This is a genomic window from Bradyrhizobium sp. B120 (genome assembly GCF_049075665.1).
Lineage (GTDB): Bacteria > Pseudomonadota > Alphaproteobacteria > Rhizobiales > Xanthobacteraceae > Bradyrhizobium.
Map to the genome: position 1 here is coordinate 4208733 of NZ_CP185242.1, position 111530 is coordinate 4320262.

A 111530-nucleotide genomic window follows, 5' to 3' on the forward strand; every position below is an offset into this window, starting at 1 on the left:
TTCGTGGACAGCGCGCTCGAGTCCGCCGAAGCATCGATTCATCTGCTTGGCGACAAGCCAGGATACAAGCCCGATGAATTGGATCACATCGTCCCGTTGCAGCTCGCGCGGGCGGGAGAACGGGCCAAGTTGCGCCCCACCAATCCTAACGGCGCACGGTTCACCAGGATCGTGTGGGCGCCCAAATCGCCTGAGGACGATTGTCGATTTCCGGCGGCAACGTTGCGTGAACCGATCACGGTGCTCGACAGATTTGACCACCATTGCGAAGGGGACCAACTCTACGGAGATGTTTTCAGCGCGTTTCAGAGCTACCTGAAGCGAGAACTCGAACGGCGCGTTCCTCCGAGCCGGACCGAGAGCATCGAGCAGGAGAGCTCTGGCTCGCGGATTTACGTTTGGCACCGCAAGGACGACCGCGAATTCGCGCGCAAGGTTCGCAAATGGCTGCGCGACCATGATGCTGAAGCGATCCTGCCCGGCAATGACGAGGATCCGGACCGGGACAAGCTCCATCGCCAGAATCTCGCCGATTGCAGCGCCGTCTTTCTGTGCTGGGCACAGGCGACTGACGTCTGGGCGAAAATGTCCGCCAGTCAGCTGCGGAGCTGGCGGGACCTTGGCCGGAAGGAAAGGTTCTCCGTCCGGGGACTGGTGCTGGGCCCGCCGCCGGGGGAGAGCAAGTCCGAGGACGACATGCCGTTGCCATCCGAGATCGACGAGGTCCTCGACTTGTCGCACGACAACCAGCTGATGCTTGATCGGCTTCAGCAGTTGCTTGATCGCTCGCGCGTCAGTCACGTGCGATGAGCTGGGTACGGCACGGTCTTTCCAATGATCAGCCGTTCCCCGGCTTACGCCCGTTCGACCACGAAGATCATGCATTCTTCTTCGGACGGCGCAGTCAGATCGCCTCGCTCTACGGGCTGCTGGATCGCAGCCGGTTCGTGGCCGTCATCGGCAGCTCGGGGTCGGGCAAGTCCTCGCTGACCAGAGCTGGCTTGCTGCCGGTTCTCGAGGAGGAGAACGAACAATCGCGGTCCGGCAAATGGGCGTGGTGTTCGATGCGGCCAGGTGACGCTCCGCTGGCGTCGCTGGCCGACGCCCTGGCGCATCTGGCCGACAGCCGCGACGTCGGCGGGACCACCTCGGATATTCGACGGCACCACATCGAGTATCAGCTGGGTCGGTCGAGTTTCGGTCTTGCCGATGCCGTGTCCGAGGCCGGCGTCGGTGCAGACGAGAAATTCGTTCTGGTCGTCGACCAGTTCGAGGAATTGTTCCGTTATGCCGACCGCCCGAGCGAGACGGAGGCCGACCGTTTGCGGGACGCCACCTCTCGGAGCGAAGCGAAGCGGTTTGTCGAATTGCTGATGGAAGGGCGACGCAGCGCCGACCGCGACATCCGCGTGCTGATCACGATGCGCTCGGACTTCATCGGCGCGTGCTCCGATTTCCCGGGTCTGCCGGAGGCAGTCAGCGCAACGCAATTTCTGGTGCCCGGACTGGAGCTCGACCAGATCGAGCAGATCATTACCGAACCGATCAAGCGCGCCGGGGCGACGATCGATCCTGCACTTGTGCAGCAACTGCTGACGGACGCGCAGGGAGAACCAGATCAACTGCCCGTGCTCCAGCACTGTTTGCTGCAACTCTGGCAGCAGGCCGGAGTGGTGGCTTCGCAGCCCGCGGAACCTGGTGAGGGTTACCCGTCGCTCGCTCGGCACATCGACCCCGGTTGTTACGTTGCAGTCGGCAAGATGTCCGGTGCACTTTCGGTTCATGCCGAGAAGCTGCTGCCGAAGCTTCGTGAAGAGGCCGTCGGGGCGGTGTTTCGGGCGCTGTCCGATATCAAGGATGGGCGGGCGATCCGTCGCGCCTTGTCATATGCGCAGCTTCGTGACGAGTGCGGCGTTCCAGACGAAGAGCTCCGCAGGATCGTCGACCTGTTTCGCGCCGATGACTGCTCGTTCCTCGTTACATCGCCGGCCGGGATCGCCAATGTAACGGACGATACGGTTATCGACGTCGGCCATGAGGCGCTGTTGCGCCGCTGGGAACGGATACGCGGCCTGCCGGGAGCGACCGGCGATGCCGGTGACAAGATGCCGATCGGATGGCTTGCGCAGGAGCAGAAGGACGGTCGGAAGTATCAGATGTTGCTGTCGATGCTCGATAGTGACCGCCGCAGCAACAAGGTCGAAGGCATCGAGCGACACTGGGATTGGTGGCGGAAAGGTTCGCGAACACCGAAATGGGCCGAACGCTATGGCGGCAATTTCGCAGGCGTCGAGGACATGCTGCGCCGCGGGCTCGCCTATCAGCGAAGATCCCGATTGTTGATGAGGTCGATGGCCGTTGCTGCCGGAGCGCTCGTCCTCTGGGTAGGGTATCTGCAATACCGTAATTACGTTGACACCAGGGAGCGAGCGACACAGCAAGCGCGTGCAGACGAGAACCGCCGGCTTGCAGACCAGAATTTCGCCAGATCGATCTCGAATGCACAAGCATTCCTCGACAGGACACTGGCGGCGCTCAACGCCGGCGATATGAAAATCGCGGCGGCGGTGAGCATGGAGGAGGCCGCGCAATCCGCCGTCAGCAGCATCCAGAACGCGGAAGGCCAGAGCGCCGTTCAACCTGGATTCGACCCGTCACCGGAAACTCTGTCGCTGGAGATCAAGCTCGACAACACCGCGACCGACATCCTCATCAGGAGCAAGAACTCGGAAGACGAGGCGCGCAAGCGCGCGGCAAGCGCGCTGCAGCTGGCCGAGAAGCTGGTCGTGCTGCAGCCAAACAGTGACGGCGCACAAAGTCTGCTTTATGAGAGCAAGTTCCGCTTGGCCGATGTGTTGGCTGAAAAGCAGTCCCAGACTGCGCTTTCGCTGTATCGCGAAGCCAGGGGTATTGCGCAAAAGCTTGCGGACAAGTCACCAGGCGACGGAGAGCGGCAGTATCACCTCGCCTTTAGCACGGTGAAGATCGGCGAAGTGTTCCGGGACGACCAGAAATACGGCGAGGCGCGACAGCAATTCGAACTGGCGTTGCCGGTCGCGGACAAACTTGCCGTCGATCATCCGGACAACCCCGTATGGGTGGCATATGCGCCGAATACGATGTCGAAACTCGCCGGCGTGATGGCCAGGCAATCGCCTCCCGACCTCGACCGGGCACTTCAATTGTATGATGCCGCGCTCCAGCGCCAGAATGGGTTGGCCGAACGTTTTCCAACAAACAGCGTGGTGATTTCGAACCGGATTACGACGCGGCGCGGCAGGGCCGAGGTTCTAGCCAGGAAAGGTGAGTGGGCCAAGGCGAGCGCCGAATTCGATGAAGTCGTTGCCGGCCGGGAAACGCTGGTCGACGCGGATCGCAACAACATGACGTCTCTCGAATATCTCGCCATGGACTACGAGAGGGCTGTCTCGTTGCTGTTTGGTCAACTCGATGCCGGTGCCGGCGAGGCTTCGATGCCGACCGCTGATCTCCTGAACAAGGCTGTCACCGTCGAGACCAAGGCACATGACGCGTGGCTGAAGCTTGCGAAGGTCGACCCGAAGAATTTGATTTGGCAGAAAAGCCTGACGGAGTCCGGCAAGAGGCTCGACGAACTGAAACTGCGTCTAGGCACGATCCAGGCGTCTCAGGAACCTGCACGACAGTGATCCGGGCGTGGTCGAACGCGACCAAGCCCGTCACGGTGCCGGACGGCAGCCTACAAGATCTTGAAGATCGCGAGCGCCAGCACCGCCTGCGCGATGAAACCGACCGTGAAGGCCAGGGTGCGGAACACCGGCAGGCCGAGCGTGTAGACGATCAGATGCGCGACGCGGGCCCAGAAATAGACGGCACAGGCCAGCACGGTCCATTTGGTGGAATAGTCGGCCGCGTTGAGGATCAAGACCAGCGGCGCGAAGATCACGAGATTTTCGACCGCGTTGTCGTGGGCGAACATCAGCCGGTTGGCCCATTCCGCGTGTGGTTTGTCGTTGCGCGTGGGATTGCCCATGGCGCCGGAGAGGCCGCGCACCTGGCAGCGGTTGATGATGTAGGGGATCCACAGCAGCCCGGTCAGGATCACCGTCAGCGACAGCCAGAACAGTTCGCGCGTCATCGTCTCCCCCTCACGTGAATTCGATTCCCGACCGTCGGGACCATCTGTTTATAGCTGAGCGGAAGACCTCGCGCTACGCGAAGACTTTGCGCTTACGCGAAGACTTTGAGCTACGCGAAGATCTGGCGCTACGCGCGGACGCGGACATAGCTGCCCGGAGCGTCCTCGAGCGCCGACACCCCGTTCGAGCCCACGATGCGTGCCGGCACCGTCTCCGGATCATGGCTTTCCAGCCAGCCGCGCCAGTCGGGCCACCACGAACCCTTGTGTTCCTCGGCGTCCTTCAGCCAGTCGGCGAGCTTCATGTCCTTGATGTTGTCGTTGGTCCAGTACTGGTACTTCTTCGAGGCCGGCGGATTGACCACGCCGGCGATATGGCCGGAGCCGGACAGCACATATCTCACGGGGCCGCCGAAGAACTGCGAACCGTAGAGCACCGATTCCGCCGGCGCGATGTGATCCTCGCGTGCCGCGAGGTTGTAGACCGGCACCTTCACCTTCGACAGATCGAGCAGCGTGTTGTCGAGCACCATCGTGCCGGTCGACAGCCGGTTCTCCAGATAGCAGTTGCGCAGATAGTAGGAGTGGTTCGACGACGGCATCCGCGTCGCGTCCGAATTCCAGTGCAGCAGGTCGAACGAGGAGGGCGACTGACCCTTCAGATAATTGTTCACGACATACGACCAGATCAGGTCGTTGGAGCGCAGCATGTTGAAGGCCATCGCCATCTTGCTGCCCTCGAGCACGCCGGATTCCTGCATGTCGCGTTCCAGCGCCGAGATCTGGTCCTCGTCGACGAACACCAGCAGGTCGCCGGCGTGGGTGAAGTCGACCTGCGCGGCAAAGAACGTCGCCGACGTCACGCGCTGACGGCGCTTCTCGGCGAGATAGGCCAGCGTCGAGGCGAGCATGGTGCCGCCGACGCAATAGCCGGCGGTGTGCACCTTCAACTCGCCGGTGACCTTCTCGATCACGTCCATCGCGGTCAGCGGGCCCTCGGTCATGTAGTCGGCCCAGGTCTTCTTGCCGAGCTCCTTGTCCGGATTGACCCACGAGATCACGAACACCGTGATGCCCTGGTCGACGCACCATTTGACGTAGGATTTCTCGGGGCGCAGATCGAGGATGTAGAACTTGTTGATCCATGGCGGCACGATCAGGAGCGGCGTGCGCAGCACGTTCTCCGTCGCCGGCGAATACTGGATCAGCTGCATCAGCTCGTTCTGGTAGATCACCTTGCCCGGCGTCGTCGCCATGTTGATGCCGACCTCGAGGTTGGCCGAGTCGGACTGGCGGATCCGCAGCGTGCCGTGGCCGGCCTCGATATCCTCGGCCAGCATCTTCATGCCGCGGACCAGATTGTCGCCATTGGTCTCGACGGTGGCGCGCAGCACTTCCGGATTGGTCAGCACGAAATTCGACGGCGCCAGCGCGTTGGTGATCTGCTGGACGTAGAATTCGGCCTTCTTGCGGGTATGCGGATCGATCCCGTCGGCGTCGTGGACCAGCTGCTGCGCCCATTTCGCGGTCAGCAGATAAAGCTGGAGGATGAAGTCGAAGAACTGATTCGACTTCCACTCCGGATCCTGGAAGCGCTTGTCGCGCGGGGCGGGCGCGATCGCCGGCTTGGCGTCGGCTTCGCCGGCCATGCGGCGCACGGCCGATCCCCAGAGATCGAGGTAATCCTTGCCGAGCTGCATCTGCAGCGAGGAGGCGCGCTCCTTGTCGGCCAGCCAGTATTCGGCGATCACGCTGAAGGTCTTGATGACCTCACCGAGCTCGTTCGGCGGCTTGTCGCGGACTTCCCCGGTCTGGCGCGGCTTGAGATAGGCTGCCAGCGCCTGGCCGCTACTCTCCATCGCCCGCGCGATGTTCATGGCGAAGGCTTCGGCGTTGAATTTCGGGGCGGCTTGGGTGTCGGTACTGACGTTGCTCATCTGAAGGACAATATCGCGTCGTTTGGAGGGCGTCATCGCGCGGTGCGGTAGCGAAAATCAGTCAAAAGCCGATGATTCGCTCTGTTGCGGTGCGATAAAAAAATCTTTGTTCCGTCATATTGAAGCCTCAGGGGTCGCATTTGGTGTTCACGCTTTAAGCGTTTCGGGCGACAATGGTTTGAAACGGCTAAAGCCAGGATTAGATGCAGCGGGGACGCTGCAAGGCTCGTACCAGTGCGACCCGTGTCGGCAACGTGCGACGTGCGCGCTAGCTTGTTGGGGAAAATTCGGCGCATGCCGATCGATCGAATAAACAGGGGGCTCGCGGCCGCAGCTCTGCTCGCGTCGATGCTGGCGCTGAGCGGGTGCTCGAGCACGATTGCCGATATGGCCATGCCGGCCGATGCGCCGGCGCGGCAAAAGGATGCCAACGGCTACCTCCCGGTGCACGATATTCCGCCCGACCGCGCCGATCCGACGATCAAACCGGCGGATCAGGCCAAGATCGAGCAGGAGCTGGTTGCCGCGCGCGATCGCCAGGCCCAGGCTCAGGCCTCGACGGCCGCCCAAAGCGGGAAGTGAGCGCGCGAGATCGGCCGATCAGCGCTGGCGCCGCCCGGCGTCCGTGCTAAAAGAAACCCAATTCAACCGCAGATCCGGCCGCTGTCCCCAGACCGTGCGCCCGAATTCGCTCTAAATCATTGATTCAGCGCGATTTCTGTAAGAGGCCGAGCCGGCTTCCGCAAGTCAACCAAGGGGGACGATTCTGGCATTGCGGTTGTCGGAGCAAGGGTCCCATGGAAGATTTTTACCGCATTCGCCGTCTGCCGCCTTACGTCTTTGAAAAGGTCAACCAGGCCAAGGCGGCCGCGCGCAATGCCGGGGCCGACATCATCGACATGGGCATGGGGAACCCGGACCTGCCGACCCCGGCCCACGTCATCGAGAAGCTCAAGGAGACGCTGGGCAAGCCGCGGACTGACCGCTACTCGGCCTCCCGTGGCATCAACGGCCTGCGCAAGGCCCAGGCCGCCTATTATGGGCGCCGCTTCGGCGTCAAGCTGAACCCCGATACCCAGGTGGTTGCGACGCTCGGCTCGAAGGAGGGGTTTGCCAACGTTGCGCAGGCGATCACCGCGCCCGGCGACGTCGTGCTGTGCCCGAACCCGAGCTACCCGATCCATGCGTTCGGCTTCCTGATGGCGGGCGGCGTGATCCGTTCGGTGCCGTCGGAGCCGACGCCGCAGTTCTTCGAGGCGGTCGAACGGGCGATCCAGCATTCGATTCCGAAGCCGATCGCGCTGATCGTCTGCTATCCGTCGAACCCGACCGCCTATGTCGCGGACCTCGACTTCTACAAGGATCTGGTCGCGTTCGCGAAGAAGCACGACATCTTCATCCTGTCGGATCTCGCCTACGCCGAAGTCTATTTCGACGAGAACAATCCGCCGCCGTCGGTGCTGCAGGTGCCCGGTGCGCTCGACGTCACCGTCGAATTCACCTCGATGTCGAAGACGTTCTCGATGGCGGGCTGGCGCATGGGCTTTGCGGTCGGCAATGAGCGCATCATCGCGGCACTGGCGCGGGTCAAATCCTATCTCGATTACGGCGCCTTCACGCCGGTCCAGGTGGCGGCGACCGCGGCGCTGAACGGTCCCGACGATTGCATCCGAGAGATGCGCGACACCTACCGCAAGCGCCGCGACGCGCTGGTCGAGTCATTTGGCCGCGCCGGCTGGGATATTCCGCCGCCACAGGCCTCGATGTTCGCCTGGGCGCCGCTGCCCAAGGCGTTCGAGGCGGTCGGCAGCATGCAGTTCGCAACCTTGATGGTAGAGAAATCCGGCGTCGTGGTGTCGCCCGGCGTTGCGTTCGGCGAGCATGGCGAAGGCTATGTCCGGATCGCGATGGTGGAGAACGAGCAGCGCATCCGGCAGGCCGCGCGCGGCGTGCGCCGCTTCCTTGAAAGCGGCATCGAAACGTTGCACAACGTCGTTCCTCTCGCCAACCGGCGCTAATCCTCCAGGTTGCTTAATCTCCAGGTCCCTTAAATCCATGGTCGCACCCCTGAACGTGGGCATAGCGGGGCTCGGCACCGTCGGTGCCGATGTCGTCCGCCTCATCGAAACGCAAGGACGGGCGCTGGCCGAGCGCAGCGGCCGCGCTATTCGCGTCGTCGCCGTCACCGCGCGCTCGAAAGCCAAGAAGCGGGGCCTCGACCTGCGCGGCATCGCATGGGCGAAGAGCCCGCAGGCGCTGGCCGAGGATCCCAATATCGACTGCTTCGTCGAATTGATGGGCGGCGCCGGCGATCCCGCGCTCTCCGCGATCGAGACCGCGCTGAAGGCCGGCAAGTCGGTCGTGACCGCCAACAAGGCGCTGATCGCCAAGCACGGGTTGCGGCTTGCCGCCGCGGCCGAAAAGCACGGCGGCGCGCTGAACTTCGAGGCCGCGGTCGGTGCGGCGATCCCGGTCATCAAGACGCTGCGCGAGGGCCTCGCCGGCACCAGCGTCAACCGCGTCTACGGCATCCTCAACGGCACCTGCAATTACATCCTGACCCGGATGGAGCAGGAGGGCCTGTCGTTCGAGGAATGCCTGAAGGACGCCCAGCGTCTCGGCTATGCCGAAGCCAACCCGTCATTCGACGTCGATGGTCACGACACCGCGCAGAAGCTCGCGATCCTGGCGAGCCTCGCCTTCGGAACCAAGGTCGCGGAAAGCGCGGTCTATGTCGAAGGCATCTCCTCGATCACGCCGGAAGACCTCAAGGCTGCCGCGGAACTCGGCTACCGCGTCAAACTGCTCGGCGTCGCCGTGCGCACGGCAAAGGGCATTGAGCAGCGCGTGCATCCGACCATGGTGCCGAAATCATCCTCGATCGCGCAGGTGATGGGCGTGACCAACGCGGTGGCGATCGACGGCGAGGGGATTCCCCCGATCACGCTGGTCGGCCCCGGCGCCGGCGGCGGGGCGACCGCCTCGGCCGTGGTCGCCGACATCGCCGATGTCGCCCGCGGCATTCGTGCCAAGCCGTTCGGGCGTCCGGTGGAGCGGTTGCGCGACACCACCAAGGCGCCGATGGAACGCCATGAGGGCGGCTACTATATTCGCCTGATGGCGCGCGATCTTGCAGGCACTGCCGCAACAATCGCCACCCGGCTCGCGGAACAGAAGATATCTCTGGAGTCCATCGTGCAACGGCATCCGGATGGCGTCGATGTGAACGGTGCGGCCAAAAAACCTTCACCGGTCCCGGTCATTCTGATTACCTACGCGACCAGCGAGGATGCGGTGCATCGTGCGCTGGCCGCAGTGCAGCGCGACAAGGTCATCAGCGGCCGGCCGCAGGTGATCCGGATCGAGAAAAACTAACGCATGACCTGAACGGGTCGGGCGTGAGACGATTGATGCGGGCAGGCTGGCCTGTCCCCGAGGCTTTAAGGAGTACGCCGATGTCGACCCATATTTCCGTTCCGCCGCAGATGCTGCTCGAGCGCATCCTGACGCTCGAAATCGTGCGCGTGACGGAGCGCGCGGCGGTGTCGGCCGCGCGGCTGCGCGGCCACGGCCAGGAGAAGGCCGCCGACAAGGCCGCGGTCGACGCGATGCGCCGCGAGCTCAACAAGCTGCCGATCGAGGGCACCATCGTGATCGGCGAGGGCGAGCGCGATGAGGCGCCGATGCTGTTCATCGGCGAGAAGGTCGGCCTCAACGCCGGCCCGAAGGTCGACATCGCGGTCGATCCGCTCGAAGGCACCACGCTGTGCGCCAAGAACATGCCGGGCTCGATCGCCACCATGGCGATGGCCGATGGCGGCACGCTGCTGCACGCACCCGACGTCTACATGCAGAAGATCGCGATCGGCCCGGGCTACGCCAAGAACGTGATCGAGCTCGACGCGCCGCCGGCCGACAACGTCCGCCGGCTCGCCAAGGCCAAGGGGGTCGACCCCAGCGCGATCAACGTGCTGGTGCTCGACCGTCCGCGCCATGCCGACATCATCAACGGCGTGCGCTCGACCGGCGCTGCCGTGCAGCTGATCACCGACGGCGACGTCGCCGGCGTCATCCACTGCGCCAAGCCCGATGAGACCGGCGTCGACATGTATATCGGCACCGGCGGCGCGCCCGAGGGCGTGCTGGCAGCGGTCGCGCTGCGCTGCATCGGCGGCCAGATGCAGTGCCGCCTGATCCTCGACACCGAGGAGAAGCGCGCGCGCGCCCACAAGATGGGCGTCACCGATCCGAAGATGATCTACGGCATCGAGGATCTGGCGAGGGGCGACTGCCTGTTCGCCGCCACCGGCGTCACCACCGGCTCGCTGCTTTCGGGCGTGAAGTTCAAGAAGGACGTGATCGAGACCGAGACCGTCGTGATGCGCTCTGTCACCGGCACCGTGCGCTACATCAAGGCCGAGCACCGCCAGCTGGAGAAGTTCCACTTGGATTGAGAACGAGCCCAACAGTGGTCGTCATTCCGGGGCGCGCGAAGCGCGAGCCCGGAATCCATAACCACGACAATGAGTATGGATTCCGGGCCTGCGCCAAGAGGCGCATCCCGGAATGACGAGGAGAGATGTAACGCAAGCAAGAACAACAAAAGAGGGAGGCACCCATGTCCGATCTTTCCGGCGTCAAGGCACTGGTGTTCGACGTGTTCGGAACCGTGGTCGACTGGCGCACCAGCCTGATCAACGACTTCACCAAATGGGGCGAGACGTCAGGCATCAAGGCCGACTGGACCGCGCTGGTCGACGGCTGGCGCGCGGTCTATGCGGCCTCGATGGACGAGGTGCGCAAGAACCCGCAGAACGGCTACGTCATCCTCGACGTCCTGCACCGCCGCTCGCTGGAGAAGCTGGTCGCGCAATTCGACGTCAAGGGCCTCACCGAGGCCGACCTGCACCACCTGACGTTGGGCTGGCATCGCCTGCACGGGTGGCCCGACAGCGTCGCCGGCCTGACCCGGCTGAAGACCAAATACATCATCTCGCCGCTGTCGAACGGCAACGTCGCGCTGCTCACCAACATGGCGAAGTTCGCAGGCCTGCCGTGGGACCTCGTGATGTCGGCGGAGCTGTTCGAGCACTACAAGCCCGATCCGGAAACCTATCTCGGCGCCGCGAAGCTGCTCTGCCTGCCGCCTGAGCAGGTGATGATGGTGGCCGCGCACAATTACGACCTGAAGCATGCGCAGAAGCACGGCCTGAAGACGGCGTTCGTGGCGCGGCCGACCGAATACGGTCCGTTGCAGAAAGTCGATTTCGAGGCCACCGGCGACTGGGACATCGTGGCCAAGGATTTCGGGGAAATCGCGACCCGAATGGGCTGCTAGAGGGCGGGCTCTTGACTGAGCTTGCGCTGCGGATTTGCGCCCAAGTCCGAGATCAGGGATGCGAAAGGCAGACGATTGCGAGGTCGTTGACCAGGCCGACCGAGCCGGGCAGCGGCCAGACCGTCGCATGCGCACAATAGTCTACCGAGGTCTGCCACTGGGCATCGGTCGGTGACGTAAAGGCGTACCCGGTCGCCTGCTCAAACAGTCCCAGCTTGGACCACGGCGAACCAAGTGCTGATGTGTTCATGTCGACGGACGATGTGCTGAGCGCAAGGGCATGCATCTTCCGGCGGCCGACGACGGCCAGCGAGGTCGCCTTGCCGAAGGCAGGATCGGCTTCGAGCCGTGCGATGATTCGGTTTGCTTCCTGATGGTCCCACAAATTCATGCGGCGCTGATCGAACAGGATCGATGCATCTGCTCCGACGTAGCCGATGACGACGACGGCGAATACGGCGGTCAGATAGAAATTCAGTCCGGTGGATGCCGACCGGAAGCCGATCAAGCCGAGTGCCGCGACGCAGAGCGCGATCGGAGACAGCAGCCTTGGCGCTAACCAAGCGACATCGCCGATGAGAGAGGGGGCGGTAGCACAGATCACCGCAGCAGCAACAGCCAGCGCGGCGGCGAGCGCAGCGAGTGCGTTCCGCCTCTGCAGTGTTCTGCGCAGGAGCAGGACCACGCACAATGTGAGCGCGACGATCGTCACGACCGAAATTGTCGTCGGAACAACGCCCGGTGGAGGGAGAAAGCAGTACCGTAGCGCAGAACCGGCTGCCTGAAGCTTGCCGGAGAAGTCCGGCAAGCCGGAGCGAAAGGCTCTGCCCGAGGTGACGGCCGGATACAGATATTTGGTCAGTCGCAGGCACACCAGATAAGCGGCAAATCCGACCAGCAGCACGGCCGTGCGACGCATGAAGCTGCCGAGCAGAGCGGGGAGATCGGACGTTGCAACTCGATCGCCGGTGGAAACGCGTGCCACCAGGACAAGCAGGCCACCGGCGGCAACGTGGCCGATCACGATCTGATAGTTTCCCAATGCAAGGACAACAGCTGCGACGGTTGCGCAACGCCAGATCAATGACGGCGGCGCGCGGTAGGCGCTCCATACGGCCAATGCGGCAAGGAAGATCGCCAGCACCGTCGCGAAGGTGACCTCACCGTAGTAAAAATATTCGGTCGCAAATGGATGCAGTGTGAACAGCGCCGCAAAGGCGAATGCTTCCTTCGGCCTGATGTCGTCGATGATTGCCGCCGCAAAGACAAATCCCGAGATGATGAGAAGCGGAACGGATAGGCAGATCGACGCGGAGACTGACTCGATCGGAAGGAACCCGATCTGCGATTGCAGCCACCACAGCGCCGCGCGAATGAAGCGCCCGTCGCTGAGAGAGTAGGCGATCTCGCCGCTAAACGACTTGCGGGCGACGTCATAGCTGTCGATGGAATACATCGGCGCAAAGATGGCCTGACCGCGTGCAAAGATGTTGAGAGCAAGCGCGGCCCAGAACGGGGCTGCGAATTGTGAGGCCGTGGCTCTTGCCCAATCTGCGTTCGACATTGGACTCCGGTCTGCTCCGCGACAGGCGGAGTAGAAGGATAAGAGCACGCTCTGGAAGCCCGGAATGAGGGTTTTTGCAGCAGATTCCGTGCAGAGACGCGTCGCAACCCGGCCGCGGCGTTCATCCGTGGATGGGGAAGGGCGTCATGGCTGCGTTGTGCAAAACCGCTTGGCCGGGGCATTCTCCGGTTGCCGATGTGCTATCCCTGTCCGTTCCTGATTGATCGGCACGAGGCGGCCGACGACGCCTCCGGCCTTGCTTGTGGAGCCGCCACACGGATTGAACGCAATATGACGCTCCACGCATCCGCACTGCCCGTCGAGGCGCCACAGGCGTTCCTTGGCGTGGCGCGGTCGCTGACCGGAAAGCTGTGGCGCGACCGGCTGGACGCGCGCGGGGCGGCGCGGGCGCTCGCGATCGTGCAGCGGCACAATCTGCCGGAAATGCTGGCGCGCGTGCTGGCCGGCCGCGACGTCGCGATCGACGAGGTCGCCGACTTCCTCGACCCGACCATCCGCAAGCTGATGCCGGACCCGCACACGGTCACCGAGATGGAGCATGCGGCCAAGCGGATTGCGGACGCCGCTGATCGCGGCGAGAAGGTCGCGATCTTCGGCGACTACGACGTCGACGGTGCGACCTCGGCGGCGCTGCTGACCTGGCATCTGCGCCATTGCGGGCTGGATCCGCTGATCCACATTCCCGACCGCATCTTCGAAGGCTACGGTCCGAACGTCGACGCCGTCCGCGCCCTGGCGGCAAAGGGTGCGACGCTGCTTGTCACGGTCGATTGCGGCACCACCAGCATCGCGCCGCTGGCGGAAGCCAGGAAGCTCGGCATGTCGGTGGTGGTGATCGATCATCACCAGACCGGCGACGAACTGCCCGAGGTCGACGCGCTGGTGAATCCGAACCGGCCCGACGATCTCTCCGGCCTCGGCCACCTCGCGGCCGTCGGTCTGGTGTTCATCACATTGGTTGCCGTGAACCGCGAGCTGCGCCAGCGCGGCTTCTGGACCCGCGAGATGCCGGAGCCGGACCTGCTCAGCGTGCTGCATCACGTCGCGCTCGGCACCGTCGCCGACGTCGCGCCGTTGATCGGGCTGAACCGGGCCTTCGTCGCCAAGGGCCTGATCGCGATGCGCCGCCGCGACCATGTCGGCCATACCGCGCTGATGGATGTGGCGCGGCTCAATGGCCCGCCGGAGGCCTGGCATCTCGGCTTCATGCTGGGCCCGCGCATCAATGCCGGCGGCCGCATCGGGCGCGCCGATCTCGGCGTGCGGCTGCTGCTCGAAGGCGATGTCTCGGAGGCCGCGCGGATCGCGGCCGAGCTCGATCGCCTCAATGGCGAGCGGCGGGTGATCGAGCAGGCGGCCGAGGCGCAGGCCGAAGCCGAGGCACTGGCTTCACTCGGGCTCGAGGACAAGGGCGCTGTGATCGTCACCGCGGCGGAAGGCTGGCATCCCGGCGTGGTCGGGCTCGTCGCAGCGCGGCTGAAGGAGAAGTTCGCGCGACCGGCCTTTGCAATCGCGCTCGAGCCGGGCGGCATCGGTACCGGATCGGGCCGCTCGATCGGCGGCGTCGATATCGGCAAGGCGGTGCGGCAGGCGGTGCATGACGGTCTGCTGATGAAAGGCGGCGGGCACGCAATGGCGGCCGGCGTCACGCTGCGCAAGGAGAAGCTCGCCGAATTCCGCGCCTACATGGAGAGCGCGCTGGCGGCCGACGTCGCCAACTCGCGTCACGAGAACGAGCTGTTCATCGATGGCGCCGTCACCGCGCGCGCGGTGACGCCGGAATTCGCCGCGACGCTCAATCGCGCAGGTCCGTTGGGTGCCGCCAATCCCGAGCCGGTGATCGCGCTGCCGTCGCATCAGCTGGTCTATGCCGACGAGGTCGGGCAGGCGCATTTGCGGCTGCGCTTCAAATCCGGCGACGGTTCCATCGTCAACGGTATCGCATTCCGCTCGGTCGGACAGAAGCTCGGCAGCGCCTTGACGCAAAATCGCGGCCAGCAATTGCACGTGGCGGGCTCTCTTGCAGTCGACCGTTGGCAAGGCACCGAACGTGTGCAATTCCGTGTGCTCGACGTCGCGGTACCGGATCAGGGCCCGGCGGTGATCAAATAAGAAACGTTGGGAGTGGACATGGCAGGACAGGTTGAAGGCAAGGTCGCGCTGGTGACCGGCGGCGCGTCGGGTATCGGCGAGGCGATCGTCGAATTGTTCGCGCAGGAAGGCGCGACGGTTGTTGCGACCGACATCGACGAGTTGAGGGGACCCGAGCTCGCCGCGCGGCTCAAGAAGGCTGGTCGCGAGGTGATCTTCCTGCCGCAGGATGTCACTAGCGAGGAGCGCTGGATCGAGGTCGTCGCCGATATAGGCAAGCGCTATGGGCGCCTCGACATCATGGTCTCCAACGCCGGCATCGGCATCGGGGCCCCGTCGATCGTCGAGATGTCGCTCGCAGACTGGCGCCGGCAGACCGCCATCAATCTCGATGGCGTATTCCTGTCGGTGAAGCATTCGCTGCCGCTGATGCGTAAAACTGGCGGCGGCTCGATCATCATGATGTCGTCGCTGGCCGGCCTGCGCGGGGCAGCGACGCTCTCCGGCTACAGCGCGACCAAGGGCGCGGTGCGGCTGTTCGCCAAGTCGATCGCGATGGAATGCGCGCAGGTGAACGACGGCATCCGCGTCAACTCCGTGCATCCCGGCATCATCGACACGCCGATCTGGGGCAAGATTCCGACCGGCGCGACGGGCGCCGGCCAGAACGCACCGATCGACCCGGAGGAGCGCGCGAGATTTGCCACGCCGCTCGGCCGCGCCGGCCAGGCCATCGAGATCGCGCAAGGCGTGCTCTATCTCGCCTCCGATGCGTCGCGCTACGTCACCGGCACCGAGCTCGTGATCGACGGCGGCATGAACGCCGGCGGCGTGGTGCGGCAGCCGAAATAGTCTCGTTGCATCCTAACCATCGTCGTCCCTGCGAAAGCAGGGACCCATCTCCGCGGCCGATGTTGTGAACGGGACTTGTCGTTCCAGCGGTGTGCAACAATCATCATCTGTGGTTATGGGTCCCTGCTCCCGTGCGCAAGTGCGCACTAGGCAGGGACGACGCGGACTATGTGCTGCGAGCTAACCGCCTTGCCGCAACCGCGCCAGCACCTTGAGCCCGCCGTACCCGTCGGCGGGCAGCAGGCCCGTCTTGGTCTGGAAATCCTTGATCGCCTGCATGGTGTCGTTGCCGACGCGGCCGTCGGTGCCGCCGGTGTCGAAGCCGGCCTTGGTCAGCCGCGTCTGCATCTCCTGCACTTCGGCGAGCGTCAGCGCGCGCTCCGAGCCCGGGAACGGCTGGATGAAGGGCGGCCCGCCGAGACAGCGGTCGCCGAGATGGCAGATCGCCAGCGCGTAGTTCATCGAGGGATTGTAGCTCTTCACCGAATTGAAATTCGGGCCGAGCAGGAAGGCCGGCCCGCCCGCGACCGGGATCCAGAGCTGCGCCGACGCATTCGGTTGTGGGAACGGCTGGCCGTCGGCGCGGGTCACCCCGGCGCTGGCCCAAGCCGCGTAGGTGCGGCTGCCGCCGGCACCGCCGCCGGGCGCACGCACCTCGTAGCCCCAGTGCTCGCCGCGGTGCCACTTGCCGCGATTGACGAGATATTTCGCGGTCGAGCCGAGCGCGTCGTCGGGGCGGCCGAACGGTGAGACCTTGCCATCGCCGTCATAGTCGAAGCCGACATTGAGCCAGACTTCCGGCATCCACTGCGAATGGCCCATCGCGCCGGCCCAGGAGCCGTTCATCTCCTGCGGCGTGCTCCAGCCGCGCTGCACGATCTTCATCGCGTTGATCAGCTCGGTCTCCCAATAGGCCTTGCGGCGCGGCTCGTTCCAGGCGAGCGCGGCGAGCGAGGGAAACACCGGCGTCATGTGGTTCTGCTGCACCAGCGGATCGCCATAGGCTGACTCGACGCCCCACAACGCGAGCAGCGTGCCGCGCTCGACGCCGAAGTCGCGCTCGATCCGCGCGAACAGCGTCTCGTTCTTCTTCAGCGCCTCGCGGCCGTGGATGACCCGCCAGTCGGAGACGCGGCGGTTGATGTACTGCCAGATCTGCTCGTGGAATTCGGGCTGGTTGCGCATCTGCTTGAACACGCTCATGTCGGGCTCGACCCGTCCCATGCAGCGATTCCAGGTCGCTTCCGAAATGCCTTTTGCCAATGCGCGGGCGCGAAAATTGTCGCGCCATTGGTCGAAGCCTGGAGGGGTGGCCGCCAGCGTGCCGAGCGGAGTGCCGAGTGTCACGCCAGCTGCGAGCGCCGCCTTCAGGACGGCGCGGCGGGCAGGGGATTTCAAAGAATCAGGCTGTTTCATCGGGCCAGTGTAGCGGCGCCGATCCGGTGAGCCAAAAGTCACGCCGCCGCAGGATCATTATTTGAGCATGCCCTTGTCGGAAAACCGGTTCCCACTTTTCTGGGGCGTGCTCGAAGTATCCTGCAAATCTGTGGCGATTTTTGACAGCCATTGCCGGACAATTTGCTCCGACCGGGCGTCGAGGCCGGCGGCGAGCCGGCGCTCCTGCGCCTGGGCGATGTGGCGGCATTTCTCCAGCAGCGCGGTTCCATGGCTGGTCAGCGTCCATTGCAGCACCCGGCCGTGGACCGGGTGCGGCGTCTTGCGGATCGCGCCGTCGCGCTCGAGGTTGCGGATGATCACGCTGACGGTCTGCGGCGTCAGGAATGCCACCCGGGCCAGATCGGCGCCCGAGAGGCCCGGATAGGCTTTCAGCATCGTCAGCACGACGAATTGAGGAGAGGTGACGCCGAGGCCTGCCAGCTCGCGCTCCATCGACAGCCGCGAGGCCGCATTCGCCTGGCGCAGCAGGTAGGCGAGATAGCCCTGTTCGCCGCGCTTGCCTTCGCCGGGCGGCGGGACGGCGGAGGCGGGCAGGGCGTCTGCGGCCGATCTCGCCCCGATCGCAACCTTGCCCGCCGCCGCTTTCCCCGCCGGGTGCCGCCCGGCGGCGCCGGATTTCCCTCGTTTCTGCATTCCCGCCATGTTGCCTTCGCGAATGTCTGCGTCTTGCTCAATATCAGAGCTCTGATAATATGTCAGTACACTGATAACATGAGGCCAAGCCAATGTCACATGCCCGCAAGGAATACACCGACTTCGAGAAGCTCGCCCCCGATGTCTTCGCCGTCGTGCGTGACCTCGGCCAGCTCGCGGCGAAGGCCGGTCTCGACAAGCAGCTGCTGGAACTGGTCAAGCTGCGCGCCTCGCAGATCAACGGCTGCGCCTTCTGCGTGCAGTATCACATCCTGCAAGGCGAGAGCCTCGGCGTCCCCGTCGACAAGCTCAACCTCGTCGTGGTGTGGCGCGAGGTGGCGCAGTTCTCGGCGCGCGAACGCGCGGCGCTGGCCTGGACCGAGGCGCTGACGACCCTGCCGAACGGCGTCAGCGATGAGGTCTATGCGGAGGCCACAGCTGAATTCTCCGAGAGGGAGCTGACCTACCTGACCTCGGCAATCGCCTCGATCAATGTCTGGAATCGGTTCGGTGCCGCCTATCGCTGGACGCCGCCACCGCGCCGGCAGCGGACGGCCGCGGCGGCTTCGTGAGACGGAACGAACGGCAATTGACAGGGGAGACCAACCGATGACCTCGATGGCGATGACACCATCTCTTTCATTTGCGCGGCCACCGCGGCCGATTTTGCTGGCCGTGATTGCGGGGCTGGCCTCGGCCTTCGTGATCGGCAAGGCGCTGCCGACCCCGATGGATGCGATCTCCGCGGTGATCGCGCCGCTCTGCGCCAGCGCCAATGCGGCGTCGCCGCTCGACAAGGTCGAGGTCATCACCTCGCATGCGTTGCCGAACGTGGCGGGCAAGCGCGTCACCGTCGTGCGCGTGTTCTATGGTCCCGGCGGTTTCACGCCGCCGCACCGCCATTCCGGCTCGGTGACGGCCTACATCACCAAGGGCGAGATCCGCTCCCAGCTCGGCGGCGGGCCGGTCGAGACCTTCAAGGTCGGTCAGTCCTTCTTCGAGCCGCCGGGCTCGACCCACATGGTCTCGGCGAATGCGAGCACCACGGAGCCGGCGGAACTGATCGCGGTGTTCGTCGCGGACGAAGGCGCGCAGCTGACCACGATGCTGGAATAGCCGCCGGCAATTCCGATCGAAGCCGACCCAATTCCGCAGGCCGCAAGCGCCGCCGCGCACTGGACCAATTTGCTGTGAAGTCCGCAGCAAACTGGACCTTGCAAGCAGAATTGGGCGCTGTGATTGATGGCGCGGCGGTGACGACCGCGATGTGATCGCGCCGCTCGCGCGGCGGTCACCAGACAGGAGCAACCGATGGTCAATCTCAAGGGGCTTTCCGCCTTCCCGATCACGCCCTCCAACAGAGACGGGCAGGTCGATGCAGGAGCGCTTCGCGCCTTGCTGGAGCCCCTGATCGCGGCAAAGGTGGATTCGATCGGGCTGCTCGGAAGCACCGGCTCATATCCGTATTTCAGCCGCGATGAGCGGCGGCGTGCCGTGCAGGCGGCGGCGGCCCTGGCAGATGGCAAGACGCCGATCCTGGTCGGCGTCGGCGCGCTGCGCACCGACGATGCGGTGAAGCTGGCGCAGGATGCGCGCGATGCCGGCGCGGCGGCAGGCCTGCTGGCGCCGGTTTCCTATACGCCGCTGACCGATGATGAGGTGTTCGAGCACTTTCAAACAGTGGCGCGTGAAAGCGGATTGCCGATCTGCATCTATGACAATCCGGGCACGACGCATTTTCGATTCACGCCGGCATTGGTCGGCCGCTTGAGCCACGTCGCCGGAATCGTGGCGGTGAAAAGCCCCGCGCTGGACGCTGCCGCAGTGCCGGGCCATATCGCCGAATTGCGCGCTGTCGTACCGAGCGGCTTCTCGCTCGGCTACAGCGCCGACTGGAATTGCACCGAGGCGCTGCTGGCGGGTGGCGAGACCTGGTACAGCGTTCTCGCAGGAATTTTCCCCAAGGTCTGCGTCGACATCGTCCGTGCCGTCGCAAGTGGCGATGCCGCCAGGGCGCGGCAGCTTGACGCGCGCCTGCAACCGGTCTGGCAGCTGCTCAAGACATTCTCGAGCCTGCGGGTGGTTTACGCGATCGCCAATCTCAGAGGGATCTGTACGGCCGAGCCTCCGCGTCCGATCCTGCCGTTGCCCCCGGACGCCCAGAAGAAGGTCGGCGAGGTGTTGGCCGGAATGGAGATCGGCTGATCATCGACGCGGTCGCAACGGAACTCGCGGTGGCTCCACCGCCATCACGACTTCCATCCGCGCGTAAAATCGGCATAACAATCGCCCGTCGTGCTCGGCTTTCTGGGAGGCGTTCGATGCGATTGCCGGTGGTTCTGTTGACGCTTCTGATCCCTGCGATGGCGTGGGCCGAGGAGCCTGTGACCAACGCGCCGGCGTTGTGGGGCAGTCCCACCGTCGACAACGGCGCCTGCTGCAAGACGCTTGGCGAGGTGCGCAGCAATATCGACCGGCTCGACCGCGAGATCGTGCGCCTGATGGCCGAGCGCGGCCGCTACGTCCATGAAGCCGCGCGCTTCAAGGCCAACCCCGCGCAGGTCGAAGCGCCGGAGCGCGCCGAGGCAGTGGTCAAGAAGGCGATGGCGCTGGCGGAAGCGGACGGGCTGTCGCCCAAGGTTGCGGAAGCGGCCTATCGCGCGATGGTCCGCGCCTTCATCGACTACGAGCAGGGCATCTTCGCGGACGCCGCGGCACGCGGCGATACACCGTGGAAGAAATAGGGGCGGGCGCGGCCCACCATGCGGACCGCCCTCCAGCGCGTGCTCGCGGGTGCGACGTTCGTGCTGATCGGCTTTATGGCCGGATCGGTCCCCGCGTTTGCCGACGTCTCGCTCCATAATGTGGCGTTACTCACCAATCACTTCGCAGTTGATACCGATTCTTCAGGCGGGTCGTCGTGACGCTCGTCGCGTGCTGGATCCGGTTGAGATCTCCACCGTCCCGCACCGATGCATGAAGGCTCCAGTCCGCATTCGCTGAGACGATTTCCACGTGGCATACGTGCTCCCCGCCGGGAAGACTGCGTATTTCGCGCAGCGCAATCAACTCGAGATCTCTTGCCGAAATTGGCGTTCTCATCATTGAGCCTCGCCATCCACGCGTTGTCCACGGGCACCCGATCAGGCGGCCTGGGCCGCCTGAGTGAGATCAGCAAACAGCCGTTCCAGGTTGCGCTTCTCTTCGTCGATCCTTCTTGCGAACTTCTCCCGCTCCTGATCCGATTTGGCAGTGTCGAGCAAGAACTGATAGTGACGGATTACCTTCTCGCTTCCGCGTATCAGAAACTGCGTCGTGCTCATGGCGAGGTGCCTTCCGATCTACCGACGCTCAGCGATGGCCGTTCATGTAATAGAGGTGGCATGTCGGCCGCCAGAGCCTCCATCGCCGAGGATTCCTCGGAAAGACGTCGTTCGATGAACTGGCGCTCAAGGTCGCTCAGCTTGGTGCTGAGTAACCGTCGATACCGCCGGATGTTGTTGCGATGCGCCCGAAGCTGTTCGAGCCGGCGGTCGACGATCTCGCGCTTTTCCTGCCTGGCGCACCAGCGGGCTTCGATTCTGTCTACGATGTGTTTCGGAAGATTGATGTCATTCATATCACCCTCCTACGCCGCCAGCGGACGTACCGTTGAGCGAAGACGGTGGGGCTTGCCGCCCGGCGGATGATGAGGATCGCTATCGAGACGACATAGCGCGTCGAGAATTGCGTCGATCGTTGCCGGTGATCGCAGCTCTGTTGGCGCCCGTAAGTCCGGACGACACGGGACCGCGGCAGCGTCAGACGCCCACGACGCCAGGAGCGCGCGTTTTTCTTCCGTGGTCAGGGAGAGATCTGCCAAGACATCCCGGGGATGATTGAACCGCGCCTTACTGCGGTCAGATCTCAAACAAATGACTTCAGCGGTCGTCGGCCGCATGTTTGCCTCCGTTCTAAGACGAGAATTGAATGTTGAGGCCGCGCTCGGCGTTCCGAACGCGGCTGCTCGTGCGTCACGCTGCAGCTGATTCGAGCTGTTGCGGCCGGTTCGGCTGCGTTGCGTTGATCGCGATCCGCCGCGGCTTCATGGCTTCCGGAATTTCGCGTGCCAGCTCGATCCTGAGTAGACCATTGTCGAACGCGGCGTTCTTCACCAGGACATGGTCCGCCAAGCTGAATTGCCGCCTGAATCGACGGGTCGAGATACCTTGATAGAGATAGTCGCGGTCTGCTTTTTCGACCTTGTTGCCCTCGATCGTCAGGACGTTCTGCTCGGCGGTAACCGAGATCTCGTCCGGTGAGAAGCCGGCGACCGCGAGCGCTATCTGGTAGCGGTCTTCGGCAAGTCGTTCGATGTTGTAGGGCGGGTAGTTGTCTTCGGTGGCCCGCTGAGCCGTCTCGGCCAGATCGAAGAGACGGTCGAACCCGATCGTCGACCGGAAGAGGGGAGAGAAATCGTACGTGCGCATAGCCAAATCCTCCAAAGAGCAAGATGGGTATGAGAAGCACCGGACACGACCGGTGCCCGTTACGCCTGGACCCGACTGGCGTCCAGGTGATCGGCCACGCGGACCGACGTGTCACGAATTAAATCGGGCTCGAAAAGTGTCAAGAGGTGTTCGAAAAAAAATGCGACAGCATGTGAGCTGCCGCCCCCAAAGGTGCTGGGGCCGTTTCTTTGGGCGCCATCTCGTCACCGGGATTCCACGAAATCCATCTCGGCCGCATTTGGCGCTAATGGTCCTGACGACCGGGGCAAGATTTCATCCCGAAGCAATTTTCAGGTTCCGGTTGAGGGGCCGTCTCGCGGCACGGCCCCTTTTCATTTCACGCGACCAGGTCTCGGCCGGTATCGGTGAACTTTGGCACGTGCCTCTTTCGTGCGCGGCGTCTTGCGGCGCGAGCACTTGATCTCCAGCCGCGTGTGGCCGGCGTTGACGGCATGGCAGCGCGCCTCTCGGTCGAATGCGGTGCGAGGATCGTCGTGACCGCTCTGGCACGCGCGAGTTCCTTCGTCGGCGCTTTGCGGCCGCCGACGGAGAGGGGCGTGGGATAATATTGGGGGCCATCGTCCATGATTGCGCCGCCGGCGTTTTGCAAGCCGTGTGCCCCACCGGAACGGACGTTCCGGAAAGCGGAGTCGACGGAGCCGATGGCCTCCAACGCGAGCGGCGGTTGCACGATTTCAGAATAATGGAATGATGCCGCTGAGTTGCCCGACGTGTCAAGTCGTCGTGTTGGGTGACGGCAGCCGCCGGCTACTGTGCATGGGGTTGTTTTCGATATTTTGGCAGTGCGCCCCGAACCGGTGTCCATCCCGCATCAAGTGCGGGACAGGCTTCGCTCGACGACGCCCTAATTGCCGCCGCCTTCCTGGGTGTCGATCCGATGCACGACGTCGTCGGGTAGGGCATGGGCCACGGCGGCCGCAGGTCCGGGCTCCGGTCCGATCTCGCGGCCGCGGCCGCGGATCAGCCGCTCATAGGCCGACACTAGCGTGGTGTAGGGATTGACCCAGAGCCAGCCGTCGCGCGTGAACACCTGCACGTCGAAATGCAGATGCCGCGACGTGCCGTTGGGATGGTCGAGATAGTTCGAGACCACGCCGATCTTCTCGCCCTCGCTGAGGCGGCGTCCGTTGAGCAGGCCGTCGGCATCCATCACGGACGGGTTCATGTGCATGTAGCGGAAGCGAACATGCTCGGTGCGGGTGTTGACCTGCAATGTCGCGGCCTGCTGCTGCGCCGAGCGGATCACGACACTGTCGCGGACCGCCACGACCGCCTGCTGCCTGGGGTCACAACCGTCCTTGCTGTCGGCCGGACACGCGCCGGGCCTGACATCCTGGCCCTGATGGCCGTAGCCGCTGGCGCATTGGCCGACCTCGAAGCTGCGCGCCTCGCAGAAATTGTCCTGCCAGGGATACTCGTCGACCGTCGCACCCGCCTTGCGCCGGGCGAAGGATTGCGAGTGCGCGAAGGCCGGCGCCTTCTCGAGCGGAAAGCGGATCTGCGAGTACACCGTGAAGTCGGCATGGCCGCCCTGCTGCCTGCGGCCGCCGCTGCCCGGAACGATGTCACCGCTCGGGCGGTAGGTGAAATCAGCCGATTGCGCGATCGGCCGCTCGGCGATGTCGGAGGCGGTGTCGCTGCGCGGCCGCGACGGTTGCCCGCCGGCGATGCGCAACGCCTTCAGGAAGCGCTCGGCCACCGGATAGGCCTCGCGGCACGCGAGCCGCTTCGGCCGCGGCGCGCTGTCGAGGCACTGGATCGAGACGACATAGGGAATCCCGAAGCGGGTGAAGGCGTAGCGCACATAGCCTTCGCGGATGAAGCGGCGCAGGTCCGGAAACTGCGTGGCCAGCGTCTTGACCGGCTCGCCCTTGCCGCCGAGCCGGTCGGCGAGGTCGTAGACCAGGATCGAGCCCGAGATCTGCACCTCGACCGGTTTGGCATAGGTCCGCGGCGGCAAGCCGTCGCCGGCGCCCGGCTCGAGCGAGAACACCGCGTCATAGCCGGACGCGCCCGCATGGAACACATCGGCCGCGCGGAAGTCGGCCTGGTAGCGCGCGACCGGCAGGCCGGCCGGTGCGCCGTTCTGCCGGGCGTCGAGATAGCTCGCGGGGTCGAAAGGCAGCAGCACCGGGATCGGGCTCTCCGCGATGCCGGGGAAGAGTGGCGATGTCACCGCGTTCAGCTGCACCAGCGTGGGCGTCGACCGCGGATCAGTGGCGGGGACGCGGCGCTGTCCGGCGAACGTGAAGCTGGAGGCGATGGCCGGGCGGGTCGTGATCTCTTGCCGGAGCTGGTCGAGCACCGAGCGCCATTCGACCCGCATGGCGGAGATCGAAGGCGTCCGGAATTCGTCGGCATGAGCGTCGGGAGGAGGCAAGAGCAGGGCTGCCAGCCAGCAAGTGATGAAGCTGACGACCTTCCTGTTCACTGCACTCCCCGGGCCATGCCTGATCGCGAGAGATTAGAGCAAGTTCCGGAAAAGTGTGTAGCAGTTTTCCGGAAAGTTTGAGGTTAAACAACAACCTGATGCGCGGTGATGGTTCATTGCGACTGTCACCGCGCCTTGCCGCTCAATCCTTGCTCTATCCTCGCTCAATCCTTGGCGCGTTCGACGTAGGAGCCGTCCTCGGTCATCACGACGATGCGCGTGCCGGTGGAAACGTGCGGCGGCACGCCGGTGCGGATGCCGTTCGACAGCATCGCGGGCTTGTACGACGACGAGGCGGTCTGGCCCTTGGTGACGGGCTCGGTCTCCACCACTTCCAGCGTCACGCGCTGCGGCAGCTGGATCGCGACCGGATTGCCGTCATGCATCGACAGCTTCACGGTCATGTTCTCCTGCAAATACGGCGCAGACGAACCGACGATCTCCTTGGAGACCTGGACCTGGTCGTAATTGTCGTTGTTCATGAAGTGGAAGCCGTCGGCGTCCTCGTAGAGGTAGTTGTAGTTGTGGTCCTCGACGGTGGCCTTCTCGACCTGGTCGGTGGTCTTGTAGCGCTCCGACACCTTCACGCCGTCGCCGATGCGGCGCATTTCGATCTGGCTGACGGGGGTGCCCTTGCCGGGATGAATGTTTTCGGCGGAGAGGACCACATAGAGCTTGCCATCCTGCTCGATGATGTTGCCCTTGCGGATGGAACTGGCGATGACTTTCAAAGGTGTTTTCCTGAATTTGAGAAGCGGGGGCGCAAACCGGACCGGCAGCCCCTCGGCCGTGGCGGCGATTTCGGGCTGCAACATACTGATTTGTCCCTGAGATGCCAGTCTTTTGCGGCCGAATTCGGTAGTTTGCCAACCGCCGGCAGCGGCCCTCGGAGGGGCGCTAGCGAGGGTCCTTGCCGGGGATTTTTCGGGCCTTCTCGTTATGTTCGGCAAGGCTTGCCGGAACCGAGAATGTGTCCGTCTTCAGGTCGTAGACGCAGCGCCAGTCCTCAACCCAGGGGAAGGGGGTATCTTCGCCCTGGATATCGAAGGATAGGCCGAGCACGAGATATCGACTGTCCGGCCAATGCTGATCCATCCAGGCGTAGTTGTCCTCCAGGCCCCTGATCAGCCCGACCTGCATGTGATCGAGCGCATAGGGGTCGTTCGGGTCGCGGCGCACACCGTCGGCCGCCGGCTGGGTGTAGAAGAAGTCCCACGCGGCCTCGCCAAGCGGCTTTTCGGTGGCCGGCACGAACCGATCGCCGGTCCGCTTGTAAAGGTAGAGGGTGTGATAGCCGGCGCCGAGCTTCTGCATCCGCACCAGCCAGCGGCTGTCCGGGCTGAAGCGGAAGCCGGCCTGGTAGCCCGCCGCGTCGGTGCCTTCGCCCTGGTTCAGCAGCGCGCCATGCTTGTGGGCCCGGTCGAACGTCCAGAACTGGAACAGGAGACCTTCATCGCCCATGTCCTTCGCATATTGCTCGAGGCGGATCGTTCGATCCGGGGAGGTGAAGCTGGCGTCCGCGACCTGCTTGAACTGGCTGTCAGGGCCGTCGGCCCGCGCCGGCGCCGCCACGGCAAAGCCGAGCAACAGAAGCAATCCAGCAGTTCGCAACCGGCCGGCCATGGCGACATCCTGTGTCCGCGGAACTGGCGATGGGACGCGCGAGCCGGCGTTCAGGTTCAGCCGTGGGAACGCATGGACAATGCCGGCGTCTTTCGACAAGAAGGGATTCGGTTCGCCGCGTTCTGCGGCGACCAAGGCCGTGTCGACTATGTATTTGTATGGAATCAAGGATTTGCGTCCGGCTCTTAAATCAGGGCGGTGGCTTGTTGATGTTGAATCCGCAACCGCCGGGGCGGCCGGCCGATGACTGCGCCTGACCAGCCCTCGCCCTGGTGGACGCCATCACGCTACGCTGATCGCAGGCCCTTCCTGCAGGCGCGGACCGCGATCACGCGGGCGCTCCGGGCGTGGTTCGAGGAGCAGGGCTTTGCCGAGGTCGAGACCGCCATCCTGCAGATCTCGCCGGGCAACGAGACCCATCTGCACGCGCCCCGTACCGAACTCAGGCAAACCGACGGCTCAGCTGCGCCACGCTATCTGCGCACCTCGCCCGAATTCGCCTGCAAGAAGCTGCTCGCGGCCGGCGAGCCCAAGATCTACGAATTCGCGCGGGTGTTCCGCGATCGCGAGCGCGGCGACCTGCATCTGCCCGAATTCACCATGCTGGAATGGTACCGCGCCAATGCCGGTTACGACGCCATCATGGCCGACACGATTGTCGTGATCGCCCATGCCGCGCAGGCGACCGGGATCGGGCGGTTTTCATTCCGCGGCAGGATGGCCGACCCCTTTGCCGAGCCGGAGTTGCTGACGGTTGCCGCAGGTTTCGAGCGCTTCGCCGGCATCGACCTGCTGGCGACGATCTCGGGCGGCGAGGGCAATCGCGCGGCGCTGGCGGCAGCCGCGCGAGAGCGGGTGCGGATCGCCGATGACGACACCTGGTCGGACATCTTCAGCAAGGTGCTGGTCGAGCGTGTCGAGCCCAATCTCGGACAAGGCCGCCTCACGGTGCTGTTCGAATATCCGTCGCCGGAGGCCGCGCTGGCGCGCACCAAGGCGGGCGAGCCGCGCGTCGCCGAGCGTTTCGAGGTCTATGCCTGCGGGGTCGAGCTCGCCAACGGCTTTGGCGAGTTGACCGACGCGGCCGAGCAGCGCCATCGTTTCACCGCAGCCATGGACGAGAAGGCCCGCCGTTACGGCGAGCGCTATCCGCTCGACGACGATTTCCTTGCCGCCGTCGGCCAGATGCCCGAGGCGAGCGGCGTCGCGCTCGGTTTCGACCGGCTGGTGATGCTGGCGAGCGGCGCACCACGAATTGACCAGGTGGTCTGGACGCCGCCTGCAGGAGAGCCATGAACAGGATCGATCCGAAATTGGCGGCAACACTGCGCCAGCCGCGCGAGCTGGCCGATGCCGGCCTCGTGCCGGTCGCAGCTCTTGCCGAGCTCGAACAGGTGGCTGCGCGCTACGCGGTCGCGGTGACGCCGGAGCTCGCGGCGCTGATCGATCCGGCCGACGCCAACGACCCGATCGCGCGGCAGTTCATCCCGAGCGCTGACGAGCTCGTGGAGCAGCCGAGCGAGACCGCCGATCCGATCGGCGACGATGCGCATTCGCCGGTCGCCGGGATCGTGCATCGCTATCCGGACCGGGTGTTGTTCAAGCTCGTCCATGTCTGCGCGGTCTATTGCCGGTTCTGTTTCCGGCGCGAAATGGTCGGGCCGGGCAAGGCCTCGGCCTTGTCCGACGATGCCTATCGCGGGGCACTGGAGTACATCCGTACCCATCAAGAAGTCTGGGAAGTCATCCTGACCGGCGGTGATCCCTTAATGCTGTCGTCGCGCAGGCTGTCCGAGATCATGGCCGATCTCGCTGGCATCGATCATGTGAAGATCATCCGCCTTCACAGCCGTGTTCCCATCGCCGATCCCGAACGCGTCAATTCCGACATGGTCGCGGCGCTGCGGGTCGACGGGGCTACGACCTGGATCGCCATCCACGCCAACCATCCGCGCGAGCTGGGCGCCAACGCCCGCGCCGCGTGCGCGCGCCTTGCCGACGCCGGCATTCCGTTGGTCAGCCAGTCCGTTCTGCTGCGCGGCGTCAACGACGATGCCGCGACGCTCACGGCGCTGATGCGCGCCTTCGTCGAGTGCCGGATCAAGCCCTATTATCTGCACCACGGCGACCTTGCACCCGGCACCGCGCATTTGCGCACCACCATCGAAGCCGGGCAGGAATTGATGCGGGCGTTGCGCGGGCGCGTCTCCGGACTGTGCCAGCCGGATTATGTGCTCGACATCCCCGGGGGCTACGGCAAGGCGCCGATCGGCCCGACCTATTTGTCGCAGCCGGCTTCCCGCGAAGGTGAGGATCCGCTGGAGCGGCGGTACCGTATCGTCGATTATTGCGGTGACGTTCATCTTTACCCGCCGCAACCGTGAGCCCGCGATGCGCGGGGCCGGGGACGGACGGCAGGAGCCGCCCGAGGGCGAGGGCCGCCGCGGCGTCGAAAATGCTGTGATGTTCGGCTTCTTTGTGGTGCTGGTCGCCGCGGGAATCTGGCTCCTTGGCACGATGGCCGATATACGGAAGGTCCAGGATTGCGCAGCGCAGGGGCGACGCAACTGTGCTACCGTCGAGGTGCCGGAACGGGCGCAATAGGGTTGAGAAGCGGAGACGCGAGATGCGGAAGACTGTTTTGTTGATGGCTCTGATGATGGTTGGAGCGCCCCAGGTTGGAACGTCCCAGGCATGGGCGCAGCAACAGGGCGGATCGTCCTCCATGCAGAAGAACGCGCCGCTGCCGGAGGCGCCGGTCGGACATCGTCAGCCACGCCGCGGCGAGGTTCCCAACGAAAAGAATATCAGCGATCCGAACAATACCGCGAACAAGGAAGACGCTGCGCTCGACAAGAAGATCAAGAGCATCTGCCGCGGCTGCTAGGCCAGCAGCGGCGCCGGCACGGTGCCGGATTTACGCATGAGCGGCACAGGCATCACGCGACAAGGTGTGGGGGCAAAGCTTTGCGCCCCCTCCTGCGCCGTTCGAAAGCGCTAAATCCTCACTCTGGGCGATCGGCTAGCCATACTTGAGGGTGGTGCTCTGTCCCACCTCGATAAGATAGCCATCGGGATCACGGATGTAGCAGCGCCACTCGCCGTACTTCTCCATCGGCTCCGTGATGAACTCGGCTCCTCGACCTTTCCATAGTTGATAGCAGGCTTGAATGTCCGCAACGCGGATATTCAGGAAGCTGTTGATGTGGTTCGGGTCCGGAACGCTGAGCGATACCGTCGGCTTGTCCGGTGTGGGTCCGCCCCCGACGTTCAAAATCATCCAGATATTTGCGAGCTGAAGGTACCCTGGCGCGTTGCCGTCTCCGAGGCTCAGAATGCGTGCGTCGAAAACCTTTTCGTAGTAGCGAGCCGATCGCTCGATGTCGGCAACGGTGAGAAATTGCGCTATGCTGATCCCCTCCTGCGGGGGCATCTCGTAGCTCTTCTGCTCGATGTTTACGCCCATTGGGAACTCCTTTTCCGATCCAGAGCCCAGCGGACATTAGACACCCTAAACCCGTCGTATGGCACCCCAATTGTGCGCCTCGCGCTCGAACGGGTACCAACTCGCCAATGCCTCGGAGAGCTAGCGGAGCGCGATCTGGTGCGCACCGCTAGCAAGCACTCAATCCGTCCGGCCGCGTCAGGCCGAACGCTCCTGCAAGCCGTCGCGCCGCACGCTGCGCCTTGCCTCGACGGCATCGGCCAGCTGCTTCAACACGTCAGCCGTCGTCGCGAGGTCGATGCAGCCATCGGTGATGCTCTGGCCGTAGGTCAGCGGCTTGCCCGGCACGACGTCCTGGCGTCCCGCGACAAGGTTGCTCTCGATCATCACGCCGATGATGCGCTGTTCGCCGCTTGCGACCTGCCGTGCGATGTCGGCCGCAACCAGCGGCTGGTTCTCCGGCTTCTTGCTGCTGTTGGCGTGGCTGGTGTCGATCATCAGCCGCGGCGCGACTCCGGCGTGGCCGAGCTCGGCCGCGGCCGCATCGACGCTTGCTGCATCATAGTTCGGCACCCGCCCGCCGCGCAGGATGACGTGGCAGTCCTCGTTGCCGCTGGTCGCGGCGATCGCCGAACGGCCGCCTTTGGTGACCGCCATGAAATGATGCGGGTGCGACGCCGATTTCACCGCGTCCGCCGCGATCCGCACGCCACCGTCGGTGCTGTTCTTGAAGCCGACCGGGCACGACAGACCGGACGCCAGCTCGCGATGGATCTGGCTCTCGGTGGTGCGCGCGCCGATCGCGGCCCACGAGACCAGATCGGCGATGTATTGCGGCGTCGTCATGTCGAGGAATTCGGTGCCGGCGGGCAGGCCGAGATTGTTCACGGCCGACAGCACGTTGCGTGCAAGCCGCAGGCCCTTGTTGATGTCGAAGCTGCCGTCGAGATCGGGATCGTTGATCAGGCCCTTCCAGCCGACGGTGGTGCGCGGCTTCTCGAAATAGACCCGCATCACGATCTCGAGGCGGTCGGCGAGCTGTTCGCGCAGGCTGGCGAGACGCTCGGCGTAATCGACGGCCGCCGCGGGATCGTGGATGGAGCAGGGGCCGACGACGACCAGCAGGCGGTCATCGGTGCCGCTCAGGATCGCGTGGATGGCGTTGCGGGCGCCCATCACGACGCGAGTCGCCGTCAGGGTGCGGGGGACCTCCCGCATCACCTCTTCGGGCGTACTCAGCTCTTTCAGTTCCTTGATGCGAAGATCGTCTGTCGTACTCAACACGGCTGGCTCCTTTGGAGTTCGGGACCTGCCGGCACACAAAAAAGCCGCCAGGTCTGGCGGCTTGTTTTGGACGTTTGCTGCAATTCTTCAGATTGAGCGCGATCCTCCTGCCGCCAGCGAGCTGTCGTAGCTAAAGTACCAAAAATAGCTGGTGGCGACGGTGATCATGGCGGGCTCTATACCCGACGGATATCGGCCTGTCACCCCCCAAATCCGCGAGGGGAGCCAGTTGGCCGTCAGGTGTTGCGTGCGGCCAACGCCATACCTATCAGGGTCGCCCCGCCGAACATCAGATTGAGGCCGACGAGAAGGCCGATCGCCCAGCCCGCCGACTCCGGCAGGCCGGCGATGATGAAGAAGGCAACGACGACATCCATCAGGCCGGCGATCAGGAGCCAGGACCAGCGTCCCGACAATTCGCGGCGGTGCTCCATCGCATACATGATGGTGGCGACGCCCTCGGCGACGAAATAGGCGCCGATGACGATGGTCAGCGTCAGCACGCCCTGCATCGGACGGGCCAGCAGCACCATGCCGGCCAGTACGGCGAGGGCGGCCGAGATCAGCGACCACCAGAAGCCCGGCATGTTGCGGGCCCAGAAGGTGACGATCAGCCCGCCGATGCCTGAGATCAGGAACATCCAGCCGAGGAAGATGGTGACGGCGAGGCTCGCGAATGTCGGCACGATCATCGCCGCGATGCCGAGGATCACGAGCAGGATGCCTTCGAACAGGAACGCCTTCCAGTGTTGCTTGACCGCGGCCTGCATCTGCGATCGCAGTCTGTCGAGATCGTTGGACAGGGTCATCGCGGCTCTCCAAATCTGCAACCGAAAAGTCTGCAACGGTAAAGTCTGCGAGCGTGTGGCGTATCCTAGCTCCGGCCCGGCGCCGACGGAAAGCCCTCCGCGGCGGTCCGCATCCGGTTGCGGCCGAGGAAATAGACGGCGGTGGTCGCGATCAGCAGCGCCAGTCCGATCAGGATCGAGGTGAAGCCGATCGGGACCAGGATGAACGACGCATTGCGCTCGGGATTGACGTACCAGTGATGCAGCGAGGTGAGCAGGAAGGAGACCCCGACAAAGCCGGTGCCGCCGCCGACCAGCAGCAGCGCCCACATCCGCCGCAGCTGGCTCAGCCGCTCGCGCGCGACATCAGTGCGCGGCGCATGATGCCTGCCGAGGCGGCGCACCAGACGGATCGCAAAACCGATCGAGGAGAAGCCGATCAGCACGCTGGCCGAGCCGAGCAGTAACCGCGTGGTCGAGCCGAGATCGGGAATGCGCTGGAGCGCGAGCAGCGGAAAATCGAACGCCGCGTGCAGCGCGACCGGTGCGACCAGCACCAGCGACCAGTTGGTGATGCGCGCCCAGTCGCGGTGGCCCCGGTAGGCGCCGAGCGCGCCGCCGGAGCGCGCGATCGCAAGGTAGGCGCCGGCTATGATGCCGAGCGCGCCGTGAAACGGCACCGTGAGCACGCTGCGCAGCGCCGCGAGCGCGCGCCACATGTCCTTGTGCTGGACGAGATAGGCGAGGTTCTCGTAAGCGGCAAATCCAAGGCCCGCGGCCGCGCCATAAACCACCGTATCCATCGGATCGGCGAAGGCGCGGCGGCGCGTCGAGATGGCGACGATGACGAGAACCTTGACGATCTCCTCCGGCGCCGCGACGCCGAACGCCGCGCGGACCGCCTGGGTCGCCCAGGGATTGTCGGGAATGGCAAGCAGCGCATTGAAGGGAATGCGCGCCAGGCCGAGCAGCGAGATGCTGGCCGCGCCGAGCACGAAGGCGAGCCACACCTGCACCGGCGGTCCGGGGCGCTCGTCGGCGGCAATCACCAGCCACAGCACCAGCAGCGCAGGCGCGATGGCGGCGGCGCCAATCACAGTCGGAAGCGACTCAAGCAACAACATGGGGACAATCTGTTCTCGTGAAAGGCGAAAATGGCCGCAAACCCAGCACTTTGCAAGGTGGCCGGCGGTCGCGGACACGCGCTTGGGAATTCACGTTTGGCTGTATCCGGCGGCTAGCACATCAGGATCCTGGATGATTGCGCGGCGGGCGCGAGCGCGCCGGTGAACGACATGGTAGAAGTGTCCGATCAGACGGGAGACGTTACCGGGTGCATTTACGCGCAGCAGAGAGTCACACGCGATCGATCCTCAAGGCCATCAGCTGGCGGACATTGGGGACGCTCGATACTTTCGCCATCAGCTGGTTCATGACCGGCAAGGTCTCGCTCGCCGGCTCGATCGCCGGGCTCGAGATCGTCACCAAGATCGCCTGGTACTATGTACACGAGCGGGTCTGGGCCGTTGTTCCGTTCGGACGGCGCGCCTGACCGATCACCGCGCCGCCGCCGCTTGCGTCAACAGGCGCCGGCAGGATTCGACGAACACTTCGGCGCCGGTGACGATATCGGCGTCGTCGGTGTTCTCGCTCCAGTGATGGCTGACACCGCCGATCGACGGAACGAACAGCATCGCCGCCGGCATGATGGTGGCGAGGACCTGGGCGTCATGGCCGGCGCAACTCGGCATCCGGATTGACTTGCCGCCGGCGCAGGCCGCGCTCGCGGCCTCGATCGCATCCTGGAACGCAGGCGTCATCATCGCGGGCACGCCGGTGCGGATGCGCTCGACCTTCACGCCGCAGCGGCCCTGCGCGGTGGCCTCTTCCGCCAGGCGATGCAGGTGCGCCTCGAGCCGTGCGATCACCTCGGGATTGTCGTCGCGGATCTGGAACAGCATCTCGGCGTGGCCTGGGATGATGCTCGGCGCGCCCGGGTCCAGCGTGATGCGGCCGGTGGTCCACACCGTGCGCGGTCCGCACAGCGCAGCGAAGCTGTCGTCGATCGCGACGCAGAACCGCGCCAGCGCCAGGCCGGCATCCCTGCGCACCGCCATCCGCGTGGTGCCGGCATGGTTCTGCTCGCCGGTGAAGGTGATGCGATACTGCCAGATGCCGACGATGGAGGTGACGACGCCGATCTTGAGCCGGCTGGCTTCCAGCGTGTCGCCCTGCTCGATATGGGCTTCGAGGTAGCCGATATGGCGGCCAGGTTCGGCGGTGAGGCGCGGGCGGCCGGCGAAGCCCGCATCGCGCAAGGCCTGTCGCATGGTGCGATCGCTGGAGCGGTCGCGCGCCGCTTCGATGTCCGCTTCGGTCACGTCGCCGGCAAACGACCGACTGCCGAGGAAGCTGCCGAAATGTCCTTCCTCGTCGCACCATGCCGCGACCTCGACCGCGCCGTTGACGCCGGGATCGCCGTTGATGACGCGCGCGGCTTCCAGCGCATAGATCACGCCGAGCGGACCATCGAGCCAGCCCGCATGGTTCTGGCTTTCGAGATGCGAGCCCGCGAGCAGCTTCGGTCCTGCTTTCGCACTGGTGCCGAACACATTGCCGATGCCGTCGATCGTCGCGGTGAGGTCGGCATCGGGCAGGTGCGCCGCAAGCCAATCCAGCGAGCGCAGATGCGGCTCCGAGAATGTCGGCTTGTGCACGCCGGTCTTGTAGGCGCCGATCGCGCGCAGCGCATTGAGATCGGCGAGCACGCGCTTGCCGTCGAAGCGACCGTTGATGCCTGGCATGGTTGGACTCCGGGTGAGCGTCTTTGAGTTGCGTCTCGATTAGCGTCTTGGTGCCGCAATCCCGTCTTGATGCCGTCGCGGTTGGATGCGACGGAACAATCAGGGTGAACGATTTCTTAGCGGTTCTGCTCTTAGTTCGCAGAACTGATGTCGCGGTACGAATAGCGTGTGAGTGTGATCATGTCTGCATTCCGGAACTGGGCTCGCAAGGCCGCTGTGCTGTTTCTCCCGATCGCGCTCGGCGCCTGCGCGCAGTATTCGCAGCAATACAGCATGACGACCCCGGCGCCGGGAACCGGTCCGCTGGCCTGGGACGGCGCCGGGCAGGATCCCAATCAGCCGCAGCCGCGACGCCATGCGCGGAATGTGTCGCCGGCGGTGGCGGAGACGCAACTGTCGGAAGCGGATGCCGACGACCGGCTGGCGCGCAAGCTCGTGATCTGCAGCACCTGCATCAAGCAGACGCCGGTGGCGGCGGCTGCGGCGCAGCCGACCAACCGCCAGGACGTCGCGAGCGTGACCAATCGCTAGCGCGCTGTCGCCAGACATCGATCAGGCCTGCAGGCCTTAGTTAGGCCACGATGTCGTTCGATGCGCAGGCCCATGTCGTTCCGAAAACTCATTGTTCCCGCCGCCGTCGTCGCACTTGCCGCCGCCATCCTGATTCATGGGGGCGGTTCGCGGGCCCATGCGCATGCGCCGTCGCATTGCGGCTTCTGGACCTCGATCGAGGCCGGCTTGTCGTGCAGGTAATCGCCCGCAGGAGGCCTGGGCGGCAGTCCGGGAAAAGCGTTCTGAACGCTTGCCCGTCCGGCCAATCGCCACTATACGTTCGCCCGTCGCGGCCGTTTGCAGGTCACGGCCAGTACGGCACATCTCACGTCTAACGTATTGATTTGCCGGGAGTTTTGCTCCCTTCGTCTATCGGTTAGGACGCCACCCTTTCACGGTGGAGAGAGCGGTTCGATTCCGCTAGGGAGCGCCATCGGCGCCAAACCGGAAATCCAGCAAACTCAACGAATTGTCGCGCCGGCGACCGCCTTGCCATCCGGTTCGGCTCATTGTGAACAACGGCACAATCCCTGCAATCCGCCGATCTTTCGCAACCCTTTGGTAAGCCCGCGGCGATACGGCTGAGCCGGGGATGATGTGATGGCTTTGGGATCGAAGAAGCGCGAAACGCGCAAATCGCTGCGTCAATCCGGCTGGGTCACGCTCGACGGCGGATTCGCCGCGCGGCCGTGCGTGGTCGAGGACATGTCCTCGTCGGGCGCAAAAATCACCGTGCAGGACAACAACACGCTGCCGGCCAAGCTGCGGCTGGCGTTTTCGCGCGACGCCCGCACCGGGCGCGCCTGCGAAGTGGTCTGGCGCGAGGGCAAGACGTTCGGCGTCAGATTCGTGCGCTAGCCTGATCTCGCCGCCCGCGATAAAAAGCCGGATGCGCAAGACCTGCTTCGCCGTCATCGCCGTCCTGCTTCCCGCCGCTGCGTTCGCGCAAGCCGGCGACCGCCGCAATTTCCAGACGCCGCCTGATGCCGGCAGAACGCTGCCGTCGAAATCCGCGACGCGGAGCAATTCCTGCGCGTCGTACGGACCGGGCTTCGTCAAGGTCGAGGGCTCCGACACCTGCGTGAAGCTCGGCGGCGCCGTCAGTGTCGGTGCAGGGGTGTCCAGCGGACGCTGAGCGGCTTGCCGCTCACGACATCGGCGGCGCGACGATGCGCACGAAGGCCGGCCGCTGCGCGATCTCGCCGAACCAGCGTTCGAGATGGGGCAGCTTCGGCTTCGTGACGCCCTCGACACCGAACCAGCGCCGCGCAAAGGCGCCGAGCGCGATGTCGGCGATCGTGAACTGATCGCCCTCCATGTAGCGGCGGCTTGCAAGCTGCGCCTCGACGACGCGCCACGCCACGCCCGCGGCATCGGCGTCCTTCTGGAGCTGGACCATGTCGCGCTTCTCCGGCGCCGTGCGCACCAGTCCCCAGAACAGCGGGCGCTCGACCGGTTGCAGCGTCGACAGCGTCCAGTCGAGCCAGCGGTCGACGGCCGCGCGCGCCTTCGGCGCCTGCGGATAGACCGGCGAGCCCTGGCCGTAGGCCAGGCAGAGATAGCGCATCACCGAATTGGATTCCCACAGCACATATTCGCCGTCGACCAGCGTCGGGACGCGGCCATTCGGATTCATCGCGAGATAGTCCGCCTGATCGTTCTTGCCGAACTGCATGCCGGCATCGATGCGCTGATAGGGCAGGTCGAGCTCGGCGAGACACCAGAGCACCTTCTGCACATTGACCGAATTGGGTCGGCCCCAGATCGTCAGTTGCGGCTTGCTGTCCATCACGCGTCTTCTTTCCGCTGTTGCGCTTTGCGCGCGTTCTTAGCCGAACCGTCAGGGAAAAGCGCGGGGTGAATTGTACCGAGCAAAAAAAAAGAGGCTCAGCCGCGATGCGGCAGAGCCTCGTCGATCTCAGTCAAAGCGCAGTCAGTGACCGAACAGCAACCACAGCACGATGATCACCGGGATCGGTACACCCAACAGCCAAAGCAAAAGTCCTTTTCCCATCTCCTCGCCTCCTCGCATTCCTCGTGTGAGGAGGCAACGTCAACCAAAGCGCCATGTTCCTCGCGATCGCTCCGCGTCTCACCGATGGAGAAACGCGGATTAGGAACGTGCGCGCGGGCGTGGCGTTTACCAGTGCCCGGTGTTCGGCATCGAGGCCCATGGTTCGGCCGGCGCCTTCGGATCGCCCTTCTGCAGGATCTCGATCGAGTGCAGGTCGGGCGAACGCACGAACGCCATGTTGCCGTCGCGCGGTGGACGATTGATGGTGACGCCCATCTTCATCAGCTTCTCGCAGGTCGCGTAGATGTCGTCGACCTCGTAGGCGAGATGGCCGAAATGGCGGTCCTCGCCGTATTTCTCCTCGTCCCAATTGTAGGTCAGTTCGACCAGCGGCGCGCCGCGGCTCTGCGGCAGCGACTTGAGCAGATGGAGATCTTCCTCCGCGCAGAGAAACACCAGCGTGAAGCGACCCTTGTCATTGTCGATGCGGCGCACTTCCTTCAGCCCCAGCGCGTCCTGATAGAATTTCATCGCGACATCGAGATTGCGGACGCGCAGCATGGTGTGCAGATAGCGCATTTTCTTGTCCTCCTGGGAATTGCGAGATTTTGTTTTGGCTCGGGCGAGACGCGCCAAGAAATAGCAGCAAAACGCGGCGCGGGGCAGGGGCCTGTACGACTTTTGCGACCGCTCCGGGCGGCTGCGTTCTCAAGCTTTCGCGAGCCTTCGCACTGGGCGACCTGCGACACGCTCATGCCGCGCGCGATACGGGAAAGCCCCGCCCAGGAAAATTCTGGAACGGGGCGTTCGTGGTCGAGCCTTGGAGGCACGGCCCTCTATCTCATCGAATGCCCATCACCGCCAATCAAGGACGCGCGAGGTTGGACCTCCTCTAAGAAGCAAAACCCCGCGCGTGGACTCGCGAGGTCTGATGTCGGCGGGCCTTTGGGGAGATCGTGCCGGCAACCAGCCATCTCACGGTGCGCGCGGCGGCAGGTTCCAGCATCCCGAAAATAGAAAGCCCCGCAGGCTGGATGCGGGGCTTTCCCAGTTGACGGACTGGGGATCTCTCAGGGCGTGAGCCGTCAACTGTTGGGGGCCAAACTTAAGGTTGAAATTATAAAATGCAACAGCGCCGCGTAGACGGAATATCCTCGTCCCACAGCGCTGCGCCAAACGCTGGGCCCTGAAATCCCCAGCGCAGTTTTGTCTTGGCGCTGCGCAAAAGGTTCAAAGGAAAAGTCCGCCGAGAGGATTTGCGGCGGCCTTCAGGGCCGGCCTGGCGCTGGGCCCCGGATCACGCGCGATATGCGCCGGCGCGCGCCGCCGCGTGTGCAACGCAAACGCCGTTGGCCGGTTGCGATCTCACACCTTGATGTCGAGAATGGTCTCGACGGCATCGCGGTCGGCCTTGTTCTTGGCGGCGAAGACGTCGAGCACATCCTCGCTGATGATGCGCGGCTGCTGCTTCGCCGTTTGATCGACGACGAGTTGCACTCTGGCTTGCGTTACTTCGACAGGTACGGGGTAAACGAGCATGGCTCTCTCCCTCCGGCCGTCGAACCCTGTCAGGGCTTTCTTAACGATTTGTAAACTCCTGGGCCCGCGCTTCTTGGTTCGAATCGGCGGCCGGGCGGTATCGGTCCCGCTCGCCTGCCGCCCTGCTTGGCGCCATACTGCGGGCCTTTCGGACCGGACGGCGCGATCGATGAGGAACGGGCTCTATTCGATCCATCTCCATATGATGGACGGCGTGCGGGGCCGCGACAGCGGTGTCCTGATCCTGCGCGATGGTCTGCTGATCGGCGGCGGGCCGTATTTCTGGTCGATCGGGGCCTACACGGCCGGCCAGGGCACCTGGAAGGGGCACCTCAGGACCAATCAGCATTCGCCGTTTTCCGATCCGTTTGCCCGGCCGCTGTTCGCCGGCCAGGAGGTGACGAGCGGCTTCTCCGGCACCTTTAGCGGTGACCAGGCCGAAGCGTTCGGGACCGTGCTGGTCGGAACCCGCAGCCTGAGCTTCCAGGCAACCTTGAAATGGCTGGCCGACGCCTGATTGCGGCAAGGCTGTGGACGAGTGCGCAGCAAGCTTCACATTCTGTTTGGCAAATCGACCTGCCGCGGCTGTGGATTTGCTGCGGACAACCGCGGGATATCGTTGTGGATGATGTCGCAGCGGCCTCAGGCATCCCAACGACGCCTTACCGGGCCACCGCTAACCCTACCGGGTTAGGTTAAGAGCAGCATTGCGTTGTCACCACCTGTGATTGCGGTAGGGATGGTTGCAGGTGACAGCCATGACGCCATCGTTCCACAGCGCTGACAGACCGACCTACCGGCGCGTGATGGTGGTGGGCTTGCTGTTCTGTTCCGCCTTTGTCGCGATCAGCTTCTGGCTTCGGCCGCAGCCGGAGAACGGCAAGGTGCTCGTGAAGGCGGACCGGCTGGTCCGCACGGCGGGAGAGGCGCGGAAATCAAACTAGAGGAAATCAAGCTGGGGGAAATCAAACTGAAATCGGCAAGCCGAGCCGCGCCCGGCGCTCAGTCCGGCAGCTTCCCGTTCGGATGCTTGTGAAACATCGCGATGCCGATAAAGCCGGCAAAGCCCATCACATTCAGCAGCAGTTCCATCCACGCCGGCATCGATGCCAACCTCGCTTATGGCAAACGTAATCATTGAGGTTGTGTTTTTGTTCCAACGCTAACCGATGGTAGCTTTGCGCTATCGCATGGCTGCGGAACCCGAACAGGCGCTTTGCTGCAACCATCCCATTGCGCCCGCGTTGGTCGACATGACCACGTGAGGAGGTTCCCATGAAAAGGACATTGGCAGTTCTGGCTACGGTTGCGACGGTTGGTGCGACGATGTTCACGGCGCCGGCCCAGGCGCGCGGAATCGGTCCTGGCCTGGCCTTCGGTCTGGCCGCCGGCGCGCTCGCTGCAGGCGCGGCCGGCGCGTATGCGTACGGCCCACGCTATTACGGGCCCGGCTACGGTTATTATGGCCCGCGTTACGGCTACTACGACGACGGATACGCCTACTATCGCGGTCCGTACTATCGGCACCACTACTATCGCCACTACTGGTAACGGCGATCAGCCCGGAGCACACCGCTCCGGGCTTTCTCAATTGCGCGTCATGGTGCGATCGCGCAGACGTGCGTTGGCATCGATCATCCGGTGAGCGCATGCGGTCGACGCGACATCAAGCGCTCTTGCGCTGCAATCCACTCCAGACATTGCCGAGCGTGTTGTCGTAATATTCCTGGCGATCGCGCTCGAACTTCTGCTGCGTCGCGCGGAAGCTGGCAACGCGTGCGACGATCTCTTCGCGCTCGCGCGCGGCATTGTCTTTCTGATCGGCCATTGCCCATCCTCTTCGTCGTGGTCCTATCCCCGGCGCGCATTGGCATCAGTGAATTGGGCGTCAATGCGGAGCAGACTTTGCAGGATTGTGATGAAGCCAAGGCAGCCGAAGAGGCAGCACGTGATGGTTGAGCTCGCAATCGCGCCGACCATGCTATAGTCGCAGCCGGCCAACCGGATCATTCCCAGTGATTGCAAAAGATCTGCGCAGCGGCGTCGAGCGGCTCGGCAACATGATTGCCGAGGCATCGTCGATCGTGCCCTTCACCGGGGCGGGTATCTCCACCGAGTGCGGCATTCCCGACTTCCGCTCGCCTGGCGGGCTGTGGACGCGCAACCGGCCGATCCCGTTCGACGAGTTCGTGGCCAGTCAGGAGGCGCGCGACGAGTCATGGCGCCGGCGCTTCGCGATGGAACCGACATTTGCGGCCGCCAAGCCGGGGCGCGGGCATCGCGCGCTCGCGTCACTCTACCGGGCCGGCAAGGTTCCCGGCATCATCACCCAAAACATCGACAATCTGCATCAGGCGTCGGGCTTCAAGACCGATGACGTCATCGAGCTGCACGGCAACACCACCTACGCCCGCTGCATCGGTTGCGGCAAGGACTACGACCTCGCATGGGTGAAGCTGCACTTCGACAAGACCGGTGCTGCGCCCGACTGCGCGGCGTGCGGCGATCCGGTGAAGACCGCGACGATCTCGTTCGGGCAGTCGATGCCCGAGGATGCGATGCGTCGCGCGGCGGAACTCGCAAGGCACTGCGACCTGTTCCTGGCGATCGGGTCGTCGCTGGTGGTGTGGCCCGCCGCGGGCTTTCCGATGATGGCGAAGGAGAGCGGCGCGCGGCTCGTGATCATCAACAACGAGCCGACCGATCAGGACGACATCGCCGACCTGGTGATCCGGCATGACATCGGCGACACGCTTGGTCCATTCGTAGGCAATTGACGCCTGATTGATTCGCGGCTGTGCAAGCCTGTTCATAGTTCCCGCAAGAATCGTTTTTTAGCTATGCCCGGCAAGCGGGAGTGTTATCTTTTGGTTGAGAGATTCGCGCAGCGTCCAGATGATTTGTCCAAGTGAGTTGGTCATGGAGAGCAGCGTGTACAGGGTGCGCCGCAACGTCGGCGCTCTGCATTTGATGTGTGGGGTCCGGGGTCATGGGGTCGGACGGATTTGAGTCCAAGAAGCTCGGCGGACCGCCGATAGGCGGAGTTGGGCAAAGCAGGATTGCACAAGGCGAGTACGGCAGCGCGCCGCGCGATCCGGCGATCGATGCCTTCTCCGGTCTCGGCGACGCCGCGGCCAACCTCGTCGAAGTCTCCGGCGTCATCAAATGGTTCGACGCCTCGAAAGGCTACGGCTTCATCGTCCCCGACAATGGCTGGCCCGACATCCTGCTGCACGTGACGGTGTTGCGGCGCGACGGCCATCAGACCGCCTATGAGGGCGCGCGGCTCGTCGTCGAGTGCGTGCAGCGGGCGAAGGGCTACCAGGCCTTCCGCATCGTCTCGATGGACGAGTCGACGGCGATCCATCCGGCGCAGATGCTGCCGCCGCGGACTCATGTCACCGTGACGGCGACCAGCGGGCTCGAACGTGCACAGGTCAAGTGGTTCAATCGGCTGCGCGGCTTCGGCTTCGTGACTTGCGGGGAGGGCACGCCCGACATCTTCGTGCACATGGAGACGCTGCGCCGCTTCGGCATGACTGAGCTGCGCCCCGGACAGTACGTGCTGGTGCGGTTCGGGCCCGGCTCCAAGGGCATGATGGCCGCTGAGATCCACCCGGAGACCGGTCCGTCGGCGCTGTCGTCGCACTGAGCCCCGAGCCGGACTCCCTGACGGAAACGTGAGCCGCCGGCGAGCCGTCAGGGCTCTGGCATTTGCCGCAATCATCGGGTTAGGGTCCGCCGGAAAATCTTCCCCGGTGTGAGTATTTGTCGATGGATTACGATCGCATGGTTGGGCGGCTTCGCCCATGGCTGGTGGCCTCCCTCATCATGATGTTCGGCGTGTTGCTGGCCCCGGCCGCGCAGGCTGCGAGCGTTCAGCCGCTCGAGATCGTCACCAAGTCAGGCGTGCACGTCTTCTCCGTCGAAATGGCGACCACCGAGCAGGAGAAGGAGACCGGCCTGATGTACCGGAAGGAGCTCGCGGACGGCAAAGGCATGCTGTTCGACTTCACGCCGGAGCAGGAAGTGTCGATGTGGATGAAGAACACCTACATCTCGCTCGACATGATCTTCATCCGCGCCGACGGGCGCATCCTGCGGATCGCCGAAAACACCGAGCCGATGTCGACCAAGATCATTCCGTCGCGGGGGCTCGCCAGGGGCGTGCTGGAGGTGATCGCCGGCACCGCGCAGAAATACGGCATCCAGCCCGGCGACCGGGTCGGCCACCCGCTGTTCGGCGGCCACTAGCTCTCTGTTACCTTGCGGTTTCAGGCCGGAAACCGCGGCCGATTTCTCAGCCGGAAGTCCCGCATCGGTGCCTTGCTGGCGCCGGCTGAAGCGTGTATCCACGGGGCTTCTCGGAAATGTCGGGGTATAGCGCAGCCTGGTAGCGCGGCAGTTTTGGGTACTGCAGGTCGTTGGTTCGAATCCAGCTGCCCCGACCATTCAAATCAAAGACTTGATAGGTTTTTCGAGGCCTTTCACGTCCCAGATTTTGCGTCTGGGAAGAGCGTGGAAGGAAGAGGGCGGCGTCTTGGACAAGTCCGTCGAACTCACCGATCCGGCCACCGAACTCGCCGATCTTGTTGAGCGGCTGCGACCGACGAAGCGAATGCCGACTGGATTAGAGGTAATCGCCTGCGTCATGGTCGCGCAAAACGATGCGGTCTTTGTCGATCTGCTAGCGACGCTCCGCTGATCCACAAATCGCGGTCAGTTGGCATCCTGAAAGAGCAAGCGCGTGACCGAAGCCCCGCGCTCCGCTCCTCGCAACTGCAGCCGCCCGGCCGCTGACCGGATCAACGAGCCGGCGGGTTGTAGCGATCCAAGATCACGGTTCTTGAGCCACTCTCCGACGGTCGCAAGATGGCGTCGTCGAATTTGTGATAGCGGTCAAACTGCTGCTGCTCATCGCGCAGATGTGGCGTTTCGGCGGACGCGTAAGCTCTATTTGCACCGTTCCAGTGATCAAATCCCGACACGACGCAACCCCATCTTGATTCAGATGCAGGTGGGTTAGCATCGTTGCAAGGGTATCTCTGTATCGCCGTGGCAACACCACCCGCAATCCGCCCGACATGAGGACACGGATTGTTTCTGTGGCTCTCTGTGCGTGAACAGCGTTCTGGCACGGGTAACCATGCTTCGGCCGGGATGTCTTGCCTGACGCAACAACGCCGCCTGGGCGGAATATGGATCGTCCAGACGGCGTCGCCGAATACTGGGCCCTGAAATCCCCAGTGCCCATGGGTCGTCCGCGCGGGAAATAGGTTCAACGTCGCGGCGCCTTGCCGCTGTCGCAGCCGGGGGCAGACCGTGGCCTGATCTCGAGCGGATGTGGCTTGCCGATGGTGCGCGCCGACTGGCAGGTTGGCCCAGCCTGACAAGACCAATCCGCGAGGAGGCACCATGGCGCGCAGACTGATCGATATCTCCGTTCCCTTGCAGAACGACGTTCCGGCCGATCCGCCGGGCAATCACCCGACCATCCAGTATATCGACCACCAGCAAGGGCTGCCGCGCATGCTGCAGTTCTTCGATGGGTTGAAGGCTGCGGATCTGCCTGACGGGCAGGGCTGGGCCGTCGAGCAGGTCTCGCTCTCCACGCACAACGGCACGCATCTCGATGCGCCCTGGCATTTCCATCCGACCATGAACCGCGGCGAGCGCTCGTGGACCATCGACGAGGTGCCGCTGGAATGGTGCTTTCAGCCCGGCGTGAAGCTCGACTTCCGCCATCTGCCTGACGGCTACGTCGCGACCGCAGGCGATGTCGAAGCCGAGCTGAAGCGGATCGGCCATACGCTGTCGCCGCTCGAGATCGTCGTCGTCAACACCAGCGCCGGCGCGAAATACGGCCAGGCCGATTACGTCAATTCGGGCTGCGGCATGGGCTATGAGGCGACGATGTATCTGCTCGAGCGCGCCGTGCGGCTGACCGGCATCGACGGCTGGAGCTGGGATGCGCCGTTCGTCTTCACAGCGAAGAGATACGCCGAGACCAGGGACGCCAGCCTGATCTGGGAAGGCCACAAGGCCGGGCGCCACATCGGCTACTGCCACATCGAGAAGCTGCACAATCTCGAGCAGCTGCCGTCGAGCGGGTTCATGGTGTCGTGCTTCCCGGTGAAGATCGAGCGCGCGTCGGCGGGGTGGACGAGGGCGGTTGCGATCCTCGACGATTCGAGGGTTTTCGAGCGAAGTGGATACCGGTTCGCGTGAAGAAAACGCCTCAAGACAAAACCTGGAGCCCCGTTCCGAATTCCATCGGAACGGGAAAGGCTCTCGGCGCCTTCGGGCCGTTTCGCCCAGTTCGGGAACCCGTGGACATGCTGTGCATTACGGCAGGTTGTTGCGGCATGGCTACAGCCAGAGGCAGCCGAATCTGCTCTCATACACGCCGTAGATGCATTGGGTGATCGGGCCGGCGGCTCGTCCTCGCGTCCCGATTTCTGAAGCGTTCTCTCCCGTGACTAGAGCCCCGGCGTCTCCCGGGGCTCTTTCTTGCGTGCCGGAGATGAGCCAGGCCCCGGCGGGTGAACCAAGTCCGAGCAGGACAGCCAAGCCGCAAAAAGAAAATCAGGTGCGCCGGGACCGACGCACCTGATTGATGTCTTCAATATCGCTTGTATCGGCCGTCGGTTGTTACCAGCGGCAAACGCGAACACCACGCGGGGTCCACCAGCAACGGGGACCGGCGTAACCGCCGTAGTAGCCATAGCCGCGGCCATAACCATATCCGCGACCATAACCCCAACCGCGTCCGCGACCCCAGCCGCCGCGATACCCATATCCACGTCCGCGCCATTGCGCCTGCGCTGACGACGTGGTGGCGCCGACCAGGATGGCAGAGGTGCTTGCGACATAGACGAACAACAAAGCGACTGCTGCGAGGCAACGAGTCAGGATATTGTAGCGTTTAGTCATTCCGAAGATCTCCAGTCACTTCCAGACATCTGAACTGATGCTGGCTGTCTCGCTTGGACGCGCGACACCGGCGTCCGGTTCGAGCATGCTAAGACAATATTTTCACTAAGGTTCTTGCGAGCTTTAACGACTCTATTGAGACCAAAAGGTAAGGTCAAGTTACAGTCCCGCCTGCAAAGGATGATGTGGTTGCTACGCTCATCTTGTCGTTCATCCGCCGTTCATTCTGTTCATCTTGCATTGCGTCGATGCGATTTGTGCATCGCAGAAGCAGAGATTTGCGAGCCGCGGAAAATGCCGCCGAGAACTTGAAGTCGACACGATCATGTTCTCTGAGCGTTTCAGAATCCTCCCCGAAGAGTGCCCATGCCGAAACAACACACCTACGTCCTTGGTCTCAACGTCTACGACCATGACGTGAGCGCCTGCCTGCTGCGCGACGGCGCGATCGCCTATGCGATCTCCAAGGAGCGCATCACCCGCGAGAAGCACGCGTCCGGCTTCTACAAGGAAGTCATCGACTACTGCCTGTCCGCCGAGGGCATCACGCTCGACGACGTCGATCTGGTGGTGCGCAACAGCTACATCCTGCCGGTGCCCGAGATGGAGGAGCGGATGCTCCACCAGGACATGCCGGGCTTCCTGCCGATCGCCGAGCGCAACGAGGCGATCAAGCATCCGCTGTTTCGCGCGAAGTCCGACAAGGTGGTGTCGATCTCGCATCACCTCGCGCATGCCTATAGCGCGTTCGCGGTGTCGCCGTTCAGGGACGGCGTCGTGATGATCGTCGACGGCGTCGGCAACTATCAGGCCGACGCGATGGAAACCTATCCGCAGGATGGCGCATCGCCGCTCGCCCGCGAGTCCGAGAGTTACTACAGGTTCGACGATACAAAGCTCGAATGCCTGAAGAAGGTCTTTATGGAGCCGGCGCGCGGTCTCTTGTCGGACGAGTTCTACAACATGCCGGGTCTCGGCGCGCTGTACAGCCGGGTCTCGACCTATGTGTTCGGCGACTGGAACAAGTGCGGCGAGCTGATGGGGCTTGCGCCCTATGGTCGCCGCGAGCAGGTCGGCCATCTGCTCGAGATGAGCGACGGCAGGCTGCACGTGCCGTTCTGGGGCGCCGACAACCAGCAGCCCTTCGTGCTCGACAGCGGCAGCTGGGACAAGAGCCCGACGATGCGGCACTGGGAGGACATCGCCTGGCGGGTGCAGGACGACACCGAGAACGTGCTGCTGGCGCGAGCACGCTGGCTGCGCGAGACCACCGGTGCGAAGAACCTCTGCATCGCGGGCGGCGTCGCACTGAACTGCGTGGCCAACGGCCGCATCGCGCGCGAGGCCGGCTTCGAGAACGTCTGGATCCAGCCCGCCGCCGGCGACGACGGCATCGCCATCGGCTGCGCCTATTACGGCTGGCTCGAGATTCTGAAGCAGCGGCGCTCGTTCGTGATGGAGCATGCCTATGTCGGCCGGCGCTACAGCGACGCCGAGGTCGCGGCCGCGCTGCAAAGCTTCCTGGTCCGCATCCAGGTCGACGCCAAGCGCAGCGACAACATCTGCCGCGATACCGCCAAGCTGCTTGCCGACCAGCGCGTGATCGGCTGGTTTCAGGGGCCCTCAGAATTCGGTCCGCGCGCGCTCGGCAACCGCAGCCTGATCGCCGATCCGCGCAAGGCCGAGATGAAGGACATCCTCAACAGCCGCGTCAAGCACCGCCAGGCCTTCCGCCCGTTCGCGCCGATCGTGCTGGCCGAGCGCATGAAGGAGATCTTCGAGGGCGAGGAGGACTCACCCTACATGCTGATCGCCAAGCCGGTACGGCCCGAATGGCGCGACAAGATCCCGGCGATCGTGCATGTCGACGGTTCGGCCCGGGTGCAGAGCGTGCGGGAGGAAACCAACCCGGTGCTCTATCGCCTGCTGAAGGAGTTCGAGGCGCTGACCGGCGTGCCGGTGCTGATCAACACCTCGTTCAACGTCAAGGGCGAGCCGATCATCGAGACGCCGCAGGATGCGGTGAGCTGCTTCCTCACCACCGGAATCGACAACCTCGTGCTGCACGACACGCTGGTGTCGAAGACCAAAATGCACAAGGTCATCACGCCCGTGATGACGACGTTCGGCGACGTCGCCACCATCGTCTCCTCGACCACCCAGGACGGCAGCCGCGGCGCCTGATCACAGTCAGGCAAGCCTGTCCCGGCGGATCGAGGACTATCCGGCAGGGGGCGGTTCCATGCCGCGCCCCAGCCCGAACTGGCCGACCGGTCCCTCGACGTGAATGTCGAGCCCGGTCATCTTCGCGAACAGATCGATATTGGTGGTGCCGATCGCACAACCGCCGAGGCCCAAATCCGTCGCCACCAGGTACAGCGTTTGGGTCAGGACGCCGACATCCTTCAGGATGAGCGCATAAGCGATGGCGCTGTACTTCCAAGAGATCCGGCCAAATCGCGCGGCGATCGTGATCAGGATCTGCGGTGGAGACGGCGCGTCCATGGCAAATCCCGCGCTTTGCAACATGGCCTCGAATTGTTGTGCGCGAACGTCGATGGCGGCCAACGCATGCGCGTCGGCGTCGTAGTGATAGAAACCTGGCGTCAGGCCGTCGCAATTCGCGACGGCCAGATAGAGCTCAAGCTCGTAGGCGCTGCCCGCTGCCGGATACGGCCTGCTGGTGTATTCGATATCGGGACCGTCGTCGGCAAACTCCAACGGGCTACTCCATTTGGCCCGGACCCGCGCGACGCTGTTCAGGAACGTCGAAAGTTCAGCCAGCGTGATAGGCTTGTGATTGTCGAACTCGCGAGTCGAATGCCTGTCACGCAGCAGTTGTTCCAGCGAGGAGGCGATGCGGTCCGATTCCGGCAGCTTGATGCTCTTACCGGGCCAGGCAGGTCGGATCGCGGGGAGCGGCGCAATCAGGCCGGTGTGCGGATAGAGGCCACCCAGCGGATTAGCCTGTCGGCCTTCTGTGCTGCGGGCATGGAACAGCAAGTCGTGAAAATCCCAGAGCACGAGGCCGTCATCGCCTTCCGCCTTTCGCAGCGTATCGCGTTGTGCCGCGTCGACCTCGATCAGGATTTGGCAGTCCAGCAGCAGCGCAAGTAATGCAGGGCCGGGATAGCCATCCAGACGCCGGATGCGGCTGATGTTCTGAGGACCGGCAAGGATGGTCAGCAGAGCCGCAATCCGCGCATCATGGATCCTCAACAGTGCGCCGGCTCGCGGTGATTCCAGAATCATCTCGGCGCCGCGCCGCCGAAGATAGGCGAAGCGTGACAGCACGACTGTTGCCGCATCGTCGAGCTTTGGCGTTCGCGGCCAGTAATCAGGGGTCTGCGGCTCGATCGTGACGAGATCATTGGCGTCGCCCGTACGCGCCAGGCGATATTCCAGCAGGCCGCGGTGTGCCAATTGCCGCATCAGGCGCTCGACCTCTCGCTCGACCGCATCGCCTTCAGAGCGAGGGAGTGGCAGTCCTATCTGCAGTTCGAGGGCGCGTTCCGCTGCGGCCGCGCTGAACGTTCCCAGTGGCTCCGAATAGCCTTCGACATGAGCCGCTATGCTCCCGTCAGGTTGCGCTTCGAGCGCGACGAGCGGGTTGAGCCGAACCAAGACAGCCGGCGGCGTGGTGCGCGGCGATTTCTTTTTCTCGCTCGTTTTCCTGGGCGCGCGCACGCCGGCATCACCTCAAGTGTGCGGGAGAAATGGCGTCAACTCGCTTTCCAGCGACGGCCGATCGCGCAATCCGAGCTTGACGGGCACATCATAGAGCCGCCCCAGCGCGAAGCGGCGATAGAAATGGCGCATCCCGGGAACGATGACCCGGACCACCGGAACCTCGACGTCCGGTCGCGTCTGGTCGAGAACGAGGAAGTCGAGACCCGCGCGGGCCGCGATATCAACGCAGGCATCCACCTGTGCACGGGTGTCGTCGAGCGGCACGTCTGTCGCGGCGGCCGGCGGGATGACGGGATTGGCACTTGGAATCAGGAACGGATATTCGTCGAGCCGCAGCGGATTGACGCCATCGAGGCTCGGCTTCTCGCCGCTGCCACCACCCATCAGACCGATGGAGAGGAACTGATTCAACTCGGTTAGCGACCGCAGCAACGCGATACGCGGATCGAAGTGAGCGCCCGAGCCGAACTCGATGTTTTCCTGACCGTTCTGCATCCAGTGCACGATCGCGACATAGGTCGGGACGCCGAGATCGCTGGTGATATCCAGTACCCAGAGCCGCCGGCCCGATTCCTCGAGTTGGGTCTTCAGATCGCGGACGTAGGAATCGCCGAACTGGTCCAGTTCGACCGCAGCGCGTTGCGACCGGTTGTACCACCAGATCGCATAGGCGTCGCGCTCCATCAATTCGAGGAAGCCCTGCACGATGGCTTCCTCGCGGGTATTGCCGGCAGCGCAGCCGTTGGAATCAGCGGCGAAGGCTGCCGGGCCCTGATAGAAGAAATACAGCAGGCTGGTCGGAATCTGCCTGAACCGCTTGTCGCGCAACGACCAGACGGGTGACCATTCGATTTGCGCGGACGGATCAAACGGCTCGGGGGCGGGCTGGGTGTGGTGTGAGTCGTTGGGATCCGGCACGGCGCTGCCGCGGTACTGCTCGTCGCTGAAGAGCAGGATGTCGTTGGGACGGATTGCGTCGCCAGGGGGGAAGTCGGCGAAGCGTTTTCGGGCCCGGATCTCATCACCCTGGAAAATTCCCGAGTATCGCTCGATTGCTTCCATCAGCGCGCTGGCCTCGCCTTGCTCGGCCGTGCTGCCCTTACCGAAACTGCCGCCGCTCAGCCCGGCGCGAAGCTGATCCACGTTCTGCGCCGGCGCGGAGAAGTTATGTTGGGCATAGAAATTGGTGTTCATCGGCAGATCAACTTCGATCCGCTCCAGCCGCGTCACCACACCGGTGAGGGGGCTGACATGCTTCTTGTACCGCGCCACCGTGGTGCGCGACGAGACGGTGCGATAGCCGCCGCTGGTCATGACCAGCTTGGCGCCGGGTCCCAATTCGACCGGCTTTGGTGACCGCCGCGGGTTTTGCAGTTTCTTGTTGCCGCAGGTTGGGCATTGCGGGCGGGCTGCCACGTAGTGCTTTGCAATGGTCGAGCCCAGCAGGTCGAGACTGACGATGTGATTGCGCAGATCGGTGCGGAAGCCGCTCGCGATCGCCTTGGCGACTTCAACCGCCGCAAAATGGATGGCGTTCTGTCCAACGGTGTGCTGTGCGAGCGGAGACACCGCGATCGCCCGCGCTCCGCCGCGATCCAGGAAGCCCTTGACCTCGCGGTTGCGGATCATCCGGTCGTACAGGCAGGTCCAGCACGCGGTCTCGCCCGGGCTGAACACGGGGCCGACCAGGGGAAATACCCCGGAGGGCTGCACCAGCAACCAGGCTGACCCGTCGGACACGCGCTGCAGGTTGCGTTCGGCGAGCCGCCGATCGAGATAGTCGTTCACCAACGTAACCGTAAGGTCGGGCGATGTCTTGACGACGCGGACGCCCAGCTCCTGCAATGCCTTGCTCAATTCGGCCGCGCCCTTGACGTCGATCGTCTCAAGTCGAACGCGGCTGTTGTGAAGGTTTTGTTCGGCTATCGCGTCGGGAAGGCCCAGGCTCGCCCAAAGTCCCGCCGCGGCGGTGCCGGGACCTGGCGATTTCGCGATCACATAGCGGCGCTCGAGCAATCGCTTGATGGCTTCATTGATCGTGTCGGACGGAAACATTCGCCCGAGCTTGTCCGTGAGCCTGGCGACGCTGCATCCATTTGCACCGATTGCCGACGCCAGCGCGCAATAAAGCTCGCCATGGAGAAAGAACTTTCGATCTTCGGAATAGAGGCAGACAACATCCGGAGGCAGCACGTAGGCCGTGAAATTCGGTGCGAACTGCAGAACGTCGTTGTTGGCGCGCTGGGTGGATTTGCCTGGCAAAGAATCGTTCCTGTGCAGCTTGTGGGTCGATCATTGAAGCGGGCAAGGCGCCGGCCTCGACACCTCCGCGCCGTTGCCCGAGGCGAGCCGCGCAACGAAACGGACGCAATACAAATTTGGCCGGGTCGACGTGTGTCGGACCCGGCCATGACGATCGATGTGTGTCAACGCGATGCTGTTTCGACTAGCAGACGCGGCAGGCGCCCCACGACAAACAGCAGCCGCCACCGCAACCGGCGCAGCCACCGCAGCGGCAGGCACGGCAGCCGCGGCAACCACGACAGCCGCGGCAACCTCGGCAGCCGCCGCATCCGCGCCACGCCACCTGGACGCCGGCTCCGATGTCTTCCTTGTCGAACAGGTGGAACGTCGCCAGGCTGACGTCGGCGATTTCTTCTTCGCCGAGTGTGATGGCTTGCGTTGGTCCGTACTTCTGGATCTGCGGCACGTCTGCTGCCGGAACTGCGGATGCGGACGCACCCCCAACCAGCGAGAAAGTCAATCCGGCTGCCCCCAAAGCGGGCACAGCGGCCTTGGTCATACGCTTGCTGGTCACACGCTTGGTCTTGGGGGCTTGCTTCACTCGCGGCATGCTCGCATCCTCCATTCTTGACGTGTTGTCGATTTCAACTCTCGCGCAGTTGTACAAATTGTCGCAGCTGCATGCAAGGCGCGCTACGCGCACACTCTCGCGAGGCGCTAGCGTGCATCAAGTGCTGTCGTTCATCTTCGTTCTCGGGTTCATCTTGATGAACGCGATGATTGGCCGGCCCTGTCGCTCAGGCGCGATCGTTGACGATGTGGGAATTTGCATGCTGCACTGCGGTTGTCCCGACGCCGAAGCGAGGGATCGGCATGGCTGATGATGGTGCGAGCTTCGCTTGGTATGAGCTGCTGACCACGGACGTGGGAGGAGCGAGTGCCTTTTACGGCAGCGTCCTCGGCTGGGTGACGAAGGATGCGTCTACACCCGGGATTTCTTACAAATTGTTCATGTCGGGCGAGCTTGCCCGAAGCGGTCTGATGGCGTTGCCGGAAGAGGGCATACGCGAGGGCGCAACCCCGCGATGGATTGGTTATGTCGGTGTTGACGACATGGATATTGCCGTTCGCCGAATGCTGGAACGTGGTGGCGCCGTCTACGTGCCGCCGACCGGCACCAATATCGGCCGTATCTCGATCGTCGCCGACCCGCAGCGGGCGACGTTCGGACTGCTGAGCGGATCAAGGATCGCTCGGCCCACGGTTGAAGGCCTCGATGCCCCTGGGCAGGTCGGCTGGCATGAACTGCTGGCTGCCGATTGGCGGAAGGCCTTTGGCTTCTACAGCGAGGTTTTTGGCTGGCGACAGGCCGACAGCGACGTCGCCGGCGCCGAGTCCTACCAACTGTTCTCTGCTGGTGGGCAGACCATCGGTGGAATCTTCAACAAGCGTCCGCTCGAACCGATCGCGTTCTGGCTTTACTATTTCAACGTCGACGACGTCGACGCAGCCATCGTGCGCGTCAGGGCCGGTGGCGGACGGGTCTATGAGGGGCCGCTGGAGCTGCCGAACGGCAGTTGGATCGTTCGCTGCCTTGACCCGCAGGGCGCCACGTTTGCCCTGGAGGGAGCGCGCAGCCCCGATAGCATCGCGAAGGCGCCGGCGGCCGAGTATCGCTGGACCACCACTTGGGATGGGTTCACTTCAAAGGGCAGGTGGCGAGGCGGCCAGCCGGGTGGCAAAGGGCGGCCGCCGGGCAAATGACGCGCTTTGTCACCCGGCCTTCGCCGGCGCCGCCGGCTTCTGCGCTGGCGGCTTGATCGGCTTGTCCTGCCGCTTCGACCACGAGATGTAATAGGCCACGATCGTCATGATCGCGATGCCGGAGATGCTGACGAAGATCTGCGCGAACAGCGAGCCCGAGCTCATCGAGAGCTCGAAATGTCCGACAAAGGACAGGAACACGCCGACGCAGAACACCGCGAGCGACTGCTGGCCGCAGACGATCAGGGGATCGAACACCTTCCACTCCAGCGCCGACCAGTCCTTCGGGACGAAGCGGATCACCAGCACCGTGATCACCACGAAGTGCAGGAAGCGATACGGCGCGAGGTTGGTCTTGTCGTTCGGGTTGAAGGTCGAATACAGCCAGTCGGGGAACATCGCGCCGAGGTCCGGGAAGCGGCCGGCCATCGTCATGATCAGCGCGAAGATCAGGTAGGCGACGCAGAACCACAGCGTGTAGCGCGAATTGATGATGTGCATGTTTTGCCGCGCGCCACCCATTGCGCACCACGAGCCGAACACGAACAGCACCTGCCAGGCGAACGGATTGAAGTACCAGGTCCCGGCCGGGTAGGCGGGCAGGTTCCAGCCCATGTGCCGCGACACCAGCCACAGCGCGAGCGAGGCCAGCATGGTCCAGTTCGGCTGCCGCAGCATGAACCACAGCACCGGCGGGAACAGGCCCATCAGCACGATGTAGAGCGGCAGCACGTCGAGATTGACCGGCTTGAACTTCAGGAACAGGCCCTGGCGCAGCGTCTCGGTGGCGTTGTCGACGAGGCCCGCGACGTTGAACTCGTTGATGATCTCTGAATCGCCGAAGCGCAGCGCCAGATAGCTGATCGAGGCGATGTAGATCACGAACAGGATGATGTGGGCGACATAGAGCTGCCAGACCCGCTTGGTCAGCCTCGTGGCGCCGACGATGAAGCCGCGCTCCAGCATCATGCGGGCATAGACGAAGGATGCGGTGTAGCCGGAGATGAAGACGAACAGGTCCGCGGCATCGCTAAAGCCGTAATTCCGCGTCGTGATCCAGTTCACGATATTGTCGGGGATGTGATCGAGATAGATCGCCCAGTTCGCGATCCCGCGGAACAGGTCGAGCCGGAGGTCACGTCCTTTGTCGGGCAGGTGAGCGTGGATTTCCATGGGGCGCCGCTTCCTCGAGATGATGCTGTCGAGAAGGCCGCGCCGCGGGCCCAAGGGGCTCCAAACCGAAGCCCCCGAGGCCAGATTGTCACAGCGCGGTAGAATGACTATACCGGTCCGGCGAAGGCTCCCTCCGAGATCGAGGAATCACCGATCAGATCGTTGAACGGTGTCTCTATACTATCCCGGCGGTTTCCTTCAAATCGCTTCCATATCGCACATCCCACGGGGCCGACTATCCATGACCGCACGCATTTTTAAGCCCGCCAAAAACGCGATGCAATCGGGACGTGCCAAGACCAAAGAGTGGCAGCTGGACTACGAGCCGGAGCAGCCGCGCACCGTGGAGCCCTTGATGGGCTGGACCTCGTCCACCGACATGAAGCAGCAGCTCACGCTGCAGTTCGAGACCAAGGAGGAGGCGGTCGCCTATTGCGAGCGCAAGGGCATCGCCTACCAGGTGATCGAGCCGAAGGATTCGGCGCACCGCCAGATCGCCTATGCCGACAATTTCGCGTTCCGCCGCTGGGAGCCGTGGACGCACTAGGCCATACCGCTTCAAAACGAGTCCAATCCCGTCATGGCCGGGCTTGTCCCGGCCATGAACGTCTTTGCTGTCTGAATGAAGAAAAGACCTGGATGCCCGGCACGAGGCCGGGCGTGACTAGCCTGGCGGAAGGGACTCCGGGTCAGCCCGCGGGGCTTGGCGCGGCGAGGGCACCCGGGATCGGCAGCGGCGCATCCTTTGAGACGCCGAGCACCGGAAAACTTCGAATTTTACGCACGTTGGGCAGGCCGGCGAACTGCAGCAGCTGCTGGCGCATGTCGTCGACACTGGGCGCGACGCATCTCAGCATGAAATCGGCATCGCCCGAGATCCGCCAGCATTGCAGGAAGCGCGGCACGGCGGCGACCGCCGCCTCGAACGCCTCGATCGCAACCAGGTTCTGGCTATCGAGCTGGATCAGGACGAAGGTCGTCACCTCATAGCCCAATAGCCGTTCGTCCAGCGTGGCGCGGATCGCCTGGACCACGCCGCGGCTGCGCAGGGCGCGGACCCGGCGCAGGCAGGGTGGGGCGGTGATGCCGACGCGCTCCGCGAGCTCGTTGATCCTGATCCGGCCGTCCCGCTGCAATTCGGACAGGATCCGCAAATCGATGTCATCGAGCTGTGGGCGCTCTGTCACAGTCACGAGCCCGCTACCGCGGTCCGCGGGCTCTTGCTGCCGCTGCCGACCCGACCGAGCGCGGCATGCGGTGCGACACCCGACAGCACCAGCTTCTCATGCGCGGCGATGATGGCGTCACGCGTCAGCCGGCCGCCGGGGCGGTACCAGGTGCAAAGACCGGTCAGCAGCGCGATGATGGCGAAGGTCGCGACCTGGATGTCGCCGACCTCGAACACGCCGTCCGAGACCCCCTCGGTGAGGATCTGCGCCAGCCGCTGCTCGTAGGCGCCGCGCAACGCCACCACGACGTCGTAGTTCTTGGCATCGAGGCTGCGCAGTTCGGAATTGGCGATGAAGACCTCGCGCTTTCGGGTCATGTGATAGCTGACGTGGAAGGCGACGAAGGCGCGCAGCTGCTCGACCGGATCGGCCTTGCCCTCCAGCGCAAGGTCGAGCTCGCGCAGCAAATCGTTGATATGCTCCTGCACCAGATCGAACAGCAGGTCCTGCTTGGTTGAGATATGGTTGTAGAGTGAGCCGGCCTGGATGCCGACCTCGGCGGCGAGCTGACGCAGGCTCATCGCCTCGTAGCCGCGCTCGAAGATCAGGCGCACGCCGGCCTTGCGGATCGCCTCCAGCGTCGTGGGGCCATGTGAGCCGATCGTGCGTGCCATCGGGGCCTCGGAGGGATGTTGGCTTGTCAGGGAGTGCCGGAAACAAGCAAACGACCGTATATATTTCGCATGAAATCTCAGTGAATTCAACGAACTGCGGACTTCACGCACAAACCATAGCACAGTCGCTTGCGAAGCCAAGAAAAAAACGTATGATCGTTTAATTGCAGAATGAATCTCACGGGAGGGATCATGGCCTCGAACCAGGCGGCAATCTTCAATTTCGACCTTGGCGAGATCGCGGATGCGATCCGCGAGACGGTGCATGATTTCTCGACCAACGAGATCGCGCCGCGCGCCGCCGAGATCGATCGCTCCAACACCTTTCCGCGCGACCTCTGGCCGAAAATCGGCGCGCTCGGCCTGCACGGCATCACCGTCGAGGAGGAGTACGGCGGATCGGGCCTCGGCTATCTCGAGCACTGCATCGCGGTCGAGGAGATCTCGCGCGCGTCGGCTTCGGTCGGGCTGGCCTACGGCGCGCATTCCAACCTCTGCGTCAACCAGATCCGCCGCAACGGCAATGAGGCGCAGAAGCGCAAATATCTGCCCAAGCTGATCTCCGGCGAGCATGTCGGATCGCTGGCGATGTCGGAGCCCTCCGCCGGCTCCGACGTGGTCTCGATGAAGACCCGCGCCGAGAAGAAGGGCGACCGCTTCGTGCTCAACGGCAGCAAGATGTGGATCACCAATGGTCCCCATGCCGAGACGCTTGTGGTCTATGCCAGGACCGACGCGAATGCCGGCCCGCGCGGCATCACCGCCTTCATCATCGAAAAGGGCATGAAGGGATTTTCCACCGCGCAGAAGCTCGACAAGCTCGGCATGCGCGGCTCCGACACCTGCGAGCTGGTGTTCGAGGAATGCGAGGTGCCGGAAGAGAACGTGCTCTCCGAGGTCGGCCGCGGCGTCAACGTCTTGATGTCCGGTCTCGACTATGAGCGCGCCGTGCTGGCGGCGGGACCGATCGGCATCATGCAGGCCTGCATGGACGTCGTGCTGCCTTACGTCCACGAGCGCAAGCAATTCGGCGAGCCGATCGGCTCGTTCCAGCTGGTGCAGGGCAAGATCGCCGACATGTACACCACGATGAATGCCTCGCGCGCCTATGTTTACGCGGTGGCGAAGGCCTGCGACCGCGGCGAGACCACGCGCGAGGACGCCGCCGGCGCCATCCTCTATGCCGCCGAGAAGGCCACCCAATGCGCGCTGGATGCGATCCAGCTGCTCGGTGGCAACGGCTACATCAACGACTATCCGACCGGCCGGCTGCTGCGCGATGCAAAACTCTACGAGATCGGCGCCGGCACCAGCGAGATCCGCCGCATGCTGATCGGCCGCGAACTGTTCGCGAAGACGGCCTGAACCGCGCACCGGCCGCCGCGCCTCACGCGCGGCGGCTCGCTTCCCAAAAAATCCTGTCGGCCACTCCAACGAAACGTGCAACAGCGATGCCGCTTCATTCGACGATCGATCCCACATCCTCTGAATTCGCCCGCAACGCCGATGTGATGCGCAGCCTGGTCGCGGAGCTTCGGGACAAGCTCAAGCAGGTTGCTGGCGGCGGGGGCGAGACCTCGCGCAAGCGGCACACCTCGCGCGGCAAGATGCTGGCGCGCGATCGCGTCGATCTGCTCGTCGACCCCGGCACTGCATTCCTCGAGCTGTCGCCGCTCGCCGCCAACGGGCTCTATGGCGGTGACGTGCATTCGGCAAGCGTCATCACTGGCGTTGGCCGCATCTCGGGGCGCGAATGCATCATCGTCGCCAACGACGCCACCATCAAGGGCGGCACCTACTACCCGCTGACGGTGAAGAAGCATCTGCGCGCCCAGGACATCGCGCGGCAGAACAATCTGCCCTGCGTCTACATGGTGGATTCCGGCGGCGCCTTCCTGCCGCTGCAGGACGAGATCTTTCCCGACGAGCGGCATTTCGGCCGCATCTTCTACAATCAGGCGCAGATGTCGTCGCAGGGCATTCCGCAGATCGCCATCGTGATGGGCTCCTGCACCGCGGGCGGCGCCTATGTGCCTGCGATGTCGGACGAGAGCATCATCGTGCGCAATCAAGGCACGATCTTCCTCGGCGGACCGCCGCTGGTGAAGGCCGCGACCGGCGAGGTCGTCACCGCCGAAGAGCTCGGCGGCGCCGACGTCCACTCCCGGCAGTCGGGCGTGACCGATCACTACGCGCAGAACGACGCCCATGCGATCGGGATCGCGCGCCGAATCGTCGGCACGCTGAAGCAGCCCACCAAGGCACCGCTCAACATGCGCACCGTCCAGGAGCCGCTGTTTCCCGCCGAGGAGATCTACGGCGTGGTCTCCGCCGACGGCCGCAAGCCGTTCGACGTGCATGACATCATCGCGCGGATCGTCGACGGCTCCGAGTTCGACGAATTCAAGAAGCTCTACGGCACCACGCTGATCTGCGGCTTTGCCCATATCTGGGGCTATCCGGTCGGCATCATCGCCAACAACGGCATCCTGTTCAGCGAGAGCTCGCTGAAGGGCGCGCATTTCATCGAACTGTGCTGCCAGCGCGGCATTCCCCTGGTGTTCCTGCAGAACATCACCGGCTTCATGGTCGGCAAGAAGTACGAGGCGGGCGGCATCGCGCGCGACGGCGCCAAGCTCGTGACCGCGGTTGCGACCGCCGGCGTGCCGAAATTCACCGTCGTGATCGGCGGCTCCTACGGCGCCGGCAATTACGGTATGTGCGGCCGCGCCTATAGTCCGCGCTTCCTCTGGCTGTGGCCGAACGCCCGCATCTCCGTGATGGGCGGCGAGCAGGCCTCGATGGTGCTGAGCCAGGTGCGGCGCGACGGCATCGAGGCCAAGGGCGAGAGCTGGTCGGCGGAAGAGGAAGACAAATTCCGCGAGCCGATCCGCGCGCAATACGAGAAGCAGGGCAATCCCTATTACGCGACAGCGCGGCTGTGGGACGACGGCGTGATCGATCCCGCCGACACCCGCCTGGTGCTCGGGCTCGGCCTGTCGGCCGCCGCCAACGCGCCGATCGAGCCGACGAAATTCGGCCTGTTCAGGATGTGACCCAGGATCTGATCATGGACCGCTCAAAACTCTACCGGCGTTTCCGCACGCTTCTGATCGCCAACCGCGGCGAGATCGCCTGCCGCGTCATCCGCTCGGCGCGCGCCATGGGGCTGCGCACCGTCGCGGTCTATTCCGAGGCCGACCGCGACGCGATGCATGTCGCACTCGCCGACGAGGCCGTGCTGCTCGGGCCGGCACGGGCGCGTGACAGCTATCTCAACATCGAGCACGTCATCGCAGCCGCCCGCGCGATCGGCGCGGAAGCGGTGCATCCCGGCTACGGCTTCCTGTCTGAGAATGCCGAGTTCGCGCAGGCCTGCCTCGATGCCGGTCTGGTGTTCGTCGGTCCGACCACAGCGATGATGACCGCGATGGGCTCGAAATCCGGCTCGAAGGCCTTGATGGAGAAGGCCGGCGTGCCGCTGGTGCCCGGCTATCACGGCGAGGCGCAGGACGAGGCGATCCTGGCGGAGGCCGCCAACCGGATCGGCTTCCCGGTGCTGGTCAAGGCGTCAGCCGGTGGCGGTGGCCGCGGCATGCGCGTGGTCAATTCGGCGGGCGAGCTGTCGGCCGCGATCACGAGCGCCAAGCGCGAGGCCAAGGCGGCGTTCGGTGACGACCGCATGCTGATCGAGAAATACGTCCAGAACCCGCGCCACATCGAGGTGCAGATCATCGGCGACAGCCACGGCAACCTGCTTTCGCTGTGGGAGCGCGAATGCACGCTGCAGCGCCGGCACCAGAAGGTGATCGAGGAGGCGCCGTCGCCGACGCTGAACGCCGCGCAGCGCGACACGGTGTGCGAAGCTGCGCGAAAAGCGGCCGGCGCTGTCAACTATGTCGGCGCCGGCACCATCGAGTTCGTCTCCGACGGCAAGGACGTGTTCTTCATCGAGATGAACACGCGCCTGCAGGTCGAGCATCCCGTCACCGAGCTGATCACCGGCGTCGATCTGGTCGAGTGGCAGCTGCGCGTTGCCTTCGGCGAGGCGCTGCCGCTGAAGCAGGACGAGATCAAGCTCAATGGCCACGCCATCGAGGCCCGCGTCTACGCCGAAAACCCGCAGAAGAACTTCATGCCCTCGGTCGGCCGCATCAAGACCTGGCGCACGCCGCCGGAAGGCGATGGCCTGCGCATCGACGCCGGCTACCGCAGCGGCGACAACGTCTCGCCCTACTACGACGCGATGCTCGCCAAGGTGATCGCCTGGGCGCCGACGCGCGAGGGCGCGATCGAGAAGCTCAATCGCGGACTGCAGGAGACCGACGTTCGCGGCATCGTCACCAACATCCCGTTCCTGTCGGCGCTGGTGACGCATCCGGATGTCAGAGCCAATGCGATCGATACCGGCTTCATCGAGCGCGAGCTGAAGAACCTGACATCCGGCACAGGCGCGGCCAGCGAGTTCGAGCTCTGCGCGGCGGTGGCCGCGATCATCAACGACGAGCAGAAAGCGGCGCGAAGCGAGGTGAACTCGCCCTGGCAGGCGTTCGGCTGGATGCCGGTCGGCCGCCGTCAGCGGGTGTTTTCATTCCGGCAGGGCCACGAGGCCGCCCAGACCATCACGCTGTACTATGGCAACGGACCATCGACGTTGTTCGTCAGCGGGCGCGAGGTCGCCTTCGCGATCTCGTCAGCCGGCGATGATGGCTTCGACCTGACGCTCAGGGGCGTGAAGTCGCGCGTCGCCGCGGTCGTCGAGGGCCATGAGCTTTACTTGCGCACCCGCAACGGCCGTTTCGACCTGCACTGGGTCGATCCGTTCGGCGGCGAGAGCGAGGAGCAGGTCGGCGAGGACAAGATCGTGGCGCCTTTGCCGGGCACCGTGGTTGCGCTGCTCGCCGAGGAGGGCGCGACGCTGGAGAAGGGCGCGCCGATCCTCACCCTCGAGGTGATGAAGATGGAGCAGACCCTGCGCGCGCCCTATGCTGGTGTGCTGAAGAAGCTCAAATGCAAGGTCGGCGACATCGTCGGCGAGGGCGTCGAGCTTGCCGAAGTCGAGCCCACGGCCGCGCCATGAGCGATCAGATCCACATCGTCGAGATGGGGCCGCGCGACGGCCTGCAAAACGAGAAGACACCGGTCAGCGTCGAGGCACGCATCGCCTTCGTCGAGGCGCTGGTGGCCGCGGGGCTTAAAACCGTCGAGGTCGGCGCCTTCGTGTCGCCGAAGGCGATCCCGCAGATGGCAAGCTCCGACCAGGTGCTGCGCGGCGTCAGCCAAATCAAGGACAAGTTCAAGGACGCCGAGTTCCACGTGCTGGTGCCGAACGAGAAGGGCTATGACGCTGCGCGCGCGGCCGGCGCCCGGGTCGTCTCGGTGTTCGCTGCGGCCTCCGAAGGCTTCTCGCGCGCCAACATCAACTGCTCGATCGCGGAATCGATCGAGCGCTTCAAGCCGGTGCTGGCGCGTGCCAAGGCTGATGGCGTCAAGGTGCGCGGCTATATCTCCTGCGTGCTCGGCTGTCCGTTCGACGGCGAGATCAAGCCGAAGGCGGTCGCCGACCTCGCGATGACCCTGTGGGATCTCGGCTGCTACGAGATATCGCTCGGCGACACCATCGGCGTCGGCACGCCGCTCAAGGCCAAGGAGATGCTGCGCGCGGTCGGCGCCGAGCTCCCGGTCGGCAACCTCGCGATGCACTTCCACGACACCTATGGCCAGGCGCTGGCCAATCTCTATGCCGGCATGGAGGAGGGCGTGCGCGTCATCGATGCCGCCGCCGGCGGTCTCGGCGGCTGTCCCTACGCGCCCGGCGCCACCGGCAACGTCGCGACCGAGGATGTCGTCTACATGCTCGAGGGCATGGGCGTGAGAACCGGTATCGACATGGAGAAGCTACTGGCCGCGACGAACGAGGTCGCCGGTTTGCTCGGCCGTCCGCCGGTGAGCCGCGTCGCCTCCGCGCTGAACGCGAAACGGAAGCGGCTCGGCGGATCGTAGCGGCACGGTTCCGGCAGGATGGAACCGGCTGGTTTTGCAGCGCACACCGCCTGCGTTCCCTGCTCTGGGTCAAAACGCCTCGAAAGCGTTCATGGCTTGGTGACTCAAACATGCTGAGGTGAGGGGGCTCGCAATTGCTCCAGGTGCGTCTCGCCATGTCCGGACAGGTGTCAGCTTCTCGCGGCCGAACGTTTTTGGCCGGAAAGATCGTCTTCAATTTCGGTCGGTCGGCCTTCGATTGCACGGTCCGGCAGCTCACCGATACGGGAGCGACCGTGGAACTCGAAAGCGTCGTCGGCATTCCCGACCAGGTCCAGCTGTTGATCGTCGGCACCAATCAGGTGAGGCCATGCAAACGGCTGTGGCAGTCGGACCGCCAGCTCGGCCTGGTGTTTGAGGCGCAGCAGGCGAACCCTGCGGCTCCCGCGCCTGCTGCTGCCGTGCCCGCCGCGCCTGCGCCATCAGCCGTTCCGGAGCGGCGCAGCGGCGATATTCTGCGCGGGCACATGCTGGCGTTGCGCGCAGCGCTCGATCAGATCCCGGTCGGCATCCTGCTTTTGGACGCGGAGCTGAAGGCCCTGTTCATCAACCGCGCGTTCCGCAACATGTGGCAGCTTCCGGACGCGGCGGCAGACCGCAATCCCAGCTTCACCGATCTGATGCATCACGGCTGCAAGACCATGGCCTATGAGCTGCCGCCTGAGCAGCTTCAAGCCTACGTCGCCGAACGCGTCCGCCTCGTGGCCGTCGGTGACGCAAATCCGATCGATCTCAGGCGCAGCAATGGTGATGTGGTTCGCTGTCAGTGCACGCCGCTGCCCGACGGCGGCCGGATGGTGAGCTACACGCCCGTGACCGACATCGTGCGCGCATCGGACAAGTTGAAGGTGCTGACCGGCGCGCTCGAGAACGTGGAGGACGGCGTCGTCCTGCTTGATCGCGATCTCAATGTGATTTTCCTCAACCGGAGAATGCGGGAATTCTGGGAGGTGAGCGAGGAGGAGGTGGCGCGGCATCCGGCATACGTCACGCTTCTCACGCGCAGCCGCCGGGCAGTCCCGACGGGCTCGACCCCGGAGCAAATCAGAGCCTTTCCGGCGAAGCGGATCGCGGAGATCAAGGCGGGCGATCACAAGCGCGACGTCCAGACGCCTGATGGCCGCAACATCAGGATCCATTGCTCAACGATGGCGAACGGCGGCCGGATGCTGACCTTTGTCGACGTGACCGATCTTGTCGGTAACGCGCGACAGCTCGAAGTGCTCGCGACCACCGATCCGCTCACCGGACTGTTCAACCGCAGGCAGTTCCTGACGACGCTGGACGCGGAGTGGAGCCGGTTCCAGCGCTACTATCGCTCCGTCTCCGTGCTGATGGTCGATATCGACTACTTCAAGAGCATCAATGACCGGCTCGGTCATGCGGCCGGCGACGAGGCCATCAAGGCCGTTGCCGAGATCTGCGTTCGCGGCAAACGCAAGTCCGACGTCGTCGGACGTGTCGGAGGCGAGGAGTTCGCGGTTCTGCTGCCGGAAACGACATTGTCGCGCGCCCGGACCGTTGCCGAGCGCATTCGCAAGAGGGCGGAAGGGTTGGCATTGGCGGCGGATGGTCGTCCGGTGCGACTGACCGTGAGCGTCGGCGTTGCCGAGGCCCTGACCAGCATGCCCGGGATCGACGCGCTGATGAAGGCCGCCGATGCCGCGCTCTACCAGGCCAAGGAGCACGGCCGGAATCGTGTCGAGTGCTGGGCGCCTCCGGCGCCACCGAAGCTGGCGGCTGAGTAGCGACGTCTCCCCATCGGGCAGATCGTGTCGCGAGAGCGCGGATGCATGACTCGCCGACCGAACCACATATTCAGTGTCGTCCCGGCGTGCGTGCGATCGGAGCGTGGCTTTCACTGCGCCCTCCGTTTAAGGAGAGGGCGGCACTCGATCCACAACTCGGACGAGTTTCGTCGTGAGAAGGCAACTTAACGGCTACTTAGTCAGGCTCATGTCAGGTTTCCATAAGGACCGATAATACATGGTTGCCCGGGAGCCACGATTGTTGCGTCGTCGCAACAGTGAATCGACATTTAACCCTAAACACAGCCAGTCCGTAGTCGCGCCGCTTTTTAGCCACACCCTGACATGAAAGGATATTCACCTAGCTGAATAGCCAGCGCTCGCGATGACGGGACTTTTGATCGGTTCCGGCGTTGTTGGAGGAAACAGCGCTGGGAACAGGGTCGCGATGGACGCCAAGACGAACATCAAGGGCAGGTTGCCGAGCCGTCACGTGACGGAGGGGCCCCAGCGCGCACCGCATCGGTCCTATCTCTACGCGATGGGGCTGACGACAACCCAGATTCATCAACCCTTTGTCGGCGTTGCTTCATGTTGGAATGAAGCTGCTCCCTGCAACATTTCGCTGATGCGCCAGGCCCAGGCGGTGAAGAAGGGCGTGGCGTCCGCCGGCGGCACGCCGCGCGAGTTCTGCACCATCACCGTCACTGACGGCATCGCGATGGGCCATGACGGCATGCGCTCGTCGCTGCCGTCGCGCGAATGCATCGCCGATTCGGTCGAGCTGACCGTTCGCGGTCACTCCTATGATGCGCTGGTCGGACTCGCCGGCTGCGACAAGTCGCTGCCGGGCATGATGATGGCGATGGTCCGGCTCAACGTGCCCTCAATCTTCATCTATGGCGGCTCGATCCTGCCCGGCAACTTCCGCGGGCAGCCGGTCACCGTGCAGGACATGTTCGAGGCGGTCGGCAAGCACTCGGTCGGCGCCATGTCGGACGAGGACCTCGACGAGATCGAACGGGTGGCGTGCCCGTCGGCCGGCGCCTGCGGCGCCCAGTTCACCGCCAACACCATGGCGACCGTCTCCGAGGCGATTGGCCTCGCGCTTCCGTACTCGGCCGGGGCTCCGGCACCTTACGAGATCCGAGACGCCTTCTGCGCTGCCGCCGGCGAGAAGGTGATGGAGCTGATCGAGAAAAACATCCGGCCCCGCGACATCGTCACCCGGGAAGCCCTTGAAAATGCTGCGGCCGTGGTTGCAGCCTCAGGTGGTTCGACCAATGCTGCGCTGCACCTGCCGGCGATCGCCCATGAGTGCGGCATTAAATTCAATTTGTTCGACGTTGCCGAAATCTTCAAAAAGACTCCTTACGTCGCGGATTTGAAGCCGGGCGGCCGTTATGTTGCCAAAGACATGTTTGAAGTTGGCGGCATTCCGCTGCTGATGAAAACGCTGCTCGACAATGGCCACCTGCACGGGAATTGCCTGACCGTCACTGGCCGAACGATCGCCGAAAACCTCAAAAGCGTGAAATGGAATCCGCACCAGGACGTGGTGCGGCCCGCCGACAGTCCAATCACCGTGACAGGTGGCGTTGTCGGACTGAAGGGTAATCTCGCTCCGGAGGGTGCGATCGTGAAGGTCGCGGGAATGTCCAACCTGAAGTTTACCGGTCCGGCCCGGTGCTTCGATCGCGAGGAAGACGCCTTCGAGGCGGTGCAGAAGCGCACCTACAAGGAAGGCGAAGTGATTGTGATCCGCTACGAGGGGCCGAAGGGCGGTCCCGGGATGCGGGAGATGCTGGCGACCACGGCGGCGCTGACCGGGCAGGGGATGGGCGGCAAGATTGCCCTGATCACCGATGGCCGGTTCTCCGGCGCCACCCGTGGCTTCTGCATCGGCCATATTGGACCTGAAGCGGCCGTCGGCGGGCCGATCGGGTTGTTGCAAGACGGCGACATCATCGAGATCGATGCGGTCGCCGGCACCCTTAACGTAAAATTGAGCGACGCCGAACTCGCAAATCGTAAGACCAAATGGGCCCCTCGCGCGACGAACCATACATCTGGTGCGCTGTGGAAGTACGCCGAGCAAGTGGGGCCGGCGGTGGATGGCGCAGTCACCCATCCGGGTGGCGCGTACGAGAAACAGTGTTATGCGGACGTTTAAGCGTGCGATATTTGCGTTTGCGTTAGGGGCCATTCCGGTGGCGGGCCCCGGATTCGGATTCGACGGCGCGCCGGTCAGCCCCCAGGATACCGTTCTTCCGGTGGTCGCTCCGCAGCCCGGCACGGCCGGTGCCCTGAAGCGGGCCGCCACGCCGGTTGCCCCTGCGGCGACCTCGCCGACCTCCTCCTTCAGCACACTGCAGTACCAGGCCGAGGGCGGTCACCCCGTGGCGCAGTGGAAGCTCGGCAAGATGTACGCCGAGGGCGACGGCGTCATCCAGGACGACATGCGCGCCTTCGAGTATTTCAGCCGGATCGCCAATGCGCATGCCGAGGATTCGCCGTCGGCGCCGCAGGCCTCGATCGTGGCCAACGCCTTCGTGGCGCTCGGCCGCTATTATCTGAGCGGCATTCCCAATTCCAAGGTCAAGGCGGACACCGAACGGGCGCGGGAGATGTTCTCCTATGCCGCGTCCTATTTCGGCAATGCCGACGCCCAGTACGACCTTGCCCGGCTGTACCTGAAGACGCCGGACGCCTCGCGGGACGATTTCCGCTATGGCGCACGCTGGCTCGGGCTTGCCGCCCAGAAGGGCCAGCACCAGGCGCAGGCGCTGCTCGGCCAGATGCTGTTCAACGGCGACCGGCTGCCGCCGCAGCGGGCACGTGGCCTGATGTGGCTGACCCTGGCGCGTGACAGCGCCACGCCCGACGAGGCCTGGATCAAGGAAAGCTACAACCGGGCGATCACCAAGGCGTCCGAAGACGACCGCGCGATGGCGCTGCAGATGCTCGAGCACTGGGTGCAGGGCCGCCGGGATTAGAAGCCGCCGGGATTGATATTCCCCGCGAGCAGGCAGTCGCTTGGCTGGCAAGGCTCAGGCGGTCTCGAAATCGAGATCGGCCCAGATCGGGACATGGTCGGACGGCTTCTCCCAGGCGCGGACATAGCTGTCGATCCCGACATCGATCAGCCGGTCGCTCGCCTGCGGCGACATCAGCAGATGGTCGATGCGCAGGCCCCAATTCTTCTGCCAGGCGCCGGCCTGGTAGTCCCAGAAGGTGTACTGGCCAGGCTCGTCATTGACCGCACGCAGCGCATCGGTAAGGCCGAGGCCGAGCAGCGACTGGAAGGCCTCGCGGGTCGCCGGGCGGAACAGGGCATCGTCGGTCCAGGCGGCCGGGTTGTAGACGTCGCGGGCCGCCGGAATGACATTGAAGTCGCCGGCCAGGATCAGCGGCTCCTCGGCCTTAAGCCGTTCCCGCGTGTACTCAAGAAGCCGCGACATCCATTTGAACTTGTACGGATATTTGTCGGTATTGGCGGGGTTGCCGTTGGGCAGGTAGAGGCACGCGACCCGCACCACGCCCTGCTTCAGCGTGACGACGCCTTCGAGGAAGCGGGCGTGGGCGTCCTCGTCGTCGCCGGCAAGGCCCGACTTGGTCTCGTCGAACGGCAGCTTGGAGAGCAGCGCCACACCGTTGAAGGTCTTCTGACCGTGGGTGACGACATTGTATCCGAGCGCCTCGACCTCGAGCCGCGGAAACGCGTCGTCGACGCATTTGATCTCCTGCAGGCAGACGATGTCGGGGGAACACTCCTTCAGCCAGGCGACCAGAAGTTCGATCCGTTGCCGGACCGAGTTGACGTTCCACGTCGCGATGCGAACTGCCATCGGAAGTCCTCTGTTTATGGGAGCGCTCGGGTGAACTAGCGCCCCGCTTTGATCAAGCGTTTCCGCATCTCGATGTGTGGGATGCCGGCTTCCTCGAATTCTGCGCCGATCCGCTCGAAGCCGACGCGTGCGTAGAACCGCTCTGCGTGTGTCTGCGCGTTGAGGATCAGCTCCGGATAGCCGAGTTCGGCCGCCTTGGCCATCAGCGCATCCAGCACGCGGGCGCCCATGCCCGTGCCGCGCGCCGCCTTGAGCACCGCCATCCGGCCGATATGGCCGTCGGGCAACAACCGGCCCGTCGCCACGGCGGTGCCGTCTTCGGCAAACGCCAGGGCATGCCAGCTCGACACGTCCATTTCGTCCCATTCAAGTTCCGCCGGAACGCCCTGTTCTTCGACAAAGACGCTGTAGCGGATGGCACAGGAGCGTTCCCGGGCTTCTTCCCAAGTGTAGACACGGACGGAGATGGACATCAGGGGGATTCGAAACATTCGATCTGGAGGCGAAAGGGTAGCGCGATTGCCCGCCCCGTCGCATGCCGAATTTCCAGGAGTGCGGATGCAAATGACCGGATTGAAGCCGCGGGATTTTACTTAGGTGGCATACCATGGCCGATCCGCCTGTGCTAACCCTCTCCGGAAACAAGGCGTAACAATTGCCGATGGGGGAGTTGCGAAGCGTCCCGGCCCTGAAGGGAAGCGGGCGGCGCACGTGCAAGACTTATGAAACAACGGAATTTGGTTCTGACTGTCGCTGTTCTCGGCATTGCGGCCGGGGCGGCTTACATGACCCGCGTTTCATGGATGGGTGGCGGTGCCGCCACCGCGCAGGGGACGCCGCGGCCGCGCGTGGTCGCGGTGGATCTGGCCAAGGCCGAACGCAGATCGGTGCCGGTGGATGTCGATGCGATCGGACAGGTCGCGCCGATCTCCAGCGTGGCGCTGAAGTCGCGGCTGGAGACCACCATCGTCTCGGTGCATTTCGAGGACGGCGCCAAGGTCAATGAGGGCGACCTGCTGTTCATGCTCGACGCGCGGCAGATCGACGCCCAGATCGAGCAGGCCGAGGGTGTCCTGGCTCGCGACCAGGCCCAGCTCGAGGGCGCGCAGCGCGACCTCCGCCGCTACACCGAGCTGGTCGGCAAGGGCGCGACCACGCAGGTCAACCTCGACAACGCCAAGACCCAGTCGGACGTCCTGATCGGCACCATCAAGGCCGACCAGTTCGCGCTGGAAAATCTCCGCGTCCAGAAGAGCTACACCGTGATCCGCGCGCCGTTTGCGGGCCGGATCAGCGCCGCCAACGTCAAGGTCGGGAACTTCGTCCGCCCCGCCGACACCCAACCGCTCGCCGTCATCAATCAGATGGCGCCGGTCTATGTCACCTTCGCGATTCCCCAGCGCGCGCTGGTCGATCTGCGCGACGCCATGGGGAAGGACGATCCCAAGGTGATCGCGACCATTCCCGGCCACCAGCGTTCCGAGAGCGGCAAGGTCGCGATGGTCGAGAACGCCGTCGACGCGACCACCGGCATGGTCACGGTGCGCGGCATCATGAACAATGCGAGCGAAACGCTGTGGCCCGGCACCATCGTGCAGACCAAGCTGATCATCCGCAGCGAAGACGCGGTCGTGGTGCCGACGGTCGCAGTCCAGCGCAGCCAGAACGGCAATTTCGTTTTCGTCGTCCAGGACGGCGTCGCCAAGGTCCGGCCGGTCAAGGTCGATCGCACCTTCCAGGGCTCATCGGTGATATCTGATGGATTGGCGGGCGATGAAAGCATCGTCGTCGATGGCCAGTTGCTGCTGTCGGAGGGATCGCGGGTCGAGCTGCGCGCGCGCAAGGCCGGAGCCTGACCGATGACGCTCTCCGAGCTCTGCATCCGACGCCCGGTCATGACGACGCTGATCACGGCGTCGATTATCGCATTCGGCGTGTTCGGCTTCCGCCTGCTGCCGGTCTCGGCGCTGCCCAAGGTGGACTTCCCGACCATCGCGGTCACCGCCACGTTGCCGGGTGCCAGCGCCGACACCATGGCCGCCTCGGTCGCTGGCATCATCGAGCGCCAGCTCTCGACCATTGCCGGCATCTCCTCGATGAACTCGAACTCCTCGCAGGGCACGAGCGTCATCACCATCCAGTTCGACCTCAACCGCAGCATCGATGCCGCCGCGCTCGATGTGCAGACGGCGTTGACGATCGCGCAGCGCCGGCTGCCGATCGAGATGACGATCCCGCCGAGCTTCCGGAAGGTGAACCCGGCGGATTTCCCGGTGCTGTTCGTCTCGCTGGGGTCGGCGACGCTGCCGCTGTCCGCGGTCAATGAATACGGCGACATCACGATCGGGCAGGCGCTGTCGCAGCTGCCGTGCGTCGCCCAGGTCTTGATCTACGGTGCGCAGAAGTTTGCGATCCGGGTTCAGGCCGATCCGGAAGCGGCGGCTGCCCGCGGCGTCTCGATGGAGGATATCCGCGCCGCGGTGTCGCGCGCCAATTCCTCGACGCCGGTCGGCACCCTGAACGGCCCCAAGCAGGACGTCGCGCTGCAGGCCTCCGGCCAGATGGACAAGGCGGCCGACTACCGCCATATCTACGTCGCCTGGCGCAACGGCTCGCCGGTCCGGCTCGACGAGATCGCCAAGGTCTATGACAGCGTCGAGAACGACAAGATCGCGACCTGGATGAACGACGAGCGGGCGATCGTGCTCGCGATCCAGAAGCAGCCCGACGCCAACACCGTGGCCGTCGTGGACGCCGTTCTGGCCAAGCTGCCGTCGCTGCGCGCCGCGATCCCGCCCTCGGTGACCATGCAGGTCATGATGGACCGCTCGGTCTCGATCCGGCAGGCGGTCAGCGACGTCGAGGAGACCCTGCTGATTGCGATCGCGCTGGTGATCCTCGTGATCTTCCTGTTCCTGCGATCGGCGTCGGCGACCTTCATTCCGGCGCTGGCGGTGCCGATCTCGCTGTTCGGCACCTGTGCTGCGATGTACGCGCTGGACTACTCGATCAACAACATGACGCTGCTGGCGCTGACGCTCTCGGTCGGCTTCGTGGTCGACGACGCCATCGTCATGCTGGAGAATATCGTCCGCCATATCGAGCACGGCATGAAGCCGTTCGAGGCGGCGCTGAAGGGCGCCCGCGAGATCGGCTTCACCATCATCTCGATCACCTTCTCGCTGATCGCCGTGTTCATCCCGGTGCTGCTGATGGGCGGCATCGTCGGCCGCGTGTTTCGCGAGTTCGCGGTCACGATCTCGGTCGCGATTATCGTGTCCGGCTTCGTGTCGCTGACGTTGACGCCGATGCTGTGCGCCCGCGTGCTGCGCGCGCATGACGCGACCAAGCGGCCGAACATCGTGCTGCGGGCGTTCGAGGCGATGTTCGAGGCCTGGCTGCGCGCCTATGAATGGGCGCTGGACTGGGTGCTGGCCAAGAAAGCGCTGATGCTGCTGGTCACGCTGGCTACGCTCGGCGGCACCGTCTATCTCTACATGATCGTGCCGAAGGGCTTCTTCCCGCAGGAGGATACCGGCTTCCTGATCGGCGTGACGGAGGCAGCGACCGATACCTCGTTCGAGGCGATGAAGGTGCGCCAGCAGGCGCTGGTCGAGGTGATGCGGACCGATCCGGCGATCGATTACATCAATTCCACCGTCGGCTCCGGCGGTCCCAATCCGACCACCAATTACGGCCGCCTGTTCATCGCGCTGAAGCCGCAGAAGACGCGCGACAACGCCGCTGTCGTGATCGGACGGCTGCGCCAGAAGGCACGCGAGATCCCGGGCATGCAGGCGTTCTTCCAGAGCGTGCAGAACCTCAACATCGGCGGCCGCATCTCCAAGAGCCAGTATCAGTATGTGATGCAGAGCGGCGATACCGAGTCGCTGTACCGGCTGGCGCCGGAGATGCGCGACAAGATCGAAAAGATTCCGGGCCTGCTCGACGTCACCACCGACCTCTACATTAAGAACCCGCAGATGACGGTCGACATCGACCGCGAGAAGGCGGCGGTCTACGGCATCACCGTCGACCAGGTCCGCAACCAGCTCTACAACGCCTATGGTTCGCGGCAGGTCGGCACCATCTACATGCCGTCGAACGACTACCAGATCATCCTGGAGGTGCAGCCGCAGTTCCGCGTCGATCCGTCCGATCTCTCGAAGCTCTACATGAAGACCGCGAACGGCCAGACCATCCCGCTGGATGCGGTGGCGCGGCTGGTGCCGACGGTCGGGCCGCTGCAGATCAACCACCAGGGCCAGCAGCCGGCGGTGACGATCTCGTTCAATCTCGCGCCGGGCAATTCGCTCGGCTACGCGGTCGACAAGATCACCGAGCTCGAGCAGACCGCGAATTTGCCGCCGACGATCGCGACCGGATTCTCGGGCACCGCGCAGGTGTTCCAGGATTCGCTGCGCGGGCAGGGCGTCCTGATCCTCGCCGCCGTGTTCGCGGCCTTCGTGATCCTCGGCATTCTCTACGAGAGCTTCATCCACCCGATCACGATCATCTCGGGCCTGCCGTCGGCCGGAATCGGCGCGATCCTGACGCTGATGCTGTTCGGGATGGAGCTGTCTGTCATCGCGATGATCGGCATCGTGATGCTGGTCGGCATCGTCAAGAAGAACGCGATCATGATGGTCGACTTTGCGCTGGAACGCCGCCGCGTCGGTCTCAGCGCCGAGCACGCGATCCGCGAGGCCGCGCTGCTGCGCTTCCGCCCGATCATGATGACGACGTTCGCGGCGATCTTCGGCACGCTGCCGATCGCGCTCGGCGCCGGCGCCGGCGCCGAACTGCGTCAGCCGCTCGGCGTCGCGGTGGTCGGTGGCCTCTGCGTGTCGCAGCTGCTGACGCTGTTCATCACGCCTGTGATCTATATCTATCTTGACCGCATCGACCGCAGGCTGCGCCGCAAGCTCGATCCGCAGGCGGAGGCGGGCGGCGACGCCGAGCGGCCACAGGTGGTCGCGGCGGAATGACGTCGTGTCTCCCGCGAACAGGTGACCGGTTCGCGTCGGGAAGCCGTCGGGTGAGGAAGCGCTAGATCGAGAAGCTCGTGCCGCAGCCACAGGACGCGGTGGCGTTTGGATTGACGACCCGGAACGAGGCGCCGATCAGGTCGTCGACGAAGTCGACTTCCGAGCCGGCGAGGAACGGGACCGAGGCGGGGTCGATCAGGACCACGGCGCTGTCGCGCTCGATCACGAGGTCGTCATCGGCCTGGGTGCGCTCGACGTCGAATTTGTACTGGAAACCGGAGCAGCCGCCGCCCTCGACGGAAATGCGCAGCTTGGCGCCGTCGCCTTCCTTGCTGAGGATCTGCCCGATCCGGCGGGCGGCCCGTTCGCTGACGGTGATGGCAGCAGTCATATCGGTCTCCGAAACCCTATTTGAGCATGGTTTGATCGGATCATGCTCTGCGTCATGCCCAATTCATTTGGTCAGCCGCCTCAGTCATAGTTAAGTGCGTCGGACCATGGAATCAAATGGATAAGGACTAAAATACCGTGTCGGTCGGAATGGCTGCCCCCCGCGCCCCTTATGCCTGCGACCCCGACCGCAGCCGCGGCCGGCTTGTCGTGGAGCCGCCGAGCCGGACCCGCAGCCCGTTCCGGCGCGATTGTGACCGGGTGATCCATTCCACCGCGTTCCGCCGCCTCAAGCACAAGACCCAGGTCTTCGTCTTCCATGAGGGCGATCATTACCGCACTAGGCTGACCCATTCGCTGGAGGTCGCCCAGATCGCCCGCGCGCTGGCGCGCCAGCTCGGGGTCGACGAGGATCTGACCGAGACGCTGGCGCTGGCGCATGACCTCGGCCATCCGCCGTTCGGGCATGCCGGCGAGCGGGCGCTCGACGACTGCCTAAAGGATGACGGCGGCTTCGACCACAATGCGCAGGCGCTACGGGTCGTCACCTCGCTGGAGCATCGCTACCCCGAGTTCGGCGGGCTGAACCTGACCTGGGAATCGCTTGAAGGAATCGTCAAGCACAACGGCCCGCTGACCGAACGCAACGGCGCACCTAGCGGTCGCTACCTCGACAGCGGCATTCCGATCGGGATCGCCGATTACAACAAGACTTACGATCTCGAGCTCTGGAGCTACGCCTCGCTCGAGGCGCAGATCGCGGCCTTCGCCGACGACATCGCCTATGACGCGCACGATATCGACGACGGCCTGCGCGCCGGTCTGTTTGCGGTCGACGACCTCAAGGAGATGCCGCTGACATCAGAGCTCATCGCCGAGATCGATCGCCATTATCCCGGGCTCGACGAGGTCCGGCGCGGCGCCGAACTGGTGCGTGAGCTGATCTCGCATTTCATCAGCGCGGTGTTCAACGAGGCGACCCGGCGTCTCGCAGTAGCGCAGCCGCAATCGGCCCAGGACGTGCGCCACCACAACGCGCCGCTGATCGCGTTTCCGCCCGAGGTGGCCGAGCAGGAGGCGGCGATCAAGGCATTCCTGTTCCGGCGGATGTATCGCCACCGGCGGGTGATGCTTGTGATGCGGGAGGCGGAGCAGGTGGTCCGCAATCTCTATGAGCGCTACCGGCAATCGCCAGGCGACCTGCCGGCGGAATGGATCGAGGGGAGCGTGCAGGAAACCGGCAGCGCGCGGAACAGGCGGATCGGCAATTTCATTGCCGGGATGACCGACCGTTTTGCCCTGATCGAGCATCAAAGGCTTTTTGACTCGACCCCGGATTTGCGTTAGCGCCCTGCCATGGCCGACACCCCTGCGACACCACACCTTTTTGCCGACATGCTGGCGCGCGTGCACGCGATCTGTGCCGCTGTCGCTGCCGAGGATAATTGGCCCGCGGGCATCGATCTGTCCCGCGTCGTGGTCGAGCCGCCGCGCGATGCCGGCCATGGCGACATGGCGACCAATGCCGCGATGGTGCTCGCCAGGGAGGCCAAGGCAAAGCCGCGCGAGCTCGCCGACAAGATCGCCGAGCGGCTGCGCGCCGACGCACTGGTGGCGTCCGTCGACGTCGCCGGGCCCGGCTTCATCAACCTGACCTTGAAGCCGCAGGTCTGGGCGGACGCGCTGCGCGCCGTGCTGGCCGCCGGCTCTGCCTATGGGCGCAGCGACATCGGCAAGGCCGAGAAGGTCAATGTCGAATACGTCTCGGCCAACCCGACCGGGCCGATGCATGTCGGCCACTGCCGCGGCGCCGTGTTCGGCGATGCGCTGTGCAGCCTGCTGCAATTCGCGGGCTTCGACGTCTGCCGCGAATATTACATCAACGACGCCGGCGCCCAGGTCGACGTGCTCGCGCGCTCGGCGTTCCTACGCTATCGCGAGGCGCTCGGTGAGGACATCGGCGCGATCCCGGAAGGGCTCTATCCCGGCGATTACCTCGTGCCGGTCGGTGCGGCGCTCGCCAAGGAATACGGCGAGAAGCTGCTCGACATGACGGAAGCCGCGTGGCTGCCGATCGTGCGCGACAAGGCGATCGCCATGATGATGGAGATGATCAAGGTCGATCTCGCCGCGCTCAACATCCATCACGATGTTTTCTTCTCCGAGCGCTCGCTGATCACATCAGGCAACAACAAGGTCGCCGAGACGATCGATTTCCTGCGCGCGAAGGGCGACATCTACGAGGGTCGCTTGCCGCCGCCCAAAGGCAAGCCGGTCGAGGATTATGAAGACCGCGAGCAGTCGCTGTTCCGCGCCACCGCCTATGGCGACGACGTCGATCGGCCGCTGATCAAGTCGGACGGCTCGTACACCTACTTCGCCTCCGACATCGCCAACCACCGCAACAAGTTCGAGCGCGGCTTCACCAATCTGATCGACGTGTTCGGCGCCGATCACGGCGGCTACATCAAGCGGATGCAGGCGGCGGTGAAGGCGGTGACCGCCGGCAAAGCCACGCTCGACGTCAAGATCGTGCAGCTCGTCAAGCTGCTACGCGACGGCGAGCCGGTGAAGATGTCGAAGCGCTCCGGCGAATTCGTCACGCTGCGCGAGGTGGTCGACGAGGTCGGCTCGGACGCGGTCCGGTTCATGATGCTGTTCCGCAAGAACGATGCGGTGCTCGATTTCGACCTCGCCAAGGTGATCGAGCAGTCAAAGGACAACGCCGTTTTCTACGTCCAGTACGGTCACGCCCGCGGGCATTCGATCTTCCGCAATGCACGGGAGGAGGCGGTTCCCGATCTGCCGGAGGCCGACGAGGCCCGGTTGGCCTATCTGCGGAACGCTGCGGTCGAGCGGCTGACCGATCCGTCCGAGCTCGGCCTGCTCAAGCAGCTTGCGCTGTATCCGCGGATGATCGAAGCTGCCGCAGTGGCACACGAGCCGCACCGAATCGCTTTTTATCTATATGATTTGGCCAGTGAATTTCATGCGCTGTGGACCAAGGGGCGCGATTTGCCCTATTTACGCTTCATTATCAATAATGATGCAGAGATCACGAGGGCGCGACTGGCAATGGTTCAGGGCGTCGTCTCGGTTCTGGCATCGGGCTTAGCTGTTCTAGGCGTCCACGCTCCGACCGAGATGCGGTAGGCAGGGGCATTAGGCCCTCACGAGTGGGGATTTGTGAGGGCATCTGGCAGGGGCCAACTCGTTCGGACCGGCTGTGCCGGCGATCTTGGCGCTGTCCCGAAGGGGATGCATCATCACGATGGCTGATCGATATCAGGACCGACATTTTTCCACCGACGCGGCACCCAAGGCCGAGAGCGATCCGCTCGCCGAACTGGCCCGGCTGATCGGACAGACGGATCCATTCGGCAGCGCGAACAAGCCGCCGCCGCGTCCGCTGCAGTCGCGCGCCAATGCGCGGCCGCAACAATATGATCCGCAGGCCGAGGACGAGGATGCGCCGCCCGCGGGCCCGCCGCCCTGGATGCAGCGCGCGCGGCAGGAGACCGTCGCTCCGCCGCCCGTGCAGCACACCGCGTACGAAGGGCCCGAACAGGACTACCAGCCGAAGCCGGTGCATCCGTTGCATCGCTATGCGGCCCAGCAGGCGCAGCCGCCCGCGCCCGAACCGGTCGCGACCTATCGGCCGGTCGAGCCCCCGCGACAGCCTGAGACGTTTGACGACGAGGCGCCCTATCAGAGTGGCGATCAGGGCCACGATCCGTCGCGCTATGACGACTCGCTTTACGGTCAGCTGGAAGCCGGCGAACAGGATCTGCAGCGCGATCCATCCTATCCGGACGATCCCTATGCGTACGAGGCCGAGGAGGAAGAGCCCGAACCGCGCCGGCGGAGCAGCGGCCTGATGACGGTCGCCGCGGTGCTGGCGCTTGGCGTGTTCGGCGTCGGTGGCGCGTACGCCTACCGGACCTATGTCGGCTCGCCCCGCAGCGGTGAGCCGCCGATCATCAAGGCCGACAACACGCCGACCAAGGTGATCCCGGCCCAGGCCGATGCCCCGGCGAAGACGCCGGACCGCATGGCAGCGGGTGACGGCACCGAGAAGATCGTGTCGCGTGAAGAGACCCCGGTCGACGTCAATTCGAAGACCGCCGGACCCCGCGTCGTGTTTCCGCCGCTGAACGCGAATGCGAATCCGCCGCCGGCATCAACCGTGCAGACGGCGCAGCCTGCGCCGGCGCCGATCACCGCGAACGGGACGCTGCCGAACAACGAACCGCGCAGGGTTCGCACGCTCGCGGTCAAGGGCGATTCGCCCGATGGCGCGCAGGCCGCGCCGGCCAAGCCCGCGGCCGCAGCGAAGCCTGCGGTGTCGCGCGGCAACCCGGCTGCGGCCAATGCCAGCGTGAACGCGCCAATGTCGCTGGCTCCCGGGCAGGCTGACGCGGCTCCGGCCGCGCCTCCGACCCGGGTGGCGTCGACCACGACCGCTTCGGTTGGCGGCGGCGGATATTTGGTTCAGGTGTCGTCGCAGAAGAACGAGGCGGACGCGCAGTCGTCCTATCGGACGCTGCAGGGCAAGTATCGCAACGTGCTCGGTTCGCAGCCTTTGGTGGTGAAACGCGTCGATCTTGGTGAGAAGGGCGTCTACTACCGCGCCTTTGCCGGCCCGTTCGCGTCGTCGGAAGAGGCGAACCAGCTGTGCCGGAGCCTGATGTCGGCCGGTGGGCCGCAGTGCCTCATCCAAAGAAATTAAAGGCCGTTTCCTTGACCCGTGGGCTGCATACGGCCTAATCGGCCGAATGACGAAACGCGCATTCATCACGGGCGTATCCGGGCTGATCCTCAACGACGCTGAGCGCGAATTCATTCGCGCCGAGCGGCCATGGGGCTTCATCCTGTTCAAGCGCAACATCGAGAGTCCTGCCCAAGTGGCAGCTCTTGTTGGGGAACTCAGGTTGGCGGCCGGCATGACCGACGCGCCGGTCCAGATCGACCAGGAAGGTGGGCGGGTGCAGCGGCTCGGATCGCCGCATTGGCCGGTCTATCCGCCCGGTGCGAGCTTCAGCGCGCTCTACGACATCGACCCGAAGCTCGGCCTGACAGCCGCCCGGCTCAGCTCACGGCTGATTGCGGCCGATCTGATCGACCTCGGAATTACCGTCGATTGCCTGCCATTGGCCGACGTTCCGGTGGCGGGCGCGGATGCGGTGATCGGCAACCGGGCCTATGGAACCGAACCGGACAAGGTCGCGGCGATCGCCCGCGCGGTCACGGACGGGCTGGAACAGGGCGGCGTGCTGCCGGTTCTCAAGCATATTCCCGGCCATGGCCGCGCCACCGCGGACAGCCATTTCCGCCTTCCGACGGTCGATACCGCGAGAGACGAGCTGGAACGGACCGATTTTGCCGCGTTCCGGCCGCTGGCGGACCTGCCGATGGCGATGACTGCACATGTTGTGTTTAGCGCGCTGGACCCCGTCCATCCGGCGACGACTTCTGCGACAATCATCGAACAGGTGATTCGCGGCCTGATCGGGTTCCAGGGTTTGTTGATGAGTGATGACGTGTCGATGAATGCGCTGGCCGGATCAATTGCCGAGCGGACCCGCGCCATCGTCAGCGCCGGTTGCGATATGGTTCTGCACTGCAACGGCAATATCGACGAAATGCGCGAGGTCGCGCGGGAGACGCCGGAACTGGCCGGCAAGGCGCTTGAGCGGGCCGAGGCGACGCTCGACGCGCGGATGCAGCCTGAGCCGCTCGACCGGCAGGCGGCACGGGCTGAACTGGATGCGTTGTTGAATCGGGTAGGGACGGCATGACCGCTGAAATTCTATCGTTTGAGACCGGGCGGCCGGCCGACCTCGCCGAGGGCGAACCGGCGCTGGTGGTCGACGTCGAGGGCTATGAGGGCCCGCTCGACCTGCTGTTGACGCTGGCGCGGCAGCAGAAGGTCGACCTGTCGAAGATTTCGATTCTTGCGCTCGCCGACCAATATCTTTCGTTCATCGAGGCGGCGCGCAAAATCCGCCTCGAGCTTGCCGCCGACTATCTGGTGATGGCGGCCTGGCTTGCCTTCCTGAAGTCGCGGCTCTTGCTGCCCGAGCCGCCGAGCGCGGAGGGGCCGAGCGCCGAGGAAATGGCGACCGCGCTCGCCAATCGGCTGCGCCGTCTGGAAGCGATCCGCGAGGCCGCGAACCGGCTGATGAACCGGCCGCAGTTCCAGCGCGATATCTTTCCGCGCGGCAATCCGGAATCGATCGCCGAGATCAAGCATCCGAAGTTCACCGCGACCTTGTACGACCTGCTGTCGGCCTATGCGACGCAGCGCGCGTCACGCGTGCTGACCTCGGTGCATCTTGCGAAGCGGACGGTGTGGTCGCTGGCGGAAGCGCGTGCCTCGCTGGAGCGGCTGGTCGGCCTCGCCGAGGACTGGAGCTGCCTCGACGAGTACCTGATGAATTACGTCGCCGATCCCAAGCAGAAAGCCACGGTGTTCGCATCGAGCTTCGCTGCTGCCCTCGAACTGGTTCGCGAGGGCGAGATGGAAATCAACCAGAAGCAGGCGTTCGCGCCGATCTATTTCCGAAAGCGTCAAGCGCAGGCCGCAATGGCTGCGCCGGACCTGTCGGTTGAGTAAGTGGAAGAAGGAGAGCAAGCCCATGGCAAGCTTGGCGGAAGTGCGCAGAGACGAGCCCGAGGAGGAGGTTTCTCCTATGGATCATCCGGTAGCGCGTCCTGATGAATTGCGGCTCCTTGAAGCCCTGTTGTTCGCATCGGCCGAGCCGATCGATCAGGCAACGCTGGCAAAGCGGATGCCCGACGGCGTCGACATCAAGGTGGCGCTCGCACAGTTGCAGGCGGAATATGCGCCGCGCGGCGTCAACCTGGTTCGGGTCGCCAACAAGTGGACGTTCCGCACCGCCGGCGATCTGTCGTGGCTGATGACGCGCGAGAGCACCGAGACCCGCAAGCTGTCGCGTGCCGCGATCGAGGTGCTGTCGATCGTCGCCTATCACCAGCCGGTGACCCGTGCCGAAATCGAAGAGATTCGCGGCGTGGTCACGTCGAAGGGAACGATCGACGTGCTGCTGGAGACCGGCTGGATCCGTCCGCGCGGCCGCCGCAAGACGCCGGGCCGTCCGTTGACCTTCGGAACCACCGACGCCTTCCTGTCGCAGTTCAGCCTCGAAGCGCTCGGCGACCTGCCGGGGCTCGAGGAGCTGAAGGGCACGGGCCTGCTCGACTCGCGCCTGCCGACCGGCTTTTCCGTTCCCTCGCCATCGGACGATGCGACGCTGCGGGAGGACGAGGAGCCGCTCGAGCCCGGCGACACGCTGGAACTGCTGCTCGCGCCGGCCGTCGAGCCGGAAGCCGAGGAACCGAAGACCGAGAGCGAAGCGGTTGCCGAGGTCGGGACTGCCGAGGTCGAAACGACAGCCGAGGCCGAAACCGACCTCGAAGCGGAAGTTGCCGCCGAGGTGGACGCGGCCGAACCTGACGCGGCCGAACCTGACGCTGATGAGCCGGACGAGCGCATCGACCACGCGGGCGATGACGACGGCGCCGAGGAGAAGGGCGAATAGCCCGAAATATTCCCGGTTAAGCCTAGCAATATTACGTAGCCGCGACAGCGATTTGCCGCGGCCGAGGTCCTTGTTTTTGACACCCCGCGGGCCTAACTTCCGGCAAAGTTCAGGCCGGTCCGCCGGCCATTTCTGGAGGGTTGCAGGATGGGTTCGCTTAGCATTTGGCACTGGATCGTCGTGATCGCAGTGGTCCTGCTGCTGTTCGGACGCGGCAAGATTTCGGACCTGATGGGTGACGTCGCCCAAGGCATCAAGGCCTTCAAGAAAGGCATGCAGGACGACGACAAGGTCGCGGAGAAGCCGGAGTCCACCAAGGCGATCGACCACAATGCGGCGCCGTCGGCCGCGCGCCAGGATGTCGGCAGCAAGGCCGTCTGACGCGCTTGTACTGACGCATATTTCGACGTTTTTCTTTGCGCGAAACGGTGACGCCGTCGCTCGGAAGCGCTATGGACGCCGATTGAGAAAAGGCGCCGGCAGCCCCACATCCAATGGGGCCGATGGCGGCGCGCTTAGGCGGAACAATTCATGTTCGATATCGGGTGGAGTGAACTGGTCGTCATCGCGGTCGTCGCGTTGATCGCCATCGGCCCGAAAGAGCTGCCGGGCGTGCTGCGCATGGTCGGGCAATGGATGGGCAAGGCTCGCAAGATGGCCTCCGAATTCCAGGGCCAGTTCCAGGAAGCCATGCGCGAGGCCGAGATGGCCGACCTCAAGAAGAGTTTTGACGAGGTCAGGGAGGCCGCAACCGGCATCACCAGCGGCAACATCATGACCTCGCTGCACAAGGACGTCAGCGACGCCCTGCAGATCGACAAGCCGGTCGATGCGCAGGTCGCCTCCGCGATCGACGCGCCGGTGACGTCAAGTGACGCACAGGTAACGTCAAGCGACGCACCGGTCACTCCGACAACACCCGCACCGCCGACACCGGAAACCTTCGTCGAGGCTGAGGCGCACGGTGCCGCCGGCGAGCCGCTCGCGATCACCGGCGAGGTGAAGCCCGAGCCGGCGCAGGACGAGACACCGCCACAGCCTGACGTGCTCAAGGACGCGAGGGCGTCATGAGCGCCGAAGATATCGAGGCCAGCAAGGCCCCCTTGATGGATCATTTGATCGAGCTGCGCTCGCGGCTGATCAAGGCGCTGCTCGGCTTCGGCGTCGCTTTCATCATCTGCTTCTTCTTCGCCAAGCAGATATTCAACGTCCTGGTCTGGCCCTTCATCTGGGTGGCAGGGCCGGAAAATTCCAAATTCATCTATACCGCGCTGCTGGAATATTTTCTGACGCAGCTCAAGCTTGCAATGTTCGGGGCGGCCTTCATCTCGTTTCCGATCGTTGCTGGGCAGGTCTACATGTTCGTGGCGCCCGGGCTCTACAAGCATGAGCGCAACGCGTTCCTGCCTTATCTGATCGCGACGCCGGTGTTCTTCGTGCTCGGCGCGATGATGGTCTATTTCGTGGTCTTCCCGATGCTGACCCGCTTTTCGCTCGGCATGCAGCAGGCGGCGGGCACGGAGACGGCGCAGATCCAGTTGCTGCCCAAGGTCGGCGAATATCTCTCGCTGATGATGTCGCTGATCTTCGCCTTCGGCATCGCGTTCCAGCTGCCGGTGATCCTGACGCTGCTCGGCCGCATCGGCATCGTCACCTCGAAGATGCTGAAGGAGAAGCGGCGCTACTTCATCGTGATCGCCTTCATCATCGCCGCCGTGCTAACGCCGCCCGATGTGCTGAGCCAGGCCTCGCTCGCGATCCCGCTGCTCTTGCTCTACGAGGGGGCCATCATCGCGGTCGGGATCGTGGAGAAGAAGGCCACGACCTCGAGCGCGCCGTCGGCGACCAATCCGGCCGAGTAGGGTGATTTCGTCACAGATCCGGGCGTCATACCCCGCGAAAGCGGGGTATCCGGTACGCCGCGGCTTCTCGGCGACGCGCTGACGTCTCTGGAATACTGGATCACCCGCTTTCGCGGGTGATGACCATCGTGGTAGTGGAGCTAAACAACCGTAATTTGCCTACGCGTAGACCCGCCAGGACTGACCCATGCACGACATCAAAGCGATCCGCGACAACCCGACAGCCTTCGATCAAGGGCTGCTACGTCGAGGGTTACGCCCTCAAGCGCAGCATCTCCTATCTCTCAATGGGCATCTGCAGGCGATCAGCAGGGTTCTGGAGAGCTGGCGATCCCGGCGAAAGGTGGCATCTGACAAGATACATCAAGCTAAGGCCAGGGCCGATGAAGCTGCGGAACAGCAATTGAGGGCTGAGGTTGCAGAATGTAAGAATTCCATTGCGACGCTGGAGCTTGAGCAGAAGGAACTAGGCGAGGAGCTCAAGAAAGCTCTTTCCGAAATTCCAAACTTGCCGCTAGATGACGTTCCGGATGGCGCGGACGAGCACGGCAACGTTCAGCATCACGTGTTCAGCAAGAAGCGCGACTACGGTTTCACACCGAAGCTGCATGACGATCTCGGCACCGCGCTCGGCGACATGGATTTCGAGGCGGCGGCGAAATTGTCGGGCGCGCGCTTTGTCGTGCTCAAGAAGGGGCTCGCGCGATTGGAGCGTGCGATCGGGCAGTTCATGCTCGATTTGCACACAGGCGAGCACGGCTACACCGAGATAGCCCCCCCACTTTTGGTACGTGACGACGTAATGTTTGGCACGGGACAATTGCCAAAATTTGAAGACGATCAATTCTTCAATACTCGCGTTTCCGAACTTGGTTCTTTTCGTCCAGTTGACCCCGACGAGAAGAAGGCCCGCTTGGCGTCAGTTGAAGAACTTATCGATGAACTCAGACGTAGACTCGAGAAGGCCATTCCGACTGGGCATACCAAAGATATCGAACGCGAATTGATCGCGAAATCCTATCAGGCCCGGCGGCTCAAAGAGCAGATTTGGGAGATGTTGCCGAAAGGGCTTTGGCTTATTCCCACCGCGGAAGTGCCGCTGACCAACCTCGCGCGCGAATCCATCCTCGACGAAAAAGAGCTGCCGATGCGGCTCACGGCGCTGACGCCGTGCTTCCGCGCCGAAGCTGGAGCTGCGGGACGCGATACGCGCGGCATGATCCGGCAGCACCAATTCACGAAGGTCGAATTGGTGTCGATCACGACGCCCGAATCCAGCAAGGACGAGCTCGAGCGCATGCTGTCCTGCGCCGAGCAGGTGCTGCAGAAGCTCGATTTGCATTATCGGGTGATGACGCTGTGCGCCGGCGACATGGGGTTCTCCGCACAGAAGACCTATGACATCGAGGTGTGGATGCCGGGGCAGGGCGATGGCGGTGCCTATCGCGAGATTTCGAGCTGCTCGGTGTGCGGGGATTTCCAGGCGCGTCGGATGGACGCGCGCTATCGCGGCCCCGACGGCAAGCCGCGCTTCGTGCATACGCTGAATGGTTCCGGCACGGCGGTCGGGCGCGCGTTGATCGCCGTCATGGAGACCTATCAGCAGCAGGATGGCTCGATCGCGGTGCCCGATGTGCTGCAGCCCTATATGGGTGGGCTCAAGGTCATCGAGCACGGCATGTAAGGCGAGGGCCAGTGTGATGCCGCTCCACCGTGACATCCACTGGCTTGGTCGACAATGGGCCGTCACGGGCCACGGTCTGCAGCTGATCAATCAGAAGCAGATGGGCTATTACGACATCGAGGCCGCGCGCTTGTGGGAAGCCCGCGTGACCGAGGTGCAGTCGAAGGCCTGGATCGACAGGCCCGATTTCGACAGGGCGCTGGAGATCGCGCGCGGCAAGTTCGTCCACCTGGCGCCGGCCGATCTGCCCGCGCCGGCAGCCGTCGCGTCGCCGCCGCCTCCGGTCCGGGCCACACCGCCGGCCGCGCCGCGTGCTCCGCTTGACGCGGAATCGGTGCCCTCGATCGAGGAGCTGCTGGCGAGGCTGAAATCGAAATCGGTTGCGGCCGCGCCCGTCGCAAAGCCGGCCCAGGAGGCGCCCGCGCCGCCGCCGCCCAAACCTGAACCGCCGAAGCCTGAACCGCCGAAGCTTGAGCCTCGCAAGGTTGAACCCGTCAGATCCGAGCTCCCCAAATCGGAGCTGCCGATGGCTCCGAGGCCGGAGCTTCTCCAGGCGGCTTCGGCTCCCGAGCTGCTCAAGCCTGAATCCCGGAAGGTCGAAGCCCCGAGGGCTGAGGCCGCGAAGCCTGTGCCGCTCAGGCCCGAGGCACTCACGTCTGCACCTGGCAAGGTCGAACCCACCGGGACTGAGGTCTCCAAAGCGGAGCTTCGCCAGACTGCGCCGGTCGAGCCGCGCAGGCCCGAAACTCGAAGGAGTGAACCGCCCAAGGTTGAATCGCCCAGGGTCGAAGCTCCCAAGCCTGAAGCTCTCAAGCCTGAAGCTGCCAAGGTCGAACCCGCCAAAGCTGAACCTGCGAAGACTGAGCCCCTCAAGTCCGAAGCTCCCAAGTCCGAACTGCGCCAGGCGGCGCCGGCCCGAAAACTCGAGGCAGCGCCGCTGGCGTCCATTGTTGCGGTTGTTCGGCGGCCAGCCCGACCGGCCTGGCCGGTGTTCGACCGCAAGATCGCCGGCAGCGGCAGATTCGTGCATCCGTGGCGCGTCACGTCGGCGCGATGGCGCGGGCCTTCGTCGGGTTTGCCTCCGCGCCCCTAGCCGGTTAAGACGGCAATCAACTCTAGAAGCCGCAATTCAAGAAACCCGCGTCGTATCGGAACAAGAGGCACTTTGACGGATGCGAATTCTCTGCACCAATGATGACGGCATCCACGCCCCCGGCCTGCAGGTCGTCGAGCAGATCGCACGCTCATTGTCCGACGACGTCTGGATCGTCGCCCCCGAGCTCGACCAGTCCGGCGTCTCGCATTCGTTGTCGCTCAACGATCCGCTGCGTCTGCGCGAAGTCAGCCCGCGTCACTTCGCGGTGCGCGGCACGCCGACCGATTGCGTCATCATGGGTGCGCGACACATCCTCGGAGACAAGCTGCCCGATCTCGTGCTGAGCGGCGTCAACAAGGGCCGCAACGTCGCCGAGGACGTGGTCTATTCCGGCACCATCGCCGGCGCGCTCGAAGGCACCATCCTGGGCTTTCCGTCATTTGCGCTGTCGCAGGAGTTCTCGATCGAGACGCGCAACGCGCCGCTGTGGGAGACCGCGCTGAAATTCGGACCCGACATCATCCGCAAGGTGATCGGCGCAGGCGTTCCCCGGAACACCGTCATCAATGTCAACTTCCCGTCCTGCATGCCCGACGACGTCAAGGGCATCCGGATCACGCGGCAGGGCAAGCGCAATCAGGGTTTCCTGAAGATCGATCGTCGTCACGACGGACGCGGCAATCCGTATTTCTGGATCGGCTTCGAGCGCGCGGCGATGATGGATGCGCCGGCCGAAGGCACCGATCTCGCGGCGCTCGCGGCGCGCTACGTCTCGGTGACGCCGCTGCGGCTCGACCGCACCGATGAGGCATTTTCGGAAGCGCTGACCGCGACGTTGAAGTGATGCAGGGGAATCTGTAGCCCGGATGAAGCGCAGCGAAATCCGGGGAAATCTTTAGCGCACAGAGAGCGGTCCCGGATTGCGCTTCGCTGCATCCGGGCTACGAATGCGGGTCAGGTTTAAACCGGCGCGCCCTTCATCGCGCTGGAGATCACCTGCGCCAGCGTTTCCAGCTGGAAGGGCTTTTGCAGCGCCGGACGATCGCGATACTCCGGAGGCAGGCCGGACGAGCCATAACCGGTCGCGAAGATGAAGGGGCGGTTGCGGGCGTTGATCAGCTCGGCGACCGGCGTGATCACCTTGCCGTTGACGTTGACGTCGAGGATCGCGAGGTCGAATTCGGTCGATTGCGCGAGCTTCACCGCTTCGCCGATCTCGCCGGCCTCGGCCGCGACGCTATGGCCGAGCTCTTCCAGCATGTCGGCGACCATCATCCGGATCATGACCTCGTCCTCCACGAGGAAAACTGAACAGCCCGCCGGCCGTATCGCTGTCATGATGGAATCCTTGCCCGTCCCTGAAATAGGCTCGCAAATAACACTAAAAGGCGCAATGCAAACGTTTGGGTATTGGTCGGTTTCCAGCGCGCGGCGCTGCGTCGCCGGATCATTCTGACTGACTTGTTGCGCAGGATTCGTCCAGTCTCCGACCGGGTGCAAACCGTACAACCAGAGCCCCTGCGCCTGGGCGTTAGCCGCGCATCGCTATCGATTATATGGGAAGCTGCCGCGTTGGCGCCAACACGAAATCGGACTGCTGGTTCCTGACCGGGAACAAATGGTGACGGGAAATTTTTCCTTAACGCGGTATTTCGGATTTCAATGGCATCAAGCCAGGGCAAGATTCCGCGCTGCCGCCTAGAGACGCTGACGAACATGGCCGTGAAGCCCGATCCGACCGAGAAGATGATGTTTCAGCTCACCCTGCGGCGGCGAGGGGTCAGCGATCAGGCGGTATTGCGCACCATGGAGGAGGTGCCCCGCGAGGTGTTCGTCGATCCGCGCGATCGCAACGAGGCCTACCGCGACAGCGCGCTTGGGATCGCCTGCGGGCAGACCATCAGCCAGCCTTTCGTCGTCGCCTACATGACCGAGCAGCTGCAGCTGCAGAAGGACCACCGCGTGCTTGAGATCGGCACCGGCTCAGGTTACCAGGCGGCCGTGCTGTCCCGGCTGTGCAAGCAGGTTCTGACCATCGAGCGCTACCGGACGCTGGCCGACGGTGCCCGCAAGCGCCTCGAAAAGCTCGGCTATTACAACATCGAGGTGCTGCTCGGCGACGGCTTCGACGTTCCGGCCGGGGCCGGCGATTTCGACCGCATCATCGTCACCGCGGCGATGGAGCAGATCCCGGAGAAGCTGCTGGAGCGGCTCGATCCCGGCGGTGTCCTGATCGCCCCGGTCGGGCCGCATCAGGGTACCCAGACCCTGGTCCGCGTGGTGCGGACGCAGAGCGGCTTCGACCGCAAGGAATTGGTCGACGTCCGCTTTGTGCCGGCGCTGCCGGGAATCGCCCGCGAATTGTAATTTGGCGATTTGCTGCTTGGCGCCAACGCCTTATTCGCAGGGTTAAGCGGTTATTTACTCGCGAGGTGTTTACTCAAAACAGTCTTTTGTTGCGTACGAGTGAGTAACCATGTCTGGGGTTGTCGAGTTGCTTCGCTCGCGTCGCGTACCGCAGGTTGCGGTGCTGACGCTGATGTCCATGGCTTTTGCCGGTTGCAGCGCCGACATGTCGTCGCGCTTCTCGCAAAATTCCTACTCGCAAAATCCGTTTGCGTTTGATCCGCAGCCGACCGGCACCGTGCAGGCACAGCCGCCGCGCGAGTTGCCGCAATACGCGCGGCCGCGAACGCAACCGCAATATTCACAGTACCAGTCACAGCCGTTGCCGCCGCCGGTTGCGGCGCCGCAGTCCTACCCGGTCGCCAACGCGGGCGTTTCCGGAGGTGGGCGCGGGCTTTCGTCCTACACGCCGCCGCCGGCGCGCCCGCAGATCGAGGCCACCGGCACCGTTCCGCAATCGGTCGCTGCTGCGCACGCCGGACACAGCGGCACCACCATCATCGTCGGCACCAGCGATACGCTCGAAGTGCTGGCGCGCCGCTACAACGTCTCGACCGCCGAGATCCTGCGCGCCAATGGCTACAAGGGGCCGCGCGCGCTGTCGCCCGGCCAGCAGTTGGTCATTCCGCGCCCGATGGCCGCCGCCGCAGCGCCGGCGATGGCTGCGCCGGCGACGCGGCCCGTTGCCGTGGCAGCCGCGCCTGCCGGCGTCCACTTTGTCAATCGCGGCGACACGCTGCACAGCATCGCGCGCCAGCACCACATTCCCGTGGCTGAGCTTGCTCGCGCCAACAATCTCGATCAGTCGGCCCGGCTCAGCCTCGGCATGAAGCTGGTGGTGCCCGGCGCCAAGACGGCGATGGCGGCTCCGGCGCCGGTTGCGCAAGGCATTGCTGCCGCACCCGTCGCGGTTGCCCCGGCACCGGCCATGGCGGCCCCGAAGGTCGTCGCCACGGCGCTGCCGCAGCAGAGCGCGCGGCTGGTTCAGCCGACCGCGACCGTCGAACAGCCGGCGGCCGCCGCAGAGGCGCCCGTTGCCACCAAGTCGAGCGAAGCCACCGGCGCATTGCCGACGTTCCGCTGGCCGGTGCGCGGCAAGGTCATCACCGCCTACGGCTCGAAGACCAACGGCAAGGTCAATGACGGCATCAACGTCGCGGTGCCCGAAGGCACGCCGGTGAAGGCGGCCGAGGACGGCGTCGTCGCCTATTCGGGCAATGAGCTGAAGGGCTACGGCAATCTCGTGCTGGTTCGCCACTCCAATGGGTACGTCACCGCCTACGCCCACACGAGCGAAATTTTGGTGAAGCGCGGCGATACCATCAAGCGCGGCCAGGTGATCGCCAAGTCGGGCCAGTCGGGCGAGGCGGGCTCGCCGCAGCTCCACTTCGAAATTCGCAAGGGATCGTCTCCGGTCGATCCGCTCCAGTTCCTCAACGGCGCGTAGGTGCGCGCCGGGACTTCCAAGTCTCGCAACAAAGACAACGGGGGAGGCGCAAGCCTCCCCCGTTTTGCTTAGCTCTAGAAGTCGAAGGTCATGCCTGTGGTCACAGCACTCGCCTTGTTGCCGGCGACCACGTTGTTGTTGGCGTCGCGGCCGCATATGCCATACCCATGACCGCTCACGCCGAGGCAGTAATGCGCGCCCGGGCCGTTGCGCAGGTAGCTGCCGACAAGGTACCAGGTCGCAAACGGGCTGAAGTGGTACTTGATGCCGGCCGCATACTGATCGGCGCTGCTGTCCACCGAGTTGAGCGCAAAGTCGGCCGATCCCGGTGCCGGAGTGACGGTGTAGTTGTTGAATACGCCGGTGCCGGGCGAGCCGGGAGAGGCGTTGGCGTGGGCCCATGACGCGCTGACGTCCCAGGCGCCGACGCTCTGGGTGGCGCTGAGGAAGTAGCCGTCGCGCGACCGCTCGTTGAAGTCGGCCACGGTGTTCTCGCGCCGCATCACCTCGTAGATGCCGTAGAGCTGCAGCTTGCCGATGCCGTCGTCGAGGCGATACCCGGCGCCGATCTTCGCGGCCCATTCGTTGGCGATGCCGACGGATCCCGGCGGAACGATCAGCACGCCGCCGTTGCTCAACGGCGTGACGGCCTCGTCGCCGGTGCGGTTGGTGCCCTCATGCAGCTCGTAGGCGGCGACCGCCGTGAACGGTCCCTGATTGTAGGTCAGCGACGCGCTGTACAGGTTGCCGTACGAGCCGTCGGTGCAGCCTTCGGGCGCCGCCGTCAGCGGGAAGCCGCTGCCGCTGCCGCGCGCAGACGTGGCGGGGCAGTTGAAGTCGCCGAGCGCGAAATCGCTGTTGTCCTTTGCGGTGTTCTGCCCGGGCGAGATCATCAGCGTGGTCTGGAAGCCGTTCCAGACCGGCGATTCGTACCAGAGCGCATGGGCCGCGCGCCAATCGAATTCCGCGCGCAGGTCGCCGCCGGTATTGCCCATGATCGAGTTGTAGTCGCCGAGCGTCGCCGAGAACGGATCGAACTTCGATGTGGCCTTCTTGTAGGGCGTATCCGATTTGCCAGCCTTGATCGTGCCCCACGGCGTTGCCATCCCGATGAAGCTGTCGCGCGTTCCGAGCGCGGCACGCTCGGTCGGAACCGCGGCGACTTCGACGAGGGATTCAAACTGGGCGACGGCGGCCCACCCGGCGAAGCCATACGGTGCGAGATCGTGACGTGCGTGGACGCCGAAAAAGGTGAGGTTGCTTGCCACGCCGAACTTGGTGCCCTGATCGAACACGCCGGCGTTGAAGACGTCGCCGGATAGATCCACGTGGCCGTAAAGCGTGACGGTGGTGTTGTCGACGAAGGCGTTGCCGCCCGGCGCCTTGCTGTAGAGTGGCGCGCCTCCGATGCTGACGACGGCATGTTCGGGCGCCGGTGGCTTCGGGGAGGGCGCGACGCCGGCATGCTGCACCGGGTTGCCCTTTGGCGTTGTGGTTGCCGCAGGGGGCGCGGCGCTGCGGCTTGTGATGTTGTTCACGCGATCCCGGAGCTGTGCATTCTCCTTCGCGAGCTTCGCATTGTTTCGTTCGAGCGCATCCAGACGCGCCATCACGTCGTCGAGCGTTGCTGCCTGCACCGGCTGTTGCGTGAGCGCCAGGCCGATCGCCGCGAGTGCGGTTCCGGCGAGAAGTCCCTTCTTCATCTAATCCCCCCTTTGTCAGAGCGCCTCAGCGGTGTGCTGAGGGTCACAAAGTGGAGGAACGTTAATGTATACCACACACCAGATACATGGATGCAGGCGAGCTCAGGCAGATAAACACCCGATGTGACTTAAATGGTACTATGATACTATTGCACTGCATCAATTTGTCGCATCTTGGATTTTGGAATAAGATTTGACTTACATGCATGTGGTTGAATGCCTGATCAGAAATTCAATCTCAAAAATAAGACAGCAATGCTGATATAAAATATTGCAGTGCGGAAACGAGGTTTAGTTTGGAATAATGGATGCCAGTTTCTGCCGAGTTCCAAGCGAACTCGCGCCTGGCCGGAGGCCTAGACCGGTTGCCAGGGGTCTCGCTCGTCTGAGAGACGTTCGACCATGTCGCTCAGGAATTGCGGCGGTCCAAACGCGTGCCAATCTCCGTCCGATTGCAGCAGCAGGGGACGGCGCGCGTCGCGGCTGAAGGCTTCCAGCCACGCGCGCGCCTTGGCCTTCGGACGAGCGCCGATGGCAACCGCAACGTCGACCGGAATGGTGCGCCAGACAAAGCTTGCCGGAAGAAAGATGACATCGGATCTATCCGGACGCATCCAGTCGGGCAGCGGGCTTGTCGGCGTAAGCCAGCCGCAGACGAATTTCCGGCACGGATCGACCGGACGCTCGTCGTAGATCGTGCATTTGCCCGCGCTGCTGAACGGGCACGGCTGCCCCGGATGGACGTCGTGGCCACGTATCCGGATCTTCAGCCAGCCATCGCAGCAAGCGGTGCACTCGCCACATTGTCTTGCAGTCGTGCTGGGTTCGGCCGGCATAAGTCGAGTGTACCCATGCCGCACCGAATTCAGAAGGGCCGCGACGTGCGGCTCGCGTTATGTCCCGCTCAACCGCACGCCGAGCCGGCCGGCGAGTTCCTGCGTGTACTGCCAGGCGACGCGGCCGGAGCGCGATCCGCGGGTCGTCGACCATTCGAGCGCCTCGCGCTCGAGTTCGTCCTCGGCGATCTTGATGCCGTAATGGTCGCAATAGCCTTTCACCATCGCGAGGTACTCGTCCTGGCTGCAGCGGTGAAAGCCGAGCCAGAGACCGAAGCGGTCCGACAGCGACACTTTCTCTTCGACCGCTTCGCCCGGATTGATCGCGGTCGAGCGCTCGTTCTCGATCATCTCGCGTGCCAGGAGATGCCGCCGGTTCGAGGTCGCATACAGGATGACGTTCTCGGGGCGTCCCTCGATACCGCCTTCCAGCACCGCCTTGAGCGACTTGTACGACGCGTCGTTGCCGTCGAAGGAGAGGTCGTCGCAGAACACGATGAAGCGGAACGAGGAGCTGCGCAGCAGCTCCATCAGGCCGGGCAGGCTCTCGATGTCCTCGCGGTGGATCTCGATCAGCTTCAGCCGGTCGGCCGGCTTGCGATCGACATTGAGGCTGGCATGCGTCGCCTTGACCAGCGACGACTTGCCCATGCCGCGGGCACCCCACAGCAGCGCATTGTTGGCGGGCAGTCCGTTGGCGAAGCGCTCGGTATTCTCCATCAGGATATCGCGCATCCGGTCGACGCCCTTGAGCAGGCCGATCTCGACGCGGCTGACGCGCGGCACCGGGGCGAGGCGTCCGTCCGGATGCCAGACAAAGGCGTCCGCGGCACCGAACGTCTCAGCCGGATCGGGGGCCGGGGAGGCGGCCGCAAGGCGGCTCGCAATGGTCTCCAGGGCGTTCGCGATCCGCTCGGCAGTGGCGCCGTCGAGCGGCATTACCGGGCGTTTTGTCGCGGCGTTTGCGGCACGCTTGGCGGCAGCTTGAGGGGCGGTTCTGCGGGCTGTTTTACTGGTAGTTTTGCTGGCGGATTTCTTGGCTTTTTTCGGCATTTGTCCAGTTCCTGACGGCGCAGCCTTATCGGGCTGGCGGCGGTCCCGCAAGCGCCCTAAATGACGGTCCGTTAACGTTGCAATTGGGACCGCGGCCGCTATAGTCCGCGCGAATTTGTCCGGACCGCCATACCGCCCCGAACCCGAGGGCGCTGCCGGTCCTTTCCCGTCTTATCCGAGGATCGTCTGAATGCTGATTACTCCTGCGTTTGCTCAGGCTGGAGCTGGCACTGATACCAACAGCATGTTGATGTCGCTGCTGCCATTCGCGCTGATCTTCGTCATCATGTACTTCCTGATTCTGCGCCCGCAGCAGCGGAAGGTGCGCGATCATGCGGACCTCGTGAAGAACATCCGCCGCGGCGACACCGTGGTGACCACGGGCGGGCTCGTCGGCAAGGTGACCAAGGTGGTCGACGACGACCAGATCGAGTTCGAGATTTCGGACGGCGTTCGCGTGCGGCAGATGCGCCAGATGATTTCGGGCGTGCGGACCAAGGGTGAGCCGGCGAAGGGCGATGCCAAGGACGAGGCGTCCGCGAGCTGATTGCCGCGGAGCCCTTTGCCGAATCTGACAGGTCAATTCGATGTTGTATTTCACGCGGTGGCGAGCGCTGGGGATTATCCTGACAGCGCTGGTGGTCTGCCTGTGCGCCGTGCCCAATTTCTTCCCCGAGGCGCAGGTCAAGACCTGGCCGGCCTGGGCGCAGCGGCGCCTCGTTCTCGGCCTCGATTTGCAGGGCGGCTCGTATCTCCTGCTCGAGGTCGACTCCAACTATGTAAAGAAGGAGAAGCTCGAACAGATCCGCGACGATGCCCGGAAGGCGCTGCGCGATGCCCGGATCGGCTTCATCGGAGGAATCGTAATCCGCAACGACGGCGTCGAGGCCCGGATCGCGAAGGAGGCCGATGTTCCAGCGGCGTTGGCCAAACTTCGGGAGATCGCGCAGCCGATCGGCGGCCTGATCGGATCGAGCGGGCAGCGCGATCTTGAGGTAGCGGACGCCGGAGGCGGGCTGATCCGCATGACGATACCGCAAGCGGCCATGCTCGATCGCATGCGCAAGACCATCGAGCAGTCGATCCAGATCGTCGAGAAGCGCGTCAACGAACTCGGCACCGTCGAGCCGTTGATCCAGCGTCAGGGCACCGATCGCATCCTGGTGCAGGTGCCGGGTCTGCAGGACCCGACCCATCTGAAGGAGCTGCTCGGCAAGACCGCGAAGATGGAATTCCGCATGGTCGACACCACGGTGTCGCCCGATCAGGGCGTGGTGCCACCGGATTCAGAGCGGCTCGTGAGCGCATCGCCGCCGCCGGTTCCGTACATCGTGAAGAAGCAGGTGCTCGTTTCCGGAGCTGAACTCTCCGACGCTCAACCCGGTTTTGACCAGCGCACCGGTGAGGCGATCGTCAGCTTCAAGTTCAATACGTCGGGTGCTCGCAAATTCGCTCAGGCGACCGCCGATAACGTCGGCCAGCCGTTTGCGATCGTGCTTGACGGCAAGGTGATCTCGGCGCCCGTGATTCGCGAGCCGATCACCGGCGGGCAGGGGCAGATCTCCGGCAGCTTCACGGTGCAGTCCGCCAACGATCTGGCGATCCTGATGCGTGCCGGCGCGCTGCCGGCGCCGTTGACCGTGGTCGAGGAGCGCACCGTCGGTCCCGGTCTCGGGCAGGACTCGATCGAGAAGGGCGAGCTCGCGGCCTATGTCGGCTCGATCCTGGTCATCGTGTTCATGCTGATCACCTACCGGCTGTTCGGGGTGTTCGCCAACATCGCGGTGGCCATCAACGTCGCCATGATCTTCGGGCTGCTGTCGCTGCTCAACGCCACGCTGACCTTGCCCGGCATCGCCGGCATCGTGCTGACGGTGGGCATCGCGGTCGACTCCAACGTGCTGATCTACGAGCGCATCCGCGAGGAACTGCGCGGCGGCCGCAACGCGATCTCGGCGATCGACGCCGGCTTCAAGCGGGCGCTGGCGACCATCCTCGACTCCAACATCACCACCTTCATCGCCGCCGCCGTGCTGTTCTACATCGGCACCGGACCGGTGCGCGGCTTTGCCGTGACGCTCGGCATCGGCATCATCACCACGGTGTTCACCGCCTTTACCCTGACGCGCCTGATCGTCGCCGGGTGGGTGCGGTGGAAGCGGCCGCAAACCGTGCCGATCTGAGAGGCCTATTGTGACTCATACCGTTCTGATTGGCCTTGGCATCCTGATCGCCGTGCTGACCGTGGTCGCGGCGCTCGGGCTGATGCCGGCGCTGCGCATCGTGCCCGACGACACGCATTTCGACTTCACACGCTTTCGCCGCATCAGCTTCCCGATCTCGGCACTGCTCTCGATCGTCGCGATCACGCTGTTCTTCACCCATGGCCTGAATTTCGGCATCGACTTCAAGGGCGGCACGCTGCTGGAAGTGCGGGCCAAGTCCGGCACCGTCGACATCGCCGCGATGCGCACGACGTTGAACGGTCTTGGTCTCGGCGAGGTGCAGCTGCAGCAGCTCGGCGGTTCGGGCGAGGCCGACGTGCAGATCCGCGTCGCCGAGCAGCCGGGCGGCGACAAGGCACAGCAGGATGCGGTGGGCAAGATCCGCGCCTCGCTCGGCGAGTCCGTCGATTACCGCCGGGTTGAAGTGGTCGGACCGCGCGTCTCCGGCGAACTGCTCGCCTTCGGCATGCTCGGCCTGATGCTCGCGATCGTCGGCATCCTGATCTATCTCTGGTTCCGGTTCGAGTGGCAGTTCGCGCTCGGTGCCATGATCGCCAACGTCCACGACATCGTGCTGACGATCGGCTTCATGTCGATCACCCAGGTCGATTTCGATCTCACCAGCATCGCGGCGCTGCTGACGATTCTCGGCTACTCGCTCAACGACACCGTCGTCATCTACGACCGTATCCGCGAGATGCTGCGGCGCTACAAGAAGATGCCGATGCCGCAGCTGCTCAACGAATCGATCAACTCGACCTTGTCGCGCTCGATCATCACCCACGTCACCGTGACCCTGGCGCTGCTCGCGCTGCTGCTGTTCGGCGGCCACGCGATCCACAGCTTCACCGCGGTCATGATGTTCGGCGTGGTGCTGGTCGGCACCTACACCTCGATCTTCATCGCGGCGCCCATCCTGATCTATCTCGGGGTTCACACCACACGGGGCGAGGCGCAGGACGCGCCGGCCAAGAAGCCGGACGCCGCGGCAGCCAAGAAGTAGCCGGTCATGAGCAACTCCTCGGACGCTCCCCATCTTCCGAGGTCGGCGCCGATCGAGGCCTACGGCAAGGGCGGATTCGCGTTTGCCGATATGTCGCATCGCGGCTCGCTGCTGTGCCTGCCCGATGCGATCTGGGCCTGGCCGGTAACGCGGCCGCAGGAGATCGACGAATATTCGTTGCAGAAGGTATTCGCGGCCGCCAATGCGATCGACACGCTGATCGTCGGCACCGGCACCGAGGTCTGGGTGCCGCCGAAGGGCCTGCGCGAGGCCCTGCGCGCGGTGCGGGTGGTGCTCGACCCGATGCAGACGGGCCCCGCGATCCGCACCTACAACATCATGCTGGGCGAGCGGCGTCGCGTCGCGGCGGCGCTGATCGCGGTGCCATGAGTACGACGGAGGCGCCGACCGACGGCGCGGCGTTCTGCGCCGATCTGGTGCGGACCCATGACTTCGTGCGCTATGCGTCGACCTTGTTCGTGCCGGGTCCGGAGCGCCGGGCGCTGCTCGCGATGTACGCCTTCAACATCGAGGTCTCGCGCGTGCACGAGCAGGTCAGCCAACCGCTGCCCGGCGAGATGCGGCTGCAATGGTGGACCGACATGCTGGCCGGGGCCGGACACGGCGGCGTCGAGGGCAATCCGGTTGCGGCAGAGCTGCTGTATGCGATCCGCAATCACCGCCTGCCGGTCTCGCCATTCTCACTCCTGGTCGAGGAGCATCAGTTCGATCTCTACAACGACCCGATGCCGTCGCTGGCCGCGCTCGAGGGCTACCTCGACGCCACCGCATCGGCGCTGTTTTCGCAGGCCACGCGCGTGGTGGCGCGGCCATCGGAGGCGATCGATCACCTGGCCCGTCATGCCGGCCTCGCCCAGGGCATGGCGCAGGTCATCGCGGCGCTGGGCCGCGACGCCGCGCGGCAGCAGCTGTTTCTGCCGGTCCAGCTGCTGCAGCAGCACGGCAGCAGCAAGGAGGAGGTGTTTGCCGGCAAGCCCACGCCGAACATCCGTGCTGCGATCGATCAGCTGGCGGACGAGGCTCAGGGCCATCTCAAGACCGCATTCGGGCTGCTTGCGGATGTGCCGTCCGGCGTGAGGCCGATCTTCCTTCCGCTCGCTCACGTCAGGCGCGAGCTGAACCGGGTGAGGAGCACCGACTACGATCCGTTCCTGCCGAAGCCGGCGTCGCGCTTGCGCACGCTCTGGACGTTGTGGCGAGCTGCGCGCACCGAAGAGTTCGGTCGCTAGAGCATGATCCGGAAAAGCGCGAAGCGGTTTTCCGAAAAGATCATGCTAAAACAAGAATCGAAAGCGCGATGACGATTCAACGCAATCTCATCGCGCTTTAGCTCTGTTCCTTCGAGATGTGCTTGGTGAAGATCCGGATCGTCGCGCCTTTGACCACCGGGCCGCTGTCAAAGATGTCGGATGCGATCCGTTCGACGGCGTCGCGCAGCGCAACGAACTGGGCCTGGCGAGCGATGCTCGCCGTTCCACGCGTGCCGGCCAATTCGTCCATTGCAGCGTCGCTGATCTGGCATTCAATTTCCTGGTCGCCGTACATCATGGTGAATCCGAACGCCATCCGCTCGGCATCATATCCCCCGATACGGCCACGGGTCAGTGGCATTAAGCTAGTCCCTTGAGCGCGATACCCCCTCACAAGATTGGCGCGTCGCGCTGCGTTTGTCGAGAGCTGCGCGCCCGGAAGTGCGCAGCGTCGATGCGGAGATCGCGTTCAAGCAACGACCCAAAGCGCGACGTCGATCAAATCCGATCTCATCGCGCTTGGCCCGCCGGCCGATCCATCTCGGCAACTTCGAAATTGAAGCGGTCGCGCAGATTCTTGCGTTGCTCGAGGATGTCCTTGAGGAACTCGCGATCGGCGTCACTGCGCATCATCGGTTCGATCAGGTCGATCTGGTTCATGGCGACGAGTTGCAGGATTTCGGTGCGCGGCTTGCCGGCCGCATCGCGCGGCAATGCATGCACGATCTGGATGTGTTCGGGCGGCTTGACGCCCTTGGCGGCGGCAAGCTCGTTGCGCAGCGTCTTTTCCAGCGCGGATTGGTCGGCCTCGACGAAGGCGTAGAGCCCGACGCCGACGCGCCGGTCGGCAAAGGCGACGATCGCGGTGTCGCGCACGTCGGGGTTCCTGCGGATCAAATCGACCAGCACCGGCGCGTCGTTGACCAGTCGCCGGCCGCCGCCCTCTCGGTCGGTGAAATTGAAGATGCCGCGGGTGATCGCCTGATAGACCTTCTTGCCGGTCTTGAGCCAGACGCTGGCGACCGCGGACTTCTTCGCGAGCACCTTGCGCTCCATCGGTGTCAACGCCTCCGGCGCGTAGCTGCGCTTGTGCTTCAACAGATGCCGCAAATCCTCGTAGGCCGCGATGCGGAACAGCCGGCTTCGGCTCTTGAAGCAGGCAGCAAGCTGAAAGTCGGTGAGGTAGGCGCGGCCGTCGCGGCCGACCAGCCAGTTCTGCTCCTTGGCGAGGTCGTTATGGCAGATGCCGGCGCGATGCAGCTTGCGTAACGCGGCCTTGGCGGAGCGGAAATAGGCGACGTCGCCATGCGGCTTCGCCAGATGCAGCGCTGCGCCGTCGATGAAGCCGCGCACCAGCGCGCGCCTGCCTGCCCACAACAGCTTGGGGCCGACGTCGAGATCGCGCGCCAGGGTCAGCGCGCGGCGTTCGCGCGCAAACAGATGCAGCGCCACGGCGAACGACCAGAACGGCACCTGATCGAGCCGGCGCAGGACGCCCTCGACCTCACCGTCATCGCTCCGGAAACGGCCGCGCTCGACGGTCGAGAACACATCGCGCTTGAGCAGCACGCCCTGGCTCCATCGCGCCGACAGGGTGGCGTCGTCGTCTTTCGGCAAGCTCATGACCGTCAGGCCGCTGCCGCAACGCGCAGGTGCTCTGCGATCCAGTGGTCGAGGTCGGCGAGTGCCCGCGCGCTGATCGCCTGCTTCTTGGCGACCGTCTTCTCGTTGCCGCGCAGGCGTGAGCCGTCCGGCTTCTTGGTCGGAGGGCTGGCCAGCGGCGGGAACAGACCGAAATTGATGTTCATCGGCTGGAACGAGCGCGAACCGGCGTCGATCGTCTCGATATGGCCACCGGTGATGTGGCCGAGCAGCGCGCCGAGCGCGGTGGTGGCGGGCGGTGGCGTCAGCGCGGTGCCGCGCATGTCGGCGGCAGCGCAGAGGCCCGCAATTAAGCCGACGCTGGCCGACTCGACGTAACCCTCGCAGCCGGTCATCTGGCCGGCGAAACGCAGCCGCGGCTGCGCGCGCAGGCGCAGCTGGCTATCGAGCAGCTTCGGTGAATTCAGGAAGGTGTTGCGATGCAGGCCGCCGAGGCGGGCGAACTCCGCGTTCTCAAGGCCCGGGATGGTGCGGAACACGCGCTGCTGCGCGCCATGCTTCAGCTTGGTCTGGAAGCCGACGATGTTGTAGAGCGTGCCGAGCTTGTTGTCTTGCCGCAGCTGGACGATCGCATGGGCCTTGACCGTCGGATTGTGCGGATTGGTCAATCCCACCGGCTTCATCGGCCCGTGGCGCAGCGTCTCCTGACCGCGCTCGGCCATCACCTCGACCGGCAGGCAGCCGTCGAAATAGGGCGTGTTGGTCTCCCAATCCTTGAAGTCGACCTTCTCGCCGTCGAGCAGCGCCGCGACGAAGGCGTCATATTGTTCCTTGGTCATCGGGCAGTTGATGTAATCGGCGCCGGTGCCGCCGGGACCGACCTTGTCGTAGCGCGACTGAAACCAGGCCACCGACATGTCGATGGAATCCTTGTGCACGATCGGTGCGATCGCATCGAAGAACGCCAGCGCGTTCTCGTCGGTGAGCTGCCTGATGGCGTCGGCGAGCGGCGCCGAGGTGAGGGGACCGGTGGCGACGATCACGTTGCTCCAGTCGGCCGGCGGCAGGCCCGCGACTTCCTCGCGGCTGATCTCGATCAGCGGATGTTCGTTCAGCGCTTTGGTGACGGCAGCGGAGAAGCCGTCGCGGTCGACCGCCAGCGCACCGCCGGCGGGCACCTGGTTGGCATCGGCCGAGCGCATGATGAGGGAGCCCAGCCGCCGCATCTCGGCGTGCAGCAGCCCGACCGCGTTGTTGGCGGCATCGTCGGAGCGGAAGGAATTCGAGCAGACCAGTTCGGCGCAGCCCTCGGTCCGATGCGCCTCGGTCATCCGATGCGGGCGCATTTCATGCAGGACTGCACGGACGCCGGAATTGGCAACCTGCCAGGCGGCTTCCGAGCCGGCGAGCCCCGCGCCCACGATGTGCACGGGTTGGGAAGAGGATTGATGCGGTGTCATCGCGCAGCGTTAGCGCGTTTCGAGGCCATATGCATCTGAAACTGCACCAGAGCGTTTCAAGCGAAGTGGGTACCGGTTCGCGTGAAGAAAACGCGTCAAACCTAGGACCCGAGCCCATCCCGTTCCGATGCCGTTGGAACGGGATGGGCTCTGAAAACGAGAACGCCCGCTGTGGAAGCGGGCGTTATCCGTTCATCAGATGGCTTGCGGCCGATTAGCCGTTGTAGGTACCGGCGGCAACGCGCGGAATGTCCGAGCGGTCGAGGCCGATATCGGCCAGTTCGCGATCGCTGAGCTGGGACAGTTCGCTGACATTGCGCTGATAATCCCGGAAAGCCTGGATCATGCGGATGAGCGAGAGCAACATGGTAGTCTCCTAGTAATTCAGATTCAGCTTTTCCAAAGCCTCATCGTTGAAGTGAATATAGATGATATGGTGCGGCGCGGTAGTTCCAATGGTGCGATGCAGCTAGACCCAAAACGCATGGCGGCGGTAAGTTCTGGTTAACCGTTTGGCGGTTGGCGAGCAGGCCTGTAAACGAAAGTTCCGCCGGCGCACGGTGAATCGCAAAAATATTCCTGAAATCAATCGGTTGATGGAATTCTGATAAGCCAAATCACATTGAATATATGGTAATTACAGACCGCCTAATCAAGTTTTTCGGCACCCTCGCTCGCTGGATCACATCGATGTGTTCCATGCGTGATTCGCATGCGGCAAGATGACATTAGAATGATTATGAGTTCATATTTTGGTGCGAGCGCCCCCTGGATGGGCGTAGCGTCAATCAGTCGCATTGACGCGAGAGGTAATTCGGTCCTCACGCCGTCGTGCGGATCTCCGTCGCGTCCGGCGTGTCGCGCGGAATGTGCTGAGGATTGTCGGACGTGCATTTCGATTGATGTGAACGTTGGCAGCAAAGCTAATGCGGCGCCGCTTCCTTACCGACATGTAATCGAAACACTATGCAACGCATGCGCGATCCGCGTGCAGCGCTCATCACATTCGTATCGCGCGAAGTTCATTCTGAACGGCGGCGGGAACAGCGAATAATTGCGCTGCAGATTCCGCAATCACGCAGGGATCTGTCCAAGAACAAGAGATGGATCATCCCATGATTAAAACATTCATCGCCGCAGTCAGCATGGCTGCCGTTGCTTATGCTGTCGCTGCTCCCGCGCAGGCCGCTCATCGCCATCATATGGGCGTCGGCTGCAGCGGTGCCAATTTCGGCAAGACTGAAGCTGCGGTCGAAGCTATGGCCGACAATGAGGTCAAATTCGCGGCGGAGAAGGAAGTCTCGCTCGCGCAGGACGCGATGCTGAACAACAAGTGGGGCGCATGCGGCGCGCACCTCAGCAAGGCCGCCGAAGAGAGCATGGCGAAGTAAGCTTTTGATCATGGCGATAAGGGCCGATTGCCTGGGGCAGTCGGCCCTTTGGTTTGCGTACCGCGTGATCGGTTCGGATTGAATCAGAAAACCACTGCTCGCAATCACGCTTCGAAGCTTATCGAAGCGGCCGGTTACGAGCGTTGCTCTATGGCGCCTTGGCGAGTTGGGTGGCGAAATAGCCGACCTCGATGTGTGTTCGCGGAGCTTGCGGTATTGGTCGGCCCATTTGGGCAATCTGAAGACCCACCAGTCCATGTTGCGGATTGCCGAAAGGGGCGGTGCTTCGCCCGCGACAAACGCTCGATGTAATCGTCCTATTCCGGCGGGCGGGCGCCATCGCGCCGCGCGGGCGCACCGATCGAATGCCCCTCTCGTGTTCTGTATGGAGTGCCGATGAACAGCCCTCTTCGCGCCGATTCACGCACATCCGAGGGGGCCGCTCCGTATTGCCGGCGAAAGGTGCGGTTGAAATAGGACACGTCGCCGAAACCGACCTCAAAAGCGACCGCGCTCACAGGCCGATCGGCGTAGCGCGGATTGACGAGCAATCGATGCGCTCGTGCGAGACGGCTCCCAAGCACGAATTGTGAAAATGTGGTCCCGTCGGCTTCAAACATTCGTTGTACTTGGCGCGGGGTGACGGCGTGCCGCCGCGCTACAGTCGCAACCGTGAGACTCCCATGATTGAGATGGTCGATGATGTCGGCTTTGATGGCACGCAGCCGCGCTGCGCGGACGCCCCGCCCATCGGCAAGAGCCGCGGCATCTCTCGTTGCGCCGAGCGCCACAGCGATCAGATCGTGCACATGCGAGGCCACGTGGTGCCGTAGCTGAGGCGTGGCAAGCGCATAATCCTCCTGCAGCGCTCCAACATAGTTCACCAACAATTTCAACGCTTCTGTGGAGCACGCAATAGGTTGCATCACGGAGGAATCGACGCTGCTCACCAGCGGCGCCAGCGCCTGCCGTGGAACGTGAAGGCACAGGATCGTCGCCGGGGCAGGGCAGACCATCGCTGCCGGATCCGCCGAGCTGACCAACAGCCCGTCACCGGCGCCCCACGTGACCTCGCATCCACGCTGCACCATCATGGCATCGTGCGAACTCATCACCAGGACAAGTCCGTCGTTGCCATCCGCCAACTGCTCGGCACCCCGCTCGTAGCGAAACGCCGACATGCTGGCCGACGTGATGGACAGCCCGGGCAGCGTCCGCACGGTCACGTCCGCATGCAAAGAATGATCCGGCAGTGGCGTGAGGTCGGCCTTCAGCACCAGCCGGCCGTACAGATCACGCCATGCGGCCACGCGGTCCTGCTCGGCAAAATCTTCCAGGGAAAACCGGGAAAGTGCAACGTCGTCGGCTGTCGAGGTCATCGGGAAACTCAGGGCTGTCGCAACAGGTGTCGCCGAATTGCCGCGTCTGGTTCATCAAGGCCACGCGGTTCGGTGGCAAAAACCGCACGCGACGCAGGGGCTTCCAATCAATGAATCGGCTGTGTCAAAGCGCCCTAGGCATGCTCCATCCGTGGTTCGCCCTGCGGCCATTTGCAGTCCGAGGTGGACCGCACGTCCATTGGCCGAAACGCATACAAATTTCGAAATACTGACCCGCCAGGTCGTTCTCATCCAATGCGTTGTCGCGCCTGTCCAAGCCGCCGGGCGGACAAGTCGCTAAAGCCCATGGCGCAAGATTGGCCCGCGCAGAAGGATAGGAAGGTATTTTGGCACTACTTTTACGTGTTGAAATCGCGCCGGGCGACGTCAGGCTTGCCATGGGTATCATCGACGTACTTGCTGTGTTCCTCGGAATGGTCCGATTTGCCTGGATCGTTGTCCGGACCGCAAAACCCAAGACGTTGCCGGCAGTGGCAAAGCTCTAAGTTCGAACTTCATGCGCGCACTGATCCTGGTCGCGACGTGGCTTGTCCTCGTTGCGGGAACTAACACATCCATCGCCGAAGGCGCAGCAACGTCGTGCCAACTGATAAATGGCAAGTCGATGATGCAGGCTGAACTGCTGTTTGGACGCCGTATCGCCGGACATGGCCGCGTATCGGACGCCCAGTGGTCGGACTTCCTTCTGAGGGAGGTGACGCCGCGCTTTCCAGATGGATTGACCCAGCTCAGGGCCTTCGGCCAGTGGCGCGACCCGGACACCGGCCGGATCACCCACGAGCCGTCCTTTGTCGTGCGCATCATCGCTGCCGAGACGCCGGAGACCTTGGCACGCTTGACACAGATCGGCACCGCATACAGGCAGCGCTTTCATCAGCAGTCGGTCGGCCTCACGCTCTCGACCACTTGCGCATCGTTCTGACCTCTCGCTGTAACCGCAACATCCATCCCGATCGCGCGCGCAGGGTTAGTCGCCAGCCAGGGGCCACTCGCCGGCATCGCGAAGGAAATCGTTGATCAAGGCGATAAGGGCCGGTTGCCTGGGGCAGTCGGCGCTTTGACGAACCTTATGGCGCTTTGGCAAGCTGGGTCGCGAAATAGCCGATCGTCTTGGCGTACACCTCGCTCTTGTTCCACTGCTGGATCACAGTAAAGTTCTCGCTGCCGGGCTCCCAGCCTTTGCCCTTCTTCCAGCCGTAGCTCTTCAGGAAGTTCGCCGTCGACGCCAGCACGTCCGGCACGTTGTGCAAGAGGTCGCGCTTGCCGTTGCCGTCGAAGTCGACCGCGAACTTGATGTAGGACGACGGCATGAACTGGGTCTGGCCGAGCTCGCCGGCCCAGGCGCCGCGCATCTCCTGCGGCGAGAGATCGCCACGCTCGACGATGCGCAACGCATCCATCAACTCGGCCTTGAACATGTCGGAGCGGCGGCAATCATAGGCCAGCGTCGCCAGCGAGCGTAGGGTCGGAAACTTGCCGGTATTGACGCCGAAATCGGTCTCCAGCCCCCAGATCGCGACCAGGATTTCGCCGGGCACGCCGTAGGCCTCCTCGATTCGCGACAGCACCGAGCCGTAGCGCTTCATCATGTCGGAGCCGCGATTGAGCCGCGGCGGCACCATGCGACCCGAGAACTGCTCGAAGGTCTGGCTGAACACCTGCTGCGAATGGTCGCGCGCCAGGATCGCCTTGTCCTGCGTGACGCCATTCAACCCGGCCTGGATCGCGTTCTGCGAAATGCCTTTCGTCACAGCCTCTTTCTTGAAGTCGTCGAGCCAGGACTCGAACGTGCCCGTGCCGCATTGGGCCGCGAGCGCAGACGCGGTCGAGGTCAACAGCCACGCCCCGACGGCGAGCGTGCGAAAGGAAAAGCGAGAGGTCATAGGCAATTTCACTCCGGAGTCTGCGATGTCATCGATTGGTCGCGAAACCCGGCGGGTATGTTCGCGGCAACAGCGGCTAAAACAAGGCTCGTGACCGAGCCGTTTATCTCAGGCAATGCTGCAAATGCCACGCCAATTTCACACCCATTTGACGATCCGGAACGACAAACCGCCGGCCGAATATAATCGGCCGGCGGTTGCTTTGGCGTTTACGCGTTCGGGGTGACTGGCGCTTAGCCGCGATCGCTGCGCCGCCACGGGAACAGGTTGGCCGGGAAGTCGGCGGCGGGCTTGCGCTCACGCGGCTCGGGGACCACCGGCCGTGCGTTCGGATCCTTGACGATGACCTCGCGATAGAGATGCCAGGTGGCGTGACCGAGCAGGGGGATCACGACGGCAAGCCCGAGGAAGAACGGGATCGTGCCGAGCACCAGCAACACCGCGACGATCAGGCCCCAGGCCGCCATCGGCACCGGGTTCTGTGCGACGGCGCGCATCGACGTCACCATGGCTTCGCCGGCGGTTGCCTGGCGGTCGAGCATCATCGGGAAGGCGACCACGCTGATGCACAGCGCGACGAGCGCGAACAGAAAGCCGACGCTGCAACCGACCACGATCAGCCACCAGCCTTGCGGGGTGGTCAGCACGCGCGCGGCAAAATCGGGAATGTCGGCCGCGATCTGATAGCCGAACACCGCGGTGTAGATCGCCTGCGCGGTCGCGATCCAGGTCACGAACAGCGCGAACAGCAACGTTCCGACCCCGAGCATCGCGCCGAATGACGGCGAGCGGAATACCTGCATGGCGTCCCATGCGGATGCCTCACCGCCGTCCTCGCGCCGACGGCTCATCTCGTAGAGGCCGATCGCGGCGAACGGGCCGAGCAGGGCAAAGCCCGCGGCCAGCGGAAACAGCAGGGGCAGCACGGAATAACCGTGCACGGTGCGCGCAAGCACGATGCCGAGCACCGGATAGATCAGACACAGGATGATGGCGTGGCTCGGTACTGCCTTGAAGTCTTCCCAGCCGAGACGCAGCGCTTGATGCAAATCGGACAGGCCGATGGTGCGGATAACTGGCGCAGATGCGGGGCCTTGTCCGCTCTGCGTCATCGATGTGACATTGCCTTGGTATGGAGTGGCCATGGTCGTTGTCTCCCTCTGGGCGGGCGCATTCTGCGCCCGGCGCGGGCACAAACGTACCGCCTCTCGAAGCGATCACGAGCAAGCCAGACGCGAAAGACAAAGCAGGGAACTGGCCGTGTCGCGAACTGTGAAGCGAGGGTACTCCCAAACCGCGGCAAAAGCACTCACGCTTAGGTGAATGTCGCATTGGCAAGGTATTGAGGGAGCGATACACTTGAACTGCGACCTCGGTCAGCCGGTGCATTGCCGCGTGGCCTTCACATCTCAACTCTCTTGGGAGCGAACGATGAGCATTTTCGGAAAAATCATGGGCGCGATCTTCGGCAGCAGCGCCAGCGCCGCGCCCGCCGGCGGAACGGCTACAAGCGCAGCTCCCGCCGGTGGATCCGGTAGCGCATCGCCGTCTCCTGCCGCGGTGCCCGCCGGCGCAGCGCCCGCGCAGTCCGTTGACGTCGCCCCCATCCTCGACAAGGCGGTTGCCGCAAAGGGTGAGAAGCTCGAGTGGCGGACCTCGATCGTCGACCTGATGAAGGCGCTCGACATCGACTCCAGCCTGTCGGCGCGCAAGGAGCTCGCCAAGGAGCTCGGTTACAGCGGCGACACCAATGATTCCGCCAGCATGAACATCTGGCTGCACAAGCAGGTGATGACGAAGCTCGCGGCCAATGGCGGCAAGCTGCCCCCGGATATCAAGCACTGACGGGATCATCATCCCGCACACCGCCAGGGCCCGCGCCAGCGCGGGCCCTTTTTTATGGGCCGGCGAGCATCTATAGATCGGCGGACAAGAAGGAGAACGCCCATGAAAGCTCCCATGAGAACTTCCGTGACTGATCTCGATCGCCGGACGATGCTTGCGACCGGCGCCCTCGCACTGGCCGGTGCCGCCGCGCAATCTGTGCCGGCCCACGCCGAGGCCGCGCCGAAGGCGATGTTTGCGGTCCCGGCCGTGACGATCCCGATCGTCGGCGTCACCGAAGTGTTCCAGGTCCGCCGCATCTACTGCATCGGCCGCAACTACGCCGCGCACGCGATCGAGCGCGGCTCCGATCCGACGCGCGAGCCGCCGTTCTTCTTCCAGAAGCCGACCGATGCGATCCAGAATGTCGCGATCGGCACGGTCGCCGATCATCCCTATCCGTCGCTCACCAAGAACTATCACCATGAGGTCGAACTGGTCGCCGCGCTGAAGTCCGGCGGCGCCAACATCCCCGCCGACAAGGCGCTCGATAACGTCTATGGCTACGCGCTCGGCCTCGACATGACGCGGCGCGATTTGCAGAACGGCATGGCTGCGGAGAAGAAGCCGTGGGAGATCGGCAAGAGCTTTGACCATGCCGCGGTGCTCGGGCCGATCCATCCGGCTGATAAGACCGGCCATTTCACGCAAGGCGCGATCTCGCTCGCGGTCAACGGCACGGTGCGGCAGAGCTCGGATCTGAAGAACATGATCTGGAGCGTCGCCGAGCAGATCGCAAAGCTGTCCGAGGCCTTCGAGCTGAAGGCCGGCGACATCATCTATTCCGGAACGCCGGAGAATGTCGGCCCGGTCGTCAAGGGCGACGTGCTGCTCTGCAAGCTCGAGGGCCTGCCCGACATGTCGATCAAGATCGTTTGACGCCGGGCAGGGCGCTATCCGGCAAGGTCCGCGTATTCCGGATGCTTGTCGAGGTAGTCCACCACGAAGCTGCAGCCGGCGATGACCTTGTGGCCGTCGGCGCGGATCAGCTCCAGCGCGCCCTTGACCAGCTCCGATGCGATGCCGCGGCCGCGCAGGGCGCGCGGTGTCTCGGTATGGGTGATGATGACGGCCGAGGGCGTCTGCCGGTAATTCGCAAAGGCTGTGCCTCCCTCGGTATCGAGTTCGAAGCGCCTCTCGGCCTTGTTGTCGCGGACGGCAGCCATCGCAAAATCCCGGTTGATTCACAGGCCTTGATCTAAGCCCGTGAACCCGCCGGTGCAAAGCCGCGACCAACCCGCAAATTGGCATTTGTGGATTGACGAGATGCGCATTTTGGCCTGCCTGACCGCCGCATTGCTCGGCGCCGCGTTGACGCTCCCAAATCCTCCGCAAGCCGCCGCCGGCGACGATCCGAGCTGGCAGACCTGCATCGGCGCCACGACGGCCCCAGGCGACCGCGTCACCGCCTGCACCGCGATGATCGACGGCAAGACCCAGACCGGCAGGCGGTTGGCCGGGGCCTATTGCAACCGCGGCCACGGACTGACCGAAAAGCGCGACCTCGACGCCGCGCTCGCCGACCTCAACGAGGCGATCAAGCTCGATCCCGCCTTTGCCTGCGCCTATACCAATCGCGGCCGGGTCTACGCCTTCAAGCAGGACCTCGATCATGCAATTGCCGACTACGACGAGGCGATCCGGATCGATCCGGCATTCGCGATGGCCTACAACAATCGCGGCGATGCCTGGCTCAACAAGGGCGATCTCGACCGCGCGCTGGCTGATCTCGACCTCGCCATCAAGTACAATCCAGAGCTCTCCACGGCCTATGGCAATCGCGGCTTCGTCTACTACCGCAAGCGCGACGCGGCGCATGCGATTGCCGACTTCACCACCGAGATCAGGCTCGAGCCCAACGTGCTCGCCTATCTCAACCGCGGCAATGTCTATCGCGAGACCGAGCAGCTCGATCGTGCCGCTGCCGATTACGGCGAGGCGGCGAAGATCGCGCCGACCGATGCGCGCGGCTGGCGCAACCGCGGCATGATCCGGCTCTTCCAGGGTGACAACAAGGGCGGGCTCGCCGACTACGACAAGGCGTTGCAATACGATCCCGCTGACGTCTATTCCTGGAATAACCGCGGCCAGGCCAAGCTGCGGCTCGGCGACAAGAAGGGCGCGGCGGCCGATTTCCGCAAGGCGCTGGAGCTGCAGCCCGGTCTGAAGTCCGCCAACGAGGCGCTGGCGCGGCTCGGTGGGGTCCGCTGACGCGCGGTGCCGGCCGCCCTCGATCCTGCCGCATCGCACATACGCCGATCGGGCCTTGCGGGCCGATGCAATTCGATTAGGCTTGTTCCCAGACATACGCCCCCGGATGCGGCCCAATGGTCGTCTGGTACCGAGTGGTGAGGCCGGCCGCTGACGTATGCCCCTTGTCGCAAGGAGGTTCGTCATGTCGGACAATCGTTTCTTCGGCACACACCGCCCCTGGGAGGACTGGCTCGGCATGCTGCTCGGCGTGCTGATCATGGTCTCGCCCTGGTTTCCGATACAGGTCAGCGACGTCGTCGATGTCGAGCGCAGCCACCTGGTGCTCAACAGCTTCGTGGTCGGCATGCTGGTGCTGGGCCTTGCCCAACTCGAATATGTCGCGCTGCATCGCTGGGAGCAGGTGGCGAGCATTGTGCTCGGCCTCTGGCTGGTCGCGTCGCCGAACATCTTCGGCTATTCGGAAGACCAGACACTGCAGCTCTGGCACATCCTGCTCGGCGGGCTGGTCGCGCTGATCGGCGCGTTGCAGCTCTGGCAGGACTGGAACCTGAGCGAGCAGGACCTGGCCAAGCATCCGCAATAGCGGCCTCGGGCCAGGTATTTTCGGGCCAAGTATTGTCGGGCCAAGTATTGTCGGGCCAGGCATTGTCGGGATGGCGGCCGCCGGCGCGGTATCATCGCGCCGCGTTCGGCGGGCCTTGCCGAGGCGCGCTGCTTGGCGATAAACCGGGTGGCACCACTCCCTTGCGGCGCTTGAAGACGCCCGGTTCTGACCGAGGAAACACCCGATGACCGTCCTGATCATGCCCTGTCTGTTGTGCGTATCGGCGGGGCGGCGATGAGCGGGACCGAGGTGACCGCGCCGCGTGGCGGGATCGCGCGGGTGTCGCGCCGGGTGATGAACCTCGCCTACATCCTGACCCAGAACGCCCGCCGCCACGGCGATCGTCCCGGCTTCATCTGGAACGAGAAGGCCTGGTCCTGGCGCCATATCGACCAGAACGTCTCGGCGCTGGCGGCGGCGCTGGCCGCGCGCGGCATCGGCGAGGGCGACCGCATCCTGGTGCATTCCAAGAACTGCGACGAGATGTTCTGGTCGATGTTCGCGGCCTTCCGGCTCGGTGCGGTCTGGGTGCCGACCAATTTCCGCCTGATGCCCGACGAGGTCGCCTATCTGGCGGCAGCCTCCGGCGCCAAGGCGTTTCTCTGTCACGCCGATTTCCCGGAGCATGCCAAGGCGGCCGCCAATCCCGCGCTCGAATTCGTCTGGCGGATCGGCGAGGAGGGCACGTTCGGCGAGGCGACGCTCGGTGACGTGATCGCCAAGCACGCCGGTGCAGCGGTCGAGAACACGCCGGTCGAGTACGACGATCCCTGCTGGTTCTTCTTCACCTCCGGCACCACCGGCCGCTCCAAGGCCGCGGTGCTGACGCATGGCCAGATGGCCTTTGTCATCACGAACCATCTTGCCGACCTGATGCCCGGCACCACCGAACACGACGCCTCGCTGGTGGTGGCGCCGCTGTCGCATGGCGCCGGCGTGCACCAGCTGGTGCAGACCGCGCGCGGCGTGCCGACCATCCTGCTGCCGTCGGAGAAGTTCGACATCGCGGAGGCGTACCGGCTGATCGCCAAGCACTGCGTTAGCAACATGTTCACGGTGCCGACCATCCTGAAGATGATGGTCGAGCATCCCGCCGCCGACCAGCACGACCATTCCTCGCTGCGCTACATCATCTATGCCGGCGCGCCGATGTATCGCGAGGACCAGAAGGCGGCGCTGAACAAGCTCGGCGGCGTGCTGGTGCAGTATTTCGGCCTCGGCGAGGTCACCGGCAACATCACGGTGCTGCCGCCCGGCCTGCACGATCCCGAGGACGGCC

At 64.1% G+C, this 111530-nt stretch carries 109 protein-coding genes, 2 tRNA genes and 1 pseudogene (2 of these 112 cut by a window edge); 70 read left to right on the forward strand and 42 right to left on the reverse strand.

Features of this window, described 5'->3' with window-relative positions; all coding sequences use genetic code 11:
• Positions 1-810 carry the 3' portion of a toll/interleukin-1 receptor domain-containing protein gene (locus ACOIX3_RS19070; RefSeq protein ID WP_420971379.1) on the forward strand. The gene continues 789 nt to the left of window position 1, outside the view, so only the last 810 of its 1599 coding nucleotides appear in the window; its start codon lies off the left edge, out of view; the stop codon is at positions 808-810.
• Positions 807-3668 carry a tetratricopeptide repeat protein gene (locus tag ACOIX3_RS19075; protein WP_420971380.1) on the forward strand — a complete coding sequence of 954 codons (2862 nt, stop codon included), beginning with the start codon at positions 807-809 and terminating at the stop codon, positions 3666-3668. The genes ACOIX3_RS19070 and ACOIX3_RS19075 overlap by 4 nt, the downstream gene beginning before the upstream one ends.
• Positions 3669-3718: 50 nt before the next feature.
• Here the strand turns inward: ACOIX3_RS19075 and ACOIX3_RS19080 are convergent, their stop codons facing one another.
• The gene (locus ACOIX3_RS19080) at positions 3719-4117 is read right to left on the reverse strand and encodes an MAPEG family protein (RefSeq protein ID WP_420971381.1); all 399 of its coding nucleotides are present in this window, start codon (positions 4115-4117) and stop codon (positions 3719-3721) included.
• A gap of 128 nt (positions 4118-4245) precedes the next feature.
• Positions 4246-6054 (reverse strand): PHA/PHB synthase family protein, encoded by a 1809-nt coding sequence (locus ACOIX3_RS19085; protein WP_420971382.1) that lies wholly within the window; start codon positions 6052-6054, stop codon positions 4246-4248.
• 294 nt (positions 6055-6348) lie between these two features.
• On the opposite strand from ACOIX3_RS19085, the gene ACOIX3_RS19090 reads away from it, so the two are divergent.
• The 5 genes from ACOIX3_RS19090 to ACOIX3_RS19110 all read left to right on the forward strand — a co-directional run bounded on the left by ACOIX3_RS19090 (position 6349) and on the right by ACOIX3_RS19110 (position 11392).
• Positions 6349-6636 (forward strand): hypothetical protein, encoded by a 288-nt coding sequence (locus ACOIX3_RS19090; protein ID WP_420971383.1) that lies wholly within the window; start codon positions 6349-6351, stop codon positions 6634-6636.
• Between the two features lie 215 nt (positions 6637-6851).
• Positions 6852-8072 (forward strand): LL-diaminopimelate aminotransferase, encoded by a 1221-nt coding sequence (locus tag ACOIX3_RS19095; protein WP_420971384.1) that lies wholly within the window; start codon positions 6852-6854, stop codon positions 8070-8072.
• Positions 8073-8109: 37 nt separating this feature from the next.
• Positions 8110-9429: a homoserine dehydrogenase gene (locus ACOIX3_RS19100; RefSeq protein ID WP_342722164.1), complete on the forward strand. Its 1320-nt coding sequence runs from the start codon at positions 8110-8112 to the stop codon at positions 9427-9429.
• An 80-nt stretch (positions 9430-9509) separates the two neighbouring features.
• A complete protein-coding gene (glpX, locus tag ACOIX3_RS19105) occupies positions 9510-10508 on the forward strand; it encodes a class II fructose-bisphosphatase (protein WP_173643387.1) in 999 nt (332 codons plus the stop codon).
• Positions 10509-10672: 164 nt separating this feature from the next.
• Positions 10673-11392 (forward strand): haloacid dehalogenase type II, encoded by a 720-nt coding sequence (locus tag ACOIX3_RS19110; RefSeq protein WP_420971385.1) that lies wholly within the window; start codon positions 10673-10675, stop codon positions 11390-11392.
• A 52-nt stretch (positions 11393-11444) separates the two neighbouring features.
• Here the strand turns inward: ACOIX3_RS19110 and ACOIX3_RS19115 are convergent, their stop codons facing one another.
• Entirely contained in the window at positions 11445-12956 is a 1512-nt protein-coding gene (locus ACOIX3_RS19115) for a glucosyltransferase domain-containing protein (protein ID WP_420971386.1), read from the reverse strand.
• A 291-nt stretch (positions 12957-13247) separates the two neighbouring features.
• On the opposite strand from ACOIX3_RS19115, the gene recJ reads away from it, so the two are divergent.
• A complete protein-coding gene (gene recJ, locus ACOIX3_RS19120; RefSeq protein WP_420971387.1) occupies positions 13248-15089 on the forward strand; it encodes a single-stranded-DNA-specific exonuclease RecJ in 1842 nt (613 codons plus the stop codon).
• An 18-nt stretch (positions 15090-15107) separates the two neighbouring features.
• Entirely contained in the window at positions 15108-15920 is an 813-nt protein-coding gene (locus ACOIX3_RS19125; RefSeq protein WP_420971389.1) for an SDR family NAD(P)-dependent oxidoreductase, read from the forward strand.
• A 180-nt stretch (positions 15921-16100) separates the two neighbouring features.
• On the opposite strand, the gene ACOIX3_RS19130 is transcribed toward ACOIX3_RS19125, so the two are convergent.
• Together ACOIX3_RS19130 and ACOIX3_RS19135 are read right to left on the reverse strand one after the other, a co-directional pair.
• Positions 16101-17336 (reverse strand): lytic murein transglycosylase, encoded by a 1236-nt coding sequence (locus ACOIX3_RS19130; RefSeq protein WP_420971390.1) that lies wholly within the window; start codon positions 17334-17336, stop codon positions 16101-16103.
• 57 nt (positions 17337-17393) lie between these two features.
• Positions 17394-18020, reverse strand: a complete 627-nt coding sequence (locus ACOIX3_RS19135) for a MarR family winged helix-turn-helix transcriptional regulator (protein ID WP_420971391.1) — start codon at positions 18018-18020, stop codon at positions 17394-17396.
• Positions 18021-18103: 83 nt separating this feature from the next.
• Here ACOIX3_RS19135 and ACOIX3_RS19140 point away from each other — a divergent pair, with 83 nt between their 5' ends.
• The 5 genes from ACOIX3_RS19140 to ACOIX3_RS19160 all read left to right on the forward strand — a co-directional run bounded on the left by ACOIX3_RS19140 (position 18104) and on the right by ACOIX3_RS19160 (position 20935).
• Positions 18104-18583 (forward strand): carboxymuconolactone decarboxylase family protein, encoded by a 480-nt coding sequence (locus ACOIX3_RS19140; RefSeq protein WP_420971392.1) that lies wholly within the window; start codon positions 18104-18106, stop codon positions 18581-18583.
• A 37-nt stretch (positions 18584-18620) separates the two neighbouring features.
• Positions 18621-19127: a cupin domain-containing protein gene (locus ACOIX3_RS19145; protein WP_420971393.1), complete on the forward strand. Its 507-nt coding sequence runs from the start codon at positions 18621-18623 to the stop codon at positions 19125-19127.
• A 195-nt stretch (positions 19128-19322) separates the two neighbouring features.
• Positions 19323-20216 carry a dihydrodipicolinate synthase family protein gene (locus ACOIX3_RS19150; protein ID WP_420971394.1) on the forward strand — a complete coding sequence of 298 codons (894 nt, stop codon included), beginning with the start codon at positions 19323-19325 and terminating at the stop codon, positions 20214-20216.
• A 116-nt stretch (positions 20217-20332) separates the two neighbouring features.
• Complete coding sequence (locus ACOIX3_RS19155; RefSeq protein WP_206600772.1) at positions 20333-20755, forward strand: chorismate mutase; 423 nt, start codon at positions 20333-20335, stop codon at positions 20753-20755.
• Between the two features lie 18 nt (positions 20756-20773).
• Positions 20774-20935, forward strand: coding sequence for a hypothetical protein (locus ACOIX3_RS19160; RefSeq protein WP_158231235.1), 162 nt, complete (start codon positions 20774-20776; stop codon positions 20933-20935).
• Positions 20936-21154: 219 nt separating this feature from the next.
• On the opposite strand, the gene ACOIX3_RS19165 is transcribed toward ACOIX3_RS19160, so the two are convergent.
• From ACOIX3_RS19165 to ACOIX3_RS19190, 6 genes are all read right to left on the reverse strand, one after another.
• Positions 21155-21334: a hypothetical protein gene (locus ACOIX3_RS19165; RefSeq protein ID WP_342711142.1), complete on the reverse strand. Its 180-nt coding sequence runs from the start codon at positions 21332-21334 to the stop codon at positions 21155-21157.
• Positions 21331-21630: a hypothetical protein gene (locus ACOIX3_RS19170; RefSeq protein ID WP_420971395.1), complete on the reverse strand. Its 300-nt coding sequence runs from the start codon at positions 21628-21630 to the stop codon at positions 21331-21333. The genes ACOIX3_RS19165 and ACOIX3_RS19170 overlap by 4 nt, the downstream gene beginning before the upstream one ends.
• A 394-nt stretch (positions 21631-22024) precedes the next feature.
• The gene (locus tag ACOIX3_RS19175) at positions 22025-22480 is read right to left on the reverse strand and encodes an Hsp20 family protein (protein ID WP_097672234.1); all 456 of its coding nucleotides are present in this window, start codon (positions 22478-22480) and stop codon (positions 22025-22027) included.
• 886 nt (positions 22481-23366) lie between these two features.
• Entirely contained in the window at positions 23367-24953 is a 1587-nt protein-coding gene (locus ACOIX3_RS19180; protein WP_420971396.1) for a M23 family peptidase, read from the reverse strand.
• 164 nt (positions 24954-25117) lie between these two features.
• Positions 25118-25684: an elongation factor P gene (efp, locus tag ACOIX3_RS19185; RefSeq protein ID WP_092125602.1), complete on the reverse strand. Its 567-nt coding sequence runs from the start codon at positions 25682-25684 to the stop codon at positions 25118-25120.
• A 166-nt stretch (positions 25685-25850) separates the two neighbouring features.
• A complete protein-coding gene (locus ACOIX3_RS19190) occupies positions 25851-26711 on the reverse strand; it encodes a hypothetical protein (RefSeq protein ID WP_420971397.1) in 861 nt (286 codons plus the stop codon).
• A gap of 108 nt (positions 26712-26819) precedes the next feature.
• Here ACOIX3_RS19190 and epmA point away from each other — a divergent pair, with 108 nt between their 5' ends.
• Genes epmA through ACOIX3_RS19210 form a run of 4 tightly spaced genes read left to right on the forward strand, consistent with a single transcriptional unit; the run spans position 26820 to position 29463 of the window.
• The gene (gene epmA / locus ACOIX3_RS19195) at positions 26820-27872 is read left to right on the forward strand and encodes an EF-P lysine aminoacylase EpmA (protein WP_420971398.1); all 1053 of its coding nucleotides are present in this window, start codon (positions 26820-26822) and stop codon (positions 27870-27872) included.
• The gene (locus ACOIX3_RS19200) at positions 27869-28960 is read left to right on the forward strand and encodes a lysine-2,3-aminomutase-like protein (RefSeq protein WP_420971400.1); all 1092 of its coding nucleotides are present in this window, start codon (positions 27869-27871) and stop codon (positions 28958-28960) included. Before epmA ends, ACOIX3_RS19200 begins: the two co-directional genes overlap by 4 nt.
• A gap of 7 nt (positions 28961-28967) precedes the next feature.
• Entirely contained in the window at positions 28968-29180 is a 213-nt protein-coding gene (locus tag ACOIX3_RS19205) for a hypothetical protein (RefSeq protein WP_420971401.1), read from the forward strand.
• A gap of 22 nt (positions 29181-29202) precedes the next feature.
• Positions 29203-29463: a hypothetical protein gene (locus tag ACOIX3_RS19210; RefSeq protein ID WP_420971402.1), complete on the forward strand. Its 261-nt coding sequence runs from the start codon at positions 29203-29205 to the stop codon at positions 29461-29463.
• A gap of 135 nt (positions 29464-29598) precedes the next feature.
• Here the strand turns inward: ACOIX3_RS19210 and ACOIX3_RS19215 are convergent, their stop codons facing one another.
• From ACOIX3_RS19215 to ACOIX3_RS19230, 4 genes are all read right to left on the reverse strand, one after another.
• Positions 29599-30042, reverse strand: coding sequence for a VOC family protein (locus tag ACOIX3_RS19215; protein ID WP_420971403.1), 444 nt, complete (start codon positions 30040-30042; stop codon positions 29599-29601).
• A 177-nt stretch (positions 30043-30219) separates the two neighbouring features.
• Positions 30220-31305 (reverse strand): 3-deoxy-7-phosphoheptulonate synthase, encoded by a 1086-nt coding sequence (locus ACOIX3_RS19220; RefSeq protein ID WP_420971404.1) that lies wholly within the window; start codon positions 31303-31305, stop codon positions 30220-30222.
• A 236-nt stretch (positions 31306-31541) separates the two neighbouring features.
• A complete protein-coding gene (locus ACOIX3_RS19225; protein WP_420971405.1) occupies positions 31542-32114 on the reverse strand; it encodes an HdeD family acid-resistance protein in 573 nt (190 codons plus the stop codon).
• A gap of 65 nt (positions 32115-32179) precedes the next feature.
• The gene (locus ACOIX3_RS19230) at positions 32180-33217 is read right to left on the reverse strand and encodes a PrsW family glutamic-type intramembrane protease (RefSeq protein WP_420971406.1); all 1038 of its coding nucleotides are present in this window, start codon (positions 33215-33217) and stop codon (positions 32180-32182) included.
• A 209-nt stretch (positions 33218-33426) separates the two neighbouring features.
• On the opposite strand from ACOIX3_RS19230, the gene ACOIX3_RS19235 reads away from it, so the two are divergent.
• Positions 33427-33645 carry a DUF2061 domain-containing protein gene (locus ACOIX3_RS19235; RefSeq protein ID WP_176531511.1) on the forward strand — a complete coding sequence of 73 codons (219 nt, stop codon included), beginning with the start codon at positions 33427-33429 and terminating at the stop codon, positions 33643-33645.
• A gap of 4 nt (positions 33646-33649) precedes the next feature.
• On the opposite strand, the gene ACOIX3_RS19240 is transcribed toward ACOIX3_RS19235, so the two are convergent.
• Complete coding sequence (locus ACOIX3_RS19240) at positions 33650-34897, reverse strand: Zn-dependent hydrolase (RefSeq protein ID WP_420971407.1); 1248 nt, start codon at positions 34895-34897, stop codon at positions 33650-33652.
• A 180-nt stretch (positions 34898-35077) separates the two neighbouring features.
• Between ACOIX3_RS19240 and ACOIX3_RS19245 the strand changes: the two genes are divergently transcribed.
• From ACOIX3_RS19245 to ACOIX3_RS19260, 4 genes are all read left to right on the forward strand, one after another.
• The gene (locus tag ACOIX3_RS19245) at positions 35078-35428 is read left to right on the forward strand and encodes a hypothetical protein (protein WP_420971408.1); all 351 of its coding nucleotides are present in this window, start codon (positions 35078-35080) and stop codon (positions 35426-35428) included.
• A 379-nt stretch (positions 35429-35807) separates the two neighbouring features.
• Positions 35808-35882 (forward strand) — tRNA-Glu (locus ACOIX3_RS19250).
• 167 nt (positions 35883-36049) lie between these two features.
• Entirely contained in the window at positions 36050-36307 is a 258-nt protein-coding gene (locus tag ACOIX3_RS19255; protein ID WP_420971409.1) for a PilZ domain-containing protein, read from the forward strand.
• Positions 36308-36338: 31 nt separating this feature from the next.
• On the forward strand, positions 36339-36584 hold the full coding sequence (locus ACOIX3_RS19260) for a hypothetical protein (RefSeq protein WP_420971410.1): 246 nt from the start codon (positions 36339-36341) through the stop codon (positions 36582-36584).
• Between the two features lie 12 nt (positions 36585-36596).
• On the opposite strand, the gene ACOIX3_RS19265 is transcribed toward ACOIX3_RS19260, so the two are convergent.
• From ACOIX3_RS19265 to ACOIX3_RS19275, 3 genes are all read right to left on the reverse strand, one after another.
• Positions 36597-37238: a glutathione S-transferase family protein gene (locus tag ACOIX3_RS19265; RefSeq protein ID WP_420971411.1), complete on the reverse strand. Its 642-nt coding sequence runs from the start codon at positions 37236-37238 to the stop codon at positions 36597-36599.
• Positions 37239-37589: 351 nt separating this feature from the next.
• A complete protein-coding gene (locus ACOIX3_RS19270; RefSeq protein ID WP_097672220.1) occupies positions 37590-38042 on the reverse strand; it encodes a VOC family protein in 453 nt (150 codons plus the stop codon).
• A gap of 786 nt (positions 38043-38828) precedes the next feature.
• Positions 38829-39002, reverse strand: a complete 174-nt coding sequence (locus ACOIX3_RS19275; protein WP_342722138.1) for a hypothetical protein — start codon at positions 39000-39002, stop codon at positions 38829-38831.
• Between the two features lie 169 nt (positions 39003-39171).
• On the opposite strand from ACOIX3_RS19275, the gene ACOIX3_RS19280 reads away from it, so the two are divergent.
• From ACOIX3_RS19280 to ACOIX3_RS19290, 3 genes are all read left to right on the forward strand, one after another.
• Complete coding sequence (locus tag ACOIX3_RS19280) at positions 39172-39519, forward strand: GrlR family regulatory protein (RefSeq protein ID WP_420971412.1); 348 nt, start codon at positions 39172-39174, stop codon at positions 39517-39519.
• A 241-nt stretch (positions 39520-39760) separates the two neighbouring features.
• Positions 39761-39946, forward strand: coding sequence for a hypothetical protein (locus ACOIX3_RS19285; protein WP_420971413.1), 186 nt, complete (start codon positions 39761-39763; stop codon positions 39944-39946).
• A gap of 331 nt (positions 39947-40277) precedes the next feature.
• Entirely contained in the window at positions 40278-40553 is a 276-nt protein-coding gene (locus ACOIX3_RS19290; protein ID WP_420971414.1) for a hypothetical protein, read from the forward strand.
• Between the two features lie 115 nt (positions 40554-40668).
• Here the strand turns inward: ACOIX3_RS19290 and ACOIX3_RS19295 are convergent, their stop codons facing one another.
• The gene (locus ACOIX3_RS19295; protein ID WP_420971415.1) at positions 40669-40830 is read right to left on the reverse strand and encodes a hypothetical protein; all 162 of its coding nucleotides are present in this window, start codon (positions 40828-40830) and stop codon (positions 40669-40671) included.
• Between the two features lie 187 nt (positions 40831-41017).
• Between ACOIX3_RS19295 and ACOIX3_RS19300 the strand changes: the two genes are divergently transcribed.
• The 6 genes from ACOIX3_RS19300 to ACOIX3_RS19325 all read left to right on the forward strand — a co-directional run bounded on the left by ACOIX3_RS19300 (position 41018) and on the right by ACOIX3_RS19325 (position 45230).
• Positions 41018-41779, forward strand: coding sequence for an SIR2 family NAD-dependent protein deacylase (locus ACOIX3_RS19300; RefSeq protein ID WP_420971416.1), 762 nt, complete (start codon positions 41018-41020; stop codon positions 41777-41779).
• Between the two features lie 212 nt (positions 41780-41991).
• Positions 41992-42654 carry a cold-shock protein gene (locus tag ACOIX3_RS19305; protein WP_092113928.1) on the forward strand — a complete coding sequence of 221 codons (663 nt, stop codon included), beginning with the start codon at positions 41992-41994 and terminating at the stop codon, positions 42652-42654.
• Between the two features lie 179 nt (positions 42655-42833).
• On the forward strand, positions 42834-43256 hold the full coding sequence (locus ACOIX3_RS19310; RefSeq protein ID WP_420971757.1) for a DUF192 domain-containing protein: 423 nt from the start codon (positions 42834-42836) through the stop codon (positions 43254-43256).
• Positions 43257-43376: 120 nt separating this feature from the next.
• Positions 43377-43453, forward strand: a tRNA-Pro gene (locus ACOIX3_RS19315).
• Between the two features lie 89 nt (positions 43454-43542).
• Complete coding sequence (locus ACOIX3_RS19320; protein WP_420971417.1) at positions 43543-43707, forward strand: hypothetical protein; 165 nt, start codon at positions 43543-43545, stop codon at positions 43705-43707.
• Between the two features lie 710 nt (positions 43708-44417).
• Positions 44418-45230 carry a cyclase family protein gene (locus ACOIX3_RS19325; RefSeq protein ID WP_420971418.1) on the forward strand — a complete coding sequence of 271 codons (813 nt, stop codon included), beginning with the start codon at positions 44418-44420 and terminating at the stop codon, positions 45228-45230.
• 423 nt (positions 45231-45653) lie between these two features.
• Here ACOIX3_RS19325 and ACOIX3_RS19330 read toward each other — a convergent pair whose 3' ends face one another.
• On the reverse strand, positions 45654-45935 hold the full coding sequence (locus ACOIX3_RS19330; protein WP_342722132.1) for a hypothetical protein: 282 nt from the start codon (positions 45933-45935) through the stop codon (positions 45654-45656).
• A 366-nt stretch (positions 45936-46301) separates the two neighbouring features.
• Here ACOIX3_RS19330 and ACOIX3_RS19335 point away from each other — a divergent pair, with 366 nt between their 5' ends.
• A complete protein-coding gene (locus ACOIX3_RS19335) occupies positions 46302-48119 on the forward strand; it encodes a carbamoyltransferase (protein ID WP_420971419.1) in 1818 nt (605 codons plus the stop codon).
• 36 nt (positions 48120-48155) lie between these two features.
• Here ACOIX3_RS19335 and ACOIX3_RS19340 read toward each other — a convergent pair whose 3' ends face one another.
• The 3 genes from ACOIX3_RS19340 to ACOIX3_RS19350 form a co-directional block, all read right to left on the reverse strand.
• Positions 48156-49622, reverse strand: a complete 1467-nt coding sequence (locus tag ACOIX3_RS19340) for a SagB/ThcOx family dehydrogenase (RefSeq protein ID WP_420971420.1) — start codon at positions 49620-49622, stop codon at positions 48156-48158.
• A gap of 12 nt (positions 49623-49634) precedes the next feature.
• Positions 49635-51887 (reverse strand): TOMM precursor leader peptide-binding protein, encoded by a 2253-nt coding sequence (locus tag ACOIX3_RS19345; RefSeq protein WP_420971421.1) that lies wholly within the window; start codon positions 51885-51887, stop codon positions 49635-49637.
• Between the two features lie 184 nt (positions 51888-52071).
• Positions 52072-52479, reverse strand: a complete 408-nt coding sequence (locus ACOIX3_RS19350; protein ID WP_420971422.1) for a hypothetical protein — start codon at positions 52477-52479, stop codon at positions 52072-52074.
• 263 nt (positions 52480-52742) lie between these two features.
• Between ACOIX3_RS19350 and ACOIX3_RS19355 the strand changes: the two genes are divergently transcribed.
• Positions 52743-53633, forward strand: coding sequence for a VOC family protein (locus tag ACOIX3_RS19355; protein WP_420971423.1), 891 nt, complete (start codon positions 52743-52745; stop codon positions 53631-53633).
• Positions 53634-53642: 9 nt separating this feature from the next.
• On the opposite strand, the gene ACOIX3_RS19360 is transcribed toward ACOIX3_RS19355, so the two are convergent.
• Positions 53643-54806, reverse strand: a complete 1164-nt coding sequence (locus ACOIX3_RS19360; protein WP_420971424.1) for an OpgC domain-containing protein — start codon at positions 54804-54806, stop codon at positions 53643-53645.
• Between the two features lie 241 nt (positions 54807-55047).
• On the opposite strand from ACOIX3_RS19360, the gene ACOIX3_RS19365 reads away from it, so the two are divergent.
• Positions 55048-55353 (forward strand): ETC complex I subunit, encoded by a 306-nt coding sequence (locus ACOIX3_RS19365; RefSeq protein ID WP_092113947.1) that lies wholly within the window; start codon positions 55048-55050, stop codon positions 55351-55353.
• 142 nt (positions 55354-55495) lie between these two features.
• Here ACOIX3_RS19365 and ACOIX3_RS19370 read toward each other — a convergent pair whose 3' ends face one another.
• Positions 55496-55993 carry an Lrp/AsnC family transcriptional regulator gene (locus ACOIX3_RS19370; RefSeq protein ID WP_176531184.1) on the reverse strand — a complete coding sequence of 166 codons (498 nt, stop codon included), beginning with the start codon at positions 55991-55993 and terminating at the stop codon, positions 55496-55498.
• 2 nt (positions 55994-55995) lie between these two features.
• Positions 55996-56649 (reverse strand): TetR/AcrR family transcriptional regulator, encoded by a 654-nt coding sequence (locus tag ACOIX3_RS19375; RefSeq protein WP_420971425.1) that lies wholly within the window; start codon positions 56647-56649, stop codon positions 55996-55998.
• A 192-nt stretch (positions 56650-56841) separates the two neighbouring features.
• Here ACOIX3_RS19375 and ACOIX3_RS19380 point away from each other — a divergent pair, with 192 nt between their 5' ends.
• From ACOIX3_RS19380 to ACOIX3_RS19410, 7 genes are all read left to right on the forward strand, one after another.
• The gene (locus ACOIX3_RS19380; protein ID WP_420971426.1) at positions 56842-58014 is read left to right on the forward strand and encodes an isovaleryl-CoA dehydrogenase; all 1173 of its coding nucleotides are present in this window, start codon (positions 56842-56844) and stop codon (positions 58012-58014) included.
• An 86-nt stretch (positions 58015-58100) separates the two neighbouring features.
• The gene (locus tag ACOIX3_RS19385) at positions 58101-59705 is read left to right on the forward strand and encodes a carboxyl transferase domain-containing protein (protein ID WP_223967718.1); all 1605 of its coding nucleotides are present in this window, start codon (positions 58101-58103) and stop codon (positions 59703-59705) included.
• Between the two features lie 14 nt (positions 59706-59719).
• A complete protein-coding gene (locus ACOIX3_RS19390) occupies positions 59720-61729 on the forward strand; it encodes an acetyl/propionyl/methylcrotonyl-CoA carboxylase subunit alpha (RefSeq protein WP_420971427.1) in 2010 nt (669 codons plus the stop codon).
• The gene (locus ACOIX3_RS19395) at positions 61726-62652 is read left to right on the forward strand and encodes a hydroxymethylglutaryl-CoA lyase (RefSeq protein ID WP_420971428.1); all 927 of its coding nucleotides are present in this window, start codon (positions 61726-61728) and stop codon (positions 62650-62652) included. Before ACOIX3_RS19390 ends, ACOIX3_RS19395 begins: the two co-directional genes overlap by 4 nt.
• A gap of 275 nt (positions 62653-62927) precedes the next feature.
• The gene (locus ACOIX3_RS19400) at positions 62928-64439 is read left to right on the forward strand and encodes a diguanylate cyclase (RefSeq protein WP_420971429.1); all 1512 of its coding nucleotides are present in this window, start codon (positions 62928-62930) and stop codon (positions 64437-64439) included.
• A 448-nt stretch (positions 64440-64887) separates the two neighbouring features.
• Positions 64888-66612, forward strand: a complete 1725-nt coding sequence (ilvD, locus tag ACOIX3_RS19405) for a dihydroxy-acid dehydratase (protein ID WP_420971430.1) — start codon at positions 64888-64890, stop codon at positions 66610-66612.
• A complete protein-coding gene (locus ACOIX3_RS19410; protein ID WP_420971431.1) occupies positions 66599-67435 on the forward strand; it encodes a tetratricopeptide repeat protein in 837 nt (278 codons plus the stop codon). The genes ilvD and ACOIX3_RS19410 overlap by 14 nt, the downstream gene beginning before the upstream one ends.
• A 54-nt stretch (positions 67436-67489) precedes the next feature.
• On the opposite strand, the gene xth is transcribed toward ACOIX3_RS19410, so the two are convergent.
• Both xth and ACOIX3_RS19420 read right to left on the reverse strand, forming a co-directional pair.
• A complete protein-coding gene (gene xth / locus ACOIX3_RS19415; RefSeq protein WP_420971432.1) occupies positions 67490-68287 on the reverse strand; it encodes an exodeoxyribonuclease III in 798 nt (265 codons plus the stop codon).
• Between the two features lie 35 nt (positions 68288-68322).
• Entirely contained in the window at positions 68323-68760 is a 438-nt protein-coding gene (locus ACOIX3_RS19420) for a GNAT family N-acetyltransferase (RefSeq protein ID WP_420971433.1), read from the reverse strand.
• A gap of 249 nt (positions 68761-69009) precedes the next feature.
• Here ACOIX3_RS19420 and ACOIX3_RS19425 point away from each other — a divergent pair, with 249 nt between their 5' ends.
• Complete coding sequence (locus tag ACOIX3_RS19425) at positions 69010-70143, forward strand: efflux RND transporter periplasmic adaptor subunit (protein WP_420971434.1); 1134 nt, start codon at positions 69010-69012, stop codon at positions 70141-70143.
• A 3-nt stretch (positions 70144-70146) separates the two neighbouring features.
• Positions 70147-73275, forward strand: a complete 3129-nt coding sequence (locus tag ACOIX3_RS19430; protein WP_420971435.1) for an efflux RND transporter permease subunit — start codon at positions 70147-70149, stop codon at positions 73273-73275.
• Positions 73276-73336: 61 nt separating this feature from the next.
• Here the strand turns inward: ACOIX3_RS19430 and erpA are convergent, their stop codons facing one another.
• Positions 73337-73666, reverse strand: coding sequence for an iron-sulfur cluster insertion protein ErpA (erpA, locus tag ACOIX3_RS19435; RefSeq protein WP_021081206.1), 330 nt, complete (start codon positions 73664-73666; stop codon positions 73337-73339).
• Positions 73667-73803: 137 nt separating this feature from the next.
• On the opposite strand from erpA, the gene ACOIX3_RS19440 reads away from it, so the two are divergent.
• The 12 genes and pseudogenes from ACOIX3_RS19440 to surE all read left to right on the forward strand — a co-directional run bounded on the left by ACOIX3_RS19440 (position 73804) and on the right by surE (position 86713).
• The gene (locus ACOIX3_RS19440) at positions 73804-75012 is read left to right on the forward strand and encodes a deoxyguanosinetriphosphate triphosphohydrolase (protein WP_420971436.1); all 1209 of its coding nucleotides are present in this window, start codon (positions 73804-73806) and stop codon (positions 75010-75012) included.
• 9 nt (positions 75013-75021) lie between these two features.
• Complete coding sequence (argS, locus tag ACOIX3_RS19445) at positions 75022-76818, forward strand: arginine--tRNA ligase (protein ID WP_420971437.1); 1797 nt, start codon at positions 75022-75024, stop codon at positions 76816-76818.
• 118 nt (positions 76819-76936) lie between these two features.
• Entirely contained in the window at positions 76937-78394 is a 1458-nt protein-coding gene (locus tag ACOIX3_RS19450; RefSeq protein ID WP_420971438.1) for an SPOR domain-containing protein, read from the forward strand.
• 46 nt (positions 78395-78440) lie between these two features.
• Positions 78441-79463: a beta-N-acetylhexosaminidase gene (gene nagZ / locus ACOIX3_RS19455; protein ID WP_420971439.1), complete on the forward strand. Its 1023-nt coding sequence runs from the start codon at positions 78441-78443 to the stop codon at positions 79461-79463.
• Complete coding sequence (locus tag ACOIX3_RS19460; RefSeq protein WP_092113984.1) at positions 79460-80281, forward strand: segregation and condensation protein A; 822 nt, start codon at positions 79460-79462, stop codon at positions 80279-80281. Before nagZ ends, ACOIX3_RS19460 begins: the two co-directional genes overlap by 4 nt.
• A gap of 22 nt (positions 80282-80303) precedes the next feature.
• Positions 80304-81176 (forward strand): annotated as a pseudogene (gene scpB, locus ACOIX3_RS19465) (SMC-Scp complex subunit ScpB); the annotation flags it as partial.
• Between the two features lie 198 nt (positions 81177-81374).
• Positions 81375-81608, forward strand: a complete 234-nt coding sequence (locus ACOIX3_RS19470; protein ID WP_420971440.1) for a twin-arginine translocase TatA/TatE family subunit — start codon at positions 81375-81377, stop codon at positions 81606-81608.
• Between the two features lie 150 nt (positions 81609-81758).
• Positions 81759-82298 (forward strand): Sec-independent protein translocase protein TatB, encoded by a 540-nt coding sequence (tatB, locus tag ACOIX3_RS19475; protein WP_420971441.1) that lies wholly within the window; start codon positions 81759-81761, stop codon positions 82296-82298.
• The gene (gene tatC / locus ACOIX3_RS19480) at positions 82295-83089 is read left to right on the forward strand and encodes a twin-arginine translocase subunit TatC (RefSeq protein WP_420971442.1); all 795 of its coding nucleotides are present in this window, start codon (positions 82295-82297) and stop codon (positions 83087-83089) included. The genes tatB and tatC overlap by 4 nt, the downstream gene beginning before the upstream one ends.
• Positions 83090-83276: 187 nt before the next feature.
• Positions 83277-84773, forward strand: a complete 1497-nt coding sequence (gene serS, locus ACOIX3_RS19485) for a serine--tRNA ligase (protein ID WP_420971443.1) — start codon at positions 83277-83279, stop codon at positions 84771-84773.
• A gap of 13 nt (positions 84774-84786) precedes the next feature.
• Positions 84787-85866 carry a hypothetical protein gene (locus ACOIX3_RS19490; RefSeq protein ID WP_420971444.1) on the forward strand — a complete coding sequence of 360 codons (1080 nt, stop codon included), beginning with the start codon at positions 84787-84789 and terminating at the stop codon, positions 85864-85866.
• A gap of 79 nt (positions 85867-85945) precedes the next feature.
• Positions 85946-86713, forward strand: a complete 768-nt coding sequence (gene surE, locus ACOIX3_RS19495; protein ID WP_092113995.1) for a 5'/3'-nucleotidase SurE — start codon at positions 85946-85948, stop codon at positions 86711-86713.
• A 116-nt stretch (positions 86714-86829) separates the two neighbouring features.
• Here surE and ACOIX3_RS19500 read toward each other — a convergent pair whose 3' ends face one another.
• On the reverse strand, positions 86830-87207 hold the full coding sequence (locus tag ACOIX3_RS19500; protein ID WP_026192734.1) for a response regulator: 378 nt from the start codon (positions 87205-87207) through the stop codon (positions 86830-86832).
• Positions 87208-87585: 378 nt separating this feature from the next.
• Between ACOIX3_RS19500 and ACOIX3_RS19505 the strand changes: the two genes are divergently transcribed.
• Both ACOIX3_RS19505 and ACOIX3_RS19510 read left to right on the forward strand, forming a co-directional pair.
• A complete protein-coding gene (locus tag ACOIX3_RS19505; RefSeq protein ID WP_420971758.1) occupies positions 87586-88236 on the forward strand; it encodes a protein-L-isoaspartate(D-aspartate) O-methyltransferase in 651 nt (216 codons plus the stop codon).
• 109 nt (positions 88237-88345) lie between these two features.
• Positions 88346-89722, forward strand: a complete 1377-nt coding sequence (locus ACOIX3_RS19510; protein WP_420971445.1) for a peptidoglycan DD-metalloendopeptidase family protein — start codon at positions 88346-88348, stop codon at positions 89720-89722.
• Positions 89723-89796: 74 nt separating this feature from the next.
• On the opposite strand, the gene ACOIX3_RS19515 is transcribed toward ACOIX3_RS19510, so the two are convergent.
• The 3 genes from ACOIX3_RS19515 to ACOIX3_RS19525 form a co-directional block, all read right to left on the reverse strand.
• The gene (locus ACOIX3_RS19515) at positions 89797-91425 is read right to left on the reverse strand and encodes a porin (RefSeq protein ID WP_420971446.1); all 1629 of its coding nucleotides are present in this window, start codon (positions 91423-91425) and stop codon (positions 89797-89799) included.
• A 356-nt stretch (positions 91426-91781) separates the two neighbouring features.
• Positions 91782-92261: a hypothetical protein gene (locus ACOIX3_RS19520; protein WP_212319603.1), complete on the reverse strand. Its 480-nt coding sequence runs from the start codon at positions 92259-92261 to the stop codon at positions 91782-91784.
• A gap of 57 nt (positions 92262-92318) precedes the next feature.
• Positions 92319-93314, reverse strand: coding sequence for an ATP-binding protein (locus ACOIX3_RS19525; RefSeq protein WP_420971447.1), 996 nt, complete (start codon positions 93312-93314; stop codon positions 92319-92321).
• Positions 93315-93504: 190 nt separating this feature from the next.
• On the opposite strand from ACOIX3_RS19525, the gene yajC reads away from it, so the two are divergent.
• Genes yajC through ACOIX3_RS19550 form a run of 5 tightly spaced genes read left to right on the forward strand, consistent with a single transcriptional unit; the run spans position 93505 to position 97792 of the window.
• Entirely contained in the window at positions 93505-93861 is a 357-nt protein-coding gene (yajC, locus tag ACOIX3_RS19530) for a preprotein translocase subunit YajC (protein ID WP_212319607.1), read from the forward strand.
• Positions 93862-93901: 40 nt separating this feature from the next.
• On the forward strand, positions 93902-95497 hold the full coding sequence (gene secD / locus ACOIX3_RS19535; RefSeq protein ID WP_420971448.1) for a protein translocase subunit SecD: 1596 nt from the start codon (positions 93902-93904) through the stop codon (positions 95495-95497).
• 10 nt (positions 95498-95507) lie between these two features.
• On the forward strand, positions 95508-96542 hold the full coding sequence (secF, locus tag ACOIX3_RS19540; RefSeq protein WP_420971449.1) for a protein translocase subunit SecF: 1035 nt from the start codon (positions 95508-95510) through the stop codon (positions 96540-96542).
• Between the two features lie 6 nt (positions 96543-96548).
• On the forward strand, positions 96549-96932 hold the full coding sequence (locus ACOIX3_RS19545; protein WP_420971450.1) for an Mth938-like domain-containing protein: 384 nt from the start codon (positions 96549-96551) through the stop codon (positions 96930-96932).
• A complete protein-coding gene (locus ACOIX3_RS19550) occupies positions 96929-97792 on the forward strand; it encodes a phytoene/squalene synthase family protein (RefSeq protein WP_420971451.1) in 864 nt (287 codons plus the stop codon). The genes ACOIX3_RS19545 and ACOIX3_RS19550 overlap by 4 nt, the downstream gene beginning before the upstream one ends.
• Positions 97793-97889: 97 nt before the next feature.
• Here ACOIX3_RS19550 and ACOIX3_RS19555 read toward each other — a convergent pair whose 3' ends face one another.
• From ACOIX3_RS19555 to ACOIX3_RS19570, 4 genes are all read right to left on the reverse strand, one after another.
• A complete protein-coding gene (locus tag ACOIX3_RS19555; RefSeq protein ID WP_420971452.1) occupies positions 97890-98174 on the reverse strand; it encodes a DUF1488 family protein in 285 nt (94 codons plus the stop codon).
• Positions 98175-98323: 149 nt separating this feature from the next.
• Entirely contained in the window at positions 98324-99436 is a 1113-nt protein-coding gene (locus tag ACOIX3_RS19560) for a serine/threonine protein kinase (protein ID WP_420971453.1), read from the reverse strand.
• Positions 99437-99441: 5 nt separating this feature from the next.
• A complete protein-coding gene (gene trmFO, locus ACOIX3_RS19565) occupies positions 99442-100875 on the reverse strand; it encodes a methylenetetrahydrofolate--tRNA-(uracil(54)-C(5))-methyltransferase (FADH(2)-oxidizing) TrmFO (protein WP_420971454.1) in 1434 nt (477 codons plus the stop codon).
• A 214-nt stretch (positions 100876-101089) separates the two neighbouring features.
• Complete coding sequence (locus tag ACOIX3_RS19570) at positions 101090-101242, reverse strand: DUF1127 domain-containing protein (RefSeq protein ID WP_016846063.1); 153 nt, start codon at positions 101240-101242, stop codon at positions 101090-101092.
• 736 nt (positions 101243-101978) lie between these two features.
• Here ACOIX3_RS19570 and ACOIX3_RS19575 point away from each other — a divergent pair.
• Positions 101979-102266 (forward strand): hypothetical protein, encoded by a 288-nt coding sequence (locus tag ACOIX3_RS19575; RefSeq protein ID WP_420971455.1) that lies wholly within the window; start codon positions 101979-101981, stop codon positions 102264-102266.
• 317 nt (positions 102267-102583) lie between these two features.
• On the opposite strand, the gene ACOIX3_RS19580 is transcribed toward ACOIX3_RS19575, so the two are convergent.
• Entirely contained in the window at positions 102584-103645 is a 1062-nt protein-coding gene (locus ACOIX3_RS19580) for an AraC family transcriptional regulator (protein ID WP_420971456.1), read from the reverse strand.
• 517 nt (positions 103646-104162) lie between these two features.
• Between ACOIX3_RS19580 and ACOIX3_RS19585 the strand changes: the two genes are divergently transcribed.
• Entirely contained in the window at positions 104163-104588 is a 426-nt protein-coding gene (locus ACOIX3_RS19585; protein ID WP_420971457.1) for a DUF3574 domain-containing protein, read from the forward strand.
• 145 nt (positions 104589-104733) lie between these two features.
• On the opposite strand, the gene ACOIX3_RS19590 is transcribed toward ACOIX3_RS19585, so the two are convergent.
• Complete coding sequence (locus tag ACOIX3_RS19590; RefSeq protein ID WP_420971458.1) at positions 104734-105549, reverse strand: lytic murein transglycosylase; 816 nt, start codon at positions 105547-105549, stop codon at positions 104734-104736.
• Positions 105550-105782: 233 nt separating this feature from the next.
• The gene (locus ACOIX3_RS19595; protein ID WP_420971459.1) at positions 105783-106694 is read right to left on the reverse strand and encodes a DUF2189 domain-containing protein; all 912 of its coding nucleotides are present in this window, start codon (positions 106692-106694) and stop codon (positions 105783-105785) included.
• A gap of 286 nt (positions 106695-106980) precedes the next feature.
• Between ACOIX3_RS19595 and ACOIX3_RS19600 the strand changes: the two genes are divergently transcribed.
• Entirely contained in the window at positions 106981-107394 is a 414-nt protein-coding gene (locus tag ACOIX3_RS19600) for a DUF3597 domain-containing protein (RefSeq protein ID WP_050630562.1), read from the forward strand.
• A 126-nt stretch (positions 107395-107520) separates the two neighbouring features.
• Positions 107521-108312 carry a fumarylacetoacetate hydrolase family protein gene (locus tag ACOIX3_RS19605; RefSeq protein WP_420971460.1) on the forward strand — a complete coding sequence of 264 codons (792 nt, stop codon included), beginning with the start codon at positions 107521-107523 and terminating at the stop codon, positions 108310-108312.
• Positions 108313-108326: 14 nt separating this feature from the next.
• On the opposite strand, the gene ACOIX3_RS19610 is transcribed toward ACOIX3_RS19605, so the two are convergent.
• Entirely contained in the window at positions 108327-108599 is a 273-nt protein-coding gene (locus ACOIX3_RS19610) for a GNAT family N-acetyltransferase (RefSeq protein ID WP_375783159.1), read from the reverse strand.
• 100 nt (positions 108600-108699) lie between these two features.
• Here ACOIX3_RS19610 and ACOIX3_RS19615 point away from each other — a divergent pair, with 100 nt between their 5' ends.
• The 3 genes from ACOIX3_RS19615 to ACOIX3_RS19625 form a co-directional block, all read left to right on the forward strand.
• Complete coding sequence (locus ACOIX3_RS19615; RefSeq protein WP_420971461.1) at positions 108700-109644, forward strand: tetratricopeptide repeat protein; 945 nt, start codon at positions 108700-108702, stop codon at positions 109642-109644.
• A 184-nt stretch (positions 109645-109828) separates the two neighbouring features.
• Positions 109829-110230: an SPW repeat protein gene (locus tag ACOIX3_RS19620; protein ID WP_420971462.1), complete on the forward strand. Its 402-nt coding sequence runs from the start codon at positions 109829-109831 to the stop codon at positions 110228-110230.
• A 255-nt stretch (positions 110231-110485) separates the two neighbouring features.
• Positions 110486-111530: the 5' portion of an acyl-CoA synthetase gene (locus tag ACOIX3_RS19625; protein WP_420971463.1), read on the forward strand. 596 nt of this gene lie beyond the right edge of the window; 1045 of the gene's 1641 nt are visible here — the first part of the coding sequence; the start codon lies at positions 110486-110488; the stop codon falls past the right edge of the window.

What these genes read in the sequence shown, in the direction of transcription:
- ACOIX3_RS19075 (WP_420971380.1), top strand. Translation starts at nt 807, where the DNA reads ATGAGCTGGGTACGGCACGGTCTTTCCAATGATCAGCCGTTCCCCGGC.
- ACOIX3_RS19080 (WP_420971381.1), bottom strand. Translation starts at nt 4,117, where the DNA reads ATGACGCGCGAACTGTTCTGGCTGTCGCTGACGGTGATCCTGACCGGG.
- ACOIX3_RS19085 (WP_420971382.1), bottom strand. Translation starts at nt 6,054, where the DNA reads ATGAGCAACGTCAGTACCGACACCCAAGCCGCCCCGAAATTCAACGCC.
- ACOIX3_RS19090 (WP_420971383.1), top strand. Translation starts at nt 6,349, where the DNA reads ATGCCGATCGATCGAATAAACAGGGGGCTCGCGGCCGCAGCTCTGCTC.
- ACOIX3_RS19095 (WP_420971384.1), top strand. Translation starts at nt 6,852, where the DNA reads ATGGAAGATTTTTACCGCATTCGCCGTCTGCCGCCTTACGTCTTTGAA.
- ACOIX3_RS19100 (WP_342722164.1), top strand. Translation starts at nt 8,110, where the DNA reads ATGGTCGCACCCCTGAACGTGGGCATAGCGGGGCTCGGCACCGTCGGT.
- glpX (WP_173643387.1), top strand. Translation starts at nt 9,510, where the DNA reads ATGTCGACCCATATTTCCGTTCCGCCGCAGATGCTGCTCGAGCGCATC.
- ACOIX3_RS19110 (WP_420971385.1), top strand. Translation starts at nt 10,673, where the DNA reads ATGTCCGATCTTTCCGGCGTCAAGGCACTGGTGTTCGACGTGTTCGGA.
- ACOIX3_RS19115 (WP_420971386.1), bottom strand. Translation starts at nt 12,956, where the DNA reads ATGTCGAACGCAGATTGGGCAAGAGCCACGGCCTCACAATTCGCAGCC.
- recJ (WP_420971387.1), top strand. Translation starts at nt 13,248, where the DNA reads ATGACGCTCCACGCATCCGCACTGCCCGTCGAGGCGCCACAGGCGTTC.
- ACOIX3_RS19125 (WP_420971389.1), top strand. Translation starts at nt 15,108, where the DNA reads ATGGCAGGACAGGTTGAAGGCAAGGTCGCGCTGGTGACCGGCGGCGCG.
- ACOIX3_RS19130 (WP_420971390.1), bottom strand. Translation starts at nt 17,336, where the DNA reads ATGAAACAGCCTGATTCTTTGAAATCCCCTGCCCGCCGCGCCGTCCTG.
- ACOIX3_RS19135 (WP_420971391.1), bottom strand. Translation starts at nt 18,020, where the DNA reads ATGGCGGGAATGCAGAAACGAGGGAAATCCGGCGCCGCCGGGCGGCAC.
- ACOIX3_RS19140 (WP_420971392.1), top strand. Translation starts at nt 18,104, where the DNA reads ATGTCACATGCCCGCAAGGAATACACCGACTTCGAGAAGCTCGCCCCC.
- ACOIX3_RS19145 (WP_420971393.1), top strand. Translation starts at nt 18,621, where the DNA reads ATGACCTCGATGGCGATGACACCATCTCTTTCATTTGCGCGGCCACCG.
- ACOIX3_RS19150 (WP_420971394.1), top strand. Translation starts at nt 19,323, where the DNA reads ATGGTCAATCTCAAGGGGCTTTCCGCCTTCCCGATCACGCCCTCCAAC.
- ACOIX3_RS19155 (WP_206600772.1), top strand. Translation starts at nt 20,333, where the DNA reads ATGCGATTGCCGGTGGTTCTGTTGACGCTTCTGATCCCTGCGATGGCG.
- ACOIX3_RS19160 (WP_158231235.1), top strand. Translation starts at nt 20,774, where the DNA reads ATGCGGACCGCCCTCCAGCGCGTGCTCGCGGGTGCGACGTTCGTGCTG.
- ACOIX3_RS19165 (WP_342711142.1), bottom strand. Translation starts at nt 21,334, where the DNA reads ATGAGCACGACGCAGTTTCTGATACGCGGAAGCGAGAAGGTAATCCGT.
- ACOIX3_RS19170 (WP_420971395.1), bottom strand. Translation starts at nt 21,630, where the DNA reads ATGAATGACATCAATCTTCCGAAACACATCGTAGACAGAATCGAAGCC.
- ACOIX3_RS19175 (WP_097672234.1), bottom strand. Translation starts at nt 22,480, where the DNA reads ATGCGCACGTACGATTTCTCTCCCCTCTTCCGGTCGACGATCGGGTTC.
- epmA (WP_420971398.1), top strand. Translation starts at nt 26,820, where the DNA reads ATGACTGCGCCTGACCAGCCCTCGCCCTGGTGGACGCCATCACGCTAC.
- ACOIX3_RS19200 (WP_420971400.1), top strand. Translation starts at nt 27,869, where the DNA reads ATGAACAGGATCGATCCGAAATTGGCGGCAACACTGCGCCAGCCGCGC.
- ACOIX3_RS19205 (WP_420971401.1), top strand. Translation starts at nt 28,968, where the DNA reads ATGCGCGGGGCCGGGGACGGACGGCAGGAGCCGCCCGAGGGCGAGGGC.
- ACOIX3_RS19210 (WP_420971402.1), top strand. Translation starts at nt 29,203, where the DNA reads ATGCGGAAGACTGTTTTGTTGATGGCTCTGATGATGGTTGGAGCGCCC.
- ACOIX3_RS19215 (WP_420971403.1), bottom strand. Translation starts at nt 30,042, where the DNA reads ATGGGCGTAAACATCGAGCAGAAGAGCTACGAGATGCCCCCGCAGGAG.
- ACOIX3_RS19225 (WP_420971405.1), bottom strand. Translation starts at nt 32,114, where the DNA reads ATGACCCTGTCCAACGATCTCGACAGACTGCGATCGCAGATGCAGGCC.
- ACOIX3_RS19230 (WP_420971406.1), bottom strand. Translation starts at nt 33,217, where the DNA reads ATGTTGTTGCTTGAGTCGCTTCCGACTGTGATTGGCGCCGCCGCCATC.
- ACOIX3_RS19240 (WP_420971407.1), bottom strand. Translation starts at nt 34,897, where the DNA reads ATGCCAGGCATCAACGGTCGCTTCGACGGCAAGCGCGTGCTCGCCGAT.
- ACOIX3_RS19245 (WP_420971408.1), top strand. Translation starts at nt 35,078, where the DNA reads ATGTCTGCATTCCGGAACTGGGCTCGCAAGGCCGCTGTGCTGTTTCTC.
- ACOIX3_RS19255 (WP_420971409.1), top strand. Translation starts at nt 36,050, where the DNA reads ATGGCTTTGGGATCGAAGAAGCGCGAAACGCGCAAATCGCTGCGTCAA.
- ACOIX3_RS19260 (WP_420971410.1), top strand. Translation starts at nt 36,339, where the DNA reads ATGCGCAAGACCTGCTTCGCCGTCATCGCCGTCCTGCTTCCCGCCGCT.
- ACOIX3_RS19265 (WP_420971411.1), bottom strand. Translation starts at nt 37,238, where the DNA reads ATGGACAGCAAGCCGCAACTGACGATCTGGGGCCGACCCAATTCGGTC.
- ACOIX3_RS19270 (WP_097672220.1), bottom strand. Translation starts at nt 38,042, where the DNA reads ATGCGCTATCTGCACACCATGCTGCGCGTCCGCAATCTCGATGTCGCG.
- ACOIX3_RS19275 (WP_342722138.1), bottom strand. Translation starts at nt 39,002, where the DNA reads ATGCTCGTTTACCCCGTACCTGTCGAAGTAACGCAAGCCAGAGTGCAA.
- ACOIX3_RS19280 (WP_420971412.1), top strand. Translation starts at nt 39,172, where the DNA reads ATGAGGAACGGGCTCTATTCGATCCATCTCCATATGATGGACGGCGTG.
- ACOIX3_RS19285 (WP_420971413.1), top strand. Translation starts at nt 39,761, where the DNA reads ATGACGCCATCGTTCCACAGCGCTGACAGACCGACCTACCGGCGCGTG.
- ACOIX3_RS19290 (WP_420971414.1), top strand. Translation starts at nt 40,278, where the DNA reads ATGAAAAGGACATTGGCAGTTCTGGCTACGGTTGCGACGGTTGGTGCG.
- ACOIX3_RS19295 (WP_420971415.1), bottom strand. Translation starts at nt 40,830, where the DNA reads ATGGCCGATCAGAAAGACAATGCCGCGCGCGAGCGCGAAGAGATCGTC.
- ACOIX3_RS19305 (WP_092113928.1), top strand. Translation starts at nt 41,992, where the DNA reads ATGGGGTCGGACGGATTTGAGTCCAAGAAGCTCGGCGGACCGCCGATA.
- ACOIX3_RS19310 (WP_420971757.1), top strand. Translation starts at nt 42,834, where the DNA reads ATGATGTTCGGCGTGTTGCTGGCCCCGGCCGCGCAGGCTGCGAGCGTT.
- ACOIX3_RS19325 (WP_420971418.1), top strand. Translation starts at nt 44,418, where the DNA reads ATGGCGCGCAGACTGATCGATATCTCCGTTCCCTTGCAGAACGACGTT.
- ACOIX3_RS19330 (WP_342722132.1), bottom strand. Translation starts at nt 45,935, where the DNA reads ATGACTAAACGCTACAATATCCTGACTCGTTGCCTCGCAGCAGTCGCT.
- ACOIX3_RS19335 (WP_420971419.1), top strand. Translation starts at nt 46,302, where the DNA reads ATGCCGAAACAACACACCTACGTCCTTGGTCTCAACGTCTACGACCAT.
- ACOIX3_RS19350 (WP_420971422.1), bottom strand. Translation starts at nt 52,479, where the DNA reads ATGCCGCGAGTGAAGCAAGCCCCCAAGACCAAGCGTGTGACCAGCAAG.
- ACOIX3_RS19355 (WP_420971423.1), top strand. Translation starts at nt 52,743, where the DNA reads ATGGCTGATGATGGTGCGAGCTTCGCTTGGTATGAGCTGCTGACCACG.
- ACOIX3_RS19360 (WP_420971424.1), bottom strand. Translation starts at nt 54,806, where the DNA reads ATGGAAATCCACGCTCACCTGCCCGACAAAGGACGTGACCTCCGGCTC.
- ACOIX3_RS19365 (WP_092113947.1), top strand. Translation starts at nt 55,048, where the DNA reads ATGACCGCACGCATTTTTAAGCCCGCCAAAAACGCGATGCAATCGGGA.
- ACOIX3_RS19375 (WP_420971425.1), bottom strand. Translation starts at nt 56,649, where the DNA reads ATGGCACGCACGATCGGCTCACATGGCCCCACGACGCTGGAGGCGATC.
- ACOIX3_RS19380 (WP_420971426.1), top strand. Translation starts at nt 56,842, where the DNA reads ATGGCCTCGAACCAGGCGGCAATCTTCAATTTCGACCTTGGCGAGATC.
- ACOIX3_RS19385 (WP_223967718.1), top strand. Translation starts at nt 58,101, where the DNA reads ATGCCGCTTCATTCGACGATCGATCCCACATCCTCTGAATTCGCCCGC.
- ACOIX3_RS19390 (WP_420971427.1), top strand. Translation starts at nt 59,720, where the DNA reads ATGGACCGCTCAAAACTCTACCGGCGTTTCCGCACGCTTCTGATCGCC.
- ACOIX3_RS19395 (WP_420971428.1), top strand. Translation starts at nt 61,726, where the DNA reads ATGAGCGATCAGATCCACATCGTCGAGATGGGGCCGCGCGACGGCCTG.
- ilvD (WP_420971430.1), top strand. Translation starts at nt 64,888, where the DNA reads ATGGACGCCAAGACGAACATCAAGGGCAGGTTGCCGAGCCGTCACGTG.
- ACOIX3_RS19410 (WP_420971431.1), top strand. Translation starts at nt 66,599, where the DNA reads ATGCGGACGTTTAAGCGTGCGATATTTGCGTTTGCGTTAGGGGCCATT.
- xth (WP_420971432.1), bottom strand. Translation starts at nt 68,287, where the DNA reads ATGGCAGTTCGCATCGCGACGTGGAACGTCAACTCGGTCCGGCAACGG.
- ACOIX3_RS19420 (WP_420971433.1), bottom strand. Translation starts at nt 68,760, where the DNA reads ATGTCCATCTCCGTCCGTGTCTACACTTGGGAAGAAGCCCGGGAACGC.
- ACOIX3_RS19425 (WP_420971434.1), top strand. Translation starts at nt 69,010, where the DNA reads ATGAAACAACGGAATTTGGTTCTGACTGTCGCTGTTCTCGGCATTGCG.
- ACOIX3_RS19430 (WP_420971435.1), top strand. Translation starts at nt 70,147, where the DNA reads ATGACGCTCTCCGAGCTCTGCATCCGACGCCCGGTCATGACGACGCTG.
- erpA (WP_021081206.1), bottom strand. Translation starts at nt 73,666, where the DNA reads ATGACTGCTGCCATCACCGTCAGCGAACGGGCCGCCCGCCGGATCGGG.
- argS (WP_420971437.1), top strand. Translation starts at nt 75,022, where the DNA reads ATGGCCGACACCCCTGCGACACCACACCTTTTTGCCGACATGCTGGCG.
- ACOIX3_RS19450 (WP_420971438.1), top strand. Translation starts at nt 76,937, where the DNA reads ATGGCTGATCGATATCAGGACCGACATTTTTCCACCGACGCGGCACCC.
- nagZ (WP_420971439.1), top strand. Translation starts at nt 78,441, where the DNA reads ATGACGAAACGCGCATTCATCACGGGCGTATCCGGGCTGATCCTCAAC.
- ACOIX3_RS19460 (WP_092113984.1), top strand. Translation starts at nt 79,460, where the DNA reads ATGACCGCTGAAATTCTATCGTTTGAGACCGGGCGGCCGGCCGACCTC.
- ACOIX3_RS19470 (WP_420971440.1), top strand. Translation starts at nt 81,375, where the DNA reads ATGGGTTCGCTTAGCATTTGGCACTGGATCGTCGTGATCGCAGTGGTC.
- tatB (WP_420971441.1), top strand. Translation starts at nt 81,759, where the DNA reads ATGTTCGATATCGGGTGGAGTGAACTGGTCGTCATCGCGGTCGTCGCG.
- tatC (WP_420971442.1), top strand. Translation starts at nt 82,295, where the DNA reads ATGAGCGCCGAAGATATCGAGGCCAGCAAGGCCCCCTTGATGGATCAT.
- serS (WP_420971443.1), top strand. Translation starts at nt 83,277, where the DNA reads ATGCACGACATCAAAGCGATCCGCGACAACCCGACAGCCTTCGATCAA.
- surE (WP_092113995.1), top strand. Translation starts at nt 85,946, where the DNA reads ATGCGAATTCTCTGCACCAATGATGACGGCATCCACGCCCCCGGCCTG.
- ACOIX3_RS19500 (WP_026192734.1), bottom strand. Translation starts at nt 87,207, where the DNA reads ATGACAGCGATACGGCCGGCGGGCTGTTCAGTTTTCCTCGTGGAGGAC.
- ACOIX3_RS19505 (WP_420971758.1), top strand. Translation starts at nt 87,586, where the DNA reads ATGGCCGTGAAGCCCGATCCGACCGAGAAGATGATGTTTCAGCTCACC.
- ACOIX3_RS19510 (WP_420971445.1), top strand. Translation starts at nt 88,346, where the DNA reads ATGTCTGGGGTTGTCGAGTTGCTTCGCTCGCGTCGCGTACCGCAGGTT.
- ACOIX3_RS19515 (WP_420971446.1), bottom strand. Translation starts at nt 91,425, where the DNA reads ATGAAGAAGGGACTTCTCGCCGGAACCGCACTCGCGGCGATCGGCCTG.
- ACOIX3_RS19520 (WP_212319603.1), bottom strand. Translation starts at nt 92,261, where the DNA reads ATGCCGGCCGAACCCAGCACGACTGCAAGACAATGTGGCGAGTGCACC.
- ACOIX3_RS19525 (WP_420971447.1), bottom strand. Translation starts at nt 93,314, where the DNA reads ATGCCGAAAAAAGCCAAGAAATCCGCCAGCAAAACTACCAGTAAAACA.
- yajC (WP_212319607.1), top strand. Translation starts at nt 93,505, where the DNA reads ATGCTGATTACTCCTGCGTTTGCTCAGGCTGGAGCTGGCACTGATACC.
- secD (WP_420971448.1), top strand. Translation starts at nt 93,902, where the DNA reads ATGTTGTATTTCACGCGGTGGCGAGCGCTGGGGATTATCCTGACAGCG.
- ACOIX3_RS19545 (WP_420971450.1), top strand. Translation starts at nt 96,549, where the DNA reads ATGAGCAACTCCTCGGACGCTCCCCATCTTCCGAGGTCGGCGCCGATC.
- ACOIX3_RS19550 (WP_420971451.1), top strand. Translation starts at nt 96,929, where the DNA reads ATGAGTACGACGGAGGCGCCGACCGACGGCGCGGCGTTCTGCGCCGAT.
- ACOIX3_RS19555 (WP_420971452.1), bottom strand. Translation starts at nt 98,174, where the DNA reads ATGCCACTGACCCGTGGCCGTATCGGGGGATATGATGCCGAGCGGATG.
- ACOIX3_RS19560 (WP_420971453.1), bottom strand. Translation starts at nt 99,436, where the DNA reads ATGAGCTTGCCGAAAGACGACGACGCCACCCTGTCGGCGCGATGGAGC.
- trmFO (WP_420971454.1), bottom strand. Translation starts at nt 100,875, where the DNA reads ATGACACCGCATCAATCCTCTTCCCAACCCGTGCACATCGTGGGCGCG.
- ACOIX3_RS19570 (WP_016846063.1), bottom strand. Translation starts at nt 101,242, where the DNA reads ATGTTGCTCTCGCTCATCCGCATGATCCAGGCTTTCCGGGATTATCAG.
- ACOIX3_RS19575 (WP_420971455.1), top strand. Translation starts at nt 101,979, where the DNA reads ATGGATCATCCCATGATTAAAACATTCATCGCCGCAGTCAGCATGGCT.
- ACOIX3_RS19580 (WP_420971456.1), bottom strand. Translation starts at nt 103,645, where the DNA reads ATGACCTCGACAGCCGACGACGTTGCACTTTCCCGGTTTTCCCTGGAA.
- ACOIX3_RS19585 (WP_420971457.1), top strand. Translation starts at nt 104,163, where the DNA reads ATGCGCGCACTGATCCTGGTCGCGACGTGGCTTGTCCTCGTTGCGGGA.
- ACOIX3_RS19590 (WP_420971458.1), bottom strand. Translation starts at nt 105,549, where the DNA reads ATGACCTCTCGCTTTTCCTTTCGCACGCTCGCCGTCGGGGCGTGGCTG.
- ACOIX3_RS19595 (WP_420971459.1), bottom strand. Translation starts at nt 106,694, where the DNA reads ATGGCCACTCCATACCAAGGCAATGTCACATCGATGACGCAGAGCGGA.
- ACOIX3_RS19600 (WP_050630562.1), top strand. Translation starts at nt 106,981, where the DNA reads ATGAGCATTTTCGGAAAAATCATGGGCGCGATCTTCGGCAGCAGCGCC.
- ACOIX3_RS19610 (WP_375783159.1), bottom strand. Translation starts at nt 108,599, where the DNA reads ATGGCTGCCGTCCGCGACAACAAGGCCGAGAGGCGCTTCGAACTCGAT.
- ACOIX3_RS19615 (WP_420971461.1), top strand. Translation starts at nt 108,700, where the DNA reads ATGCGCATTTTGGCCTGCCTGACCGCCGCATTGCTCGGCGCCGCGTTG.
- ACOIX3_RS19620 (WP_420971462.1), top strand. Translation starts at nt 109,829, where the DNA reads ATGTCGGACAATCGTTTCTTCGGCACACACCGCCCCTGGGAGGACTGG.